The organism is Galbibacter sp., from assembly GCF_048266365.1.
In the GTDB taxonomy this organism is placed as follows: domain Bacteria; phylum Bacteroidota; class Bacteroidia; order Flavobacteriales; family Flavobacteriaceae; genus Galbibacter.
In genome coordinates, this window is the sequence record NZ_JBLWZP010000010.1 from 1 (window position 1) to 115,343 (window position 115,343).

Annotated in this window: 94 protein-coding genes, 8 tRNA genes, 1 other RNA gene and 1 pseudogene (1 of these 104 running past the window's edge); 57 read left to right on the plus strand and 47 right to left on the minus strand. The window is 38.7% G+C overall.

Going from position 1 to position 115,343, the window contains the following annotated elements; translation table 11 throughout:
* Positions 1-167 precede the first annotated feature (167 nt).
* The 8 genes from ACN0TV_RS13385 to ACN0TV_RS13420 form a co-directional block, all read right to left on the minus strand.
* Entirely contained in the window at positions 168-1,652 is a 1,485-nt protein-coding gene (locus ACN0TV_RS13385) for a hypothetical protein (RefSeq protein ID WP_417363432.1), read from the minus strand.
* Positions 1,653-2,038: 386 nt separating this feature from the next.
* Entirely contained in the window at positions 2,039-2,629 is a 591-nt protein-coding gene (locus ACN0TV_RS13390; RefSeq protein ID WP_417363536.1) for a transposase, read from the minus strand.
* A complete protein-coding gene (locus tag ACN0TV_RS13395; RefSeq protein ID WP_417363538.1) occupies positions 2,571-2,759 on the minus strand; it encodes a hypothetical protein in 189 nt (62 codons plus the stop codon). The genes ACN0TV_RS13390 and ACN0TV_RS13395 overlap by 59 nt, the downstream gene beginning before the upstream one ends.
* 114 nt (positions 2,760-2,873) lie before the next feature.
* A complete protein-coding gene (locus ACN0TV_RS13400) occupies positions 2,874-3,125 on the minus strand; it encodes a hypothetical protein (protein ID WP_417363433.1) in 252 nt (83 codons plus the stop codon).
* 945 nt (positions 3,126-4,070) lie between these two features.
* Complete coding sequence (locus ACN0TV_RS13405) at positions 4,071-5,978, minus strand: OmpA family protein (RefSeq protein ID WP_417363434.1); 1,908 nt, start codon at positions 5,976-5,978, stop codon at positions 4,071-4,073.
* 11 nt (positions 5,979-5,989) lie between these two features.
* Positions 5,990-6,907, minus strand: coding sequence for a type IX secretion system membrane protein PorP/SprF (locus tag ACN0TV_RS13410; RefSeq protein ID WP_417363435.1), 918 nt, complete (start codon positions 6,905-6,907; stop codon positions 5,990-5,992).
* A gap of 6 nt (positions 6,908-6,913) precedes the next feature.
* Positions 6,914-10,243 (minus strand): gliding motility-associated C-terminal domain-containing protein, encoded by a 3,330-nt coding sequence (locus tag ACN0TV_RS13415; protein ID WP_417363436.1) that lies wholly within the window; start codon positions 10,241-10,243, stop codon positions 6,914-6,916.
* 522 nt (positions 10,244-10,765) lie between these two features.
* The gene (locus ACN0TV_RS13420) at positions 10,766-11,218 is read right to left on the minus strand and encodes an MBOAT family O-acyltransferase (protein ID WP_417363437.1); all 453 of its coding nucleotides are present in this window, start codon (positions 11,216-11,218) and stop codon (positions 10,766-10,768) included.
* A 531-nt stretch (positions 11,219-11,749) separates the two neighbouring features.
* Here ACN0TV_RS13420 and ACN0TV_RS13425 point away from each other — a divergent pair.
* The 3 genes from ACN0TV_RS13425 to ACN0TV_RS13435 are packed head-to-tail and all read left to right on the plus strand — an operon-like array spanning position 11,750 to position 15,272.
* Positions 11,750-12,238 (plus strand): SixA phosphatase family protein, encoded by a 489-nt coding sequence (locus tag ACN0TV_RS13425; protein WP_417363438.1) that lies wholly within the window; start codon positions 11,750-11,752, stop codon positions 12,236-12,238.
* Entirely contained in the window at positions 12,239-14,347 is a 2,109-nt protein-coding gene (gene ppk1, locus ACN0TV_RS13430; protein ID WP_417363439.1) for a polyphosphate kinase 1, read from the plus strand.
* Between the two features lie 7 nt (positions 14,348-14,354).
* Positions 14,355-15,272: a Ppx/GppA phosphatase family protein gene (locus tag ACN0TV_RS13435; protein ID WP_417363440.1), complete on the plus strand. Its 918-nt coding sequence runs from the start codon at positions 14,355-14,357 to the stop codon at positions 15,270-15,272.
* A gap of 15 nt (positions 15,273-15,287) precedes the next feature.
* Here the strand turns inward: ACN0TV_RS13435 and ACN0TV_RS13440 are convergent, their stop codons facing one another.
* Together ACN0TV_RS13440 and dnaX are read right to left on the minus strand one after the other, a co-directional pair.
* Positions 15,288-15,869, minus strand: coding sequence for a tRNA-(ms[2]io[6]A)-hydroxylase (locus ACN0TV_RS13440; RefSeq protein WP_417363441.1), 582 nt, complete (start codon positions 15,867-15,869; stop codon positions 15,288-15,290).
* Positions 15,870-15,917: 48 nt separating this feature from the next.
* Positions 15,918-17,635, minus strand: a pseudogene (dnaX, locus tag ACN0TV_RS13445) (DNA polymerase III subunit gamma/tau).
* 96 nt (positions 17,636-17,731) lie between these two features.
* On the opposite strand from dnaX, the gene rnpB reads away from it, so the two are divergent.
* Positions 17,732-18,030, plus strand: an RNA gene (gene rnpB / locus ACN0TV_RS13450) — RNase P RNA component class A.
* On the opposite strand, the gene ACN0TV_RS13455 is transcribed toward rnpB, so the two are convergent.
* The 3 genes from ACN0TV_RS13455 to ACN0TV_RS13465 are packed head-to-tail and all read right to left on the minus strand — an operon-like array spanning position 18,030 to position 20,021.
* Positions 18,030-18,566 carry an RsmD family RNA methyltransferase gene (locus tag ACN0TV_RS13455; RefSeq protein ID WP_417363442.1) on the minus strand — a complete coding sequence of 179 codons (537 nt, stop codon included), beginning with the start codon at positions 18,564-18,566 and terminating at the stop codon, positions 18,030-18,032. The two genes, rnpB and ACN0TV_RS13455, sit on opposite strands and share 1 nt — an antisense overlap.
* On the minus strand, positions 18,566-19,396 hold the full coding sequence (locus ACN0TV_RS13460) for a DUF3822 family protein (RefSeq protein ID WP_417363443.1): 831 nt from the start codon (positions 19,394-19,396) through the stop codon (positions 18,566-18,568). Before ACN0TV_RS13460 ends, ACN0TV_RS13455 begins: the two co-directional genes overlap by 1 nt.
* On the minus strand, positions 19,377-20,021 hold the full coding sequence (locus ACN0TV_RS13465) for a hypothetical protein (protein WP_417363444.1): 645 nt from the start codon (positions 20,019-20,021) through the stop codon (positions 19,377-19,379). The genes ACN0TV_RS13460 and ACN0TV_RS13465 overlap by 20 nt, the downstream gene beginning before the upstream one ends.
* A 110-nt stretch (positions 20,022-20,131) precedes the next feature.
* Here ACN0TV_RS13465 and ACN0TV_RS13470 point away from each other — a divergent pair, with 110 nt between their 5' ends.
* Genes ACN0TV_RS13470 through ACN0TV_RS13490 form a run of 5 tightly spaced genes read left to right on the plus strand, consistent with a single transcriptional unit; the run spans position 20,132 to position 24,750 of the window.
* On the plus strand, positions 20,132-21,559 hold the full coding sequence (locus ACN0TV_RS13470) for an ATP-dependent DNA helicase (protein WP_417363445.1): 1,428 nt from the start codon (positions 20,132-20,134) through the stop codon (positions 21,557-21,559).
* Between the two features lie 33 nt (positions 21,560-21,592).
* Entirely contained in the window at positions 21,593-22,159 is a 567-nt protein-coding gene (locus ACN0TV_RS13475) for a DUF4126 domain-containing protein (RefSeq protein WP_417363446.1), read from the plus strand.
* A 51-nt stretch (positions 22,160-22,210) separates the two neighbouring features.
* A complete protein-coding gene (kdsB, locus tag ACN0TV_RS13480; protein ID WP_417363447.1) occupies positions 22,211-22,939 on the plus strand; it encodes a 3-deoxy-manno-octulosonate cytidylyltransferase in 729 nt (242 codons plus the stop codon).
* Entirely contained in the window at positions 22,930-23,634 is a 705-nt protein-coding gene (locus ACN0TV_RS13485) for an HAD family hydrolase (RefSeq protein ID WP_417363448.1), read from the plus strand. The genes kdsB and ACN0TV_RS13485 overlap by 10 nt, the downstream gene beginning before the upstream one ends.
* 33 nt (positions 23,635-23,667) lie before the next feature.
* Positions 23,668-24,750, plus strand: a complete 1,083-nt coding sequence (locus ACN0TV_RS13490) for an iron-containing alcohol dehydrogenase family protein (protein ID WP_417363449.1) — start codon at positions 23,668-23,670, stop codon at positions 24,748-24,750.
* A 240-nt stretch (positions 24,751-24,990) separates the two neighbouring features.
* On the opposite strand, the gene ACN0TV_RS13495 is transcribed toward ACN0TV_RS13490, so the two are convergent.
* Together ACN0TV_RS13495 and ACN0TV_RS13500 are read right to left on the minus strand one after the other, a co-directional pair.
* Positions 24,991-25,713, minus strand: coding sequence for a YebC/PmpR family DNA-binding transcriptional regulator (locus ACN0TV_RS13495; protein WP_417363450.1), 723 nt, complete (start codon positions 25,711-25,713; stop codon positions 24,991-24,993).
* 75 nt (positions 25,714-25,788) lie between these two features.
* A complete protein-coding gene (locus tag ACN0TV_RS13500; RefSeq protein ID WP_417363451.1) occupies positions 25,789-26,076 on the minus strand; it encodes a 4a-hydroxytetrahydrobiopterin dehydratase in 288 nt (95 codons plus the stop codon).
* Positions 26,077-26,318: 242 nt separating this feature from the next.
* Here ACN0TV_RS13500 and ACN0TV_RS13505 point away from each other — a divergent pair, with 242 nt between their 5' ends.
* The 4 genes from ACN0TV_RS13505 to ACN0TV_RS13520 all read left to right on the plus strand — a co-directional run bounded on the left by ACN0TV_RS13505 (position 26,319) and on the right by ACN0TV_RS13520 (position 33,372).
* Positions 26,319-27,269: a phosphoribosylaminoimidazolesuccinocarboxamide synthase gene (locus tag ACN0TV_RS13505; RefSeq protein WP_417363452.1), complete on the plus strand. Its 951-nt coding sequence runs from the start codon at positions 26,319-26,321 to the stop codon at positions 27,267-27,269.
* 177 nt (positions 27,270-27,446) lie between these two features.
* Positions 27,447-27,752 carry a DUF6660 family protein gene (locus ACN0TV_RS13510; RefSeq protein ID WP_417363453.1) on the plus strand — a complete coding sequence of 102 codons (306 nt, stop codon included), beginning with the start codon at positions 27,447-27,449 and terminating at the stop codon, positions 27,750-27,752.
* A gap of 72 nt (positions 27,753-27,824) precedes the next feature.
* Positions 27,825-32,186, plus strand: coding sequence for a CusA/CzcA family heavy metal efflux RND transporter (locus tag ACN0TV_RS13515; protein ID WP_417363454.1), 4,362 nt, complete (start codon positions 27,825-27,827; stop codon positions 32,184-32,186).
* A gap of 1 nt (position 32,187) precedes the next feature.
* A complete protein-coding gene (locus tag ACN0TV_RS13520; protein ID WP_417363455.1) occupies positions 32,188-33,372 on the plus strand; it encodes an efflux RND transporter periplasmic adaptor subunit in 1,185 nt (394 codons plus the stop codon).
* 205 nt (positions 33,373-33,577) lie between these two features.
* Here the strand turns inward: ACN0TV_RS13520 and trpA are convergent, their stop codons facing one another.
* From trpA to ACN0TV_RS13570, 10 genes are all read right to left on the minus strand, one after another.
* Positions 33,578-34,342, minus strand: coding sequence for a tryptophan synthase subunit alpha (gene trpA / locus ACN0TV_RS13525; protein WP_417363456.1), 765 nt, complete (start codon positions 34,340-34,342; stop codon positions 33,578-33,580).
* A 26-nt stretch (positions 34,343-34,368) separates the two neighbouring features.
* Positions 34,369-35,547 (minus strand): tryptophan synthase subunit beta, encoded by a 1,179-nt coding sequence (gene trpB / locus ACN0TV_RS13530; RefSeq protein WP_417363457.1) that lies wholly within the window; start codon positions 35,545-35,547, stop codon positions 34,369-34,371.
* Between the two features lie 31 nt (positions 35,548-35,578).
* Positions 35,579-36,217, minus strand: a complete 639-nt coding sequence (locus tag ACN0TV_RS13535) for a phosphoribosylanthranilate isomerase (protein ID WP_417363458.1) — start codon at positions 36,215-36,217, stop codon at positions 35,579-35,581.
* 17 nt (positions 36,218-36,234) lie between these two features.
* Positions 36,235-37,017: an indole-3-glycerol phosphate synthase TrpC gene (gene trpC, locus ACN0TV_RS13540; RefSeq protein ID WP_417363459.1), complete on the minus strand. Its 783-nt coding sequence runs from the start codon at positions 37,015-37,017 to the stop codon at positions 36,235-36,237.
* A gap of 27 nt (positions 37,018-37,044) precedes the next feature.
* Positions 37,045-38,040, minus strand: a complete 996-nt coding sequence (gene trpD, locus ACN0TV_RS13545) for an anthranilate phosphoribosyltransferase (RefSeq protein ID WP_417363460.1) — start codon at positions 38,038-38,040, stop codon at positions 37,045-37,047.
* A 59-nt stretch (positions 38,041-38,099) separates the two neighbouring features.
* On the minus strand, positions 38,100-38,666 hold the full coding sequence (locus ACN0TV_RS13550) for an anthranilate synthase component II (RefSeq protein ID WP_417363461.1): 567 nt from the start codon (positions 38,664-38,666) through the stop codon (positions 38,100-38,102).
* A gap of 3 nt (positions 38,667-38,669) precedes the next feature.
* On the minus strand, positions 38,670-40,070 hold the full coding sequence (locus ACN0TV_RS13555; RefSeq protein WP_417363462.1) for an anthranilate synthase component I family protein: 1,401 nt from the start codon (positions 40,068-40,070) through the stop codon (positions 38,670-38,672).
* A gap of 315 nt (positions 40,071-40,385) precedes the next feature.
* Positions 40,386-40,958, minus strand: a complete 573-nt coding sequence (locus ACN0TV_RS13560) for a YceI family protein (RefSeq protein WP_417363463.1) — start codon at positions 40,956-40,958, stop codon at positions 40,386-40,388.
* A 46-nt stretch (positions 40,959-41,004) separates the two neighbouring features.
* Positions 41,005-41,637 carry an NAD(P)H-dependent oxidoreductase gene (locus ACN0TV_RS13565; RefSeq protein WP_417363464.1) on the minus strand — a complete coding sequence of 211 codons (633 nt, stop codon included), beginning with the start codon at positions 41,635-41,637 and terminating at the stop codon, positions 41,005-41,007.
* Positions 41,638-41,684: 47 nt separating this feature from the next.
* On the minus strand, positions 41,685-42,134 hold the full coding sequence (locus ACN0TV_RS13570) for a MarR family winged helix-turn-helix transcriptional regulator (protein ID WP_417363465.1): 450 nt from the start codon (positions 42,132-42,134) through the stop codon (positions 41,685-41,687).
* Between the two features lie 129 nt (positions 42,135-42,263).
* Between ACN0TV_RS13570 and ACN0TV_RS13575 the strand changes: the two genes are divergently transcribed.
* From ACN0TV_RS13575 to ACN0TV_RS13690, 24 genes are all read left to right on the plus strand, one after another.
* Entirely contained in the window at positions 42,264-42,812 is a 549-nt protein-coding gene (locus tag ACN0TV_RS13575) for a redoxin domain-containing protein (protein WP_417363466.1), read from the plus strand.
* Positions 42,813-42,849: 37 nt separating this feature from the next.
* Positions 42,850-43,461, plus strand: a complete 612-nt coding sequence (locus ACN0TV_RS13580; protein WP_417363467.1) for a thioredoxin family protein — start codon at positions 42,850-42,852, stop codon at positions 43,459-43,461.
* Positions 43,462-43,543: 82 nt separating this feature from the next.
* Positions 43,544-43,858 carry a rhodanese-like domain-containing protein gene (locus ACN0TV_RS13585; RefSeq protein WP_417363468.1) on the plus strand — a complete coding sequence of 105 codons (315 nt, stop codon included), beginning with the start codon at positions 43,544-43,546 and terminating at the stop codon, positions 43,856-43,858.
* A 119-nt stretch (positions 43,859-43,977) separates the two neighbouring features.
* A complete protein-coding gene (locus tag ACN0TV_RS13590; RefSeq protein WP_417363469.1) occupies positions 43,978-44,205 on the plus strand; it encodes a PspC domain-containing protein in 228 nt (75 codons plus the stop codon).
* A gap of 217 nt (positions 44,206-44,422) precedes the next feature.
* Positions 44,423-46,507: an amino acid carrier protein gene (locus ACN0TV_RS13595; protein WP_417363470.1), complete on the plus strand. Its 2,085-nt coding sequence runs from the start codon at positions 44,423-44,425 to the stop codon at positions 46,505-46,507.
* A gap of 274 nt (positions 46,508-46,781) precedes the next feature.
* Positions 46,782-47,921, plus strand: a complete 1,140-nt coding sequence (locus ACN0TV_RS13600) for an acyl-CoA dehydrogenase family protein (RefSeq protein ID WP_417363537.1) — start codon at positions 46,782-46,784, stop codon at positions 47,919-47,921.
* A gap of 320 nt (positions 47,922-48,241) precedes the next feature.
* Positions 48,242-48,436 carry a 30S ribosomal protein S21 gene (gene rpsU, locus ACN0TV_RS13605; protein ID WP_417363471.1) on the plus strand — a complete coding sequence of 65 codons (195 nt, stop codon included), beginning with the start codon at positions 48,242-48,244 and terminating at the stop codon, positions 48,434-48,436.
* Positions 48,437-48,539: 103 nt separating this feature from the next.
* Positions 48,540-49,430, plus strand: a complete 891-nt coding sequence (locus ACN0TV_RS13610) for a tyrosine-type recombinase/integrase (RefSeq protein WP_417363472.1) — start codon at positions 48,540-48,542, stop codon at positions 49,428-49,430.
* A 107-nt stretch (positions 49,431-49,537) separates the two neighbouring features.
* Positions 49,538-49,840, plus strand: coding sequence for a ribosome hibernation-promoting factor, HPF/YfiA family (hpf, locus tag ACN0TV_RS13615; RefSeq protein ID WP_417363473.1), 303 nt, complete (start codon positions 49,538-49,540; stop codon positions 49,838-49,840).
* Positions 49,841-49,927: 87 nt separating this feature from the next.
* Positions 49,928-50,001, plus strand: a tRNA-Thr gene (locus ACN0TV_RS13620).
* A gap of 165 nt (positions 50,002-50,166) precedes the next feature.
* Positions 50,167-50,249: transfer RNA gene (locus ACN0TV_RS13625), tRNA-Tyr, on the plus strand.
* 50 nt (positions 50,250-50,299) lie between these two features.
* Positions 50,300-50,372: transfer RNA gene (locus ACN0TV_RS13630), tRNA-Gly, on the plus strand.
* A gap of 128 nt (positions 50,373-50,500) precedes the next feature.
* Positions 50,501-50,572, plus strand: a tRNA-Thr gene (locus ACN0TV_RS13635).
* A 56-nt stretch (positions 50,573-50,628) separates the two neighbouring features.
* Positions 50,629-51,816, plus strand: coding sequence for an elongation factor Tu (gene tuf / locus ACN0TV_RS13640; RefSeq protein ID WP_417363474.1), 1,188 nt, complete (start codon positions 50,629-50,631; stop codon positions 51,814-51,816).
* A 66-nt stretch (positions 51,817-51,882) separates the two neighbouring features.
* Positions 51,883-51,953, plus strand: a tRNA-Trp gene (locus ACN0TV_RS13645).
* A 19-nt stretch (positions 51,954-51,972) separates the two neighbouring features.
* Positions 51,973-52,158, plus strand: coding sequence for a preprotein translocase subunit SecE (gene secE / locus ACN0TV_RS13650; RefSeq protein ID WP_417363475.1), 186 nt, complete (start codon positions 51,973-51,975; stop codon positions 52,156-52,158).
* Between the two features lie 22 nt (positions 52,159-52,180).
* On the plus strand, positions 52,181-52,732 hold the full coding sequence (nusG, locus tag ACN0TV_RS13655; RefSeq protein ID WP_417363476.1) for a transcription termination/antitermination protein NusG: 552 nt from the start codon (positions 52,181-52,183) through the stop codon (positions 52,730-52,732).
* 72 nt (positions 52,733-52,804) lie between these two features.
* Positions 52,805-53,242, plus strand: coding sequence for a 50S ribosomal protein L11 (gene rplK, locus ACN0TV_RS13660; protein WP_417363477.1), 438 nt, complete (start codon positions 52,805-52,807; stop codon positions 53,240-53,242).
* Positions 53,243-53,260: 18 nt separating this feature from the next.
* Positions 53,261-53,950 (plus strand): 50S ribosomal protein L1, encoded by a 690-nt coding sequence (gene rplA / locus ACN0TV_RS13665; RefSeq protein WP_417363478.1) that lies wholly within the window; start codon positions 53,261-53,263, stop codon positions 53,948-53,950.
* Positions 53,951-53,974: 24 nt separating this feature from the next.
* Positions 53,975-54,496, plus strand: coding sequence for a 50S ribosomal protein L10 (gene rplJ / locus ACN0TV_RS13670; protein WP_417363479.1), 522 nt, complete (start codon positions 53,975-53,977; stop codon positions 54,494-54,496).
* A gap of 55 nt (positions 54,497-54,551) precedes the next feature.
* The gene (gene rplL, locus ACN0TV_RS13675; RefSeq protein WP_417363480.1) at positions 54,552-54,929 is read left to right on the plus strand and encodes a 50S ribosomal protein L7/L12; all 378 of its coding nucleotides are present in this window, start codon (positions 54,552-54,554) and stop codon (positions 54,927-54,929) included.
* 137 nt (positions 54,930-55,066) lie between these two features.
* Entirely contained in the window at positions 55,067-58,876 is a 3,810-nt protein-coding gene (gene rpoB, locus ACN0TV_RS13680) for a DNA-directed RNA polymerase subunit beta (protein ID WP_417363481.1), read from the plus strand.
* Between the two features lie 88 nt (positions 58,877-58,964).
* On the plus strand, positions 58,965-63,266 hold the full coding sequence (rpoC, locus tag ACN0TV_RS13685; protein WP_417363482.1) for a DNA-directed RNA polymerase subunit beta': 4,302 nt from the start codon (positions 58,965-58,967) through the stop codon (positions 63,264-63,266).
* Positions 63,267-63,388: 122 nt separating this feature from the next.
* Complete coding sequence (locus ACN0TV_RS13690; protein ID WP_417363483.1) at positions 63,389-63,703, plus strand: DUF3467 domain-containing protein; 315 nt, start codon at positions 63,389-63,391, stop codon at positions 63,701-63,703.
* 34 nt (positions 63,704-63,737) lie between these two features.
* Here ACN0TV_RS13690 and ACN0TV_RS13695 read toward each other — a convergent pair whose 3' ends face one another.
* Together ACN0TV_RS13695 and ACN0TV_RS13700 are read right to left on the minus strand one after the other, a co-directional pair.
* Positions 63,738-64,454: a DUF4197 family protein gene (locus ACN0TV_RS13695; protein WP_417363484.1), complete on the minus strand. Its 717-nt coding sequence runs from the start codon at positions 64,452-64,454 to the stop codon at positions 63,738-63,740.
* 45 nt (positions 64,455-64,499) lie between these two features.
* On the minus strand, positions 64,500-64,997 hold the full coding sequence (locus tag ACN0TV_RS13700) for a metallophosphoesterase family protein (RefSeq protein WP_417363485.1): 498 nt from the start codon (positions 64,995-64,997) through the stop codon (positions 64,500-64,502).
* 133 nt (positions 64,998-65,130) lie between these two features.
* On the opposite strand from ACN0TV_RS13700, the gene truA reads away from it, so the two are divergent.
* Together truA and ACN0TV_RS13710 are read left to right on the plus strand one after the other, a co-directional pair.
* Positions 65,131-65,874 (plus strand): tRNA pseudouridine(38-40) synthase TruA, encoded by a 744-nt coding sequence (gene truA / locus ACN0TV_RS13705; protein ID WP_417363486.1) that lies wholly within the window; start codon positions 65,131-65,133, stop codon positions 65,872-65,874.
* Positions 65,875-65,880: 6 nt separating this feature from the next.
* A complete protein-coding gene (locus ACN0TV_RS13710) occupies positions 65,881-67,650 on the plus strand; it encodes an ABC transporter ATP-binding protein (RefSeq protein WP_417363487.1) in 1,770 nt (589 codons plus the stop codon).
* 21 nt (positions 67,651-67,671) lie between these two features.
* Here ACN0TV_RS13710 and cdaA read toward each other — a convergent pair whose 3' ends face one another.
* Entirely contained in the window at positions 67,672-68,457 is a 786-nt protein-coding gene (gene cdaA, locus ACN0TV_RS13715) for a diadenylate cyclase CdaA (protein WP_417363488.1), read from the minus strand.
* A gap of 89 nt (positions 68,458-68,546) precedes the next feature.
* The gene (gene folP / locus ACN0TV_RS13720; RefSeq protein WP_417363489.1) at positions 68,547-69,386 is read right to left on the minus strand and encodes a dihydropteroate synthase; all 840 of its coding nucleotides are present in this window, start codon (positions 69,384-69,386) and stop codon (positions 68,547-68,549) included.
* Positions 69,387-69,511: 125 nt separating this feature from the next.
* On the opposite strand from folP, the gene ACN0TV_RS13725 reads away from it, so the two are divergent.
* The 5 genes from ACN0TV_RS13725 to ACN0TV_RS13745 all read left to right on the plus strand — a co-directional run bounded on the left by ACN0TV_RS13725 (position 69,512) and on the right by ACN0TV_RS13745 (position 73,166).
* Entirely contained in the window at positions 69,512-70,057 is a 546-nt protein-coding gene (locus ACN0TV_RS13725; protein ID WP_417363490.1) for a DUF1599 domain-containing protein, read from the plus strand.
* Positions 70,058-70,109: 52 nt separating this feature from the next.
* Positions 70,110-71,201: a BT_3928 family protein gene (locus ACN0TV_RS13730; protein ID WP_417363491.1), complete on the plus strand. Its 1,092-nt coding sequence runs from the start codon at positions 70,110-70,112 to the stop codon at positions 71,199-71,201.
* Between the two features lie 77 nt (positions 71,202-71,278).
* Positions 71,279-72,028, plus strand: a complete 750-nt coding sequence (tpiA, locus tag ACN0TV_RS13735) for a triose-phosphate isomerase (protein WP_417363492.1) — start codon at positions 71,279-71,281, stop codon at positions 72,026-72,028.
* Positions 72,029-72,041: 13 nt separating this feature from the next.
* Positions 72,042-72,875: a 50S ribosomal protein L11 methyltransferase gene (gene prmA, locus ACN0TV_RS13740; protein WP_417363493.1), complete on the plus strand. Its 834-nt coding sequence runs from the start codon at positions 72,042-72,044 to the stop codon at positions 72,873-72,875.
* Between the two features lie 15 nt (positions 72,876-72,890).
* Positions 72,891-73,166 carry an ATP-dependent Clp protease adaptor ClpS gene (locus ACN0TV_RS13745; RefSeq protein WP_417363494.1) on the plus strand — a complete coding sequence of 92 codons (276 nt, stop codon included), beginning with the start codon at positions 72,891-72,893 and terminating at the stop codon, positions 73,164-73,166.
* Here the strand turns inward: ACN0TV_RS13745 and ACN0TV_RS13750 are convergent, their stop codons facing one another.
* From ACN0TV_RS13750 to ACN0TV_RS13765, 4 genes are all read right to left on the minus strand, one after another.
* Positions 73,167-73,385 carry a DUF2892 domain-containing protein gene (locus ACN0TV_RS13750; RefSeq protein WP_417363495.1) on the minus strand — a complete coding sequence of 73 codons (219 nt, stop codon included), beginning with the start codon at positions 73,383-73,385 and terminating at the stop codon, positions 73,167-73,169.
* A 66-nt stretch (positions 73,386-73,451) separates the two neighbouring features.
* Positions 73,452-74,843: an MBL fold metallo-hydrolase gene (locus tag ACN0TV_RS13755; RefSeq protein WP_417363496.1), complete on the minus strand. Its 1,392-nt coding sequence runs from the start codon at positions 74,841-74,843 to the stop codon at positions 73,452-73,454.
* 131 nt (positions 74,844-74,974) lie between these two features.
* Positions 74,975-75,388 (minus strand): DUF6691 family protein, encoded by a 414-nt coding sequence (locus ACN0TV_RS13760; RefSeq protein WP_417363497.1) that lies wholly within the window; start codon positions 75,386-75,388, stop codon positions 74,975-74,977.
* 10 nt (positions 75,389-75,398) lie between these two features.
* Complete coding sequence (locus ACN0TV_RS13765; RefSeq protein ID WP_417363498.1) at positions 75,399-75,956, minus strand: YeeE/YedE family protein; 558 nt, start codon at positions 75,954-75,956, stop codon at positions 75,399-75,401.
* A gap of 168 nt (positions 75,957-76,124) precedes the next feature.
* On the opposite strand from ACN0TV_RS13765, the gene ACN0TV_RS13770 reads away from it, so the two are divergent.
* Positions 76,125-76,198: transfer RNA gene (locus ACN0TV_RS13770), tRNA-Arg, on the plus strand.
* A 635-nt stretch (positions 76,199-76,833) separates the two neighbouring features.
* The gene (locus tag ACN0TV_RS13775) at positions 76,834-77,238 is read left to right on the plus strand and encodes a GreA/GreB family elongation factor (protein WP_417363499.1); all 405 of its coding nucleotides are present in this window, start codon (positions 76,834-76,836) and stop codon (positions 77,236-77,238) included.
* 139 nt (positions 77,239-77,377) lie between these two features.
* On the opposite strand, the gene ACN0TV_RS13780 is transcribed toward ACN0TV_RS13775, so the two are convergent.
* Entirely contained in the window at positions 77,378-80,386 is a 3,009-nt protein-coding gene (locus tag ACN0TV_RS13780) for a ligand-binding sensor domain-containing protein (RefSeq protein WP_417363500.1), read from the minus strand.
* A 309-nt stretch (positions 80,387-80,695) separates the two neighbouring features.
* Here ACN0TV_RS13780 and ACN0TV_RS13785 point away from each other — a divergent pair, with 309 nt between their 5' ends.
* Both ACN0TV_RS13785 and ACN0TV_RS13790 read left to right on the plus strand, forming a co-directional pair.
* Positions 80,696-83,809 (plus strand): SusC/RagA family TonB-linked outer membrane protein, encoded by a 3,114-nt coding sequence (locus ACN0TV_RS13785; protein ID WP_417363501.1) that lies wholly within the window; start codon positions 80,696-80,698, stop codon positions 83,807-83,809.
* An 11-nt stretch (positions 83,810-83,820) separates the two neighbouring features.
* Complete coding sequence (locus ACN0TV_RS13790; RefSeq protein WP_417363502.1) at positions 83,821-85,551, plus strand: RagB/SusD family nutrient uptake outer membrane protein; 1,731 nt, start codon at positions 83,821-83,823, stop codon at positions 85,549-85,551.
* Positions 85,552-85,746: 195 nt separating this feature from the next.
* Here ACN0TV_RS13790 and ACN0TV_RS13795 read toward each other — a convergent pair whose 3' ends face one another.
* The 3 genes from ACN0TV_RS13795 to ACN0TV_RS13805 all read right to left on the minus strand — a co-directional run bounded on the left by ACN0TV_RS13795 (position 85,747) and on the right by ACN0TV_RS13805 (position 90,781).
* The gene (locus ACN0TV_RS13795; RefSeq protein ID WP_417363503.1) at positions 85,747-87,543 is read right to left on the minus strand and encodes an ABC transporter ATP-binding protein; all 1,797 of its coding nucleotides are present in this window, start codon (positions 87,541-87,543) and stop codon (positions 85,747-85,749) included.
* 169 nt (positions 87,544-87,712) lie between these two features.
* Positions 87,713-89,503 carry a ribonucleoside-diphosphate reductase subunit alpha gene (locus tag ACN0TV_RS13800; RefSeq protein ID WP_417363504.1) on the minus strand — a complete coding sequence of 597 codons (1,791 nt, stop codon included), beginning with the start codon at positions 89,501-89,503 and terminating at the stop codon, positions 87,713-87,715.
* Positions 89,504-89,506: 3 nt separating this feature from the next.
* The gene (locus ACN0TV_RS13805) at positions 89,507-90,781 is read right to left on the minus strand and encodes a ribonucleotide-diphosphate reductase subunit beta (RefSeq protein ID WP_417363505.1); all 1,275 of its coding nucleotides are present in this window, start codon (positions 90,779-90,781) and stop codon (positions 89,507-89,509) included.
* A gap of 676 nt (positions 90,782-91,457) precedes the next feature.
* On the opposite strand from ACN0TV_RS13805, the gene ACN0TV_RS13810 reads away from it, so the two are divergent.
* From ACN0TV_RS13810 to ACN0TV_RS13825, 4 genes are all read left to right on the plus strand, one after another.
* Positions 91,458-94,496 (plus strand): SusC/RagA family TonB-linked outer membrane protein, encoded by a 3,039-nt coding sequence (locus ACN0TV_RS13810; RefSeq protein WP_417363506.1) that lies wholly within the window; start codon positions 91,458-91,460, stop codon positions 94,494-94,496.
* Positions 94,497-94,515: 19 nt separating this feature from the next.
* Positions 94,516-96,177 (plus strand): RagB/SusD family nutrient uptake outer membrane protein, encoded by a 1,662-nt coding sequence (locus ACN0TV_RS13815; RefSeq protein WP_417363507.1) that lies wholly within the window; start codon positions 94,516-94,518, stop codon positions 96,175-96,177.
* Between the two features lie 80 nt (positions 96,178-96,257).
* Complete coding sequence (locus ACN0TV_RS13820) at positions 96,258-97,703, plus strand: arylsulfatase (RefSeq protein WP_417363508.1); 1,446 nt, start codon at positions 96,258-96,260, stop codon at positions 97,701-97,703.
* Between the two features lie 45 nt (positions 97,704-97,748).
* Positions 97,749-101,105, plus strand: a complete 3,357-nt coding sequence (locus ACN0TV_RS13825) for a glycoside hydrolase family 2 TIM barrel-domain containing protein (RefSeq protein WP_417363509.1) — start codon at positions 97,749-97,751, stop codon at positions 101,103-101,105.
* Between the two features lie 66 nt (positions 101,106-101,171).
* On the opposite strand, the gene ACN0TV_RS13830 is transcribed toward ACN0TV_RS13825, so the two are convergent.
* From ACN0TV_RS13830 to ACN0TV_RS13840, 3 genes are all read right to left on the minus strand, one after another.
* Positions 101,172-102,539, minus strand: coding sequence for a Gfo/Idh/MocA family protein (locus ACN0TV_RS13830; RefSeq protein WP_417363510.1), 1,368 nt, complete (start codon positions 102,537-102,539; stop codon positions 101,172-101,174).
* A gap of 95 nt (positions 102,540-102,634) precedes the next feature.
* Complete coding sequence (locus ACN0TV_RS13835) at positions 102,635-103,384, minus strand: NlpC/P60 family protein (protein WP_417363511.1); 750 nt, start codon at positions 103,382-103,384, stop codon at positions 102,635-102,637.
* Between the two features lie 23 nt (positions 103,385-103,407).
* The gene (locus tag ACN0TV_RS13840; RefSeq protein ID WP_417363512.1) at positions 103,408-104,583 is read right to left on the minus strand and encodes an acetyl-CoA C-acyltransferase; all 1,176 of its coding nucleotides are present in this window, start codon (positions 104,581-104,583) and stop codon (positions 103,408-103,410) included.
* 123 nt (positions 104,584-104,706) lie between these two features.
* On the opposite strand from ACN0TV_RS13840, the gene ACN0TV_RS13845 reads away from it, so the two are divergent.
* From ACN0TV_RS13845 to ACN0TV_RS13865, 5 genes are all read left to right on the plus strand, one after another.
* Positions 104,707-106,755: an HD family phosphohydrolase gene (locus ACN0TV_RS13845; protein WP_417363513.1), complete on the plus strand. Its 2,049-nt coding sequence runs from the start codon at positions 104,707-104,709 to the stop codon at positions 106,753-106,755.
* A gap of 136 nt (positions 106,756-106,891) precedes the next feature.
* A tRNA-Ser gene (locus ACN0TV_RS13850) sits at positions 106,892-106,975 on the plus strand.
* A gap of 27 nt (positions 106,976-107,002) precedes the next feature.
* Positions 107,003-107,077: transfer RNA gene (locus tag ACN0TV_RS13855), tRNA-Pro, on the plus strand.
* Between the two features lie 254 nt (positions 107,078-107,331).
* Positions 107,332-108,597 carry a site-specific integrase gene (locus ACN0TV_RS13860; protein WP_417363514.1) on the plus strand — a complete coding sequence of 422 codons (1,266 nt, stop codon included), beginning with the start codon at positions 107,332-107,334 and terminating at the stop codon, positions 108,595-108,597.
* 22 nt (positions 108,598-108,619) lie between these two features.
* Complete coding sequence (locus tag ACN0TV_RS13865; protein WP_417363515.1) at positions 108,620-109,144, plus strand: ORF6N domain-containing protein; 525 nt, start codon at positions 108,620-108,622, stop codon at positions 109,142-109,144.
* Positions 109,145-109,196: 52 nt separating this feature from the next.
* On the opposite strand, the gene ACN0TV_RS13870 is transcribed toward ACN0TV_RS13865, so the two are convergent.
* From ACN0TV_RS13870 to ACN0TV_RS13900, 7 genes are all read right to left on the minus strand, one after another.
* Positions 109,197-110,063 carry a cation diffusion facilitator family transporter gene (locus ACN0TV_RS13870; RefSeq protein ID WP_336070101.1) on the minus strand — a complete coding sequence of 289 codons (867 nt, stop codon included), beginning with the start codon at positions 110,061-110,063 and terminating at the stop codon, positions 109,197-109,199.
* 83 nt (positions 110,064-110,146) lie between these two features.
* The gene (locus ACN0TV_RS13875) at positions 110,147-110,947 is read right to left on the minus strand and encodes a DUF4138 domain-containing protein (RefSeq protein WP_417363516.1); all 801 of its coding nucleotides are present in this window, start codon (positions 110,945-110,947) and stop codon (positions 110,147-110,149) included.
* 10 nt (positions 110,948-110,957) lie between these two features.
* Complete coding sequence (traM, locus tag ACN0TV_RS13880) at positions 110,958-111,935, minus strand: conjugative transposon protein TraM (protein ID WP_417363517.1); 978 nt, start codon at positions 111,933-111,935, stop codon at positions 110,958-110,960.
* 22 nt (positions 111,936-111,957) lie between these two features.
* The gene (locus tag ACN0TV_RS13885) at positions 111,958-112,578 is read right to left on the minus strand and encodes a conjugal transfer protein TraK (protein WP_168817360.1); all 621 of its coding nucleotides are present in this window, start codon (positions 112,576-112,578) and stop codon (positions 111,958-111,960) included.
* Positions 112,579-112,600: 22 nt separating this feature from the next.
* Entirely contained in the window at positions 112,601-113,440 is an 840-nt protein-coding gene (locus tag ACN0TV_RS13890; protein WP_168817361.1) for a hypothetical protein, read from the minus strand.
* Entirely contained in the window at positions 113,440-114,021 is a 582-nt protein-coding gene (locus ACN0TV_RS13895) for a conjugal transfer protein (protein WP_168817362.1), read from the minus strand. The genes ACN0TV_RS13890 and ACN0TV_RS13895 overlap by 1 nt, the downstream gene beginning before the upstream one ends.
* A gap of 11 nt (positions 114,022-114,032) precedes the next feature.
* Positions 114,033-115,343, minus strand: partial view of a TraG family conjugative transposon ATPase gene (locus ACN0TV_RS13900; protein ID WP_417363518.1) — the 3' portion only. The gene runs 1,092 nt beyond the window's last position; the window shows 1,311 of its 2,403 coding nt (coding positions 1,093-2,403); its start codon lies beyond the right edge, outside the window; its stop codon occupies positions 114,033-114,035.

Consider the following 115,343-nt stretch of genomic DNA (forward strand, 5'->3'; position numbering starts at 1 on the left):
ATACCGCATCCAACGGTGATAACCTGCTCGAAATCAATTGCTCCCATGATACATCTGTTTTTTATACTAAAGTTAAGCAAAAAACTCATGGGTGTTTGCGTGCGCTAAATCATGGGTATTTCATAAAATATAACTTTTGATTTAACAAATATGTTCAACAACAAGTTTTAATCACATTTGACACTTGTATTGTTATTTACGATTTCTTGATAATTATTGTATTTTGTATCCAAGCCATTTGCTAATCTGTTCTCAAAATCATATTTTTCTAATCCTTCCCATCCATACCACATGTAATATTCTAAAAGGTATTTATTTCCATCTAAAGACCGAATCGCTTCAGCTATGGGTTTTACATAATTTTCTGCCATATAAGTATGTTGTGCATCAGTTACAGGATCTCCATTATAATTTGGATTATCAACAATCCCTTTGTAATATTGATATAATTGTAATAATCTAGGTCTATCATTGGGATCTACTCCACTTTTTCTACGGCTAACATATCTAAATAATTCCGCATGTATTCCTTCATGTAATATAGATGCTGCTAACTCTAACGTGGGTTCATACGCGTTTTTGAAAATAATTTTAATAGTTCCATCTTTATCAACTTCCCTTCCATTTGTACAAGCTGTATCTTCACCTCCACAAGCCCCAACAGTAGTAATAATCAAATTATATTTAGGGTCATCAATAAACTTGCCAATTGTTGTTTTAAATAAATCTCCATTTTGTTTTTTAAGTTTTTGATATGCACAATTTGCCTTACCTTTTAAATTGTTAATAATTTGATCCTCAAAATCCACATCACCTCCATCTTTAGTAACTAATAGCCCCTCTAAAGCAAAAGCTATAGATTGAGGACTATTTCCGTTTTTTGTCAAATAGGAAGATGCCCTCTCTAGAATATTATTACTATTTTTAAATGCCCAATTGAATACTTTGTAATCAAGTGATAAAGCCATTCCGACGTTTATTGCCAATTTGGAGTCTAAAACAGAAAATACTGAGAAATTTTTTGAAATTAAATACGTGTTTATATTGTTTTTAATATTCGCGTTGGAATTGTAGTAACTCCTTTGGTCACTACTCAATTCTCCACTAGTAAAATTTTTTAAATCCCAAAGGTAAGCATCCACATTTGGTGCAGTAACGACCCCATCATTGTAACCACCACCACCACCGCCACTGCTATCGCCACCACCTCCTGTATTGGGATCATCTCCTTGAGTCGAACAATCAAGACCTGACTCATAAATAACCACACATTGACAATTTGGACCAGGAGTATGCCACGCTCCTCCACATCCACTATTAAGTGTTCCATTACACCTAGTACTGTATAGTGAGATACAAGTACTTCGAGCCATTATTGAGTCGTCAGTGTTTTCCAGCGTGATTCTCGTAATTTCTGGTTCTGCATCAATACTAAAACTTTCATGTTCTGAATAAAACTCCAGAGGCGAATTAAGTGTATATTTCACGATATAAGCTTCTACGTTTTTAACGCTGTCAATCTTTAAAATAAGATTTTCGAAGTAGTTTTCATTGAACTCACTTCTTTTTATAAACATGGTATAGGTAATATTCTTACCATAATTTATTTTTTTAATCGAAGTTGTATCAATTGTGAAATTTGAATGCTTCAAAGCAGTCGTTTGTTTATTTCTAGCAGAGGAGACTTTACCGAAAGCATTCTTAAAATTCTGATCACTACTTAGATCCGAAAATGAAATCTGATTGAAAACAAAAGCATTATTTGTTTTATCCTTATGAGGTTGACTTATTTCAGGGACGATCGGATCTACTTCACAGCTAATCAACGCAAAAAGCGATATTATTATAAAGGGGTTAATAGTAAAGAAATTTCTTTATCTAGCAGTGGTTATTTTCATTAGTATTAGATTTGGTTAGGGATAATGCACTTCCAAAATCCGAAGATTTATCGTATTAAATGTAATATAAATATTCATAAATAAAAACTTTAATCATGATAATCGGGAATGATGATGAGATTAGTATTCATTTTTTAAAATTAATTTAACCCTTTAGACTTAGTATATAACAAAAGATGTAAAGAGATGATATTGAATCTATTATATTCTGGTAATAGTACTCTAGATAAATAATCCAGTCCATATTTACTTACACTCACGGCTCTGCGTCCATGTCTCTTAATTTGGATTGGCCTTATTTGTCTGTCGATATAATCTCCAATAAGATAACACCACACGAAGGCAATCATCACTAGGAGTACCAGCTTCTCTAGGCGATCCAGTGCGACCACATGGGTGTCTTCTATATTGAATCCACTAGATTTTATCCCCTGAAACAAACACTCCACCTGCCAACGTATCCTATAATATGCCAGAGCTTCATCTGGTTTGTTATAGGAGATTAGAATTAGGTATTCCAGCTTCCCTTCGCTAACACTTTTGGTTCCAGAGAGATAGTATAACCGTCCATTTACTTTCACGATATGCTCATAATTTCTCATTTGCCCAACCTTTAGGTTGTTAAACAAGTGCCATGCTGGTACCTGTTTTTGCCTTCTGGGTAAATACACTTTAAAATTGTTCTGTATCCTGATATGATATCGGATTCCTTTGCGATTCAAGAAATCCATCCACTGCGCACCCACAAACTCTTATATCAGCTAGAAGACTATCAATATGTTCGAGGCCAAACCAGGCTATAAAGTTATCCATGAGCGCAATGCGCTCAGCTGTGTTAGAGTTTCCCCGTTTATCTAACATATACGGAATAGTAATGGGAAGGCAACGTTCTTATAGGCGATGCCTAGCATCAGTATATTGATGTTACTTTCTCCAAGCTTCCAATTCGTTCTATCCATCACTAGAATATCCAATCTAATATGGTCCTTTAAAAGGTATTAAGGTGAAAATGCCAATGGAATGGGTTTCCATTGGCATTTTAGGACTGGCCATAAAGCGTTGAATGCGCTTGTAATTACTATCTCCAGTGGCATCAGTATCAAATCCAAAGGAAAGCTTGGAAAAGTTTACCGAGCGAACTTTGCATAGCGCCGTGATAATGTGGCAAATGAGTCGGATTCTCGCTAAGTTTATAAAACCGTCGAAATGGGTTTTAAAAACGATCAATATTTCCGTATTTTTGTCGATTAGACTGGCATTTTTTTTAAAGGAATTACTGAGTAGTTTTTAAATTTTGTCGCGTACTAGATTCTTTAGAATAAAAATAGTACCTCCAAATATTTGAAATTACTAGTCAAGCTAATCTGAGCAAGAAATCAAAATTATTGCTAAGAGAAAATGGAGATCTGATTTAATATTGGGTTTTGCCGTTTTTGTCATAATTTAAGTTTATTTAGCCATCCTCTCTTTTTACTAAAATTTTAATAACAGTTAACCTAGGGATGGATCAGGCGGGGAATTTTCTATATTCCATCTGCTTCTCACCGGCATTAATAGAATGGCAACAACCTTAATTCACCTAGTAATAAAGAAATGTAGTAGTGAGCGGCTTTTTCAATAGGCTTGTCCGAGTTTTTAAATCCTTTGATGCTTTCAATTTTAAATAATGTTTTATACCTGACCAATTGGTACAGGTTTCAGATGTAATATACTGAAGATGAGTAATTGTCTTACATCTCCTGATTTCTATGCGGCCGTGAGCTACCTCCTTTGTTAGATGTTCTACCAAACCTGAATTCTTCATCAATGTCTTGATATAGTTGTTCTAGAATTTCTTTTACTGCTAAAGTATAATCGGCTCCTTAAGCGGTAATAGCCATGAGACAAATCCAAAATAAGTATTCCAGAAATCAATTTTCCCATTAGCATCATCTTCAATTTTATTCCAAGATTCCGTCCCTCAAGTGACCGACCGTAGGATACTGATAAAGAAGATGGAATTTAAATTGTTAAGCTGTCTATGCGTGCGTTCAAAAGTCAGCCATTTAACGGAACATTATGCCAACAAAGAGCATCGTTTTTTAATGCGTTTGCCAAGACCAGTTCTGGACCAATACAGAATGTTATTTTAATACCATAGCCTTGTGTGATACCTTTGTCGGGTCAACTCCATTACTCTATTTTTATTACCGTAAAATCAGTTCTTCTATTCATTTGATGTTCTGGCTCTTCACATTGGACACCATCGGAGCAACCGTTTGTGAGTCGATGTTCTCCATAACCATCATGAGCAAGAACTCTTTCTTTGTTCAAACCATTGTTTATTAGATATTCATAGGTGGAATTTGCGCGATCTATAGATAAACGATCGTTGTAACTCTTGCTGCCCCTTGAATCTGTATGTGAGGCTACCTTAATTGTCATATTAGGGTATTGGTTGGTTAGGAGATCAATTATTTTATCTAGCTCCTTGGCCGCGTCTGGTCGGATGTTGTATTTGTCAAAATCGAAGTATATGGTATTCAGGTCAGCCAATACTTTTAAGTCCATTATTGGTTCGAGTTCAATATCGACAATGAGTTCGGTTTGATGACTCGGAACATTCAAAGAGTTGAACAGGGTGACTTTTTCCTGATACTTAGGATGTGTGGCTGCTATACTATAATGCTGCCCCCTTTCGATACTGTGTTGGTAATAGCCGTTTTGATCCGTGGTAAGCGTCGCGATGGGCGTTCCGTCTTGCTCGTTTAAAATCAACTTCACATCTGCTATTGGATTACCATTGATAGCGTCGGTGACTACGCCTTTGAGCAGTAGTGGCAGGATGGTTTCAAACTCATAGATATCATCATTACCAATATTGTCTTTTCGATTGGAAGCGATATAGCCACTTAAGCCATCTTCAGCCATAAAAAATGAGAAATCATCTCTACTACTGTTGATCGGACTTTTTAAATTAGCTACTTCAACTATAGTGCCTTCGTTGTTTTTTAAGGTTCCGAAGATATCCAATAACCCTTGTCCGGGGTGACCATCAGAGGAAAAGAATAGATTACCCTCTGCGTTGACAAAAGGAAAGAGTTCCTCTCCTTCGGTATTGATTATTGGGCCCAGGTTTAAGACTTCTCCATAGCTGCCATCTTGATGTACACTTACTTTGTACAGATCACTTTTGCCATAGCCTCCAGGCATATCACTTGCAAAATACAAGGTCTTACCATCAGGACTTAGGGCTGGATGTGACACAGAATAGTTGTCGTTGTTAAAAGGAAGGTCTTTGATGTTGATCCATTGTCCATCCACATATTCTACTCTGTAAATCTGAAGGTGGTTGACTCCTTCTTTGTCTTTGGTTTTGGTCTTTTGGTAATAGTTGTTACGAGAGAAGTACATGGTCTTACCATCACGACTTATAGTCATAGGACCTTCGTGATATCTTGAGTTGATCTCACCCGCAACTGGAGTGGGTATGCTATCACCGGTAGATAGGTTGATGGTAAACATGTCTAAAAAGGGTTGTTCATTCCAGGAATACATTTTTTGAGAAACACCTTCTTGTACTTTCGAGGAAACAAAATATACCAAATCCCCATGCCTTATAGCACCAAAATCACTGTAAGGCGTATTAAAGGGGCTCTCCTTTAAACGAAAAATTGGTTGGTTGGGTAGGTAGGTGGATTGGTCCTTTTTTAAGGCGCGAACCAATTTGGCATCACCACCTTGTTTTTTATAGTGTTTGGCCCATTTTTCTGAGCCTTCATAATCGCCTAAATAACGCAGTGCTACGGCATAGTTGTAGTAGACTTCAATGGGAACATCATCCTTTTCGATAATGATTTTGTAGTGCTCTACGGCCTTCTCCGGATCGCGAAGCATGAGGTAGCAATCTGCGAGTCTACGATGGGCATACTGTGGATTGTATTGGGCCGCTATGAGGTCCTTATAAATATCGGCTGCCTTTACAAAGGCGAACTTTGTAAATAAGATGTCAGCCCTTTCTTGTTTGCCATGTTGGGCGTGTAGACCGCTTAAGGCGCTTATATATACGAGTATGACAAGGAATAATCTATTAACTTTCATCTGGACAGGTATTAGAAATAACGAGGGGATTTGTATTTGGAATTTTTAAAGCGCAACTCAAACATTAGCAGTACTTCATGGGTACCGGAGTTATATGGACGAATGTCTGAATTGGGTTGTTCGTAGGTGTATCCAATCTTAAGTTGTGGACTGATCTGGAAATCTATCAAAAATGCATAGGAATCGTCAAAGCGATATGCTGCACCCAACCACATGCGTTCATAGAACAGGAAGTTTCCGGTGACATCATAGGAGATCGGACTACCTTTGGTAGTCTTGATCAAAAATGCAGGTTTGAATTTTATACTTGAACTTAGGGTGAATACATAACCTCCAGTAAAATAATAACTCACGCGTTCGGCGGCTTTATAGTCTTTTTCTCTGTTGAGGTCATTGGTGAAAAGTCTGGGTATGGATGCCCCTACATACCACCTATCAGAATGCCAATAAATTCCCGCCCCTAAATTTGGAGTCCAATGATTAGAAAAATCATTAAAATAGGGGTCGTTAATAACATCCGGGTCGTTCAGTAGAACTTCATCTAATGCGTATTGCGTAAAGCCTGCCTTTAATCCAAAAGCAAGTTGTGTATTGATTCCTGTATGAACTGTATATGAAAAATCTCCGTATAAATAGTTGAAACGTTCATAGCCTAGTTGATCCCGAATAAAGGAAAAGCCCAATCCAATTTTATCGTTTCTAAGTGGGGTATTCATCGAGAGGGTCAATGTTTTTGGACCTCCATCAAAGCCGTTCCACTGACTTCGGTGAAGGGCAACTAGACTCAATGCATCTCGACTTCCTGCATAGGCAGGATTAATGGAAATCGTATTGTACATGTATTGGGTGAATTGTGGGAGTTGTTGGGCGTTTGAGCCCAAGGTCCACAATACTAAAATTAGTAGTGATACTTTGTTTATTGTTCTCATGCTTAATTATTTGGAGGTGGTTCCTACATAGACGTATCCCTTTATAGGATCATATCCGCTATCCACCACAGTGAGTATATAGTAATAGGTTCCAGCAGGCATATATTGACTGTTGCCACGGTTGCTGAAGGCATTCCAATTGTTTTGATAATCCATGGATTCGTAAATCTTAGCACCCCAGCGATTGAATACCTGAAGCTCCAGCTTAAAACCACAATCTGCGAGTCCGCTTACGATGAAGTACTCATTGTAGGGATCTCCATTTGGTGTGATTGCTTTTGAAATTGATATACTTTGAGAGGAATCACAAGGAAGCACCACACAGTCATCGTGCACAGTAATAGTTACAATGGTTTGCGGAATACAGGCATCATCCAGGGTGTAATGGGCCGTATAGACGCCTAAATCTGCCGTAGTAGGGTCAAAGAAAGAGCCGTTTAGATAGTTGTCCTCTGTGGATAGTGTCCACTGTCCGCCAGAATTACTTGAAGTAGGTAACAAAGTACTTAAATCATAAACGGCGTCTCTTTGACATAGCATAATTTGAACAAGGTCTTGTTCTATATTGTGTTGACTGACCTTGACAATTTGCCTAAAGGTCGCTTGGTTTTTACAAGGGTCAGTAACCTGCCAAATGCGCTGGATCTCGTAGTCGGTTTGGTTATTGACATAGGTTGAAGTTTCTTCAAAATTTATCTTTAATTCTGTGCTGCACTGATCTTCGAATTCTAATTCTGGAGCATCAGGGATGTTGGCGCAGGTAATTGTTATCTCTTCCTGGAAGGTCTCAAGTGAGGCCGCAGCAAGTGTTGGAGCTTCATTGTCATGGACAAGTTTGATCGTCTGAGTGTGTATAACGAAGTTTCCGGCGCAATCTGAAGCAGTCCAAAGACGTGTAATAACTTGTGTACAGCCTTCAGTAGCTATAGATTCTTCAAACGCTACAACCGCATTCTCATCACATTCATCTACAGCAGTTAGTACAGTCGCTTTTGGAATCGAGGTACAATTTAGGGTTTGATCCTCCGGCAGTACTTCAACAAACGATGGTGCTTGAGTATCCTTAACGATGATGATTTGCTCGTGAAGAATATTATTTGCATTACCATCCATAGCTGTCCAATGTCTGGTGATAGTTAGAGTACATTCCGTATCTGATTGCGTTTCAGTAAAGGTGACCGGGATATCGGTTTCACATCCATTTGATGCAGTTAAAATAGCTGGATCAGGAATACTATCTCCACACTCCACAACAAGATCTATTGGCAGTTCATTGAATTTTAATTCATTGTTTGGTGTAATGTTGACTACTTGTGTAAATTCAGCAGTGTTATTACATGGATCTGAGACCTTCCATAGGCGTGTAATTTGAAAGCTTCCATTTTGGCTTATCGCACTACTATTTTCGCTGTAAACAATATGGATGTCGTCACTACAGTCATCTTCAAATTCTAAAGCAGGAGCAGCTGGAATCTCACCACAGCTTACATTAATGTTTTGCTGGTATCCTTCACTGGAAGCTATGAGTGATGGTGGTTGCTGATCTTGGATTTGCTTGATGTACTGGGTATGAGTTGTGAGGTTACCGGCACAGTCTGTAGCGGTCCAGGTGCGCTCTAGGGTAGAAGAACATCCATCGGTAGTTGTTTTTTCTTCGAATGTAACATGAGCATCATCATCGCAGTTATCTACTGCAGTGAGTACAACAGCTTGTGGTGCTTCTTGTCCACAAGCAACGGTGAGGTCTGTTGGAAGTGTTTCTACAAAACTAGGAGCCTGTTTATCTTCTAGGGTGATAGTTTGCGAATGAGTCGTGCTATTTCCTGCGCAATCTGTTGCTGTCCATATGCGTTCTATGGTGGAGGAACATCCATCGGTTGTTGATGTTTCTTCAAAGACTACATTGACAGTTTCATCGCAGTTATCCAGTGCCGTGAGAACTGCTGCTTCAGGGATTTGTCCACAAGCAGCGGTGAGGTCTGTTGGAAGTGTTTCTACAAAACTAGGAGCCTGTTTATCTTCTAGGGTAATAGTTTGCGAGTGAGTTGTGCTATTTCCTGCGCAGTCTGTAGCGGTCCATATGCGTTCTATGGTGGAGGAACATCCATCGGTTGTTGATGTTTCTTCAAAGCGAACATCCACTGTGTCGTCACAATTATCCAGAGCAGTAATCACGGCTGCCTCGGGGATGTTGTTACAGCTGACAGTAATGTTCTCAGGAGCACTACTAAGAACAGGAGCAGTAGTATCTTCTATTGAAAATGTAGCTGTAGTTTCTACACTTTCACATCCATTAGATACGGTGAAGGTTACGGTGATATTCCTGGAATTTTCACAACTGTTATCCCAAAGGTCTTCGGAATAGTTATTGGTCCATTGAACATCACAAGTACTCGTTGCACTAGCATTACCATGGCTGGTTAACCACTGTTGAAAAGCAGTTTCTGGATTAGCCTCACATGAGACAAGCATGGGTTGTGCTTGGGTGGCAATTTCAAGATTGTTTTTTTGTGGTACCGTAAAGGTAGACTCACATGATTTCTCTACACCACATTGGTCTACTGCAGTATAGGTCACCGTAATACTGCCGCCACATGGGCTAGGTATGAGATCATGTGTAATACTTTCTGTTATGGGAGCAGTTCCACCGCTATAGTTGAATCCGGTCAACCATGTTGTAAAGGCTGCATCGATATCTTCTTGAGTTAAACAGGTGTCTACCTCTAAGGCATCGGGGTGGTAAACGGAAAAATAAGGACTTTGGCTAATTAATATTGTCTGAGAAACTATACAATCATTGCTATCCTTTACACGTATAGAATAAGTAGCTTTTGGAAGTCCATTAAATGTTGGCGTCCCACTGTAGTTTGCTCCATTGTCTATAGAGTAGAGATATGGAGGAGTCCCGCCAGTTGCGGTTATTGAAATGCTTCCTTCACTTGCTCCATAACAGCTGTTGTTGGTTTTTTCTACACTAATTTCAAAATTGTCAGGAGCCTCTACAAGATGCGTTTTCTTATAGACCGAAACGCCGTCATGAAATACCTCAACGGTGTACGCTCCAGGCATTAGGGAGTTTTGTTCCCATGCTCCGGGGACAAGAATACTTGAGGTGGAGCTACTCCACTGAATTGCGGTAGTGCCTGATGTTGCTGAGGCTACAACTGAGATGCTTCCGTCATTTGACGAAATGCCTTCTGTGGTACAGCTTATTGGAGTAACACCTACTGTTACCGTACATTCAGGCGCTGGATTTGAAATTGTAATGCTATCTTCCAGGGGGCTTGAAAATCCCATGAAAACGCTAAAAAACAGGTATAAATTAATTAGTTTCATGCTACTGACAGTTTTTTCTGTAAGTAGTTAATCACGATAAATATTTAGGGCATTTATCTTGAATTTAGCATAAGAGGTAGTAAAAATAATCTGCAAAGCACCTGAGTGCTTTACAGATTATCGGTGATGTAGGGTTGGTTAATCGATACCAAAATTAAGTAGGAGTGCAAGCTTGAAATGCAAATTAATGATGAATGGTTTCTTATTTTCGTTGACTTGTAAAACTCTTGGATTTAACAGGACATACGGAATGATTTCTACGATGAACAGCATTGTCTATTCGGTCATTTACCCTGTTGTGGTTGTAGTTTTACCGGAAATTCTTGGGTTTATTGGGATAAAACAGGAAAGAAAGAGTGATAACAGATTGTCGTATAGCGATAAAAATATTTAATCGCCGGGTCCGATGATTCTCCTTTAAAAGAAGCTATTGTGTACTCATCCTTTTGCCAAATTAGATGTGATATGAATCCCTATCAGTGGATAGGATGCCTTTTAGAAACCATCAAAAAAACACCGTTTTTAAACCCCTGCGAGCAAAAAACTAGTGATGTAGATTGTTAGTATCAAACAAATGCTAATGATACTCAAGTTGATAAAAGCCCGAATAACCCAAACTTGTTCAGTGAAATTATGTTTAATGAATTTGGTTATCAATACAGCCAGTCCCATAAACAAAAACCAAATCGAAAAGAAGATTGATACTTTTCCACGAAAGATTGTTGTAACCAAATCGTGAACCAGGCCACAGAAAATAAAAGTAAACAACAGCGCAATGGTGTTAGAGAAAATTTTCTTTAGAGGTTTGAAGATATACTTTCCTAGGTAATATCCGAAAATTGGATTCCAATACTTCCAAAATGTGGAAAAGTTTTTAGCACCCAATGAACGGTATAGGTTGTTTCTTAACGAATTGGGACTTCCAATAGATACACCGTTTCTTTTTTTGATATAGTCCTTCAAAGACATATTCATTTTTTGAGCTCTAGTATATTACTCTTGTAACAAATATAACTTTATGTCTACAGAATATTGATAGCTGTTTCATAAAACATTTTAAATTATGATAATTGTCGGTTCAAAATGCCATTACGAGATAAAATAGTACCCGGCCTCCACAAGGACTATAAAAACTACTTTAATGACTTCATATAGGCTTCTATAGCGTTTAACCAAGGTAGTTAAAACCTCCATAATACTGGAATTTTAGCCTGTGGTTGGATGTTTTGGTGTTTAATTCAATAGAAGTAGCTGCTACTATAACGCATTTAAAAAAGCTAGTGTACTTGAAAAATATCAATTAAACAGTAGGCTAAATACTTAAATTTAACGATATTTATTGATCGTTTCGGGCATTACTCCCTTTAACTTTTTTGACTAAATTTTGAATTATGAGGCTGTAATAGGAAGCTGTTAGAGTAGCTTAACGTTATATTCAAAATGGTACAGGTCTATGATTTAGGTCGTTGTTCCCTTAGGTATTAATTACAAATTGTATGCAGTATAATGAAGGAAATTATTTTAGTGAGACATGCAAAATCATCATGGGATGTTATATGTCCAACGGAGAAAGAACGGCCTTTGACCCAAAAAGGGATTAAAGAGGCAGAGAAGATGTCCAAGTATTTAAGTCAAAAAATAAAGGTGCCGGAATTGATCTACAGCAGTTCAGCCAATCGTGCATTAGAAACTGCTATGATTTTCATGCGAGGTTTAAATGTTGATCCTAAGGTTGTTAGGGTGTCTGAGGAGCTTTACTGCTTCCCTGCTGAACCGATTATAGAATTTATCAGAAACTTAGATGAAGATTATGATCGTGTTATGATTTTTGGTCATAACAGCGGTTTTACAACAATTTCTAATACCTTTGGGGATCGGAACATCGGTGGTGTTCCTACCTCCGGAGTAGTTCAAATTATATTCGATGTGTCCAGTTGGAAACAAATAGATCAAGGTCAAACAGAAATCGTCGCATTTCCAAAGCTATTATATTAAATGAGTCAAGAGAATAATAAGTACATAAATAGAGAAATAAGTTGGTTGCATTTTAATGCGAGAGTCTTGCAAGAGGCCGCAGACTCTTCGGTTCCACTCATTGAACGACTCCGGTTCCTAGGTATATTCTCTAACAATCTTGATGAATTCTTTAAAGTGAGGTACGCTACAGTAAAAAGAATTGCCTTATCAGGTAAGACCGGGAAAAGTGTATTGGGAGGAGCAAAGGCTAAAGACCTCATGGAAGAAATCACTCAGATCGTGATTAACCAACAAACTGAGAGTTTAAAAATTTTGAGCGACATTGAAAAGGAGCTCGAAAATCAAAATATTTTTATCATCAATGAAGATGAAGTTACTGATCATCAAAGTGAGTTTATCAAAAGTTACTTTTACGAAAAGGTAAGCCCTTCACTGGTGACAATTCTGCTTAACGACCTGGATGAGATTCCAAACCTTAAGGACAGTGCAGGTTATCTTGCGGTGAAATTGATTATGAAGCATAAAGGTAAGGTGTCTAAGGATTCACCAAGGGTGGTGCGTTATGCGCTTGTGGAGATTCCTAAGACTATTGATCGTTTCGTGGTTATGCCAAATCAAGGTGATCGGCAATATGTGATCATATTGGATGATTTGATTCGCTACTGTATGGACAGTATATTCAACATATTCGAATATGAGTCCTTGTCGGCTCATATGATTAAAATCACCAGAGATGCTGAGTTGGATATCGACAGTGATTTGAGTATGAGTTTTATAGAAAAAATCTCTACCAGTGTTAAGAATAGAAAAATTAGTGAACCGGTTCGCTTTGTGTACGACAAGGAGATCGAACCTGATACATTAAAGTTTTTAAAAGAAAAAATGCGTGTTGATGACACCGATAGTGTTATTCCTGGAGGTCGTTACCACAACCGTAGGGATTATATGAGTTTCCCTAGTCTGGGAAGAAATGACTTGATGTATGCCAAGTTTCCACCATTGCCGGTTCATGGGTTGAGTCATCAAGGGAGTTTGCTAAAAGCAATTTCAAAAAAAGATTATTTGCAGTATGCGCCTTACCATACCTTTTCAAATGTGGTGCGTTTTTTAAGAGAAGCCGCTATTGATCCTCAGGTAAAGAGTATTAAAATTACCGTGTATCGTCTGGCTGAAAACTCTCAAGTAGCAAGTGCTTTGGCCAACGCAGCTAAAAATGGTAAGGATGTTACCGTACAAATTGAATTACAGGCCCGTTTTGACGAGCAGGCGAATATTGATTATGCGGAACAGCTTCAGTCCGAAGGGGTGAAGATGATTTTTGGTGTTCAAGGTCTAAAGGTTCACAGTAAAATTTGTGTGATCGAGCGTATTGACGAAGTGGGTAAACTCAGTCGTTATGGTTTTATTAGTACTGGAAACTTTAATGAGTCTACCGCTAAAATTTATACGGACTATACGCTGTTTACTGCGGACCAAGCAATCCTAAAAGAACTCAACAAAGTATTTGACTTTTTTGAGACCAATTATAAAATCAAAAAATACAAACACCTGATAGTGTCTCCCCATTATACCAGAAGAGCCTTCATCAAGTTAATAGATCAGGAGATTGCAAATGTCAAGGCCGGTAAACCTGCATACATCAAAATTAAGATGAATAGTTTTACGAGCTACGATATGGTAGATAAGCTGTATGAGGCGAGTAGGAATGGTGTGGAAGTCCAATTAATTATCAGAGGGATCTGTTGTTTGATTCCCGGGGTAGAAGGGATGAGTGAGAACATTGAAGCCATCAGTATTGTGGATCGCTTTTTGGAGCACCCAAGGCTGTTCATCTTTGCTAACGGTGGTGATCCAAAGATGTATATCTCTTCTGCAGATTGGATGACAAGGAACTTAGATTTTAGAGTGGAGGTGGGTTGTCCGATCTACGATGCCGATATCAAGAAAGAACTTATGGATACTTTCGATATTTGCTGGAAGGATAATGTGAAAGCTAGAGTTTTTAGTGATAAACAGGATAACGCTTATAGGGAATCAAATGAAGAAAAGGTCCGATCGCAATTTGCAACCTACGATTATTATGTAAAGAAGAAAGAGGTCTATGATAAGACCTTGACTATAAAATAAGGAGTTGATGTTGAAAATACGAAAGTTCGCCGCCATCGATATTGGTTCTAACGCGGTAAGATTACTGATTAATAATGTGATCGAGTATCCTGATATTCCTACACAGTTCAAGAAAAGTTCCTTGGTGCGCGTTCCGGTACGATTGGGTGAGGATTCATTTACAGTCGGGGAAATCTCAAACCTAAACGCGAGTAGAATCATAGATACCATGAAGTCTTTCAAACTATTGATGCGTGTTCACGGTGTTGAACAGTATATGGCCTGTGCGACTTCTGCAATGCGTGAGGCAAACAATGGCAATGAACTTGTTTCTATTATCAAACAAAAAGCTGGTATCGATGTTGAAATCATCGATGGTAAAAAAGAAGCTGCCATTATAGCATCCACAGACCTCTATAGTCTGATAGATAGAGAAAAAACATATCTCTATGTGGATGTGGGTGGTGGAAGCACGGAGTTTACCATATTTGATCACGGTAAAATCGTAGAGTCTAAATCTTTTAAGGTGGGGACTGTACGTCTGCTCAATGAAATGACTGGTAAACAAACCTGGTCGGAGATTCAAAAGTGGATCACCAAGGCCTCTAAGAAGTATAAGAAAATTGATATCATCGGTTCTGGGGGAAACATCAATAAACTTTTCAAGATGTCAGCAAGTAAGCCTGGAGAGCCGTTGTCTTATGTGTATCTGAATTCACAGTACCAATTTCTACAGGAGCTCACTTACGATCAACGCATTTCAGAACTGGGCTTAAATCCGGATAGGGCAGACGTTATCATTCCAGCGGCTCAGATTTACTTGAACGCCTTCAAATGGAGTGGTGCTAAAAAGTTACATGTTCCAAAAATAGGATTGTCCGATGGTATCATCAAATTGCTTTACTATCAGCAAAAGAATAAAACCCTCAGCCATCTGGAGCATTAAAAAAAAACTATGTTTTTAACCGTGAATGGTTTCTTGTTTTCCGAGATCCTTCATGATTTGTCCTTCAAATTCCAGAAGGTCTTGCCATTTTTTATTCACGATATCAACATCCTGATATTTGCGTGCAAATCCTAAGAACATGGTGTAGTGATTCGCTTCGCTAACCATCAAGTTTCTATAAAACTCTCTGAGCTCAGCTTCTTTTAATTCTTGAGAAAGCAGACGGAAACGTTCACAGCTTCTCGCTTCAATAAGCGCAGCATAAAGCAGTCGGTTGACTAAAAACTCTGTTCTGCTACCGCCTTTGGGGAAGAAGGTCATCAGTTTGTTGACGTATTCATCTTTGCGATCACGACCAAGAACCCATCCTCTGGCAACGATTTTATCATGAACCATTTTGAAGTGACTGATTTCTTCTTTGACTAGTGCCGTCATTTCTTGAACTAGTTCGGTGTGTTCCGGAAATTGAACAATGAATGAAATGGCTGTACTTGCAGCCTTTTGTTCGCAAAATGCGTGATCCGTTAAAATCTCTTCGAGATTCTTTTCGACAATATTTACCCAACGAGGATCAGTAGGAAGTTTTAAACCCAACATAAGCAATGATTTTAAACAAATATAGGGCTTCGCTAAGGATCCTGAAAATTAAAGGTCCAAATCGAATTCTTTTCGAAGCTGGTCTATTAGCGGATTGAGTTCCTGAAGCTTGGTATATTTTTCTTGGGCCGTGAAATGGTATTTTTTAGAAATGGCTTCGTTGACCTTAATATGAAGTTCCAATTGATAATTATTTAGGGCCTTTTTGAGATACTCCATCAGAGGATACTGATCGCTTTCCACTTCCTTTTTAAGGGTGTCATTGGAGAGTTCTATCTCAATGACGTGGTCCTCTTTTTTATAGGGCTCAGCCGATCCTAATGCCGAACCGAGAATCTTACGTCCTTCTTTGTCGATCACTGCTACATAGTCCAACCAGTGCTTCTTAAGTTCATCCTCAGTAAAGGATTCACTAGGAAGTTGATCTGGATCTGTATGCTGCTGTTGTTTTTTGGCTTGTTCTAGTTCTCTTTTCTTACGTATCCCGGATAGGGATAAGGCAGAAACACTATTCACAGCTGCAGGGTTTATCTTTGGTTTCGCAGCTGGCTTAGTACTAGGTACTGCCTGAGCTGTACTTTGTTCTTTGGCTTGGGCGGCTTCAACAGGCTTTTCCGCCGTCTTGACAGGAGCACTTTGCTGTCTGCTAACAATTGTAGATCCAGCGGAACGCGCCGGTTTTATAAATTGTTTAGCTTTTTTTTTTCTCCATCGTAATTGATGGAGGCTAATTGCATCAAGCAAAGTTCGACCAATAGGCGCTGGTTTTTACTACCGCGATATTGAATATCACAGGTGTTGGTCTTGTCTATACCTTCAATTAAAAATGCTCTGGAGGCTTTTTTGCTTTGCACTAAGTATTTTTGTTTAGCCTGCTCACCGACTTCAAGTAATTTAATGGTTACCTCATTCTGGCACACCAATAGATCTCGGAAGTGTGAGGCTAATCCGTTGATGAAATGCTGACCATCAAATCCTAGGGATAGGATATGGTTGAAGGAGATCAGTAGATCTGGTATGTTACCGTCTAAAATAAAATCAGTAGCCTCGAAATAAGTTTGGTAATCTAAGACGTTAAGGTTTTCAGTAACGGCTTGCCTGGTAAGGTGTTTTCCGGAAAAACTCACAACACGATCAAAGATGGATAGGGCGTCTCGCATGGCTCCATCGGCCTTTTGAGCAATGATGTGCAGTGCATCATCTTCCGCCTCTATGCCTTGTTGTTCTGCAATATATTTTAGGTATTCCTTGGCATCGGTTACCGTTATTCTCTTGAAGTCAAAAATCTGACAGCGGGAGAGAATGGTAGGAATTATTTTGTGCTTTTCGGTGGTAGCCAGTATGAAAATGGCGTGTTTTGGGGGCTCTTCTAAGGTTTTTAAAAATGCATTAAAGGCCGCTGAAGATAGCATGTGCACCTCATCAATGATGTACACTTTATAACTTCCTATTTGTGGAGGTATGCGTACCTGATCAATTAGATTTCTAATGTCATCTACTGAGTTGTTTGAAGCGGCATCAAGTTCAAAGATGTTAAATGCAAAATCTTCATCTTCACTTTGTGCGCTTTTCTCATTGATCTTTTTTGCTAGTATACGTGCACAAGTTGTCTTACCCACACCACGGGGTCCACAAAACAGCAATGCTTGTGCCAAGTGATTGTTTTCAATGGCATTTAGTAAAGTGTTTGTGATGGCCTGTTGACCTACGACATCTTTGAAGGTTTTCGGTCTGTATTTTCTAGCAGATACTACGAAGTGTTCCATTGAGACAAATGTAAAGAAATTGCTTGTTTAAACCTTTCTTTTGTCTCATATTTTACATTTTGTTATCAACAAAAGGAGTTAAAACACTACTTTTGCGCAGCAGGTCACCTTATCGCCATATTTATATGGAGGAAAGTCCGGACACCATAGCGTAGCATAGCGGCTAACAGCCGTCGGCCGAAAGGTTAGGACAAGTGCAACAGAAAGCAAGTACAGGTAATGCTGTAGTGAAACCAGGTAAACTCTATGCGGTGCAACGTCATGTAAACTAATGTTTGAGGGTTACGCGCCCGATATTAGAGGGTAGGCGGCTAGAGTCTTGTAGCAATACAAGATCGAGATAAATGATAAGGGCCCTTAGGGGAACAGAATCCGGCTTATGGCCTGCTTATTTTTAAAATTCAAAGAAACTGAATATGCTTCCACCGTATCTTCGTTTCTCAACAAAACCGTCAAGATCACTGAGCTCGGTGTGTTTTGAATGCTCGATAATTAAGTTGCCATCTTCCAATAGCAAATCTCTTTCTTTGACGATTTTCGGAATTTTCGCAAAGGCTTCTTTTGTAAAATCATATGGGGGGTCTGCAAAAATGATATCTGCCTTTATAAGAGTCTTTTCTAAATAGGTAAAAGCATCACTTTTAACCGGGGTAATTGGGAAAGATAACTCCTCTTTGATTTTGGTGATGTATTTGACGCATCCGTAATTTGCATCCACAGCTGTGACGTGCTGTACACCTCTACTGGCAAATTCAAAACTGATGTTGCCAGTTCCTGCAAAGAGATCCATGATCTGTAATTGATCAAAATAGAAATTATTGTTCAGGATATTAAACAAAGCTTCCTTGGCAAAATCAGTAGTTGGACGTACTGGTAGTTTTGCGGGTGCAATAAGTCGTTTTCCTTTGTATTTTCCAGAGATAATGCGCATTAAAAGCTATTTAGTATAATCATGGATTTTAAACGGTCCTCGGTGTTGAGATGTTTTTCAAAGTTTTTGATGGCGGGCAGGTCATTACCGATGTGTACGTTTTGTATGTATTGATAGGCGATCTTGTAAAGGTCGCTTTCTTGGTCAATTTGCCCTAATAGGTACACGGGAACTGTTTCAGGGTTTAAATTCAATTGCTCAATGGTGAACAAAAGATAATATATGAAATCTTCCTTTTGTTGGTAGTTAAAAGTATTGTAGAACTGAAGCTGCTTTTGACGCGTTACTACGATCTCAAAATGTGTTTTACTGATATAGGCATACAATGTAGGCTTATCTCCTTTTTTGGCTTGGTTAACCAGGGTTTCTATCAAAATGCTGGAGGCATGTTTGTATTCGAAATCCCCAAATTTATCAAAGAGATAGTTGTTGACATTGGTAAATGGGACGTAAACATTATAGATCTCATGTTGGGGGAGTGCATCAAAACTCAAGAAATCGTTCTCGAGTATTTTGACATTGTATTTTAAGTAGTCCGAAAGATTGCTTTCATTGAATAGTGGTTTTGGAACTACTGCTGACAACTCATTTTCATGAATTGCAACAACCTTATCGAAAGTGGTGTCCTGGTTGTCATCTTTGTCAAACCAATTGTCCAAATGGCGGATAAGGTCTTCGGGTATGGTTGTGTCCACCAATTCAATATTGTCCAGTGATTGGATTTCTTTGGTAGAACGATCTAGAATACAAAAAGAAAGTCCACTCAAACCAAGTTGAATGGACAGTTCTTTATGAGTGTTATGTAAAGTATTACTTTTTCTCTGTGTCATAATAAGGAGGCCAGTTAGCACTTGTGCTTACTTTAGAAAGACTACCTACTATAATTTCAGGCCCGTTTACCTCTTCTACTGAAATCTGTGCCTTTTCATTTGCAAGAAGGTCAGCTGGTTGATCGTATAAAATAACAGATTTATCAGCTTTCACTTCAAATACAGGAGCTGTAAATCCACTAGCGTCAATTGTTGAGGCATCCATTTCGAATTTCTCGTTGTTTTGACCAAATGGTATAGTTGCAAGATTTTTATAAGAATCATTTCCAAATAAAGAATCTTTAATAGAAACGAATCCTAAGGTGTCAATAATTCTAACCTCTCTCATCATGTCGATACGATATACTTTGTCGTATTCCATGAAAGAGGAGTCTCTTTGCTGCGTAATAGTAAATTGTGCAGTGTCGATGAATCGAATCAAGCTTGGAAAATCTTTAGCGAATTTTCCAGTTACTCTTCTGTAGGCAACTTGGGCATCTCGGATATCCTTTAATTTATTAATTACTTGAGTATATCTTTCTTTTTTAACTCTGTCAAACTTAATAGGCTCCATTACTGAATTATAAATCTGATAGGCAAAAAAGATGCTTATAAGCCAAAGAGCAATTGTAATTACTGTCTTCATTTTCGATATTTGTATTAAAGAGGTTTTAGGCAAATCTACAATTTTTTTTTATTCACCAAAGCCAAGAGCTAAAAAAACATCAGTAATTTTGTAGATCAATAAGAATATAAATGAATCCAGGAACATTTCTCAAAGTATTACTAGAACAATTTCCACACCGTCCAACAACGACTCAGGAGGCTGTCTTGGGGCAGTTGGCGGATTTTATTTTTTCCAAAGAAAATAATGAGGTTTTTATGTTAAAAGGTTTTGCTGGTACTGGTAAAACAACCATCATAGGAACCTTGGTGAATCATTTGTGGCAAACGACTCGAAAATCTGTGCTTTTGGCTCCAACAGGCCGTGCAGCAAAGGTTATTAGCAATTATTCGGGGCGAGGGGCACATACCATTCACCGTCATATCTATTTTCCCAAACGGGATAAATCTGGTGGAGTAAAATTTGTGCTGGCTCCCAATAAACATAAGAACACCATTTTTATAGTTGATGAGGCTTCGATGATTCCAGATACTGCTACGGATTCTAAAATTTTTGATAATGGTTCACTGCTAGATGATCTTTTGATGTATGTTTATTCTGGTCATAAGTGTAAACTCATACTCATAGGAGATGCGGCTCAGTTGCCTCCGGTGAATTTAACCCTGAGCCCTGCTCTTAATGAAAATACGCTTTCATTGAATTATAATAAGGAGGTGAAAACCATGGAACTCGATGAGGTGGTGCGACAACAGCTTGATTCCGGAATTTTGTTTAACGCAACGAATCTAAGAGAACAGTTGGCGGCCGAATTCGTTGATGAGTTTCGTTTTGAGGTTCGCAATTTTCAGGATATTGTGCGCCTTGTAGATGGTTATGAAATCCAAGACGCGATCAATCAGGCCTACTCAGAAGTTGGAAAGGAAGAAACCGCTATTATAGTGCGTTCTAACAAACGCGCAAACTTATACAATCAGCAAATCAGAGGTCGAATACTGTTTTTGGAGAATGAATTGGCTGCCGGGGATTATTTGATGGTCGTTAAAAACAACTATTTCTGGTTGGAAACTTCTTCAGATGCTGGTTTTATCGCCAATGGGGATATAATCGAGGTGCTGGAGATTTTTGCAATTAAGGAGCTGTATGGGTTTAGATTCGCAGAGGTTAAGGTTCAGATGGTCGATTATCCTAAAATGAAACCATTTGAGACCGTTTTAATGTTAGACACCCTGGAGATCAACAATCCTTCACTGCCATACGAAGACTCTAATAGGCTCTATCAGCAGGTGTTGTTAGATTACCAGGAAGAGACTTCCAAATACAAGAAATTTCTAAGCGTAAAGAATAATAAATATTTTAATGCCCTGCAGGTGAAGTTTTCTTATGCTGTAACCTGTCATAAAAGCCAGGGAGGGCAGTGGAATACGGTATTTGTGGAACAGCCCTATCTTCCCAACGGAGTCGATAGGGAGTATCTGCGGTGGTTGTATACAGCGGTTACTAGAGCTAAGGAAAAATTGTATCTTATCGGCTTTAAAGATGATTTTTTTGTCGGAAATTAAGGAAATACATATATTTAGTATCAAATAGTAAAAATGACATCAGAAGCCATTATAAGTATTTTTCTGGGAGTCGGCTTGGCTGCCTCCGTAGGATTTAGGGTTTTTTTACCCTTGTTTGCCATGAGCCTGGCGGCTTATTTGGATGTTATCCCTCTTAGTGAAAACTGGGATTGGATAGGAACCTTCCCGGCTTTAATTGCCTTAGGGGTAGCCATGGTTTTGGAAATATTTGCCTATTATATTCCGTTTGTCGACAATGCTTTGGATAGTATCGCAATACCTCTGGCGGCAATTGCGGGTACTGCCGTGATGGTTTCTACCATGGCAGATCTCTCTCCAATGATCACTTGGGCCTTGGCCATTATTGCAGGTGGTGGAACGGCTACCCTAGTAAAGAGTGCAAGTGCAGGTACACGATTGACTTCTTCGGTCAGTACTGCAGGGCTAGGGAATCCTGTGGTTTCCACTGTAGAAACCGGTGGGGCTGTGGTGATGTCAATGGCTTCCATTTTTCTGCCCATTGTCGCTATAATTTTGGTAATCATAATTTTAAGCTTCTTATTTTGGTTTTATAGAAAACTAAGGAGTAAGACTGAGTAAATTCTCAATATTATCTGTATTTTTGTTTATTCCTAAAAGCGTACATTTTTTATGAAAATAATTTCAATGATACCGGCTCGATATGCCGCATCTAGGTTCCCGGGAAAATTGATGCAAGATCTCTCTGGTGAAACGGTTATACTCCGTACCTATAAGGCTGCTGTGAGGACTGGATTGTTTGATGATGTTTTTGTAGTTACCGACAGTGAGATTATCTATGATGAGATTGTTAAAAACGGCGGAAAAGCTATACGTAGTGTTAAAGAGCATGACTGTGGGAGTGATCGTATCGCTGAGGCGGTGGAGCACATGGATGTTGATATTGTCGTCAATGTACAGGGAGATGAACCTTTTACGGATCGTGAGAGTCTTGAAAAGGTAATCCAAGTTTTTAAGGATGATGCGCTTAAAGAAGTTGATCTTGCTTCACTAATGACAAAGATTGACGACTGGGATGAAATAAACAATCCAAATACCGTGAAGGTAATTACTGACCAACGCAACTTTGCGATGTATTTTTCACGTTCCCCTATTCCATATCAAAGAGATCAACAAACCGCTGTGTCTTATTATAAGCACAAGGGCGTGTATGCATTTAGGAAAGATGCTATTGTAGATTTTTATCGCCTTCCAATGCGCATGTTGGAAGCTACTGAGAAAATCGAGGCCATACGCTATTTAGAGTATGGAAAGAAAATTAAAATGGTTGAGACCGACAGTGAAGGAATAGAGATAGATACCCCTGAGGATCTGGAACGTGCAAAAAAAGTATGGAAATAAAGCAGGAGAAGATTAAAGTTATCGGTTTTGACGCAGATGATACCCTTTGGGTGAATGAGACCTATTTTAGGGAAACCGAACACGAGTTTGCAAAATTACTTTCAGGCTACGAGACGGAGAATAAAATAGATCAGGAGCTTTTTATGATGGAGATCAGGAATTTGGATTTCTATGGCTATGGCGTTAAAGGATTTGTGTTGTCCATGATAGAAAGTGCCATTGATTTGTCAAATGGTAAGATTTCTAATGCAACCATTTCGAAGATCTTGAATCTTGGTAAAGAGATGCTTGTTAAACCGGTGGAGTTGTTGGATGATGTGGAGTTGGTTTTGAGTAATTTGGTAGATGATTATCGTTTGATCCTTTTGACAAAAGGAGATTTGTTGGATCAGGAGCGAAAAATGGAGAAATCTGGTTTATCCAAGTACTTTCACCACATTGAAGTGCTAAGTGATAAAAAGGAAGAGAATTATAAAAATTTGCTCGAACATCTTGAGATCAAGGTGGATGAGTTTTTAATGGTAGGCAACTCATTAAAATCTGATGTCTTACCGCTGATCAATATTGGCGCCCAGGCTATTCATATACCCTTTCATACGACATGGGTTCATGAAGAAGTAAGTAAGCATGAGGTCAATGGTTCCTATTATAGTGTAGGAGGTATTAAAGATATTTTGCCTCTATTAAAAAAGTAAACTGATTGTTTAAAGTTAATTCATAAAGCATAAATGAAGTTTAAGAATTTTCCGATGGTACCCAGAGTGATATTTGGAAGAGGTTGTTTTAACCAACTTGAGGAGATATTAATGCCCAGACGTATAAATTCTGAGGCTCCTTTTATCTTCTTAGTGGATGATGTGTTTGAGACAAATCCTGATTTTGTTGCTAAAATACCACTGTTATTCGGTGATAAGATTATTTTTATTCCAACTGATGAAGAGCCGAAAACTGATCAAGTTGATGTCTTAGTTTCTAAGATTAGAGAGTACACAACTGAGAGCCCTTCCGGAATTGTTGGTATTGGTGGCGGAACGGTGATGGATTTAGCCAAAGCGGTGGCCATAATGCTTACCAGTAATGGAAAGGCAGAGGAATATCAAGGATGGGATTTAGTGACATGTGAGGCAATTTATCACGTGGGAATTCCAACCATCAGCGGAACTGGAGCAGAGGTTTCAAGAACTACTGTGCTCACGGGACCAGAGAAGAAACTGGGTATCAATTCAGACTTTACGCCATTTGATCAGGTCATATTGGATCCTGAACTCACCAATGGCGTTCCTAGAGACCAGTGGTTTTATACCGGTATGGACTGTTATATTCATTGTGTGGAATCATTGAACGGAACCTATCTGAATGCCTTCAGCCAAAGTTATGGAGAGAAGGCAGAGGATCTTTGCGACGAGGTTTTCTACAACGGGAAATTATCTAAAGAAGAGACTCAAGATAAACTGATGATGGCCTCATGGCACGGTGGAATGAGTATCGCTTATTCTCAAGTGGGTGTTGCTCATGCTATGAGTTACGGACTTTCTTATTTACTCGGTACCAAACATGGTTTAGGGAATTGCATTGTTTTCAATCATTTGGAAGAGTTTTACCCGGAAGGGGTTGCCAAGTTCAAAAAGATGAAAGAACGTCACAATATTGAATTGCCAAAAGGATTGTGTTCAAACCTATCAGAGCAAGATTTTGAAACCATGATCAATGTTTCCATGGGAATGGATCCTTTGTGGGAAAATGCTGTTGGTAAAAATTGGAAGGATACCATTACTCGGGTAAAACTTAGAAATCTCTACGAAAAGATGTAATGGAATGTGTTTCGGCTTTAAAAGTCGAGAAGCATGATCTTTATTTGAAAATAAACAATATACTACCTAGTAGTGTTGCACATCGTAACATTGCTAGGTAGCTATCTTTCTAAGCTATGGTGTTGTTGGCCAATTGCCAAAAAATATACGGGCACCGTTTTTACAGTACCCGTTCCATTTAGTAGATATCTCTTTCCTTATTCTAAGTGTTTTGTTTGCAGTAGGAGAAAGCGGTAATTGTTATTCCCCTTGCTCTTCTTCCATAGTATGATATACGTTTTGTACATCATCGTCCTCTTCAATCTTCTCCAATAGTTTCTCAACATCAGCGATCTGCTCCGCTTCCAGTTTTTTGGTGACCTGGGGGATTCTTTCGAATCCGGAAGAGAGGATTTCTATTTCTCTTTCCTCTAGTTCCTTCTGAATAGCTCCAAAACTTTCAAATGGCGCATAGATGTGAATACCGTCTTCATCTTCAAAAACTTCTTCAGCTCCAAAGTCAATAAGCTCAAGTTCCAATTCTTCTGGATCTATTCCGTCTGCCGGTACTCTGAAGTTACAGGTGTGGTCAAACATAAATTCTACTGACCCGCTAGTTCCAAGGCTTCCGTTGCATTTGTTGAAATAGCTACGGATGTTAGCTACAGTTCGGTTGTTGTTGTCTGTGGCTGTTTCTATTAATATTGCTATACCATAAGGGGCGTAACCTTCGAAGAGTACTTCTTTGTAGTCTTCTGTGTTTTTATCGCTTGCACGTTTTATGGCCCTTTCGATATTATCCTTGGGCATATTTGCAGTCTTCGCATTCTGAATAATGGCGCGTAGTCTAGCATTGGAATCAGGATCAGGTCCACCGTCTTTAACGGCCATTACAATGTCTTTTCCTAATCGCGTAAAGGTCTTAGCCATAGCTGACCAACGCTTCATTTTTCTCGCCTTCCTAAATTCAAAAGCTCTTCCCATAAGGTGAATTAATTACTGTTTTAGACTACAAAAATAGCCAAAGACTTTAGAAATTGGAAATCTTGGGAATTAAAGTTATGATCCCTTGATGATTTTTTCTATTTGCTCTGCTAGCTTAAAGTCCTTATCCGTAATTCCATCTGCGTCATGAGTGTGAAGTTGAATGCTGAGATTGTTATACACATTGGTCCAATCGGGATGGTGGTTTAGCCGTTCTGCTTCAAAGGCAATTCTAGTCATCATGGCGAAGGCGTCTGCAAAGTCTTTAAAATCCAAAGATGTGACTAAGAAACCTTCTTCATAATCCCAGTATTCTAGGTTGGCGAGGCGCTCTTCTATTTCTTGTTCGGAATATGTTTTCATAATGTGTGTGTTTTGAGTTTCTGTACCGTTTGTTAAATGGCGCGCTAGCGTTGATAGTCGTTTTTCCAAGTGATCAGCTGCTACCGCTCCATGGTAAAGGTACATATAGTTTTAAATCCCTTAAAGCGATTGGCTGTTGAATTGTCGTTAAATTCTTTTTATCTGCAGTATGTTTATGGGCGGATTTGGACGTTTCAAAAAAAAATATGGCTTATATTTGTTGCTGATAAAAACTGCTTCTTATGAGTCAAACCATTACCGATACGAGTTTTAATTTTCCTGGTCAAAAAAGTGTTTATAAAGGAAAAGTACGCGAGGTTTATAATATAAATGATCAACAGTTGGTTATGATAGCAACTGATCGCTTGTCTGCATTTGATGTGGTAATGCCTAAGGGGATTCCATACAAAGGCCAGATTTTAAATCAGATCGCAACCAAAATGATGGAAGATACCAAGGATATAGTTCCGAATTGGTTGGTGGCTACTCCTGATCCTAATGTTGCAGTTGGACATCTATGTGAGCCATTTAAAGTTGAAATGGTAATTCGTGGTTATTTATCCGGTCATGCAGCTAGAGAATACAAGGCAGGGAAAAGAACCTTATGTGGTGTTGCCATGCCTGAGGGATTAAGGGAGAATGATAAATTTCCTGAGCCTATTATAACACCATCGACTAAGGCTGATCAAGGTGACCATGATGAAGATATTTCTCGAGAAGCAATTTTATCCAAAGGAATTGTTAATCAGGCAGATTATATTGTTTTGGAAAACTATACCAGAGCTTTGTTCAATAGAGGATCGGAAATTGCTGCAAAACGCGGGCTTATTTTGGTGGATACCAAATATGAGTTTGGAAAAACCAAAGAAGGAGAGATCGTTCTAATTGATGAAATACATACTCCTGATTCTTCACGATACTTTTATGCTGACGGTTACCAAGAGCGACAAGCTAAGGGCGAGGCCCAAAAGCAACTCTCTAAAGAGTTTGTTCGTCAGTGGTTAATCTCCAATGGTTTTCAAGGGAAACCCGGCCAAAATATTCCTGAAATGAATGATGCGTATATTGAATCGGTTTCTGAGCGCTATATAGAACTATACGAAAACATCACTGGAGAAGCTTTTAAAAAGGCTGATGTGTCTAACATACAATCTCGTATCGAAGAAAATGTCTTGGCTTATTTAAAGCAATAAAGGGGGTGAATGGCTTTTATGTTGCGAATTATTGTTTTGTGAAATTGCAATGCAATTTAGTAGTGATGTAAGGGTTCCTGATTGCTTTGTTTAAGTATATAATCACTAAGAATAATTGGACTTAATTTTAGGTCTTTTTGCAATCATATTGCACATCTAATTCTCTATATTTACAAGGTGAAATCTTTAGCATTCATATTAGCTCTTCTCGTTTTAACACTCAGCGTTATGCCCTGTGAGGACCCTGAGGTCTTTGCAGAAGCATCTGTGGAGCAAGTGGCGTGTTTCGATTGCGAGGGCGATGGAATGGGCGAACTTTGTACGCCGTTTTGCGAATGTCAGTGTTGTAGTATACATTATATTAGTTTTGAAGCTGGGAATTTCCATATGATACACCCTTTTGTTGCTCAAGGTAAATTTGTGTTCATGGACTCTCAGCAGCAGGAAGTCCTGCATCCTTTTGACCATCCTCCTAGGGTTTAATTCAGTCCTGGGACACCTATGTCCCAATGTGTCATTTTAAAATTTTTATCACTGAATTAAATTTAATTATACATGTTAAATAAGATCATCGATTTTTCGATCAATAATAAATTGATCGTAGGTCTTTGTACGCTAGTACTAATTGGTGTTGGAATCTGGTCCATAACTAAAGTGCCGGTTGATGCGCAACCTGATATCACCAATAATCAGGTGCAGGTTATTACCCAAGCATCCAATCTAAGCACTGTTGATATCGAACAGTTTGTCAGTTATCCAATCGAAATTGCGATGAGCAATCTTCCTGGAGTGACAGAGATTCGATCTGTGTCCAGGTTTGGTCTTTCTGTGGTGACCATCGTTTTTGAAGACGATATGGGCACCTATTTACCCCGACAACTGGTTTCAGAAAAATTACTGGAAGTAGAACAGGAGATTCCCGATGGTTTTGGGGCTCCCTTTATAGGGCCAATCTCCACGGGTTTAGGCGAAATTTATCAATATACATTAGAGGTGGATTCTGCCTTCAGGGATCAATATACACCTACTTCTCTTAGGAGCATTCAAGATTGGATTGTAAAACGTCAGATGGCCATGGTTCCCGGGGTCGTAGAGGTTAATGGTGTTGGAGGAAGTATCAAACAATTTGAGGTTGCCGTGGATCCCAATGAATTGCAAGCCATGGGCATCACTATTGCCGATATATTTACGGCACTTCAGGATAATAACCAGAATACCGGTGGGGCTTATATAGTGCGTAATCATCAAGCCAACTTTATCCGGGGTGAAGGACTTGCTCGAAGTATTGAGGATATTCAAAGCATTGTTGTAAAAAATACTGACGGAATGCCACTTACCATTGGTGACATCGCTTCGGTGAGTGTGGGTGAAGCGGTTCGCTACGGAGCTCTTACCAAAAATGGTATTGGAGAGTCGGTTGGAGGTATGATTATGATGCTTAAGGGTGCAAACTCCAAAGTGGTTATAGATGCTGTAAAGCAGCGTATGGAGCAAATCCAAGAATCCTTGCCGGAAGGAGTTTCTATTGTGCCTTTTTTGGATCGTAGTGAATTAATAGCAGATACCACGGGAACTATCGCCGAAAATCTGGCTATCGGTGGTTTAATTATCATTTTTGTATTGGTCATTTTTCTAGGGAACTGGCGTGGTGGTGTCATTGTAGCCTCTACAATTCCCCTCTCCTTATTATTTGCATTTATAATGATGCACATCTTTGATGTCTGGGCAAATTTAATGAGTTTAGGAGCTATTGATTTTGGGATTATTATTGACGGTGCTGTTATTATTGTAGAAAGTATCGTTTTTGTCATTCATAAGCGAGTGCTTAAAAGACAACAATTAACCCCGGTTGAAAAAGATAAAATTGCTGGGACATCTTCCAAAAAAATGATGAATGCTGCTTTTTTTGGTCAGATGATTATATTGATTGTCTTTCTTCCAATTCTTACCCTGGAAGGTGTGGAGGGTAAGATGTTCAAGCCTATGGCGCTTACCTTTATCTTTACAATGATCGGTGCTATGATCTTGTGTTTAACGTATGTTCCTGCTGTTTCTGCATTATTTTTAAAAACTAAAACAACTGAGAAACGGAGTTGGGGAGACCGCGCTGTGCACTGGTTAGAAAATAGGTATGAAAAGCTATTAGGTTCTGTATTAAAATCAGCCAAGATTGTAGTGGGGGCAAGCGTGGCGATGTTTGTTGTTTGCCTGTTTATATTCACTAAAATGGGAGGTGAGTTTATTCCTCAATTGGATGAGGGTGATATAGCCTTTCACATTATATTGAAACCTGGAAGTTCTCTAGAGGAAGGTATTACAACCTCTACTAAGATTGAAAAGCTCTTACTTGACACCTATCCGGAAATTACTCAGGTGGTTAGCCGTTTTGGGGTGTCAGATATTCCAACCGATCCCATGCCTATGGATATGGGTGATAGCTTTATTATCTTAAAAGAAAAGAGTGCGTGGACCTCTGCTGAGACTAAGGTAGAACTTATTGAAAAGATTAAAGAAACCCTTAGCGTTATTCCAGGGGTGAGTTATGAATTTTCACAACCCATTGAAATGCGTTTCAATGAATTAATTTCGGGAGTACGTGAGGATATCGCCGTAAAACTATACGGGGAAGATTTGGATGTCTTGGCAGCTAAGGCGGAGGAAATGGGACAGATCATCTCTACAATTGAGGGTGTTTCAGATTTGAAAGTTGAAGCTACTACCGGACTCCCTCAAATTACTGTGGATTATAAAAGAAATAAAGTAGCCCAATATGGTCTAAACATTAAAGATCTGAATATGCTGGTTCGCTCTGCATTTGCCGGAGGCCAGGCGGGTGTTGTTTTTGAAGGAGAAAGACGCATTGAATTAGTGGTGCGTTTAGCGGATAAGTATCGCTCCAATATTGACCATCTAAAAAATTTGTATGTCCCCTTGGCAACGGGTACCCAAATTCCATTGCGTGAAGTGGCGGATATCAGCTATAAATTGGGGCCAATGCAGATTAGTCGTGATAATACGAATCGAAGAACATATGTGGGTATCAATATTAGAAATCGCGATGTAAAATCTGTTGTTGATGATATAAAAGAAAAATTGAATGCTCAGTTTGAGTTGCCCTCTGGATATTATATTCGGTATGGAGGTGCCTTTGAAAACTTCGAGCGTGCTATTGCTAAACTGGAAATCGTGGTGCCTATAGCATTGTTGCTCATATTTGTCATGATTTATTTTGCACTGAATTCATTTAAACAAACCAGTATGATCTATGTTGCAATTCCGTTGGCCGCTATCGGGGGGGTGTTATCACTCTGGATCAGGGGAATGCCATTTAGTATCTCTGCCGGTGTTGGGTTTATAGTTCTCTTTGGGGTGGCAGTATTAAATGGCTTGGTACTTATTAGTGGCTTAAATGAGTTGAAGAACGAAGGTGTTACCGATATCAACAAGCGAATCCGCCTTGGTACGCGTAGACGAATTCGGCCAATACTGCTAACGGCTTTAACTGATGTTTTAGGTTTCTTACCTATGGCCGTTTCAGTTTCCTCAGGAGCAGAGGTACAGCGACCTTTGGCCACCGTGGTAATTGGAGGAATGATTACCTCTACCTTCCTAACGTTATTTGTTTTACCTATACTTTATAAATGGATGGAAGAACGATCTGTACGATTAAAAGTAAAGCCTAAGACCGCTTTGTTAATTATGGGCTTGTGTCTTAGTTTTTCAGTAACTGCCCAACAACAAGGGAACCTTGATTTTGATCGCATGGGGAAAGAAAGTATACCCATTGATCAGCAGCAAGCAGTCGAACTTGCCCTTGCTAATTTCCCGTTGCTCAAGAATAAAAAACTTGAGATTGAGCAACAAAAAGCTTTAAAGAAAACCGCCTGGGATCTAGGAACTACCAAGATCTTTACCGGTGGTGAAGAAATCAACGATGGAAATGGGGTGTACACCACTATTGGGTTGCAACAGCAGGATATTGATGTTTTTGGAATTGTTCCTAAGCTTCGACTGCGCAATGAACAGATTTTCTTGGCTGAAAAGGGGTATGAATTATCCCGCCTTGAGCTTGAGCAGGAAGTTAAAACAGCCTGGTCGAAGGCCTATGTTGCAAAAAGTCAGTTACTTGCCTACAAACAGCTTGACTCCGTATACAACGAATTTGAGAGGGCAGTTGCTTTACGATATGAGGTCGAAGCAATTTCGCGATTGCAATGGTTATCTGCCAAAAATCAAGCCTCTCAAATACATCTGAAACGACAACAGAGTCAGAGGAATTATAACATCGCTTTAGAGAAGTTAAACCTTTGGATGGGAGGCGATAGATTTTATGAGGTTAGTGCGTCTTTAGATACGAGCTTCTCACCGCTTGAGCTTTTTAGAGGTGACTCCGTAGATCATCCTGCTATAGAACTGTACAAGCAAGAGGTTGAGGTAGCACAAGCCAAATATAATAGTATTCGATCTGAATTTTTACCCAAGTTGAATCTTGAAGGTGGAAAGCAGGAGGTTAATGACAACGGTGGTTTTTATAGTTTTCAAGCTGGGATCTCAATACCAATACTCTCGGGTAAATCATATGGTCAAACCAAAGCTGCACGAATTGAAACCGAAATTGCGACACAATCCGCTGCCTATCATACCGCTGCATTGCAATCAAATTATCGAACGGCACTTCAAGATTATCTAAAGTGGGAGGAATCATGGAGCTTCTACGAAAATCAGGCATTGCCCTTAGCAGAGGAACAACAAAGAGCGGCCCTTATGGCCTTTAATGAAGGTGCTATTGCGTATGTACAATTCATACAAATGCTGGATAAAGTGGTCGAATTGGAACTGGACGCTTTGCAAGCCCTTGAAAATTATCTAGAGGCTCGAGCAACTCTTGAATATTTTGCAAATGATAAAACAAACTAAAATGAATAGGTTATATACGAAAAACCAACAATTGATGGTGCTCTTCGCCGTCCTACTACTGGTCAGCTGCGGTGATAAGGCCAAAACCAATCATGAAGATTCTCATCAAGAGATGACCTCTGAAACAGTTAAAGAGGCCATGTTGACGGCTCAGCAGTTCAATGCACTGGACATGAAAATTGATAGCATACAAAAAAGAAACCTTCAGGGGTATATTACAGCAAATGGCCGTTTAGAAGTTCCACCACAAAACGAAGCTGTGGTTACTTCCGTATTTGGCGCCAATGTATCTAAGATTCTTGTTATAGAAGGAGAACAGGTAAAGGTTGGACAGGTTTTGGCTTTTATTTCACATCCCAGTCTGATTCAAAAGCAAACGGATTATTTAAATGCATTTCACAGGTATGATTTGCATAAAAAAGAATTTGTTCGTCAGAAAAAGTTGTACCAGGCGGGGGTAGGTTCCGGAGAAACTTACCAAAGAGCTGAATCAGCACTTAATAATTCTCAAAGCAGTATGTTAGGCTTGCAATCACAGCTCCGTTTACTTCATTTAAACCCAGAACGCATTGAACAGGGTCATATCGCACAGCGGATACCGGTAATATCTCCCATTGATGGGGCAATTCATAAGGTTAATGTAAAGACAGCTCAATTTGTAGAAGCCCAATATCCTATGTTTGAAGTCGTAAATGTGGAGCATGTTCATGCTGATTTATTGGTTTACGAAAAGGATGCTGCTAAAGTTAAGCAAGGGCAACAGGTTATGTTTAGTATTGCTTCAGCGCCAACAGAGGAACTTGAAGCAAGAATCATCTCTGTGGGTAAAACTTTTGAAAGTGATCCAAAGGCCATTCATGTCCACGCAGAGATAGCTCCAAAACCAGAAGGGTTAATCCCTGGAATGTATGTTCAAGGAAGGATTATTGTGGATAGTACCATGACAATTGCACTACCGGAGAGTGCTGTGGCAAAACAAGGCGATGCATTCGTTGTTTTCACTGCAGAGAGGGAAGGAGAGGACTGGTCCTTTAAACCTGTTGAGGTTATCCCGGGAATTACAACCGGGTCTTGGACTAAGTTGGAGTTTCTAAGTCCCATTGAGCCCAAGACGAAATTCGCCTATAACAATGCGTATTACCTTGTGGCCCAAATGAGCAAAGGGGAAGGCGGACATCACCATTGAGGCTGTAGATTGTAAAAGAATCTTTTCCAGATACTTAGAAATGCTGTTTCGTTTTTTAGCAAGTGAAACAGCATTTCATGGTGTTGGTGGATTTGAAAAGTCTAATGTGCCACTGACGGGTTTACCTTGTTTTCAGCCTCTAAAATAAAAAATCCGATAGCCTGAACTACCGGATTCTATAGCTGCTATTTCGCCTCGAATATTCTTATTCAAGAATGCTCTTTACGAAATCATCGATGCCATCGATTCCTTTGTCGCTTAACATTTTTATAAACGCAGATCCTATGATTGCTCCCTTGGTGTACTGAGTAGCACTTTCAAAGGTGTCTTTATTACTGATTCCAAAACCTACTATTTGTGGTGCATTTAAATTCATGTCTGCTACTTTTTTAAAGTAGTCAGTTTGTACATCTCCAAAGGTGCTTTTAGCGCCTGTTACACTGGCTGAACTCACCATGTATATAAATCCTTCGGATACCGAATCGATAAGTGCTATTCGCTCCTTGGAGGTTTGTGGTGTAATCAGGAAGACGTTGATCAAATTGTATTTTTCAAATACCTCCTGATACTCTTGTTGGTATACATCCACTGGAAGATCCGGTATGATCAGGCCGTCAATACCGATTTCTTGGCATTTTCGACAAAACTCCTCTACGCCGTACTGTAGTATGGGATTAAAATACCCCATGATCACCAGTGGGATCTGAACGGTTTTTCTAATGTCTTTGAGCTGCTCAAATAATTTTTCAGAAGACATTCCATTTTTTAAAGCTTGGGTAGAGCTCGCCTGTATGGTTGGGCCATCGGCCAATGGATCCGAAAACGGAAGTCCTATTTCTAACATGTCAACACCACTTTTTTCAAGCTGCTCAATAATTGTAACTGTATCATCTAGTTCTGGATAACCAGCGGTGAAATATATGGAAAGTAGTTTATGAGATTCTTCTAGTTTTTTATTGATTCTATTCATTGTCATGCGTTTTAAAAATTTGTGGGTTAAAGATCAAAGTAACTGATATAAGTGTCTAGATCTTTATCTCCTCTTCCGGATAAACTGATCACAACGACGTCGTCTGCTTTAAATGTAGTGTGTTCAAATACCGCTAAGGCGTGTGAGCTTTCTATGGCTGGAATAATACCTTCGGTCTTACAAAGGTCTAATCCTGCTTTCATGGCCTGGTCATCCGTGGCGGAATAAAAAGTACCTCTTCCGGTGCGGTACAAATGCGCATGCATTGGGCCAACTCCCGGATAATCTAGTCCTGCAGAAATAGAATATGGTTCTGTAATCTGTCCGTCATTGGTTTGCATAAGCAGGGTTTTACAGCCGTGGATAATGCCCTCTTTTCCTAGCTGAGAAGTCGCTGCACTTTCTCCTGATTGGATTCCTTTTCCAGCGGCTTCAACGGCAATGATATTTACTTTTTCATTGTCTAGAAAATGGTAATAGGTTCCAGCGGCATTACTTCCACCTCCAATACAAGCAACCACATAATCAGGATAATCTCTTCCTTCTTTTTCTAAAAGCTGCCATTTGATTTCTTCAGAAATTACACTTTGGAATCGGGTCACCATATCTGGATAGGGGTGAGGGCCGATGGCAGATCCAATAATGTAATGGGTATCTATAGGATTGTTGATCCAATCGCGTATGGCTTCATTGGTTGCATCCTTTAGAGTTCTACTTCCGGATAATGCCGGACGTACTTCTGCTCCTAACATCTTCATACGCGCGACATTGGGTGCTTGACGTTGAATGTCAATTTCCCCCATATAAACTACACATTGGATTCCAGCCAAGGCACATACCGTGGCTGTTGCCACGCCGTGCTGACCAGCACCAGTTTCAGCGATAATTCGGTTTTTGCCCAATCGCTTGGCCAGTAAGATCTGACCGATGGTGTTGTTGATTTTATGTGCGCCTGTGTGATTGAGGTCCTCTCGTTTTAGATAGACTTTGGTGTTGTGTTTTTTGGAAAGCCCTTTGGCAAAATACAAAGGAGAGGGCCTGCCGACATAGTCTTTGAGTAATTGATTGAATTCTTCAATAAAGGATTCTTCTCCCATGATCTTGAGGTATTCCTGGCGTAGCTTTTCTACATTTGGGTATAGCATCTCTGGGATATAGGCTCCCCCAAATTCCCCGTAATATCCTTGATTGTTGACGTGATACATATATTTTTATTTTGTGATGGTTTGCGGGCCGTTATAGGGCTTTGATTTCATCTAATTTAATTATAAACTCTTTTATTAATGTGCTGTCTTTTAGTCCTGGTTGCTGTTCAAATTGACTATTGACGTCTATGGCGTGAACTGGTAAATTAGGGTCAATATTTTTGATAGCCTCAAGCTGCTCAATTCCAATACCTCCACTTAAGAAAAAAGGTTTCTCAGATGGGTAGTCCTTTAGTAGTTCCCAGTCAAAGGTATATCCGTTACCTCCGGCATAGACTCCTTTGGTGTCAAATAGGAAGTAGTCTACTATGGGCTCATAAGTTTTTAACACCGAGAAGTCAAAATGGTCCTTAACCGAGAAGACTTTTATTATCAATGGAAGTTGTGTGATACTACCCTTTTGGAATGCCTGGCGCAAACTGACTTTTAATTCTTCACAGTAGGCAGAGGATTCCCTTCCGTGCAGCTGAATTCCGTTTAATCCAAATTGCGTTACCTTCTCCAAGACCTCGGTTGTGGTAGCATCGACAAAGACACCAATCTTTTTTACGGATTTAGGTAGCAAAGGAAGCGGTCCTGTGAAGTTTCGAGGAGATTTTTCGTAAAAAATGAACCCGAGATAATCTGGAACGAGACTCCCTATTTGCTGAATGTTATCTTGGTATTTCATACCACACACCTTTAGTTTCATAGCAGCTCAGATATAAATGATTTAGCGCTTTCTCCCGGCTGATCGGTTTTCATGAAATTCTCTCCGATTAAAAAGCCTTTAAATCCGTAGGGTTGGAGTTCCTTGATGGCTGCTGTACTACTGATTCCACTTTCTGAAACCTTTACAAACTCATCAGGAATAAGCTTAGCCAAGGATTTACTAGTATCTAGACTTACCTCGAAATTTTTTAAATTTCTGTTGTTGACCCCCAAAAGGTCAATGCTTGGCATGATGGATTTTTGCAATTCTTCCTCGTTGTGTACCTCTAATAAAACTTCCAGTCCAATAGATTTAGCGGTTTCACTTAGAGTTTTAATTTGTTGTTGATCCAATATCGCAGCAATGAGTAAGATGACATCTGCGCCATAAGCCTTGGCCTCTATAATTTGGTAGGGATCAAATATAAATTCTTTTCGAAGCAGTGGAATGTGTACCGATGCTCTTGCAATTAGTAAATCATCCAGCGAACCGCCAAAGTATTTTCCATCGGTAAGGACAGACATTCCACAGGCTCCAGCGTCCTGATAACCTTGAGCTACTTCATCTACATTAAGGCCGTGATTGATAATGGACTTTGAAGGTGAACGTCTCTTGTGTTCTGCAATGATACCTGACTGACTTTCTTTAAGACCAGTACTAAGCGAAGGGCAATCTCTCTGAAATAGAACACTCTGTTCTAACTGAGATGCGGGTATAAGTGATTTTTTTAAGGCAACTTCCTTTTTCTTATCAGCAAATATTTTTTCTAATATATTCATAACCTTAAAAGATGTTTTTTTATTCCTTTAGTTTAAGCTTAATGCTCTAATACTTTCAAATGCCTTTAAGGCTTTACCGCTTGCAAGTGATTCTTTTGCCAGAGTAAAACCTTCCATTGGAGTGAGATCCTTTACCGTTGCAATGGCAACTGCTGCATTAGCACATACCACATTGTTTTGAGCTGCACTACCTTGACCTTGAAGGACCTCCATAAAGATGTTAGCTGCGGATTCTATACTATCTCCACCGTAAATCGCGGATTGTGGATGTTGAGCTACGCCAAAATCCTCCGCATCTATCATTTGTTCGGTATTATTTCTGATGACCTTTGCCTCTGAGGTCAATGAGATCTCATCATAACCATCTAAGGCGTGTACTATAGCGTAATTTTTATCTGTGTTCTGATACAAATAGGCGTACATACGTGCAAGTTCTAAATTGTATACCCCTACCATTTGATTTTTAGGGAAGGCCGGGTTTACCATCGGTCCTAAGGTGTTGAAAAATGTTTTTACGGCCAACTCCTTTCTAATGGGGGCCACATTTTTCATAGCAGGGTGAAATAGTGGAGCGTGTAAAAAGCAGATACCTGCCTTGTCAATGGATCGTTTTAAAAAATCATGATCACTTGAAAATTGAATTCCCAGATGCTGCATCACGTTACTGGATCCACATTTGGAAGAGACCCCGTAATTCCCGTGCTTGGTGACATGGACTCCGGCTCCTGCGGTCACAAAGGAGGCTAGGGTAGAGATATTAAATGTATCCTTCCCATCACCACCAGTTCCGCAAAGGTCGATGGTGTTGTAACCATCAAGTTTCACCGGGATACAAAGCTCTAATAGGGCATCGCGAAAGCCTTCTAACTCTTCAATGGTGACACTACGCATCATATATACCGTTAAGAAGGCTGCTATTTGGCTGTGATTATATGAACCATTCGAAATGTTTACCAACACATTTTTCGCCTCTTCCTTTGAGATGGTTTCGTGGTTAATTAATCTATTTAATAGTGCTTTCATGGCTTTTGCTATATTATTTTTTATGTATTCCTTGAACTAGTCTTTTTTTATTTTTTGAATTAAGAGGCCTTAAGCCAGTTGTCTAAAATTTGTTTTCCTTCAGGAGTAAGTACAGATTCCGGATGGTATTGTACCCCACATACATCATATTGTGCGTGTCTTAAGGACATCACCTGTCCATTGGCATCATAGGAGGTGGGAATGAGTACCTCCGGTAAATTTGGGTCTACAACCCAACTGTGGTAACGTCCTACCTTGATTTGCGCCGGGATATCCTTGTAAATAGGATCCTCAGCAACAATTGAAATGGTGGTGGCTACCCCGTGGTATACCTCTGGGATGTTGATTAGCTTTCCTCCAAATACCTCACCTATTGCCTGTTGTCCAAGGCAAACACCTAGAATACTTTTGGTAGGAGCGTAGGTTCTTATAATGTCTTTTAAAAGACCGGCTTCATCGGGAATACCAGGGCCTGGGGATAATACGATTTTATCGAAGGCTTCTACCTGGTCAAGGGAGAGTTGGTCATTTCTTTTGACGGTAACCTCTGCTCCGAGATCTTCTAAATAGTGCACCAAATTATAGGTAAAGCTATCGTAATTGTCTATGACTAAAATTCTTTTCATTCGTTAGATTTCTTCTGCCATTTGCATGGCTTTATTTAATGCTCCTAGTTTGTTAAAAGTTTCTTGTAATTCACTTTCAGGGTTGGACTCTGAGACAATCCCTGCACCTGCTTGATAGTACAAATTGTGGTTTTTACTTAAGAAGGTACGAATCATGATGGCGTGATTAAAATTGCCATGGAAATCCATAAACCCAATTGCCCCGCCATAGTAGCCGCGATTGCTATTTTCATAAGTATCGATAAGCTGCATGGCCTTGTGTTTTGGAGCGCCACTTAGGGTTCCGGCAGGGAAGGTATCTGCAACTACTCTCATCGTTGGGGTTTGTTTTTTCTTTATCGCCGTTACTTTAGATACCAAGTGAATGACATGAGAGAAGAACTGTACCTCTCTATAGGTTTCAACTTTGACATTATTTCCATTCCTGCTCAAATCATTTCTGGCCAAATCAACCAGCATCACATGTTCGCTGTTTTCCTTGTCGTCCTCTGAGAGTAGTTTGGCTAATTCGGCATCCTTTTCATCATTTCCAGTTCGTTTGAAGGTGCCTGCGATGGGGTGGATCTCTGCTTTTTCATCCTTGATGATCAGCTGAGCCTCCGGAGAACTTCCAAAGATCTTAAAATCTCCATAATCGAAGTAGAATAAATAAGGTGATGGATTTATCGACCGCAGGGCTCGGTAAACATTAAACTCATCTCCTTTAAACTTCTGTTGAAAACGACGACTCAATACCAGTTGGAATACATCGCCGCGGTGACAATGTTCTTTTGCTTTTTCAACCAATGCTCTGTAATCTTCATCTTGGAGTTTAGAACTTGGTTGACCTACTTTCTCAAAGTTATAAGAAGAGAAGTTTCTAGCTTGCAAGAGTTGATTTATTTCTTCGATATTAGATTCACTATCATAACAATGGCAGAAAATATAAGCCTGGTTATTAAAGTGATTGATCGCGATGATGTTTTTGTATATCGCATAGTAGATATCCGGGATTCCAAGGGTGTCTTCTTTTTCACTTATCTCAATGTCCTCAAAATATCGCACCGCATCATAAGCGATATAACCGAATAGACCATTGTTGATAAACTTAAAACTATTGGAGTCTGTCTCAAAACGTTTTGCAAAGGTTGTGATACGCTTTGGAACGTTGGTCTGTTGGTCAATGTTATCCTGTTGGCTTGTGCCGTCAGGATAGTGTTCGATGATACTTTTGTTTTCAACTTTGATAGAGGCTATAGGATTGAAACATATATAGGAAAAGCTATTGTTGTTCGCGTGGTAGTCACTGCTTTCCAATAGAATGCTATTAGGATAACGATCCCGAATCTTCAGATAGACGCTAACCGGGGTAATGGTATCCGATAGGATCTGTTTAAAGTGTGTTTTTAATGGATATGTCTTCATTTGAAATACTTTGTTTATTTGATTTTAAGCAATAAAAAAAGGCTTGTCGTGATTGACAAGCCTTTTCGTATTATTTTTCAAAATACACTAATAGGATGCTAGCTCACGACATTTGACGTAAGTTGTACCACCACCATGTATTTTTTCTTATTGTTCTCATTGATGCCTCAAATATATAAAACTAAATTCAGCTGTCAAACAAAAAAATGATTTTACAACGAAATATAATGCAAACGTGACATTCAGTGCTATAACAAAACAGGCAGCCCTAAGGTTGCCTGAATTAACACTGAACTTTATGTAGTAAACATGGGTTTAGAATACCAAATCAACATTTAAGTCAAACTCATCATAAATAGTTTTGTCCCCTAAGTTATCGAAGAAACTTCCAGAACCATATCGGATATCATATTTACTTCTATCAATTTTTAAGTTTGCAGTAGCTTTGCTTCCGTAAACTGAAATTTCAAAGTTGATAGGTAAGGTTTTTCCTTTGATAGTTAAATCACCTGTAGCATCATATGAATTTTTACCACTTTGAACGGTTTTAGTAATTTTTAATGAGGCAGTTGAGAAATTTTCAACACCAAAGAAATCTTCAGATTTTAAATGTCCGTCCAATTGATCTTTGTATTCTCCACTAAGGTCAGTAGATTCTAATGTGGTCATGTCAACTACGAACTCACCTCCGGTTAATACTTCACCTGTGAATTCTAAAGATCCACTTTGTAAAGCAACGGTACCATAATGTGAACCAGTTACTTTGTAACCTTTCCATTTTACTTGACTTTCTTTAACGTCTACTTCTTTAGATATGGTGTCAACAAATGCGCTTGACCCTACGACTACTGCTAATACAGCTACTGATTTTAAAATGCTTTTTTTCATTTTTAATTTAATTTTCGTTATTACTTGACTTTTGGTTTATTAGGTATTATATAGTGATAAAGAGTTCCTCCTCTGGTTTTCTGACTTTGTCATAATGTTGGGTTGTGTCCTCTGCAGAACGGTACCCTAGTGGAACAATGAGACTTGGTGTTAGATGAAGTTGTTTTAGGTTTAAAACCTCCGCAACTTTATCAGCATCAAATCCTTCCATTGGACAGCTGTCTATTTTTAAATCTGCTGCAGCGGATAGAAGATTTCCTAGGGCAATATAGGTTTGTTTTGCCGCCCATACCTCACGCGCATCTTCAGTTAGAGCTCCAACGACACTATTCATAAGGTTAGCATAAGCTTCTAGTTGTTGGATTTCCAATCCTCTTGTTTTGCTGACATTCTCAATATATGATGCTATGTGTTGCTCGCTTAAATCAGAAAGATTCGCGAAGATCACCACATGAGAGGAGTCTACTAATTGTTGTTGTCCGTTGGCAGCAAACTTTAGTTGTGCTTTAATATCAGGGTCGGAAATGATTAAGACCTTATAGGGTTGTAGACCATAGGAAGAGGCCGATAATTGAATGGCTTCTTTTAAGAGCTCAACATCTGTGTCTGATAATTTTTTTGCTGCATCAAATTTCTTTGTTGCGTATCGCCATTTTAGGTTTGTATTATATGTACTCATCTTTTATATGTATGATAGTTGTATATACAACTGTTGGTTAAAAAAATTTAGTCTCTTATTTTATCGAGTAGGGTATTGAGCATTTCTGTCTCTTGTACACTTAGGTTATCAATGATGGAATTGTTTAAATCCTTCATCGGGCCATCTAACTGCTCTAGAACCTCCATCCCTCTTGGTGTAATTACGATATCTACTTTTCTTCTGTTTTTTTCGCAAACACTGCGTTGCACCATGCCCTTAACAATCAATTTATCAACAAGCCTTGTGGTATTACTCATTTTACAAATCATACGTTCTTGAACACAGCTCAAACTCGCTGGAACTCCTTTTTGACCTCTAAGAATACGCAATACGTTAAACTGTTCCGTGGACAAGTCAAAAGATTTAAGCACTTCAGAGGTCCGGTCCTGAACTAAATTTGCGGTGTATAGCAAGTTTAACACGGTCTTTAACTCGAGTGAAATAACTTTTGATTTTATAATGTCCTCTATAATCATTGTATTGACAATTGTTGTAGGTACAAATGTAGTATAATTTTGAAAACCATTTTATAAAAAAATGTTAAAAGTGCAATTGAGCACTTCACTCTTCTTACTTTTAGCCCTGTAATACGCAATTTTTCTGCTATGAGGAGTTTTATTATTTTTGTAGGTTTGGTTGCTTTGGTGTCATGCAAGACAGGTGAACATAGCATGAGCTATTCCTTTATTGATTATGAGATGGCAAAACCGCATCAATTATTGTCCACCTCATATTCGGATATACCGGTGTATACTTTTGATGAGTTTGAAAAATTACTCAAAGTTGATACAGAGAAAACCTTTGTAGTTAATTTTTGGGCCACTTGGTGTAAGCCTTGTGTAAAGGAGATTCCTGAATTTGAAAAGCTTCAAAGAACCTACGCAGATCAGGACGTTGAGGTAGTGCTGGTGAGTTTGGACTTTCCCGGCAAAGTGGAGGAGCAACTGTTACCATTTCTTGAAGAACTTAAACTCAGGAGTCAAGTTATCCTCTTGGATGATCCTCATCAAAATCGATGGATACCTAAAATCGATAACAATTGGTCCGGTGCTATTCCTGCAACCTTAATTTTTAATGCAGACAGAAGGAAGTTTTACGAAAAATCATTTACCTTTATAAGTCTTGAGGCTGAGCTTCAGGAGTTTTTGAACTAATTTATAACATTGTTAACTAATTTAACCTAACTTGAAAATGAGAATTATTAGAATGCTTTTAGTGCTTATGACCGTCTCGGGTCTGTTTGCCTTTAGTCCCCCGGACAATATCACTCAAGGGTATTCGATTGGAGATTTGGCAGCTGATTTTACCTTAAAGAATGTGGATGGTAAAATGATTTCACTTTCGGATTATAGCCAGGCCAAAGGGTTTTTAGTGATTTTTACATGTAATAGTTGTCCTTACGCCAATGCGTACGAGGATAGAATTATTGCATTAGATAGGAAATACAAAGACTCTGGGGTGCCTGTGATCGCTATAAATCCAAATAACGCTAAGCACAGACCAGAAGATAGTTTTGAAAACATGCAAAAACGGGCTCTACATAAATCCTATTCGTTTCCTTATTTACATGATGCAAAACAGGAGGTATACCCGCTTTTCGGAGCCAAACGCACTCCGCATTGTTTTTTGTTGGAAAAAACCAACTCCGGTAATGTCGTTCGTTATATAGGAGCAATCGATGATAACTATCAGGATGCCTTAGAGGTGGAGGCTCGTTTTGTGGAGGATGCTATCGAGGCTATGCTGGAAGGACGCAAAATTCAAATCGAAATAACCAAGGCGATTGGTTGCTCCATTAAATAATATTTCCAGGAGATTTACGTAAGTTTGTGGACTGAGGGAAACTTCAGTTTTTTTAGTTTTAATTTAAAATTTAATACATATTATGGTCGAGTTGACACAAGAGGAGTGGTCAGAAGAATTTCAAAATGATGACAATGCTGTGATTTTAGATGTTCGTACAGACGAAGAGATCGCTGAAGGGTATATTCCAAATGCTATTCACATCGATATCTATAAAGGACAAGGCTTTTTGGATGAGGTTGAACAACTGGATAAATCCAAAAATTATTATGTGTACTGCCGTTCCGGAAAAAGAAGTGCACAGGCCTGTCTTTTAATGAATCAACACGGTTTTGAAAACACCTATAACCTGATCGGTGGTTTTATGGAGTGGGAGGGCGAGACCACAGAGGACTAGACTTCACAATATCAAAGGTGTTAAGGGTAGTTTAACTACCCTTTTTTGTCTTTAATACAGTTGTGTAAGACAGCCTATTTTCATTTTTTTGCTGTTCTTGTAATTACTACCTTTGTACCATGATTTCATTAGAGAGAATTCGGTACTATTTTGAGAAGAACGGTTATGCAGTGTCTTCTCGTGTGGCTGAACGTTTGGGTATGAAAACCAAAAATGTTCGGCTTTTCTTCATTTATGCTTCCTTTGCTACTCTAGGTGTATGGTTTATTGTGTATCTCAATTTGGCCTTTTGGCTTAAGATAAAAGATTTGGTCTACACTAAAAGATCTTCGGTTTTTGACTTGTAGGAGTGTGTTTTTGATTTGCAGTAGATGATTGGCTTTTAAAATTGGTATTTGGCCGATACGATATAGACTAAGCGTTAGAAATTTTACGTTTAGGGGGGTCTCTTGTTAAATTAAAATTAGATTTATCGGGTGAAATTTGAATAAGAGTCATTTTTTTATGATATTGTTCGGCGTTTAAAACTAATTTTAAAATAACATAACAAAAACTTAATCTTGTATGAGAAAAGAATTTCTCTCGTTTTTCTTTGTGCTAAGCACTCTATTTCTAACTGCACAGGAGCTTAGTATTAAAGAAACCCTAATCAACCCGTCTAGTCAAATTAATGATGGTCAAATTGAAGTAGAAGTTTCTGGAGGTAACCCGCCTTATATTTACAAATGGAGCAATCAATCGACTTCTCTTAAATCAAACAAAACTACGGGACTTACAGAGGGCGTTGAATATACGCTGAGTGTAACCGACTCACAAGGTAAAACGGTCACAGAACAATATGAGATTAAGACAAAATCTATAACAGAAGTTTTCAACGGATTCATGACACCCGCAGTATCGGCTCTTGGATCCGTTTTATTTTGGGATCCATTTGCCGCAACAGGGATGTACGATCCAATAATTTACGCTGATGTAAAAATGGTTCCCATCCCCGGCTGGACTGCTGGCATCGAAGATAAGTTTATTCTTGATAAGTGGCTTGTAGCCGAAGGTGAGCATGTTTCCAAAGGGCAAGAAATTGCGTTAGTGTCAAATGCCTCCGGAGGTACTATAAACGTTACTGCTCTGGCAGATGGTGAGTTGAAGTACAGGGTAGACGAAGGTGGCGTGATTTATAATTCCGAAAACGCTAAACACGTTGTAGAGGTTGGAGCGCATAATCTTGCAGAAATAGTATATGATGAGCCCATAGCGCTTTTACATCCCAATGGTGATTTTCAAACCACAAGCATCCCTTTTATTGTAATCTGGCTAATATGCGGGGCATTGTTCTTTACACTAAGAATGGGCTTTATCAATGTTAGAGGGTTTAAACATGCCCTGGATCTGGCAAAGGGCAAATACGATGACCCAACTGCTCCGGGTCAGGTAACGCATTTTCAAGCTTTGGCTACTGCGGTCTCTGGCACAGTTGGGTTGGGGAATATAGCAGGGGTGGCTGTTGCTGTCTCTATTGGTGGTGCCGGATCTACGCTTTGGATTATCATTGCAGGTTTACTGGGGATGTCTTCTAAGTTTGTGGAATGTACCCTTGGTGTAAAATATAGAAATATACTCCCTGATGGTCGTGTATTTGGTGGGCCGATGAATTACCTCAGATACGGGTTGGAGAAAAAGAATCTTACCGGTCTAGGGAAAGTATTGGCTGTAGTCTTTGCAGTACTAACAGTTGGAGCCTCTTTTGGAGGTGGAAACATGTTCCAAGCCAATCAAGCTTTTGAAACCCTACAAGGACAAATGACTTTTATACAAGGGCATGGGTTTTGGTTCGGAATCGTTACTGCTATATTAGTGGGAGCAGTAATCATTGGAGGTATTAGCAGTATTGCTAAGGTAACCGAAAGGATCGTACCATTTATGGCTGGTTTATATGTGTTGGGTGCTTTGATTGTAATCGGTGTAAATATCGAGAACTTAGGTGCTGCAATTTCAGCAATTATCGATGGCGCATTTAGTCCTAGTGCTTTAAAAGGAGGAGTTATTGGAGTGTTGATTGTAGGATTCCAAAGAGCTGCCTTCTCGAATGAAGCAGGTGTTGGATCTGCGGCCATTGCCCATAGTGCGGCTAAGACAAATCATCCGCCATCTGAAGGTTTTGTATCCTTATTAGAGCCTTTTATTGATACTGTAGTAGTTTGTACCCTTACTGCCTTGGTACTTATCTTTACAGGAATGCACGAAGTAGAAGGTATTGGAGGTGCTCAATTGACCTCTGATGCGTTTGGAACAGTAATAAGCTGGTTCCCATATGTACTTGCAATGGCAGTATTCTTATTTGCATTCTCTACTATGATATCTTGGTCTTATTATGGAATGAGAGCTTGGACCTTCCTTTTTGGAAAAAGCAAGAGAACAGAAATTGTCTATAAGCTTCTCTTTATGTTTATGGTCGTTGTTGGGGCTTCAGTGAGCCTTGGGGCAGTACTGACTTTTTCAGATATGATGATCTTGTCTATGTCCTTCCCGAACATTATTGGACTATATATCTTGAGTACGGAAGTTAAATTTGATCTTAAAGAATACCTGAGAAAATTAAAAGCAGGTGAATTATTTAAGAATCCGGAAACCGTCAAAGTGAAATCAAAATAATACGATATAACGCACAGTCGTTTATATACCATCCCTCTTTTGTACTGTTTCCAGGTATAGAAGAGGGATAGTTTTTTAATGTCGTTTTCTTAACTCACTGAATTTGGTTGAATTTGATTGTTGTGTAAACCAAAGCGGTAGTTCGGTTAAGTTTAGTAGAATTGCATATTTGTGAAAAATGGGCTGTTTTCTAAGGAAAAATTTAATAGAATTCAACTATATTTGACCTCCGATTAAAAATCGTTTATTTATGGAACTAGGAATGGAGGAACAAATGAATTTTGATTATACGGAAACGCAGAAATTGGTAGCAGAATCTGCAAGAGATTTTGCGAAACAATATATTCAGCCGTATGTAATGGAATGGGATGAAAAACAATTCTTTCCAGTGGATGTTATGAAGAAAGCCGGTGAGTTTGGATTCATGGGAATATTGGTGCCTGAAGAATATGGTGGATCAGGGTTTGGATACCACGAGTACATTGCAGTTTTAAATGAAATTTCAATGGTTGATCCTGCAATAGGATTGTCTATTGCTGCACATAATTCTTTATGTACAAATCATATTTTGAGCTTCGGTAATGAAGAACAAAAGGCGAAATGGGTTCCTAAACTAGCCACGGGAGAGTGGATTGGAGCTTGGGGACTTACTGAGCACAATACTGGATCTGATGCAGGAGGAATGAGTACTACTGCGGTAAAGGACGGAGATCATTGGGTCATCAATGGTGCTAAAAACTTTATCACTCACGGAAAAAGTGGAGATATTGCTGTGGTCATCGTTAGAACCGGGGAAAAAGGAGACTCTAGAGGTATTACGGCTTTTGCAGTAGAGAAAGGAACTCCAGGTTTTAGCAGTGGTAAGAAAGAAGATAAGCTAGGAATGCGTGCCAGTGAAACCGCGGAGATGGTATTCTCAGATTGTCGTGTTCCTGATGCAAATAGATTAGGGGCTGTAGGCGATGGATTCATTCAATCTATGAAAATACTGGATGGCGGACGAATTTCTATCGGTGCACTTTCTTTAGGTGTTGCTAATGGTGCTTATAAGGCTGCATTGAAATATTCGAAAGAAAGGGTTCAGTTTGGTAAACCTATTTCTGAGTTTCAGGGGATCTCGTTTAAGTTGGCTGATATGGCAACTGATATTGAGGCTTCTGAACTCTTGTTACACAAAGCAGCATTTGAGAAAAATGCAGGCAGGCCAATGACAAAAATTGGAGCCATGTGTAAAATGTTTGCATCTGAGGCTTGTGTACGTATTGCTAATGAAGCGGTGCAAATACATGGAGGCTATGGATACATCAAAGATTTCCCGGTAGAGAAGTTTTACAGAGATTCGAAACTGTGTACCATAGGGGAGGGAACTACTGAAATTCAGAAGGTGGTGATCTCGAGACAAATACTAAAATAAATTTTTTATAGTAGAGGTAGGGATAACATTATTTGTTTTAAATAATAGGTTACCCCTATCTCTTCTTCTACTGCAAACTTCCAATCAGCTATCAGTTTGGTTTTTGTAAAGTCGCTGCTAATCTAACTTCTATTGGAACAACAATCAAATTATAACACTTTTAGAAACTTTAGCTATCTTTGACATTTAGAATTACATTCAGAAGTAGATTCTGGATACTGCGTTGAGTTTTAGTTGGTTGTCATGATTTGATTTTTTTATTTTTTATTCAAAAAATATATTATATTTGCCGACCGAAAAAGAAAGGAGGTGGTACAACGATGTTAATTATACCGATTAAAGAAGGAGAAAATATCGATAGAGCGCTTAAGCGTTACAAGCGTAAGTTCGATAAAACTGGTACAATGCGACAGCTACGCAGCCGTCAGCAGTTTGATAAACCTTCTATAGAAAATAGAGCTAAACAACAGAAAGCTCAATACATACAGCGCTTGAGAGATCAGGAAGAAATTTAATTTCTTATATTATCACAATGTAAGTCCCGACTTTTACTAAAAGGTCGGGATTTTTTTAGTTATACCCGGCAGGTTTCTAGTAAACTTCTAGTAACTTTGAGTTATGGAGTTTCAAAAGTTTTTAGATTATCTGCAAATCGAAAAGAATTATTCTAAGCATACAACTGCTGCGTATTGCCGGGATTTGTCGGCCTTTGAAGACTTCTGTGACACTTCCTATGATGGCTTCGATTATAAAGAGGTTAATTACCCTATGATACGCTCCTGGATCGTCAGTCTGGTGGAGCAGGGGAATAGTAACAGAACTATCAACAGGAAAGTATCATCCCTTAAAGCTTATTTCAAGTACTTACGCAAAACTCAGCAACTTCAAATTAATCCACTGGATAAACATCAAGCGCTCAAAACAGAATCTAAGATAGAAGTTCCTTTCTCTAAGGAGGAGATTAGAGCTGTTTTGGATAGCTTTGAATTTGATACTTCATTTGAAGGGGTGCGTGATAAAACTATTATTGAATTATTTTACGCCACTGGAATGCGTAGGGCGGAGTTAATTCATTTAACGATAAATGCTGTTGATTTTGCTCATAAAACCATAAAGGTATTAGGGAAGCGTAATAAAGAGAGAATAATCCCAATTCTCCCTGTTGTAGAGCAATTGCTGAAGGATTATCTTCAAGCTAGAGAACAAGTGCCCGGGGCCGAGCTCACGGACAGTTTATTTATTCTTAAAAACGGTCACAAAATCAACGAATCGTTTGTTTATCGGGTAATTAATACCTACTTTAGTAAGGCGTCAACCAAGCAAAAAAAGAGTCCGCACATTCTAAGACATAGCTTTGCTACCCACCTTCTCAATGAAGGGGCTGATCTAAATGCTGTCAAGGAGTTGCTCGGACATTCTAGTTTAGCATCGACTCAGGTTTATACTCATAACAGTATAGCGATGCTGAAAAAACAATACGGCCAGGCGCACCCTAGAAATAAAAAATAGACAAAAGCTACGCCTATGTAAAGAAGCTACGCAGGATCATTGCGATCGTCGAATGTAATTTCATCCTATTTCGGGATGTACGTTTAACCTTTTTAAAATTAGATGATATGGAAGTGAACACACAATCTGTCAACTTCAATGTGGAACAAGAGTTGTTGAATTTTATTCAAAAGCGAATGGATAAATTAGATCATTTTTACGACCGGGTAATTTATTCAGATGTGTTTTTAAAAGTTCAAAACACCAGTGCTAAAGAGAATAAGATCGTAGAAATTCGGGTGCATGTACCTGGAGATGAGTTTTTAGTGAAGAAAAATTGTAAAACCTTTGAAGAAGCTATTGATTCTGCAGCTGATTCTTTAGAACGTATTTTGAAAAAGAGGAAGCAAAAACTTAGAGCGTATATCTAATTAAAATTTTTTACAATTTGTTTTGTATAAAGAATTATTTATATACATTTGCAGTCCGTTAGAAATAGCGGACTTTTTTAATGAAATGCCGATGTAGCTCAGCTGGCTAGAGCAGCTGATTTGTAATCAGCAGGTCGTGGGTTCGAGTCCCTCTATCGGCTCTAAAAAAGTTAAGTTTTTTGATATATTGTTTAAGTTTTTATGACAGTGAAATTTCGTAAAAAAAATGAGAAAAATTGTTGTGAATTGAAAAAGATTCCTTAATTTTGCGCTCGGTTTTTGAAGCAAGAAATTTTACAACTAAAATATCTTAAAAACTTACCATCGGGGAGATACTCAAGCGGCCAACGAGGACAGACTGTAAATCTGTTGGTTTTCACCTTCGCAGGTTCGAATCCTGCTCTCCCCACGATCTTTGGATCATCACTTGTTAAAGTGTGATATAAAGGCAATAATAATGCGGGAGTAGCTCAGTTGGTAGAGCGTCAGCCTTCCAAGCTGAATGTCGCGAGTTCGACCCTCGTCTCCCGCTCAAGAATAACCTGGGAATTCCTTGGGTTTTAGAAAAAAGAGTTGAGGATTATCTTTGAAAAATAGGTGAGTTCTTTACTCTTGTTCTGGTACTTTAAAGTGTGATTTTTATGCTTTAAGGTGTTTTAAGCCGATGTAGCTCAGGGGTAGAGCGCTTCCTTGGTAAGGAAGAGGTCACGAGTTCAATTCTCGTCATTGGCTCTTGTTTCGTTTAAATTTGAACACTAATATATAACTAAGATTAAAATTATTAAATCATGGCAAAGGAAACTTTCGATCGTTCCAAACCCCACTTAAATATAGGTACTATTGGACACGTAGATCACGGTAAAACTACTTTAACTGCTGCTATCACTAAAGTGTTGGCTGATGCTGGTTTTTCTGATGCGAGATCATTCGATTCTATCGATAACGCTCCTGAAGAGAAAGAAAGAGGTATCACTATTAATACTTCTCACGTAGAGTATCAAACTGCTAATCGTCACTACGCTCACGTTGACTGTCCTGGTCACGCGGATTACGTAAAAAACATGGTTACAGGTGCTGCTCAAATGGACGGTGCTATTCTAGTGGTTGCTGCTACTGATGGTCCAATGCCACAAACTCGTGAGCACATCCTTCTAGGTCGTCAGGTTGGTATTCCAAGAATCGTTGTATTCTTGAACAAAGTTGACATGGTAGACGATGAGGAGCTTTTAGAGCTTGTTGAGATGGAAGTTAGAGATCTATTGAGTTTCTATGAGTACGATGGTGATAATGGTCCAGTTGTAGCTGGTTCTGCACTTGGTGCTTTGAACGGAGAGCAAAAATGGGTTGACACTGTACTTTCTTTAATGGAGTCTGTTGATTCTTGGATTGAATTACCGGTAAGAGATATCGATAAAGATTTCTTAATGCCTGTTGAAGACGTATTTACTATTACTGGTCGTGGAACTGTTGCTACAGGTCGTATCGAATCAGGTGTAGCTAAAACTGGTGAAGGTGTTGACATTATCGGTATGGGAGCTGAAAAATTAACTTCTACTATTACAGGGGTTGAGATGTTCCGTAAAATACTTGATAGAGGTGAAGCTGGAGATAACGTAGGTATCCTATTGAGAGGTATCGAGAAAACTGATATCAAAAGAGGTATGGTTATCTGTAAGCCGGGTTCTGTTAAACCACACGCTAAATTTAAAGCTGAGGTTTACGTTCTTAAAAAAGAAGAAGGTGGACGTCACACTCCATTCCATAACAACTACCGTCCACAGTTCTACGTACGTACAACTGACGTAACAGGTACTATTTCTCTGCCTGATGGAGTTGAAATGGTTATGCCTGGTGATAACTTAACTATCAATGTTGAATTGCTTCAGCCAATCGCATTGAACCAAGGACTTCGTTTTGCTATCCGTGAAGGTGGTAGAACAGTTGGTGCTGGTCAGGTAACAGAAATTTTAGACTAAGGTCATTAAAATATAGGTTTGAGGTGTCCTGCTTTTTCGAAGCAGGATGCCTTTAAACTTAATTATACGGGTGTAGTTCAAGGGTAGAATACCGGTCTCCAAAACCGTTGATGGGAGTTCGAATCTCTCCACCCGTGCAAATATATAGAGATCAAAATGATAGATTATATAAAAGAATCATTTGGAGAATTAAAAGCTAACGTGACCTGGACTTCTTGGTCCGAAGGGCAAAGACTTATGGTCGTTGTTGCTGTTTTCTCTATAATTTTTTCATTAATAATTTGGGGTATTGATTCAGTTTTCGGAGAACTGATCAAACTTTATTTTGGAGTAATTAGTTAATCGTATAAAGACGGGTATTGCAATGGCAGATACGTTGGCAAAACAATGGTATGTAGTAAGAGCTGTAAGTGGCCAAGAGAATAAGGTTAAAGGTTACATAGAGCAGGATATCGCACGTCTTGGATTTGGTGATTATGTAGATGAAGTTTTGGTTCCTACTGAAAAGGTAGTCCAAATTCGTAACGGAAAGAAAATAAGCAAAGATCGCGTATACTTCCCGGGCTATGTAATGGTAAAAGCCAACTTAGGTGGAGAGGTAACTCACATTATTAAATCTATCACAGGTGTAATCGGATTTTTAGGAGAGGTTAAGGGAGGAGATCCTGTGCCGCTTCGTAAATCGGAGGTCAACCGTATGCTAGGTAAAGTAGATGAATTATCGGTGAAAACGGATAATGTCGCTATCCCTTATAATCTTGGAGAAACAGTAAAAGTTATCGATGGTCCTTTCAATGGTTTCAATGGAACTGTTGAGAAGGTCAACGAAGAAAAGCGTAAACTTGAGGTTATGGTGAAAATCTTTGGAAGAAAGACACCATTAGAACTCAGCTATATGCAAGTTGAAAAGGTATAATTGTTACACATTATGTAGATTCGTCTGAGCTTCCAATACTGGACGATTCAAATTTTAAATTGAACATAAACAATGGCAAAAGAAGTAAGTAAAGTAGTTAAACTACAAGTTAGGGGAGGTGCTGCGAATCCATCGCCACCGGTTGGACCCGCTCTAGGTGCTGCCGGCGTTAACATCATGGAGTTCTGTAAGCAATTTAACTCGCGTACACAGGACAAACCAGGTAAAGTATTACCAGTTGTTATCACCGTTTACAAAGACAAATCATTTGACTTTGTAATTAAGACACCGCCAGCGGCAGTTCAGCTAATGGAATCGGCTAAGATTAAAAAAGGATCTGGTGAGCCAAACCGTAAAAAGGTTGCAAGTGTTACCTGGGATCAGGTAAAAGCAATCGCAGAGGACAAAATGCAGGATCTTAACGCATTTACTATGGAATCGGCTATGAGCATGGTTGCAGGTACTGCAAGATCTATGGGAATAACGGTTTCAGGAGACAAGCCCTTTTAAATCTTAAAGAATCTAGAAATGGCAAAATTAACAAAAAAACAAAAGGAGGCTGTAGCTAAAATCGATAGAAGCAAATTGTATTCTATGGATGAGGCTTCTCAATTGGTTAAAGATATCACTAATGTAAAGTTTGATGCATCTATCGACTTAGCAGTTCGTCTGGGAGTTGATCCTCGTAAAGCTAATCAAATGGTTAGAGGGGTTGTAACTTTACCTCACGGAACTGGTAAAGATGTTAAAGTATTAGCTTTGGTTACTCCGGATAAGGAAGAAGAGGCTAAGGCAGCTGGTGCAGACTACGTAGGTTTAGATGAGTATCTACAAAAGATTAAAGACGGTTGGACAGATGTTGATGTTATCATCACTATGCCAAGCGTAATGGGGAAATTAGGCCCACTAGGACGTATATTAGGACCTAGAGGTTTAATGCCAAACCCAAAAACTGGTACAGTTACAATGGATGTTGCTAAGGCTGTAGAAGAGGTGAAAGCTGGTAAAATCGACTTTAGAGTTGATAAAACCGGTATCGTTCACGCTGCTGTCGGTAAGGCATCTTTCACTGCAGACAAAATTGCAGGTAACGTCAATGAATTATTACAAACAATAGTAAAACTGAAGCCAACTGCGGCAAAAGGTGTTTATATCAAGAGTATTTACTTGTCAAGTACGATGAGTCCAAGTATTCAGATTGACCCTAAGGCAGTTTAATTGGCAGTGTAAATTTTTATAATCATGACTAGAGAAGAAAAGTTAACGGTAATAGAAGATTTGACTGCGCAGTTAGGGGATAACGGCATAATTTATTTGGCTGATATTTCTGGTTTGAATGCTCAAGCTACTTCTAACTTAAGAAGAGCTTGCTTTAAAGCAAATATCAAACTCGCAGTTGTTAAAAATACATTGCTTGAGAAAGCAATGGAAGCTTCTGATAAAGAATTTGGAGAACTTCCAACAGTACTAAAAGGAAATACTTCCTTGATGTTTTCTGAGACTGGAAATGCTCCTGCAAAATTAATTAAGGATTTTCGTAAGAAATCTGATAAACCTATTCTGAAAGGTGCTTTTATTGAAGAGGCTATTTACCTTGGAGATGAGCAATTAGATAAACTTGTTAGTATCAAGTCTAAAGAAGAGGTTATCGGAGATATCATCGGATTGTTACAATCTCCTGCTAAGAACGTTATTAGCGGTCTTAAATCAGGTGGAGGTAAATTGGCTGGTATCCTTAAAACTTTATCAGAAAAGGAATCATAATAAGTACGCACTTACAAACAATTATATTTTTTAAAATTTATTAAAACGGTAGAAAATGGCAGATTTAAAAGATTTTGCAGAACAATTAGTTAATTTAACAGTAAAAGAAGTTAACGAATTAGCTGATATATTAAAAGAAGAGTATGGTATCGAGCCTGCTGCTGCAGCTGTAGCTGTTGCAGGTGGTGCTGCTGCTGGTGGAGCTGATGCTGCTGAGGAACAAACTGAGTTTGACGTTATCCTTAAAGCTGCTGGTGGTTCTAAACTAGCTGTAGTAAAACTAGTTAAAGAATTAACTGGTCTAGGTCTTAAAGATGCTAAAGAAATAGTTGATAGCGCACCAAAGGCTATCAAAGAAGGTATTTCTAAAGACGAGGCTGAAAGCCTTAAAGCGTCTCTAGAAGAAGCAGGTGCTGAGGTAGAATTGAAGTAATTCCATCTTGCAGCCCTGTGCTGTAAAATACGGTTTAGGTCCTTCCTGAGATAGTTCAGGTTGTGACCTAAGCCCTTTTGCGTATATTAGTGTATACGCTTTTTCAATTTTCATTTTAATCAAAATATTGTCCATTGATGTTCACAAATCAGACTGAAAGAATTAGTTTCGCCTCTGCTAAGAATACTCCGGCATACCCGGACTTCTTGGACATTCAGATAAAGTCATTCCAGGACTTCTTTCAACTGGAGACCAAATCTGAAGAACGAGGAAACGAAGGTCTTTATAATACCTTCATGGAGAACTTCCCCATTACTGATACGCGCAATCAATTTGTACTAGAGTTTTTAGACTACTTTATCGACCCTCCTCGTTATTCCATTCAGGAATGTATCGAACGAGGTTTGACCTATAGTGTTCCACTTAAGGCTAGGCTAAAATTATATTGTACAGATCCAGAGCACGAAGATTTTGAAACCATAGTACAGGACGTGTATTTGGGAACTATTCCCTACATGACACCAAGCGGTACTTTTGTTATTAACGGTGCCGAGCGTGTTGTAGTATCACAATTGCATAGATCTCCAGGTGTATTCTTTGGTCAATCGTTCCACGCTAACGGAACTAAATTGTATTCTGCTCGTGTTATTCCTTTCAAAGGATCATGGATAGAATTTGCTACTGATATCAACAGCGTGATGTACGCTTATATTGATAGAAAGAAAAAATTACCTGTTACCACGCTTTTCCGTGCCATTGGATTTGAGCGTGATAAAGATATTTTAGGGATATTTGATTTGGCTGAGGAAGTTAAGGTTTCTAAGAGCGGACTTAAAAAGGTACTCGGAAGAAAATTAGCTGCTCGTGTTCTTAAAACTTGGCATGAAGATTTCGTTGATGAAGATACTGGAGAAGTTGTTTCTATTGAACGTAACGAAATTATCTTGGACAGGGATACTATCCTGGAAAAAGAACATGTTGATGAGATTTTAGAAACCGATGTTAAGACCATTCTTCTTCACAAAGAAGATAGTCATACCGGTGACTATGCCATTATCTACAATACCCTACAAAAAGACCCTACCAACTCTGAAAAAGAAGCTGTTGAGCACATTTACCGTCAATTGCGTAATGCTGAGCCGCCAGATGAGGAAACCGCCAGAGGGATTATTGATAAGTTGTTCTTCTCAGATCAACGTTATAATCTTGGTGAAGTTGGTCGTTACAGAATGAATAAAAAGTTAGGCCTTAATATCGATATGGATAAGCAGGTACTAACTAAAGAAGATATTATTACTATTATCAAGTATCTGATCGAGCTTATCAATTCAAAAGCTGAGATCGATGATATTGATCACTTGTCTAACCGTCGTGTTCGTACTGTAGGAGAACAATTGTCTTCTCAGTTCGGAGTTGGTTTGGCTCGTATGGCACGTACTATTCGTGAGCGAATGAATGTTAGGGATAATGAGGTCTTTACTCCAATTGACCTTATTAATGCCAAAACATTGTCTTCGGTGATTAATTCCTTCTTTGGAACCAATCAGTTGTCTCAGTTTATGGATCAAACGAATCCGCTTGCTGAAATCACACACAAACGTCGTCTTTCCGCATTAGGACCAGGTGGTCTTTCACGTGAGAGAGCCGGATTCGAGGTGCGTGACGTTCACTATACGCACTACGGTCGTTTGTGTCCAATTGAAACTCCTGAGGGTCCAAACATTGGTTTGATATCATCCTTGAGTGTATTTGCTAAGATCAACGGTATGGGATTCATTGAAACTCCATATCGCAAGGTAACTGAGGGTAAAGTCGACCTTTCTCAAATCTTGTACTTAAGTGCAGAGGAAGAGGAAGAGAAGAAAATTGCACAAGCCAATATTCCTTTGACAGCCGATGGAACTATCGATACTGAAAAGGTGATTGCTCGTGAGGAAGGTGACTTCCCGGTAGTAGATCCTATCGAAATCGATTATACGGATGTTGCGCCTAATCAGATTGCTTCTATTTCAGCTTCACTTATTCCATTTTTGGAACATGATGATGCGAACCGTGCACTGATGGGATCTAACATGATGCGTCAGGCAGTTCCATTGCTACGTCCGGAATCTCCGATCGTAGGTACTGGTTTGGAGCGTCAGGTTGCAACTGATTCCAGAGTACTGGTTAATGCTGAAGGAAGTGGTGTTGTTGATTATGTAGATGCTAAGAAGATCATTATCAAATATGATCGTACAGATGAAGACCGCTTAGTAAGCTTTGACGATGACTTCAAAACCTATAACTTGGTTAAGTTTAGAAAAACCAACCAAGGGACTTCTATTAACTTGAAACCTAATGTTAAAAAAGGTGATAAGGTTACTAAAGGTCAGGTGCTTTGTGAAGGATACGCTACACAGCAAGGTGAATTAGCCTTGGGTAGAAACCTTCAAGTTGCGTTTATGCCTTGGAAAGGGTATAACTTTGAGGATGCTATTGTAATCTCTGAAAAGGTGGTTAGAGAAGATATCTTTACCTCTATTCACATTGATGAGTATTCTTTAGAAGTGAGAGATACCAAACTTGGAGCTGAGGAATTGACTAATGATATTCCTAACGTTTCTGAAGAGGCTACTAAAGACTTGGATGAATACGGTATGATCCGTATTGGTGCAGAAGTTAAGCCTGGTGATATCCTTATTGGTAAGATTACGCCTAAAGGTGAATCTGATCCTACTCCTGAAGAAAAATTACTTAGAGCGATCTTTGGTGATAAAGCCGGTGATGTTAAGGATGCTTCTTTGAAAGCTTCTCCTTCACTTAATGGAGTAGTAATCGATAAGAAACTTTTCTCTCGTGCGATCAAAGATAAACGCAAAAGAGCTAAGGATAAAGAAGACATCGCGAAATTGGAATTGGAATACGAAACCAAATTTGCGCAGTTGAAGGATGTGTTGATTGAAAAATTATTTTCAATTGTAAACGGTAAAACTTCACAGGGTGTATTTAATGACTTAGGAGAAGAAGTATTCCCTAAAGGGAAGAAATATACTCAGAAGATGTTGAATGCTGTGGATGATTTTGCTCACTTGGTAAGCGGAACCTGGACAACAGATGACCAGACTAATGCACTTATCAATGACTTGCTTCACAATTACAAGATTAAACTAAATGACCTTCAAGGGGCATTACGTCGTGATAAATTTACGATTTCAGTAGGGGATGAGCTACCGGCAGGTATTATGAAACTTGCTAAAGTGTACATCGCTAAGAAACGTAAACTTAAAGTTGGGGATAAAATGGCAGGACGTCACGGTAACAAAGGTATTGTTGCTCGTATCGTTCGTCAGGAGGATATGCCTTTCCTAGAAGATGGAACACCAGTGGATATCGTGTTGAACCCATTAGGGGTACCTTCACGTATGAACATCGGTCAGATCTATGAAACTGTTCTTGGTTGGGCAGGTAAAAATCTAGGTAGGAAGTATGCTACTCCAATTTTTGACGGGGCAACTTTGGATCAGATCAATGAATTAACAGACGAAGCATCAGTTCCTAGATTTGGACACTCTTATCTTTATGATGGTGGAACCGGAGAACGTTTTGATCAACCTGCAACTGTTGGTGTGATTTATATGTTGAAACTCGGGCATATGGTAGACGATAAGATGCACGCTCGTTCCATCGGACCATACTCACTTATTACGCAACAACCTCTTGGAGGTAAGGCACAATTTGGTGGTCAGCGTTTTGGAGAGATGGAAGTTTGGGCACTTGAGGCTTATGGAGCTTCTAGTACGCTAAGAGAAATCCTAACGGTAAAATCGGATGATGTTATCGGAAGAGCGAAAACTTATGAGTCCATTGTCAAAGGAGAAATGATGCCAGAACCTGGTCTCCCAGAATCTTTTAACGTGTTGATGCACGAATTGAAAGGTCTTGGATTGGATATCAGATTAGAAGATTAATAATTTTAACCAGGGCAGCCTTCTTTGGAGGTTGCCCGAAGTTAAAAAGGTAATACAAATTACACTTAATTCATTATCACCATATATTATGGCTAGAAATAAAGATAAGAATACAGTACAGAGATTTAATAAAATCTCAATCGGTTTAGCCTCTCCGGAATCTATTCTAGGAGAATCCAGAGGTGAGGTCCTCAAGCCGGAAACTATTAATTACCGAACCCATAAGCCAGAACGTGACGGTCTATTTTGTGAGCGTATTTTTGGACCTGTAAAGGATTATGAATGTGCTTGTGGTAAATATAAAAGAATTCGTTATAAAGGAATCGTTTGTGATCGATGTGGTGTTGAAGTAACTGAAAAGAAAGTAAGACGTGACCGCGTTGGACATATCAATTTGGTAGTTCCGGTAGCGCATATCTGGTATTTCCGTTCTTTACCTAACAAAATCGGTTACCTACTTGGATTGCCATCTAAGAAGCTAGACATGATTATTTATTACGAGCGTTATGTGGTTATTCAACCAGGTGATGCTAAAAATGCAGATGGTGATCCTGTTCAAAAAATGGACTTCCTTACTGAGGAAGAATATTTGAACATTTTAGAAACCATTCCTGCAGAAAACCAATACCTAGAAGATACCGACCCTAATAAGTTTATCGCTAAAATGGGTGCGGAATGTTTGATCGACTTACTAGCGAGAATTGATCTTGATGATCTTTCTTACGAATTAAGACATAAAGCAAACAACGAAACTTCTAAGCAACGTAAAACGGAAGCCTTAAAACGTCTTCAAGTTGTCGAGGCGCTACGTGAATCTCAAAAGAACAGAGAGAACAAGCCGGAGTGGATGATTATGAAAGTAGTTCCTGTGATTCCACCGGAATTACGTCCATTGGTTCCACTAGATGGTGGTCGTTTCGCAACTTCGGATTTGAATGACCTTTACAGACGTGTTATTATTAGAAATAACCGTTTGAAACGTTTGATGGAAATCAAAGCGCCAGAGGTGATTTTGAGAAACGAAAAACGTATGCTTCAGGAATCTGTTGATTCACTATTTGACAACACTAGAAAATCTTCTGCTGTTAAAACAGAATCAAACAGACCACTTAAATCGCTTTCTGATTCCCTTAAAGGTAAGCAAGGACGTTTCCGTCAGAACTTACTAGGGAAACGTGTGGATTATTCAGCGCGTTCTGTTATTGTCGTAGGTCCAGAGATGAAGCTTTACGAATGTGGACTTCCTAAGAATATGGCAGCGGAACTATACAAACCTTTTATCATTAGAAAACTTATTGAAAGAGGGATTGTAAAGACAGTGAAATCTGCTAAGAAGATTATAGATAAAAGAGAGCCGGTTGTATGGGACATCCTTGAAAATGTATTGAAAGGACATCCAGTACTTCTTAACCGTGCTCCTACATTACACAGATTGGGTATTCAGGCCTTCCAGCCTAAACTAATCGAGGGTAAGGCTATTCAATTACACCCATTAGTGTGTACCGCGTTTAACGCGGATTTTGACGGGGATCAGATGGCAGTTCACTTGCCGTTAGGACCTGAGGCTATCCTTGAGGCTCAGTTGTTAATGTTGGCTTCTCACAATATATTAAACCCTGCGAATGGTTCTCCAATTACGGTACCATCTCAGGATATGGTTCTTGGTCTATACTATATGACCAAAGCTAGAAAATCAACTCCTGAAAGAATTGTTAAGGGAGAAGGTTTAACGTTCTACTCAGCAGACGAGGTGAACATCGCTTTCAACGAAAAGAAAGTTGATCTTAATGCTGTGGTAAAAGTTCGTACGCGTGATTTCAATGAAGAAGGAGAATTGGTTCCTCAGATTATTGAAACCACTGTGGGTAGAGTTCTATTCAACGAAGTGGTTCCTGAGAAAGCAGGATATATCAATGAGGTATTGACTAAAAAATCACTGAGAGAGATTATCCATAGTATCTTAAAAGCTACTGATGTTCCAACTACTGCCGATTTCTTGGATAAAATCAAGAGTATGGGGTATAACTTTGCTTTTAAAGGTGGTTTGTCTTTTAGTTTAGGAGATATTATTATCCCTGCTGAAAAGGACAGTATGATTCAAGATGCCAATGGGCAGGTTGACGCAATTATGATGAACTATAACATGGGACTCATCACTAATAACGAACGTTACAACCAGGTTATTGATGTTTGGACATCTACCAATGCTATGCTTACAGAAATGGCTATGAAGCGTATTCGTGAGGATAATCAAGGGTTCAACTCTGTGTTTATGATGTTGGATTCTGGAGCAAGGGGGTCTAAAGAACAGATTCGTCAGCTTACCGGTATGCGTGGATTGATGGCTAAGCCTAAAAAATCTACTGCAGGTGGTGGTGAAATTATCGAAAACCCGATTCTTTCTAACTTTAAGGAAGGTCTTTCGATTTTGGAATATTTTATTTCTACTCACGGTGCTCGTAAAGGATTGGCGGATACCGCACTTAAAACTGCGGATGCTGGTTACTTAACACGTCGTTTGGTGGATGTATCTCAAGATGTCATCGTTAACACTGAAGATTGTGGTACCCTAAGAGGTGTTGAAGTAGAAGCCTTAAAGAAAAATGATGAGATCGTTGAATCTCTAGGAGAACGAATTGGTGGACGTGTATCACTGAATGACGTTTATGATCCATTAACTGAGGAGCTAATTGTAGCTTCCGGTGAAGAGATCACTGATGCAATAGTTAAGAAAGTAAATGCTTCGGCATTAGAGCGTATGGAAGTGCGTTCTCCACTTACTTGTGAAGCTAAACAAGGTATTTGTGCCAAATGTTACGGTAGAAACCTTGCCACTGGAAAAATGGTTCAAAAAGGTGAGGCTGTTGGTGTAGTTGCTGCACAGTCTATCGGTGAGCCAGGAACTCAGTTGACCCTACGTACCTTCCACGTTGGAGGTATTGCAGGAAACATCTCTGAGGAGAACAAGATTGTTTCTAAATACAATTGTAGAGTTGAGATCGATGACCTTAAAATTGTTAAGGGCGTTGATGGAGAACAGAAACCCGTCGATATTGTTATTTCCAGAACTGCTGAAATCAAGTTTATTGATGAGAAAACCGGAATTGTATTGGCTACAAACAATATTCCTTATGGTTCACAAATCTTCCAAAAGGACGGTTCGAAATTAACCAAAGGGGATATCGTATGTCAGTGGGATCCATATAACGCGGTAATTATTTCTGAGTTCTCCGGTAAGATAGTTTACGAGAATATTGAACAAGGCATAACTTACCAAGTTGAAATTGATGAGCAAACAGGTTTCCAGGAGAAAGTAATTTCTGAGTCTCGTAATAAGAAACTCATTCCTACCTTGCTTATCAAGGATAGTAAAGGTGAAACCCTTCGTTCATATAACTTACCGGTAGGTGCGCATATCATGGTTGATAACGGTGATAAGGTGGCTGAAGGTAAGGTATTGGTTAAGATTCCTAGAAGATCCTCTAAAGCAGGGGATATCACAGGAGGTCTTCCAAGAGTTACTGAGCTTTTCGAAGCACGTAACCCATCTAACCCTGCAGTGGTTAGTGAGATCGACGGTGTGGTTTCCTTCGGTAAAATCAAGCGTGGTAACCGTGAGATAGTAGTAGAATCTAAATTAGGAGAACTTAAAAAGTACTTGGTTAAATTATCGAACCAGATCCTAGTTCAAGAGAATGACTATGTTCGTGCAGGTATGCCACTATCTGATGGTTCAATTACACCAGAAGATATCTTGAGAATTAAAGGCCCATCTGCTGTTCAACAGTATTTGGTAAATGAGGTTCAAGAAGTTTACCGTTTACAAGGGGTGAAGATTAATGATAAGCACTTTGAGGTAGTAGTACGTCAAATGATGCGTAAGGTAAGTATCAACGATTCTGGAGATACTACCTTCTTAGAACAACAGTTGGTGCATAAAGATGATTTCATTGAAGAAAATGACAGAATCTTTGGTATGAAGGTTGTCGAGGATGCCGGAGAGTCACAAAACTTAAAAGCAGGTCAGATCATTACACCAAGAATGCTCAGAGATGAGAATTCTATACTTAAGAGAACTGATAAACAACTAGTGGAGGCCAGAGATGCGGTTCCAGCGGTTGCAACACCAATTCTTCAAGGTATTACCAGAGCTTCGCTTCAAACCAAATCCTTTATCTCAGCAGCTTCCTTCCAGGAAACTACTAAGGTGTTAAATGAGGCAGCGGTTAGCGGTAAAGTGGATGGTCTTGAAGGACTTAAAGAAAATGTTATTGTTGGTCATAGAATCCCAGCAGGTACCGGAATGAGAGATTACGATAATATTATCGTAGGATCTAAGGAAGAGTACGATGAGATAATGGCAAGCAAACAACAACACGTTAATTTCTAGTAGATTAATTAGTGTTTGATAAACAATGAGCCCTGGAGATTTTCTCCGGGGTTTATTTTTTAAAATTCTTTCTTGAAATCTCCTAGATCTTAGTACCTTTAGTTATATCAAAAACATGACATATGAGCGATCAGAAAGACCAAAATAAGAATCAAATTAATATTGAAATCGATGATGTGACCGCTGAAGGGACCTACGCTAATTTGGCGATCATAAACCATTCGGTTTCTGAATTTGTAGTTGATTTTGTAAGTATTATGCCAGGGAGACCCAAGGCTAAGGTGAAAAGCAGAATTATTCTTACTCCACAGCACGCCAAAAGATTTCTGAAAGCATTACACGACAATGTTCAACGCTTTGAGAGTAGCCATGGGGAGATTAAGGATTATGAGCAACCTCCGATTCCTTTAAATTTCGGACCTACGGGTGAGGCTTAAAATGATTCTTTGCCTAAGTCTACTATTGGTTATATTATTTTGTAGTAGTGCCCAACACAGAGTTTAATATGGTACTAGGATTTGCTCTGGTGTCGTTTTCTACATCTTCCACAACGTTAAAGAGTCCTTCAACTAATTGTTGAGTTATCGCATCGTTTAGAAGTTCAGAAGTGTTTTGAGTAGTTCCTGTGCCCATTAGGGCTCCCAATACCGAGCTAAAGGTTCCACTATTGCTTCCAAGGGCATTACTTAACAGGGCGTTAATTCCAAGCTTTTCGGTTTGTGCTCGTACAACAGGCATAATGGCAGCACTTAACTGTGTTTCGGTTTTAGTTTTTAGGTAATTGGTGGCGGCACCATTGCCTCCAGAGACAATATTGATGGCATCTGATAAAGTCATTTGGTTAATCGCTTTTTTTACGATCGGACTTGCTGTTGTAATAGAGGCATTGGCGATTTGGCTAATGTATTGTTTTTCCTTGTTTACAATATGCGACAATCCCAAGGATTCCAGCTTGGTGTTGATGTCTTTTAATTCTTTGGGTAGGGCGGCCTCAATGAGAGCGTTGGTCATAAATGCATTCGAATCTTCAAAAAGGTTAAAGGCTTCAGAGGTTCCATTGTTTAGTACGCCTTGAACCGTGCTTAATATGGCATTGGAATTTGAACTGGTTTGCTGCATGCTTGTGCAGGCAGAAAAACTACTTAAGATTAGGAGATTGATAATGAAGAATTGTAATGTCTTTTTCATGATTTTATATTTTATGTGAAAAATAGTTGTTCGTAAGGTGGAGGATTATGTTCTTTTTTCTAGTTCAATGATTTCAAGTTCTCTGATCGCATCCTTGTCAATGACAAATCGCAACATGGTTCTGACTTGATGAATTCCATACTTACCTGCTGCTCCCGGATTCATATGTAGTAAGTCAAGTTTTTTATCCCATTGTACCTTTAAAATATGTGAGTGTCCGCATACAAATAATTTGGGTGGATTTGCTTTAATTTCTTCTTGTACTTTAGGATTATAACGGTTTGGGTACCCTCCGATATGCGTCATCCAAACATCCACATCCTCACATTTAAAGCGATTGTTTTCCGGGAATTCTGATCGAATAGTCGCATCGTCTATATTGCCGTACACTGCTCTTAGTGGCTTGAGAGCTTTGATGGCATCGGTAACCTCAAGACTTCCGATGTCCCCGGCATGCCAGACTTGGTCAGCTTGTTTTACATACTTTAATATCTTATCATCTATGTAACTGTGCGTATCGGATAGGAGTAATATCTTTTTCATTTGCGTTGATCCGGGGTATTGGTTGAAGGCATCCTTTTAGGTCCATATTTTTGTTTTGTTAAAACAACCTTCGTCAAGTATGCTTTTTAAATTATTGGTATCTTTGTTCACTGTTACAAAAATAAGGTTTTAATTGAGATATTTTATTGCGCTTTCATATAATGGTAAGCATTACCATGGTTGGCAAACCCAGCCCAATGCGGTAACCGTCCAGCAGACCATCGAAGAGGCTCTGTCAACCTTGTTAAGGGATAAGATTAGTATCCTGGGTGCGGGACGTACTGATGCCGGTGTTCACGCTCGCTTGATGTACGCTCATTTTGATTATACACCTGAACTTGATGTAAAAGTGTTTATCCATCAACTTAATAGTTTTCTACCTAGTGCTATTGCAATTAAGGATATTTATCCCGTAATACCTGATGCGCACGCTAGGTTTGACGCTGTAAAACGAAGTTATACCTATTGGGTGGTACAACAGAAGGATCCATTTTTACAAGATTATGCGTATTATTTAAGAGCTGATTTGGATATTGCGACCATGAATAAGGCTGCTGCTATTTTACTTGAAACGAAAGATTTTCAGTGTTTTTCCAAATCAAACACCGATGTAAAAACCTATATTTGTGATGTACAAGAAGCGCATTGGCAACAGGATGATTCTTTGTTAGTTTTCCATATCACTGCCGACAGATTTCTTAGAAATATGGTAAGGGCTGTAGTGGGAACCTTGATAGAAGTGGGATTAGGTCGATGTAGTATTTCCCAATTTAAACAGATTTTAAAGAGTAAAGATAGGAGACAGGCGGGTGTTTCTGTTCCTGCACAGGGGCTTTATTTGACAGAAGTTCAATATCCTAAGAATATTTTTTTATAAAAATTAATGAGTTCAGATAGTAATAAACAAAAATTCGATTTTAGGTTATTCAAGCGATTGATGCAGTATGCCAAAGCGTACCGATTAATTTTCTTCGGTGTGGGCTTAGCAGCGATATTGCTTTCTGTATTTTCATCAGTACGACCAATACTTTTAAAATACACTGTGGACGATTATGTGCTCACTAAGGACAGTCACGGTTTGCTGCTTTTTGTGATATATATGGTCATCGCTCTTGTTTTAGAGGTTATCAGTCAACTTTCATTTATCTATTATGCCAACTGGCTTGGACAGTCTGTAATTAAGGACATCCGTGAGAAGTTATTCAAACATATGATGCGCTTTCGGATGGAGTATTTTAACAACTCCTCCGTAGGGGTACTGGTCACTAGAGCCGTTAGTGATATCGAACGTATTGCCGCCATTTTTAGTGACGGCTTGTTTATGATTGTCAGTGACATACTTAAGATGATTGTAGTGGCCAGCGTTATGATTTATTACGATTGGCAATTATCACTTATCGTATTCGGAATACTTCCACTGATGCTTTATGCCACAAGACTCTTCCAAAAAGCCATGAAAAAAGCTTTTGTGGAGGTGCGTAAGGAGGTCTCTAACTTAAATTCCTTTGTACAGGAACGATTAACTGGAATGAAGATTGTTCAATTGTTTGTTCGTGAAAAAGGGGAGTACGAGCGTTTTGAAGAAATTAATGGGCGACACAAGAAGGCCTGGATCAATACGGTCTGGTATAATTCCATTTTTATAGCTGTAGTAGAATTAATGTCTGCCATTACCACAGGTCTTATTGTTTGGTATGGTGGGCTGAGATCTGTTGTAGGAGGTGCGGAGGACTTAGGGAACATCTTTATGTTTATTATGCTCTCTAGTATGATATTTAGACCACTTAGACAAATAGCAGATAAGTTTAATACCCTTCAGATGGGAATGGTGGCTTCACATAGGGTTTTTGATGTGTTGGATACCCAGAGTAAAGTACAAAATGCCGGAACCATAGAAGCGGATGTCTTAAAAGGGGAAATTGAAATGAGTAATGTGCGTTTTGGTTATATCAAAGATGAAGAGGTATTGCATGGCATTTCCTTAAAGGTCAACCCAGGTGATACCATTGCTATTGTCGGTGCAACAGGAGCGGGAAAATCTACCATTATAAATCTTTTAAACAGGTTTTACGATATTAATTCGGGATCCATCACCATTGACGGGGTCAATATACAAGACTACACTGTAGAATCTCTGCGTTCTCAGATTGCTGTAGTTCTTCAGGATGTATTTTTGTTTGCCGATACCATCCTTAATAACATTACCCTAAAAGATCCAGCGATTAAGGAAGCGGATGTGATTCAAGCGGCCAAAGATATAGGAATTCACAAGTTTATCGAAAGCTTGCCCGGCAGCTATCATTACAATGTAAAGGAACGTGGTAGTATGCTATCCAGTGGACAACGGCAATTACTAGCGTTTTTAAGGGCTTATGTGAGTAATCCAAGTATATTGGTCTTGGACGAGGCAACGTCTTCTGTAGACGGCTACTCAGAGCGTTTGATACAAACCGCGACAGAAAAGATAACCAAGGGTAGAACCTCTATTGTTATCGCGCACCGGTTGACAACTGTTAAGAAAGCCGATAAAATCATCGTTATGGATAATGGGAAAATTGTGGAAATGGGCACGCATAAACAACTGCTTAAAAAACAAGACGGTTACTACAGGAATTTGTACGAGGTGCAGTTCTTGGCAGAAGAGACGGTTTAAAACCGCGATAAGGTATTTCTGTTAAGCCAAGTCTTCGAGTATTTGATTCTTTAAATCTTCAAGAGTCTCAAAAAGGACAAACTCTCCGTTTTTCATATAGGATATCTGACCATTCTCTTCACTGACAACCATGGAGACAGCATCAGTTTTTTCTGTGACTCCTATGGCAGCACGGTGGCGTAGGCCAAAGCGTAGAGGAATATTTCGTTCATTAGAAACCGGTAAAATGGCTCGGGTCGCTACAATTCTATTGCCTACAATAATAATGGCACCATCGTGAAGGGTACTGTTCTTATAAAATATACTTTCCAATATGGGTTGATTGACCTCAATGTCCATATGGTCACCTGTGTGCTTTACGAATTCCAGTGAGTTATTTCGCTCTATGACAATTAGTGCTCCCGTGCGGCTCATGCTCATTTTTTCGCAGGCCGATATAATGGCATCTACATTGGTCTCCACAGTGGTGGTGTCTTGCTTCATAAAACTGAAGTGTTTTAACAGCCCATTTTTTCCTCTGAAATTCGTGGAGCCCACCATGAGTAAAAATTTACGTATTTCCTGTTGGAAGACCACCAATAGTGCAAAGAAACCAGCACCGATAAAATTACCGAGAATATTACTTAAGATACGCATGTTTAGCGCCTCAGTTAACCAATAAATAATGTAGATCACTACAATCCCCATAAGAATGTTAATGGCGACGGTTCCCTTTACTAACTTATAGACGTAATAGAAAAGAAATGCGACTAAAAAGATGTCTATAATGTCTACCACCTTTATTTCTACAAAATCAAATAATTCCAAATTGCTCGGTTTTTAGGTAAATTTAAAAAAAATATAATTGGTAAGATGGAAATAACATTCCTGGTAAAATCTTTAGCCACGACTGTCTTTTAAATATCGCTGGTATTCTTGGTTATCATCTGATGTATATTGACACATTCTACGGCTTCTTTTACATCGTGTACCCTAAGGATATGAGCGCCTTTACCCAAGGCCAGGGTATTTAAACTTGTAGTTCCATTTAATGCGTGTTGTGGGTCAGTCTTTAACAGATTATAGATCATTGACTTTCTGCTAATACCCACAAAGAGTGGCAACTTCAAAATGTGAAGTAAGTCCAGCTTGGCCATCAGTTCATAGTTTTGATCTAAAGATTTTGAAAAGCCAAAGCCAGGGTCAACAATGATGTCGTTTATTTTATGGGCGCGTGCCTCTGCAATTCGTTCTGAAAAATAATACAGCAATTCTTTCATCATATTGCGGTATTGGGTTTTTTCTTGCATGTTTTCCGGATTCCCTCTCATATGCATTAGGATGTAAGGGACCCGAAGTTCACCAACGGTGGATAACATATCGGGATCCAATAAACCTCCTGAAATATCATTGATGATACTTGCGCCGTTTTCTATGTTTTGCCTTGCTACTTCAGCTCTAAAGGTGTCAACAGATATTAAGGCTTCGGGAAAATGTTTTAGGATGAGTTTTGTTATGGGGACACTCCTTTGGATTTCTTCTTCTGTGCTTACCTGCTTTGCTCCGGGACGACTACTATAAGCGCCCAAATCGATAAAGGTGGCGCCTTGTTCTAAAATAGCTTCTACGCGATTCAAAATCGGAGTGTCTTTTGTGTACTGTCCACCGTCATAAAATGAGTCTGGAGTTACGTTTAATATCCCCATTACTCTAGGAATAGATAGGTCAATTAGGCTGCCCTTACAATTGATAGTCATCTAATTATGGTATTAAATTTTATGCTACATAGCTCACTTACAATGGTCAACTTGTGAAAGTTTAGCGCTGTGGCTTTGACCATTGAAAATTTTGAGCGAAATTTACGCAAAATAGGATTAAACTTATGCAAAATACATCAAAACAATATGACGGTGTCATTGGGCTCTGTCGGGATTTGTTTGAAAAAAAGATGAAAGACTACGGTAGTGCATGGCGTATACTGCGTTTACCGTCTTTCACTGATCAAATTTTTATCAAAGCCCAACGAATTCGTTCGATTCAGGATAATGAAGTACGCAAGGTCGATGAGGGAGAGGTTTCTGAATTCATTGGAATCGTCAATTACGCGATCATGGCGTTGATTCAACTTGATAAGGGTGTAGGTAGTGATGCGGATGTCGATGTTAAGCAAGCTTTGGATCTCTATGATGAAAAGGTGGCTCAGACTAAGCAACTCATGGAGGACAAGAATCATGATTATGGGGAGGCATGGAGAGATATGAGAGTAAGCTCCTTGACAGATTTGATTCTTCAAAAGATATTACGAGTAAAACAGATGGAAGATAATAAAGGAAAGACCTTGGTGAGTGAAGGATTTGATGCGAACTATCAGGATATGATAAATTATGCGGTCTTTGCTTTGATCCATCTTAAGGCGGCCCAGGTCTAATAGACCCTTGACCTATTGTGATAAAATCGAGTAACACAGAAATTAAATTATAATGAAAATAGCCGTTTCAGTAGCCAGAATCCTTGTGGGATTACTATTTTTAATCAGTGGATTAATTAAACTTAACGATCCTGTTGGTTTTTCTTTCAAACTTGAGGAGTATTTTAGTCCTGAGGTTTTAGACATGGCATTTTTACTGCCGTTTGCCTTACAAATTGCCGTGTTGCTAGTAATCTTTGAAACTGTACTCGGGGTGATGTTGTTGTTGGGGTACAAACCAAAATTTACGGTTTGGTCATTACTTCTTATGATCATCTTCTTTACGTTCTTAACGTTTTATTCTGCTTATTTCAACAAGGTCACTGACTGTGGATGCTTTGGAGATGCCATCAAATTAACCCCGTGGGAATCCTTTTCCAAGGATGTGGTGTTGCTCTTATTGATACTAGTCTTGTTCTTTGGTAGAAAGCATATTAAACCTTTGAAATATGCAGGGATTATCACCATGGCAGCCTTGGCTCTGTGCTGTTGGTATGCCTATCATGTTTACAATCATTTACCAGTGGTTGATTTTCGACCTTATAAGATTGGGAAAAACATAGAACAGGGTATGGAAATCCCAGAGGGCGCACCTCAGGCTGTTTATGAGTATGCATGGAAGTTTATGGTGGATGGCCACGAAAAAGTATTGGTGACTACAGGAGATTATCCAACGGTTGACGGGGAGTTTGTGGATGTAGAAACAAGTTTGCTCCAAGAAGGTTACCTACCTCCAATTCACGATTTCACCATGGAGCGTGATGGAGTTGATTATACGGAGGAACTTTTAGCAGAGCCCTTGTTGATGGTCATTGTCGCCAGAGTGATTGATAATGCTGATGGTGAGGGTTTAAAAGGGGTTATAGCCTTGGCAACTAAGGCCAAAGAAAAAGGATATCGCGTTATAGGATTGAGCGCTTCTAACAAAGAGCAGTTAGCATCTTATAAAAAACAGTACGGTTTGGATTTTGATTTTTACTTTTGCGATCTCACTACAGTCAAGACCATTGTCAGGTCCAATCCTGGAGTTCTAGAGTTAAAGTCCGGAACCATTACTCAAAAGTTGCATTTTAATGATGTAGAAGACTTTGAGTTTGAAAATTAATATGGTTGGACCAATTGAGATTGACCGTTTTAAAAAAAGAATGAAATATTAATTATATACCTAAATTTAAAAATAGCATGAGAGAAAAAATAGTTGCGGGTAACTGGAAAATGAATAATGATTTGGCTGAGACTCAGACTTTGATAACGGACCTTAAAAAAGTTTTGACCGATACCGATGTAAAGGTAAAGGTGGCGCCGACCTATGTTAATTTATATCCTGCTTATGAAGCCTTGAAGGGTACAGCAGTTGAGGTTGTCGCTCAAAACATGCATCAGGCTAAAAATGGAGCATATACAGGTGAAGTATCAGCTGGTATGCTTAAGAGTATCGGGATTATTTCTGTGATTTTAGGGCACTCTGAAAGACGTGCTTATTTTGGTGAAGACGACGCTCTATTGGCTCAAAAAGTTTCTGCAGCGGTTGATGCGGGTTTAAATGTCATCTTTTGTTTCGGTGAGGAATTAGAGGATCGAAAAAGTGGTAAACACTTTGAATTGGTTGCAAGCCAGTTAAACAATGGGTTATTCCATTTACCGGCAAGTGCTTGGAAACAAATCGTCTTGGCCTATGAACCGGTCTGGGCTATCGGGACCGGAGAAACTGCATCTCCAGAGCAGGCTCAAGAAATGCACGAATTTATCAGAAAAACTGTAGCAGAACAATATGATGCTGCATTGGCTGAGGGTGTTTCCATATTGTACGGAGGAAGTGTAAAACCTTCCAATGCTGCTGAGATCTTTTCTAAGCCTGACGTTGACGGTGGATTGATTGGTGGAGCGTCTTTGAATGCTGATGATTTTGTAGCTATCGTTAACGCCTTTTAATTAAAGAAATTAAATGGATCAAATTTATTTGGAATATACTTTCAAAGTAACACCTGCAAATCCCGGAACCGAGATCTTAATCGCGGAGCTGGGATATGCCGGTTTTGAAAGTTTTGTAGAGCTAGAAGATGGTGTTATTGCTTATATACAAAAGAGGGATTGGAACCCGGAGATTTTGAGTGAGCTTGTCATTTTAAAAAATCCGGAATTTGAAATCTCACATACCTCACTTGAAATAGAGCAACAGAATTGGAATCAGGAGTGGGAACGTAACTTTCATCCAATTGTAGTGGATGGAATCTGTACAGTGCGCGCACCATTTCACCAGGTTCCTGATACCAAAATCGATATCATTATTGAACCAAAAATGAGTTTTGGAACTGGGCATCATGAGACGACTCATATGATGATTCAGTTTATTCTTCAAAATGATTTTGTAGACAAAACGGTCTTGGATATGGGAAGTGGAACCGGAGTCTTGGCTATTTTGGCAGAAAAGCAAGGTGCGGCTGCAGTGGATGCCATTGATGTAGACAATTGGTGTTATTTAAATGCCCAAGAAAATGTACTTCGCAACGATTGCAGCAAGGTTCAGGTTTATGAAGCAGACGCCTCAATACTTTCCGGAAAGCGATATGATGTAATTATAGCTAATATCAATCGAAATATTTTATTGGAGGATATTCCTGTTTATGCCAATTGTTTAAACGAAAATGGAATGTTGTTTTTGAGTGGTTTTTACAAAGATGATATTCCAAAGATCCAGGAACGCTGTGAAGAATTTTCGTTAAAGTTTGTTGAAAATCTTGAAAAGAATCTTTGGGTTGCCGTAAAATTCATAAATTAGTATAAAATATTGAAGATGAGTACCAAAGAAAAAATATTAGAGGATGTTCTAGTAGATGAGCTCGTAGTCAAAGAACATGAAATCGTATTGTATAACGATGAGGTCAACACATTTGATTACGTTATCGATACGCTTATGAATGTTTGCGACCACACCCCGGAGCAAGCGGAACAGTGTTCAATCATTGTGCATTACAAAGGGAAATGTACCGTTAAAACAGGTGATTACGAATACTTAAAGTCACGTTGTACTAGATTATTGGAAGCTGGACTTAGTGCAGAAATTGTGTAACTAATCCTTAGGTTTGTATGTAGAAATACCACAAGCCTTATACAAGGGGCAAACTCGAAAAAAACACGTCAATAGCATTACAATGGCTATGAGCATTAGCATTACGCCCAAAATGCCTTTTATGATTTGAAAATAAAATAGCATCGCGATTACAAAGGCAATAACTACTCGAATTAGCTTATCTGTATTACTCATATTCATCTTTATCTTCATTGGCATCTTTTTTTAATTCCTAATTCTAATTTTACTACAACTGTATACAGCTTAATTCATTGTGCAATTTTGCTAAGAAAGAGGCATTTCAGTCTCTTTTAAAGCACCAAATCCGCCTTTAATGTCTGTAAGCTTGGTAAAGCCTCTAGCGCTTAGTATGGACGCTGCAATGGCTGAGCGGTATCCTCCGGCACAGTGAATGTAATAGGGTTTTTCTTTGTCTAGTTCACCCATGTTCTCATTGATAAAATCCAAGGGAAAACTATCTGCGTCAAGCAAGTGCTGAGTGTCAAATTCACCAGGTTTACGAACATCCAGTATGCTACTAGTGCCGTTTTTTTGGTTTTGGTAGTCTTCCTCAAAGGTTTGTGCATCAATGGATGCAATAGTCTGTGTTTCTTTCCCGGCCGCAATCCAGGATTCAAGTCCTCCTTCTAAATACCCAAGGGTGTTATCGTATCCCACCCTTGATAATCGGGTAACCGTTTCTTCGGCTTTACCTTCAGGAACCACGAGTAACAAAGGTTGTGCAAGATCAGTAATTAAGGCACCAACCCAAGGGGCGAAGGATCCGTCCAAACCAATAAAGATAGAATTTGGAACATGTTGTTTTAAAAATTCTTCAGGGGATCTAACATCAAGTACCACGGCAGAGGTTTGGTTAGCAAGGTGCTCGAATGCGATAGGATCCAAAGGAACATTTCCTTTATCTAGAACGTGTTCGAATGTATCATAGCCCTGCTTGTTGAGCATGGCGTTTTTTGAGAAATATTGAGGCGGGGGTAGTATGCCTTCTAATAGCTCTTCAATAAAGGCAACCTTTGTCTTATCCTCTTGAAGTGCGTAGTTGGTCTTTTTCTGATTACCTAAAGTGTCAACGGTATCCTTACTCATGTTCTTCCCACAGGCCGAACCCGCACCGTGTGCCGGGTAGATCAATAAATCATCTTCCAAAGGCATGATTTTATCATGTAAGGAATCGTAGAGCATTCCAGCAAGATCTTCCTTGGTTATATCTTGTTTGATGGCTAAATCGGGTCTGCCGACATCGCCTATAAAAAGCGTGTCTCCTGTAAATAGAGCGTGGTTTTTACCTTGGGCATCTATTAGCAGGTAGCAACTTGATTCTAGGGTATGTCCCGGTGTGTGAAGCACTTTAATTTTCACGTCTCCAAGGCTGAATTCTTCCCCATCTTTAGCTTGGTAAATGTCATAACTTGTCTCAGCATTAGGACCATAGACAATAGTAGCTCCTGTCTTTTTCGCTAAATCTACATGACCGGAGACAAAGTCTGCATGAAAATGAGTTTCAAAAATGTATTTAATTTTTGAGCCCGTTTTTTTAGCCCTAGCGATATAGGGTTCTGTTTCTCTTAAAGGATCGATGATTGCCACTTCGCCCTTTGACTCTATATAATAGGCGCCCTGAGCTAAACATCCGGTATAAATTTGTTCAACTTTCATTTTTGTACACTTTTTTGCATTGTTCCTAAAAGTTAATTTTAAAGGAACACCTCAAAGGTACGAAACAACTAGCTTTTTGCCATTCTGAATTCTAACAAAGTGTTCTTGTTCGCTTTGTTAGATGTACATTTTTAATGTGGAAGTTTGGTTTTTAAAAGTCCATATACAAAAGTTCCTGCAACCGCAGCAGCCAATACAATAATCATGGAGAACAGTCCTGTGCCTATGAGGGTGAATATGGGGCCTGGACAGGCACCTGTGAGCGCCCAGCCTAAACCAAAAATAATACCTCCAATAAGATAGCGATACTTAGTTCTGTCTTTTGGTGGGAGTAGCATTGGATCTCCATGGTATGTCTTTAGTTTAAACTTTTTTGAAAGCTGAATTAGGATGACTCCGGTAAGTACAGCACTTCCTATGATTCCATACATATGGAAGGATTCAAAACGGAACATTTCAAAAATGCGATACCAGGATACAGCTTCTGACTTTACAAGTACTATCCCAAGTAACATTCCTGTTGCGATAAATTTTATGTATTTCATAATTGAAGTATTAAAATAATAGGGGTAGAATAAAGTGTGTCATAACCAGTCCTCCAATAAAGAATCCTGTCACTGCGATAAGTGAAGGAATTTGAAGGTTGCTCAGACCAGTGATGGCATGGCCGGAAGTACAGCCACCTGCGTAACGGGTTCCAAAACCTACTAAAAAGCCACCTATAACGAGTATAGTGATTCCTTTTAAACTAAAAACAGCCTCTGATCCAAACATTTCCATTGGGACTAAGGATTCGCCTATATTGTCAAAACCAAATTCTTGTAATTGGAGTACAGTTGCTGTATTCAACTGCATTAGGGAATGATCACTTAGTAAAAAGTAGGCTATGCAACCTCCTAGAATAGCACCAAAGACAACCGTGAGGTTCCACAGTTGTGACTTCCAATCGAATCGGAAGAATTCGGCGTGTTTTCCTGCTCCTCCTATGGAACATAAGGTTCGTAAATTGGATGAAACCCCAAAGGTTTTACCAAAATAGACCAACAGAAACATGACAAGTGCGAGTATTGGTCCGGATATATACCAGGGCCAAGGTTGAAGTATGAGTTCCATAAAACAAAAATATTTAATGTAAAACAAAGATAAGTTTTCTTTGTATGCGCAGGTAGTTTAGAACAAGATACCAATAACTCGTTTTTTTTAATTAAAATTTGGTGCATATATCATAAAATATATTATATTTGCACCCGCATTTGGGCAATGTCTTATTGCTAATTTAACGGCCTCGTGGCGCAACTGAATAGCGCATCTGATTACGGCTCAGAAGGTTGCAGGTTTGAATCCTGCCGAGGTCACTTTTAGGTAGTTAAATACCTGCACAAAACCACACAATTCCTATGAATCGTGTGGTTTTCAAGTTTTTATGGGTTCATTTAATTTGGATTGAAATGCTATAAAATACTATAAAATGGCCTTTTACACTTGCATATTTCCCTGTACCTTCTAATACATATTTTGCTTTTTCTCGTAATTCTAATAGGACATCATCAATCACTCAATTTATAATGTTATTGGGGTGTATTTTCCGTGGTGGGGAATTATCTCCCGCATCTTTATTTGAAATCATTCTAATATTTTATTAAATTACTGATCTTTAGTAGTTTATCAGTATTAGTGTTGTGGTGTGTAAATTGGGCACAACATTTGCTGATGTAGAGATGAGTGTATTTTGTCTTCTTTTAGAATTCAAAGTATTTAAGGGTATTTCTGTAGGCTAATTAATTTAAAAAAGTCAATTAGCCAGGGGGTACCTTATATCAATATATACGATTGTCAGAAAATAGGCTTTTAGGAGGTTCCAACGAATTCTTCTAGGGGAACTGTTGCTGTTTAGTTTATAAAAGAATCTCAGTTGGACGATCATTTTCAAAAACAAACATTAAAACAAAATATAAAATAGAAGAAACAGTCTTCATAATACTATAAGATCATGGAAAAAACAAAATTAATCATCGAGAAGAAGGAACTTGAAGTTCTAAAAGAGTTGGTAAAAAATTCTAATTATTTTAATGATAATGTTCTTAAACAATCCGTTAAAGAACTGCTAGAAGAACTTAAAGATTCGCAGGTCTTAACCCAGGAAGAAATGCCTGGTGATGCGGTGCGCCTCAACTCAAAAGTGACCGTTAATTTAGCTAATGGTTGGAGTAATACTTTTAAAATTGTCCATCCTAGAGATAGTGACATAAAGAAAAATCTATTCTCCATACTTTCTCCTATGGGATTTGCCTTATACGGTCATCGTAAAGCTGACGTGTTTTCTTGGAAATTCCCTGCAGGACCACAGACGATCACAGTCACTGATGTTGATAACTCGGAGGTGGTGCCTCATTAATGGCATAAGGGCTCTTGGAGTCTAATGTGTATTAAAGATATTACAAATGATAACACTGTAGATCGCTACTTGGTTATTGTTTGTAATATTTTTTTGTTTACAGCAGATTCAACTAGCCTCATCAGACGCAATATGTGCTTTAAATAGCGGTCACCTTGGATATCTCTTTTAGTTTATCCAATACCTTTTCGTGGGACTCTAGTTTTAGCTTTTTCTTCAAACGGTGTCGAGCAATCTTTACAGAACTCACCGAGATACCAAACAAAGTCGCGATATCTTTTGAGGTGAATTTCATCAGAATCAATGCGCATAGTTTTATATCGCGTTCACTCAGGTTTGGGTACCTGACTTTTAGGTTGTTGATGAAGGCTGGATGGATTTCGTTAAAAAGTGAATAGAAATGATCCCATTCCTTATCGAACATAAAGCTATCGTTAATATGATTAATTAAGGTCGAAATACTTTTCTTGCTAATTTCTTTTTGTTTTATCTCCTCTTTGAGTTTCTCTTTTATGGTATTTAATAAGTCATTTTTATGGACTGCCCTAAGAGTGTTATTGGTCAATTCTTCGTTTTTAAAATTGAGTTCTGCTCTGAGCTGTTTTTGTTGCAGATCGTGGTGCTCCTTCTCAATTTTAAGGATTTTCATTTTGTTTCCAAGGATTTTATTTTGTTGGTATTTTACTTCTTCTGTTTTGTTCTCCAGAAGCTGTTTTAATTTTTGTTCTCTATCTTTTAATACGGAGACTCTCCAGTGATAGGTAATGCTAATGAGAATGATCAGAACAAGGAAGATCACAATTCGAAACCAAAGCGTCTGCCATAGGGCAGGAAGCACCTTTAGCTGTAAACTGGCGATGTGCTTACTGGGATTGCCATTTTGATCCATGGCCTTTACTTTTAAGGTGTAATTGCCTGGGTCTAAATTTGTAAATGAGATGGTTCTAAGGTTTCCGACTTCGTTCCAAGAATCCTTTAATTCTTCGATGGAGTAGGCATACCATAAATCCTGTGATATGATAGGGTCAGAACTAGTGTAGGTAATGGTTAAAAAAGTAGTTTGTGGCTGAAGTTCAATTGTTCGCTCAGGATTATTCTTGTACCTAGCGAGCTTAATTGAATTAATATGAGATTCTGAATCTTCATTTTTTGCAATTACAGAGGTGAAATTAATTTTAGATTCTAGGGTAGTGGGTTGTAATTGGTGCGGTGAAAAAGACGAAAGTCCGAAGGCCCCTGCCATGAGTATATCTCCGTTTTTCGCTAAATATGCGCCACTTCCGTTAAAGGTATAGATGCCATCATTTTCGTTAAAGTTGGTTATGCTCCCCGAAGTATCTATTTTAGTTAGACCCATATTGGTACTCAACCAGATATTGTTAGAATGGTCTTTTAAAATTCCTTCAATAGTATTTCCTTTTATTTTATCGAATTGCTTATAACGCTCAAATGTGTTGTTTGAACGATTGTACTTATTGAGTCCATAACCGTAGGTTCCGACTAAGATGTTTAGGTCATTAGTTTGACCAATGGATCGAATATAGTTGCCACTTATTGAGCTACTGTCTTGGTCGTGATGATAATAACTATATTGTTTATAGGATGTTCCGTCTTTTTCATACCGAAATAGGCCGTTGGAGGTTCCGACCCACATGTCGCCTTTTACATCTTTTAAAATGACATTTACCAGGTTGGAAGAGGATCGCTCATGCTCATTGGGAAATAGATGTTGTTTTATATTGAATTGGCTGTCAAACACCGTTATTCCGATCCTGTGTCCAACCCATATATCTCCATGTTTATCCAGTTCCAAGGCGTAGGCTCCCTTTAATCTACTGAACTCATTAATGGGGATAAATTTATTGGTTTTGATATCAAGAATACTCAGTCCACCTCTAAGGGTGGCAATCCATAATCTATTATTTTTGTCCTCCAAAAGTGACATCACAATACTTCCGTTGAGGTCTGTATTAATTGCCGGGTTGTCTATGTAGAAGGAGGAGGTTTTATCTTTGGGGTTGTAACGAACTAATCCGTTTCTCCCGGCAGAAAGCCATATGTGTCCGAAACTATCTTCAAGTATGGTCGATCCCTGTTGATCCTTATGTGAAAAACCTATTTCTAGTGCGGGAATATTTTTTATGACGAATCTATTTTTGACAATCGATAGTCCGCCATGCACTGTAGCCAGTAGAATATTGTTGTTATGCCCTCTCTCAATGGCCAGTATAGAATTGTCTGGAATGTTCTCGGGATTGTAGTAGTTCTGAGTGTAGTAATGGAACTCCTCGCTTGTTTTGTCATAGAGGTTTAAACCGCCTCCATCAGTGCCTATCCAAACCTTTCGTTTTTCGCTCAGCAGGCATAATACAATATTGTTGTTAATAGATGTCCCCGGATTCGAATTTCTTTTATAATGTCTCACCTCACTTCGAGAAATATTTATTTTAAAAAGGCCGTTTCCATTTGTAGCTACCCAAAGGTATCCGTCTTGGTCCATGGTGAGATCATTGACTCTGGTGTTGTTTGTTTGTTGATCCAGTGGAATCGAGGTAACTTTGTCATTTTTAAGCGTTAGAACCATTCCTTTAGCGGTGCCCAAAAATAGGCTCTCGTCTGAACCTTTATGTATTGAGGTGATAGTTTGCCTTTCTAAAGTAGGGATAAGCTTAAGACTTCCATCAATAATATTTCCTTGTTCGTTGTATTTAAACTTAAGCAGTGCACCTGTATCGGTACCTAGGTACGCCAAATCTCCGTCAATTAGTGCCATGCTAATAATATTTTGACTCAAGTACTGACGAAGATCAATATTCGGATGTTGAATTTTTTTAAACTCCCGATCTCCTTTAATTAAAACATAAAGCCCAGTGTAGGTGGTCGCCCATATGTTTTGATACGCATCTTCTGCTAATTTATTGACATTAGAGTTCCTCGGTAAGGTATATGGGATAGTTTTATCACCGTCATATCTATCTATGGCAATTCTATTGCCCATCCATAGTATTCCATTAGAGTCCTGAAGTACTGCAGAGATTCGTTTGGAAGAAATGCCTTGCTTATGATCAATGGTTTTAAATCGCAAATCATATTGCTGGGCAAATGTTAGGTTTAATGATAGTAGAAAAAATAATACTAATTTACGCATCGCACATTTCTCTTTTGTTACCCATTGATTATCTGTGTTATATATCTATGTACGACATATATGTGTCGCTTAACACCTATAAATACTGGGTATTACCGATGGGGAAGATACAACATGTATCCCAAAAGTAAAACAATAGTATCCTAAATGTTGCCCTATTTTATTAACACTTATTTAACTTATTGCATACTTTGCTCGCCGAAATCGAACCTCAGAGCTCTGGTTATTTACGGTTTCTTATAAAATTTATGAATTCTAATTTATCGACTACTATTAGCTATTAATCAAAAACTATCTAACAAACTATTTATGAAAAACTTAATTCTTTTGTTTTGTGTTTTTTGTTCCTGCATACCGCTGGTTGCACAACAAAATGTCATCACAGTGAAAGGGCAGGTTATGGATACAGAGATGGATTCCCCCATTCCTGGCGTTAACGTCCTTGAAAAAAATACAACTAACGGAACGATGACCGATTTTGATGGGGAGTTTAGCATCACCGTTAAACGTGGTACAACGGTAACCTTTAGTTATATCGGGTACCAGACTCAAGAGGTCCTTATTAAAGATGATGCGCCACTTTCAATCGGCTTGACTATGTCAGCGGAAAACTTGGATGAAGTGGTACTTGTTGGTTATGGTGTTCAGAAGAAAGAAAACCTAACCGGTGCAGTAAGTACAATCTCCGCAGAAAAAATTGAGAACAGACCTGTTACTGATGTTATGCAGGCCATACAAGGAGCAGCTCCTGGTTTACAACTAACTGTTGGAAACTCTGGCGGGGAGCCCGGTGCTAGCATGAATATCAGTATTAGAGGTGCTGGAAATTTACAAGGAACTGGAGCTCCATTGGTTATTGTAGATGACATTCCATTAAATAATCCTAGTGATATGAATGATATCAATCCCAATGATATTGAGAGTATATCCGTGTTAAAAGATGCTGCCTCCTCTGCTATTTACGGATCCAGAGCTGCATTTGGGGTGATATTAATAAAAACCAAGAGTGGAACAGCGACGGATGGTCATAAATTTAACTACTCCAACAATTTTTCTTATTCTTCTCCTTTGAATTTACCGGAAATGATGAACTCCCTTGAGTTTGCTGAATATTTTAATTTGGCAGCTACAAATGGTGGGAGAAGCGTATTGTTCACTGAGGATGTAATAGGACGAATTAAAGCTTATATGAATGATCCTGTAAATACTCCTGTTACTGTGCCGACAGAAGATGGTACCAGATGGCAACAGTATTCTGGATCGAATGCCAATACGGATTGGTTTGATGTGATGTACAAGGACATTGTACTTCGTAAACAACACAACCTTAGTTTCTCCGGTAAACAAAAGGATGTGAGTTATCACGTTGCGGCAGGGCTCTTAGATGCCCCTGGTGTAATGAGCTATGGCGACGATTCTTATAAACGTTATAACTTAAATGCAAAATTCACTGCTAAAATGACCGATTGGTTCCGATTTAATGTGAATATGCGAATGGCTAGAATAGATCAAGAGCGTCCAAGCTATGATCCGGGACTGTATTTACACAACATTGCCAGACGTTGGCCAACCAATGGCGTGGTGATGCCTAATGGAAGTTTTAGTGATGGGTCCGAGATTCCGTTCATTGTAGACGGAGGAAGAAGAAACTCGGAATCTTATAATTCGAATCTATCTTTAAACTTAATTTTTGAACCTATAAAGGATTTAAAATTAACGACAAGTTTGTTGTATAGAAATTACCATACTGAAATACAAAGCCACAGTGCCAAAGTCTCTGTTACTGAGCCTGATGGAGCCGAACGTCTGATTCGTCAAAACAACAGTATCAATAATTATGCGTCAAAGAATACTTATATATCTCCAAACTTGGTGGTGTCCTATAAGAAATCTATTAACAACGCACATAACTTTGATGGACTTATTGGTTTCCAACAAGAAGAAACTAAGTACAATTCTTTATCTGGAAGTAAGGATGATTTGATCACCGAAAGTGTTCCATCTATTAGAACTGCAGTAGGAGAGGATTATGTTGATGCTACCTTGGGTTCTTATGTGACCAGAGGTTATTTCGGACGTATCGGGTATAACTATAAAGAAAAATATTTACTTGAAGTTAACGGTCGTTACGATGCTTCGTCTCGGTTTGCTGAGGACATGAGATGGGATTTCTTCCCTTCAATATCTGTGGGATATAACGTTGCCAAAGAAGGATTTTGGAATATCGATGCGATCAGTACATTTAAACTCCGTTATTCAACGGGTAGTATTGGTAACCAAAATGTTGCAAATTACCTGTATATAGGACGCATGCCTATTCGAACTAACCTTTGGTGGTTAACCGATAGCGGACGACCAAATTACACCTTGACACCTGGACTTATTAGTCCTGATATTACTTGGGAAACAGTATCTACTGATAACTACGGTTTAGATATCAGCGCATTAAACCAACGTTTAGACCTTACTTTCGAGCTCTTTAAAAGAACAACAGAGAACATGTTCGGGCCTGCTGAGCGTTACCCTGCATTATTGGGTACCGGAGCTCCACAATCTAACAATGCTTCTTTAGAAACTAAAGGTTTTGAACTCAGTGCAAATTGGAGAGATAACATTGGAGACTTTGGGTATAACATTGGTTTCATTGTTTCTGATGCTGTCACAAAGGTTACTGAATATTCTAATCCTAACAATTTGTTGAATACCTATAGGGTAGGAGAAGAATTGGGAGAAATTTGGGGATTTGAAACCGTTGGTTTGTATCAATCACAAGCTGAGATTGACAATGGTCCGGATCAGTCTGCTATATGGGGTGGTGATTGGCAACCAGGAGACGTTCAATACGTTGACCAAAATGGAGATAACATCATCGACTACGGAGATAGCACACTAGATAACCCAGGTGACCGTGTCATTATTGGTAATTCAACTCCACGTTATACCTACTCTATAAATGGCGGTATGAATTATAAAGGAATCGACTTCTCAATGTTTTGGCAGGGTGTTGGTAAGCGGGATCTTTGGACTGGAGGAGCTTATACCTATGGTGCAGTTGGAAACCAATGGCAGTCTGCTGGGTTGAAATCCCATTTAGATCACTGGACTGAAGATAATCCAAATGGATTTTATCCAAGGCCTACCTTTAACAATGCTGAGCGAAATCAACAGACACAAACACGCTATTTACAAGATGCATCTTACTTGCGTTTAAAAAATGTCACTTTAGGCTATAGCTTCTCTGATCAGATCCTAGAGCGTTTACGCATGGAGCGTATCAGAGTGTATGTATCGGCAGAGAACCTGTTAACCATTACTAATATTTCTGATGTTTTTGATCCTGAGGCCACAGGTGGAAGATGGGGGAATGGGAAAATTTACCCACTTCAAAAATCAATTGCAATTGGTCTAAATGTTGAATTTTAAAACTAGCTCTAATGAAAAAATATAATATACTATCATTTGTTCTTATAGCCGTGTTTATTACTTCTTGTAGTAATGACTTTTTGAACAGGCTTCCGGAAGATGAGATATCTCCAGAACAATATTGGAAAACAGAGAATGATTTGAAATTGTTCTTGAATCAATTTTATACGGCCTTCCCTGTGCATAACGGTTGGAATGGAGGGATATTCGAATTCGATAACAACAGCGATAACCTGTTACCTCAAAACATTAACGAACGATTTGTCGGGAATAATAATATCGCTCCCAGTTCTGATAATTCATGGAACTTCGGCAATATTCGTGATGTGAATTATTATTTGGAAAACGCTGTAAATGCGCAAGGACCTGAAGATTTAATTAACCATTATAATGGGGAGGCTTATTTCTTTAGAGCGTATTTCTATTTTAGACTTCTAAAAAGATTTGGAGGAGTTCCTTACATTGATAAAACTCTTAATGTGGATTCTCCAGAACTCTTGATGCCAAGGCTTCCTAGAAATGAATTGGCAGCTAAGATTATGGAAGACTTAGATCGCGCCTTAGCTTTGTTATTGCCAAAGAGTGGCGTTGAAAACTTTAGAGTGCACAGAGGAGTGGCTCTAGCCTTCAAATCTGAGGTTGGTTTGTATGAAGGTACATGGGAGAAATATCATGACGGGACACCTTTCGGTGCTCCTGTGAATGAAAGTAAAAAGTTTCTTACTCTAGCTGCACAGGCTGCTGAAACAATGATATCAGAAGGACATTACAATTTGTTTAATGACGGTACAGAGGATACCTATAGAGTATTGTTTAACCGTTATGATTACAGTAACGTTGATGAAGTTATTTTTTGGAAAAAGTATAGTGTAGCTGATGGTGTAGCGCACCGTGTAAGCCACTACATTCCGCAGAATGGTTCAGGAACAGGGTTGACAAAATCTTTAGTTGAATCTTATTTGTGTAAAGATGGTTTACCTATCTCATTAAGCCCTTTATATGGTACTGAAAGTGAAACTAGCTTAACCGCTATCGTTGAGAATAGAGATCCACGACTTGTACAAACTATTTGTACACCAGGGGCTTTGATTACTGAAAGAGCTTCACAAGATGACATCTACTTTGAGTATCCCGCCTTTAGAGAAAACGGAGAGACAGTTTCTACTACAGGGTTTCAAATTTACAAAGGAGGTTCTCTTGATGAGAGTGAAAAGGTTGAATCCTCAACTGGCGCTATTATTTATAGATATGCTGAAGTGCTACTAAATTTTGCAGAAGCAAAGGCAGAACTTGGAACTCTCACTCAGGCTGATTTGGATAAATCCATCAACTTGTTAAGAAATAGAGTTGGAATGCCTCCAATGTCTATAATTCCAACTGTGGATCCTAATAAATTATTTCCAGAGCTAAGTGATCTAATCAATGAAGTGAGAAGAGAGCGTAGAGTTGAGTTGGCCTTGGAAGGAAAGCGATTTGATGATTTAATGCGTTGGAGAGCACATGATCTTTACCAAAACAAAAGATTCTTAGGGTTCAAAATCCAAGGAAGTGATATGGAAACTGAATTCTCTGATTTGATTGGAAGTTCAATTCTGGTAAATGCAGATGGGTATATCGATCCTTATATGAATATCATTCCAAATGGTTTTGGTTTTGATGAAAACAGAGATTACCTAGCAGCAATTCCAACAGAACAGATTGTTCTAAGTGATAACACTTTAGAACAGAACCCTGGTTGGTAGTTATGTTGCAATGAATATTAAACCACGAAGGACAAAAAAACTAAAGTTTGTTGTTGAAATTTAGGTTAGTTAGCTAGATATTTTGGCTAGTGGTTAATTTCCCGTTCTTGGATACATTCCTAAGGGCGGGAAATTTTTTTTGTCTACTATCAAAGGATAGCCAAGGGTATTGATTATCTCTGTGATATAAGAGAGCTAGTAATGTTCTTCTCCGTCGTCAAATGTTTTGGCTATTTTTTCGATATTCAGACTCCTGGCCATGGCATCAAAAATGTTTTTATATACGTACTGGTTGGCGTAGATCTCTTCATGAGTTCCAGACTCTGCGACACAACCATTTTCCATTACATAGATATGATCTGCATCTATAATTTGAGAGATACTATGCGATATTATAATAACCGTACGATCTTTTTTGATGGCGTCTAAGCTGTTTTTAATTTGTTCGGTGGAAATGGCATCCAAACTTGCTGTCGGTTCGTCTAGAAAGATGATAGGAGGGTTTTTCAGGAACATCCGTGCGATGGCGATACGCTGTTGTTGTCCTCCGGAAAGTAATAGTGCATTGCTGTCAAATTGTCCAGGCAGTTCCATGATCTGCTTGTGGATATAGGCTTGTTTTGCTGCATGCACCACCTGTTCTAGGGTAGCCTCAGGATTACCATAACGTATGTTGTCTGCTATGGAGCCACTGAAGATGTGGTTTTTTTGAAGTACTAAACCAATGTTATTTCTGATGAATTGTGTGTCATAGTCCTTTAGTGGGACACCATCTAAGTAGATTTCGCCACTTGAGGGCTGGTAAAACTTATCTAGTAAATTAATGACGGTACTTTTTCCTGCACCACTAAGTCCGACTAAGGCTGTAATTTTATTTGGCTGAATTGTAATATTGATTTCCTTAAGTGCTTTTGTGCCGTTTGGGTAGGAGAAGTCTACATTTTTGGCCTCAAATTTTCCTGTGAGAAATTCTGGAATATAGCTTCCGGAGTTTTCAACTTCTTCCTCTGCGTTCATAATCTCAAAATAACTTTCAGAGTAGATCATTGCATCATTCATCTGATCAAATATGCGATGGAGTTGCCCGATTGGTGCGGTGACATTGTTAAACAGCATAATATGAAACATAATCATCCCGATACTCATATAACCTTGCAAAACAAGATAGGCAGTTAGTATAATAATGATTACAGTTCCGATTTGTTCTACAAAGGTTTTGATGCCGTTAAATAGAAATCCGGTTCTCTGGGTCTTAAGCTGGTTATCCGTCATCTCAATCTGAATCGTGTTCTGTTTGTCAGATTCAATGGCTTCGCGATTAAAGGACTTTATAACAGTAATTGATTGTATGATGTTGACAATACCCTGGCTTTTGCTTTCCCTGAATTCACGCATGTTTCTGCGCCATCCACTGAGTGTTTTTGCTTGTTTTATAGTGATATATATATAAATAGGGACAATACACAGTCCTACTAAACCCACCCAAAAATTCGCATTGAACATCAGTACTAGGGCAATAAAGGAATTGGCAAACAAGGGAAGTATATTGATAAAGAAATTTTGGACCAGTTGTGTAAGACTCCCAATTCCTCGATCGATTCTGGTTTGGAGCTTACCCGATTCATTCGAAGATGAGGTGTAGAATGACATGCGGTAGGATAAAATCTTATCAACGATGGTCAGGGCTAGATCTCTAGATACATAGATCCTCAATTTCTCGCCGTAATATTTTTGTCCAAAGGTGATAAAGACATTTACAATCTCCTTGCTCAAGAGTATGATGGAGATGAAAATTAATATATTAAGCCCTTCTTTTAAACCAGCTCCTTCTTGAATTAGCGCATTAACTTCATCTACAGTATACTTGAGGGTTAGTGCATTCACCTGGGCGGTAAAGGAGCCGATCAGTGTTAGAAATAATGCGGCAAAGACCAACCAACCATAGGGTTTGACAAAAGGCCATATATTTTTAAATAATTGTGGTAGTGTCATTTCAATACTGCTGATGCATCCAAAGATATTTAATTCTTATGTAGGAGGAGGGAAAAAATAGAGCCTTTAGTAAATTGAGTACTAAAGGCTCCTGAAAAATTTAAATCAAATTTAAAACAGCGTTAATCAGCAAAATTGCTGCATTGTAATTAACCGTATTAAGTTTCGGCTATGCTTCACAGCTCGCACATTCTTTTTTCTGTTTAAATTTCTGAGCCGCATTCATACTGTGTTGATAGTACAGGGATTTTAGTCCTAGTTTCCACGCAGTGACGTGAATGTTGTTGATCTGTTTCACAGGCATCTCCGGATGTACAATGATATTTACAGACTGGCCTTGGTCAATAAATGGTTGACGTCCGGCAGCTTGATATATAACATCCAACTGATCAATTTCAGAATAGGTTTTAAACACTTCTTTTTCTAGTTCGCTTAAGAAATCTAAATGTTGAACAGAACCATCCATATCTCTGATACTTCTCCATACTTCGATGTCGTTTTGTCCTTTAGACTCTAACAATTCTTCCAAGAATGGATTTTTAATGGTAGTTTTGATTTTAGCGATATCTTTTACATAGATATTGGACCAAATTGGCTCAATTCCTTGTGATACTTGTCCTAAGATAAAAGCAGATGAAGTTGTAGGAGCGATAGCGTTTAAAGTGGCGTTACGTCTTCCGTAACCTTTTAATACTGCCGGCTCACCAAATTTCTCTGCCAGTTCTTTTGATGCTTTATAAGAGCGATCTTGTATGGTTTTAAAGATTTCGTGGTTGAGGTCAAATGCTTTTTGTGAGTTAAAAGGTAACATTCTGGATTGTAAAAGTGAATGCCATCCTAATACACCTAATCCTAACGCACGGTTTTCTTTAGCAAAATTATAAGCTCTTTCCATAAACAGGAAAGTTTGACGATCTTCTCTGTCTTCAGAATCTTTGTATACTTCCAGTTTTTCAATAAACTCGGAGATCACAGCATCCAAGAAGTAAATCATGGTTTCTACCGCGTCTGTATCTTTCCATTTGTCGTAATGCAACACATTAACACTGGATAGGACACATACGAAAGACCAGTTATCATTAGATGGCAACATGATTTCTGTACAAAGGTTGCTGGCATAGATGCGGTGGTTTTTATCCTTATAAGCATCTACACTACCATTATTGGCGTTGTCTGAGAAGAAGATATACGGATATCCCATTTCCGCACGGCTTTGTAATACTTTAGCCCAGAGCGTTCTCTTTTCAACATCACCTCCAATCATATCTTCCATCCACTGATTGCTCACGGTAACTCCATGAGTCAATTGTTGAATTGGATTTCCTTCAGTTCCTATTTCAAGAAACTCCTTAATATCCTTGTGGTCGATAGGTAAGTAAGGTGAGAAACGGCCTCTACGTACCGATCCTTGGCTTACCACGTCTACCATTGATTCAAATAATTGCATGATATGAACAGCACCGGAAGCCTCTCCGTTATTCTTAACAGGAGCACCGCGATGTCTTATTTTACCAAAGTAGCCGGAGGTTCCACCTCCAAGTTTGGACATCATCCCCACCTCAGATTGAGTGTATAGAATGTTCCCCATATCATCATCGATATGAGATCCAAAACAGCTAATTGGAAGCCCTCTTTCTTTTCCGAAATTTGACCAAACTGGAGAGGCCAAGGAAAAGAAACCTTCGGACATATAGTTATAGAACTTATCTGCGTAGCCGTCTATTTTTAGAATTTGTTCGGCGCGATTTGCTATTTCTCGTATCCTAGCTTTTGGAGTAACACCCTCGGTCAAATAACCGGAAGCCAAGAATTGTTGGCTGTGTTCATTCAGCCACTTAAAACCTTCATCACTTGTCTTTGACGTACCGGCTAAAAAGCCTTTACGTGCATCGATCAATTGTTGTGCGTTATTGTCTAAAGTTTCGGTTTGGGGCTGATGATTGAGTGTTTTCTTTTCCATATACTAAAATAAATCGTCACTGGTTATACTTTGTGTTCTTTTGCTATAATTGATAGATCGTTTTACGAAGAAGTCACCGTGCTTAGTGCCGATGATTTCGTCGTCAAACCATTCTGTTTCTGCCAATAATTTTTCGTCAACTTCAAAAACTTCTTTGATACCTATACTTGCTAGGGATTTGTTGAAACGATTTTTGATGAATTCATTAACAACATCTTTTGCTAAGAAATCCAGTTCTCCGTCTTCGAATATCCAATCCACAATTTTACTTTCAGCGGTGAAGGCGTCTTCACATAATTGCTGAATAAGTAGTTCGTATGATTTGTCGAACCATTCAGGATGTTCTTCTTTGATAATATTAATGATGTCAATACCAAAGTCTCCGTGGATTTGTTCTTCCTTAGAAGTAGCTTCCACTACGTTTGAAATCCCTTTAAGCATATTCTTATGCTTATTGAAGGCCATGATAATCAAAAATTGTGAGAATAGAGAAACATGCTCTATAAAAAGAGAGAACAATAAAATTGACTCTGTGTATTGTTTGCTGTCTTCACTTTTTGAATTTTTAAGAGCTGATTCTAAATACTGAACTCTTCTCATGATGACAGGCTTTTTCTTAAGCTCTTCAAATTCCTTATTCAACCCTAGAATTTCTAATAGGTGAGAATAAGCATCGTGGTGTCTTACTTCGCTTTCTGCAAAGGTTGCTCCTACGGATCCAATCTCTGGTTTAGGCATTCTGTGATAGATGTCACCCCAGAATGACTTAACGGCAACCTCGATTTGTGAGATGGCCAACATAGTGTTTTTGATGACACTTTGTTCTACAGGTGTTAAATTTGATTTGAAATCCTGTATATCACTTGTAAAATTAAATTCAGTGTGTATCCAATATGAATGACGTATCGCTGGAACATATTCGTAAAGTTGCGGGTACTCATAGGGTTTCAAATTTACACGCTTCTCGAAGATATTACTTTTTCTACCCTGCGCCTGTTTATTCCTATATATTATATATGCCTTGGCAACATCGTGAAATTCACTTGCCATTAATTTTTCTTCCACCACATCCTGAACTTCTTCTACTGTGGGGATATAATCATGATGTTGCTGACTTCTGTCTAGCAACGCCTGATTTACACTCTCGGCTATGCGATTTGCATCCTCTTCCTGTCCATGACCAATGGCTTCCATGGCCTTGAGGATCGCCTTGCTTATTTTGTTGAGTTCGAAGGGTTTTTGAGTAAAATCCCTCTTAATAATGCGGGTAATTGTCATAACTGAATGGATAAAAAAATTGATTTCAAAACGAATAATGTAAAGGTCAGAATAATTTACGCACAAAACCATAGCCCTTGATTTATGTTCTCAACATTTTATCAACAGTTTTTAAAATATTATATTAATACATTGATTTACAGTTTATTAATCTGTAAAAATAGAAAACACAAACCTTAGAACTTGTGGTGATTTACACCTGGAATTCAGTAGTAAAAATAGCCTCAAATGCAATGGGATCAGGGTGGAGCGCATTATAAATATTTCTAAAAACAATTTTTTTGGAAATAGATGGATTTTGGACTTTTTCTTCACAATTGAAGTGCAATTCCGTCTAAGTGAAGGCGAAATAATTACGCCGCATTTTAGTTAATTTTTAGCATTGTAATTGCGAACTTTTCTTTCTTGTTGTTTCTTTTTAATGATCTTAATAATTTTTTATGTTAATATTGGAAATTTTGTTAGTCTTTTATGTAAAATAGTTAAACGAAATTAACTTAACTTACTTTATGTTTCATTTGAATTTCAAAATCTTACTTTACTCTTGTATATTTATTATTAAATGAAAATTTTAAGACTATATTATTTTGTTTAATAGAAGTATTTTATACTTTTATCCGCTAAATGAAACAAATTTTGTTTTCTAAATCTATTTAATTTAATAAGCTTAAACTTTATGAAAAATAGTTTGACATTAGTAATCTGCTTGTTTTTTGCTTGGATGTCTTTTGGACAGGATCAAACAATAAGTGGTGTAGTTACTGATCAAGAAACCGGGATCCCAATTCCTGGTGCGAATGTTACGGTGCAAAATACAACCCGAGGGGTTGTGACAGATTTTGATGGAAATTATGCCGTTGAAGCTAAAACTGGTGAGGTATTAATCTTTTCCTATATTGGGTATAAGGAACAACAAGTTGTTGTAGGATCTGAAACTGTAGTGAATGTACAATTAAGTATTGCAGCTTCTGAATTGGACGAGGTTGTTGTTGTGGGTTATGGAACTCAGAAAAAGGAAAACTTGACCGGGTCTGTAAATCAAATTAAAACTGAGGAAATTGAGGGGAAAGCTACAACCTCTTTGACCAATGCCTTGCAGGGTGTTAGTCCTGGGCTGACCGTGATTTCTCGTCCTGGTAACGTGGGTAGTGATATGGGATCTATCAATGTTAGGGGGCGTGGGAACTTAGGGAGTTCTAATCCTTTATTTGTAGTGGACGGAATTCCGGTAAGTGCTTCGGATTTTCAACGTATCAACCCTTCGGATGTTGCTAGTATCAGTGTTTTGAAGGATGCTGCGGCATCTGCGATATACGGTTCAAGAGCAGCATATGGTGTGCTTTTAGTTACCACCAAAAAAGGAAAAGATGGCAAAGCAGCCATTAGTTATAACACGTATTACGGTGTGCAAGCCCCTACAAACTTGCCTAATAAACTAGGTTCATATGATTACGCTACTTTGCTCAATGAAGCTAATATGAACGCTGGTAAATCAGCTGTTTATTCTCCTGAAGAAATGGCAATCATAAAAAATGGTTCACAACCTGATTTGTACCCTGATAATGATTGGTACGATTTGGTATATCGTAATTCTGCACCGATGACAGAACACAATATTAGTGTTTCCGGTGGCGGTGATACCCGTTATTTTGTGAGTGGTACCTTTTTCGATCAAAGTTCTTTGATTCCCGGGTCGGAGCTTGATAGATATAGCTTCCGTGCCAATACAGAAAGAGATTTTGGCGATCGCCTTACTGTTGGAACTAATATTTCATTTGTTCGTGAAGATATCGACCGCGCCGGTGCGTTTTCTACCACTGACCTTAACCGTATGACACCACTTACTGTTGCGAGACATTCTGATGGAAGTTGGGGTAGTATAACCGGCGGAAAAGTCAGTAGCGTACTTGCTGAAAATAATCCACTGAGAAGAATCGCAGAGTACGGTTGGCAGTCTAAACAACGTGAGACCTTTATAGGGGCACTTAATGCTAGTTATAAGATTACTGATGATTTGAGTATTCGCGGAATAGGTTCCTATAAATCTTATAACCACCAACAAAATACTTTTGATAACGAGGTGGATCCTATAACTAACTTTCTAACCAAAGAGGCTATTAATTCTACGCGTAAGACACCTAATCAACTAACCTCTCGTTGGGATCGTAGTAATACCTTGATGTTGCAAGCATTTGCAACCTATGAAAAAGACTTTGGAAAGCATTATCTAAAAGCTATGGCCGGGGTTCAGTATGAGGATTCTGATTATGAATACCTGGAGGCTTCTAGAAAATCTTTTCCTTCCAATCAATTAGGAAGTATTAATGGTGGTTCCAATTCAGCTGAAAACTTAGGGAATGCTGGTTTATTGGAAGAGGAAGCTTTTATGTCTGAGTTTGGTCGTATTAACTACAGCTATGACGGAAAGTATTTATTAGAGGCTAACGTTCGACATGATATGTCTTCTCGTTTTAACAGTAAGAATCGTTCTGGAGTATTTCCATCTTTCTCTGCAGCTTGGAGGATTTCTCAAGAGTCTTTCATGGATTCTGTAAATTGGCTTAGCAATTTAAAACTTAGAGCCTCTTGGGGTGAACTAGGTAACGTAAATAACGTGGGGTATTATGACTATTATGATGCCTTAGGTACCGGTACAGCTACAGTTATGGGTGATTCCAGAGTAGATGGTGTATGGCCCAACAAACAAGCAAATCCTGGGTTGACGTGGGAAACCGTTCAAATGACAAACTTTGGATTGGATGCGGGATTGTTTAAAAATGCCTTAAATATTCAGTTGGATGTTTTTGACAAACAAACCAAAGATATTTTACTAAATATCCCACAACCACTAGAGTTAGGAGCAGGGGATGGAATCCCTTCTAACGCTGGTAGTGTGTCTAATAAAGGGATAGAATTCATGTTGTCTTATCGCGGTGAAATTCAAGATTTTAAATATTCCTTCTCTGGAAACTTCTCCAAAATATGGAATAAGATCGAAGATTTACACGGTATGGATGACCAGATTAACAGCTATTGGATCAATAGGGTAGGAGAATCTATCGGAGCTTTCTACATGTACGAAGCTGATGGTCTTTTTGCAAATCAAGCTGAGGTAGAAGCTCATGCTGTGCAAGATGTAGCTACTTCTGCCGGAGATATCAGATACAAAGATTTAAACAATGATGGCGTGATTAACGGAGATGACAGGGCTATCGTTGGTAATGACGTTCCTTATTTTACCTATGGTTTAAATTTCAACGCTTCTTATAAAGGCTTTGATTTTAATATTCAAGGCCAGGGAGTAACGGATGTATTGGTGTATTTAGATAGTGAGGCTTCACAAGCATTCTTTAACGGCTCAGGAGCTAAAGATTACCATCTTGGTCGCTGGACTATAGATAATCCTAATCCTGCTGCGGTATATCCTCGACTTTTACCTAGTGGTGAAAATGCACACAACCAACGTTTGTCTTCATTCTGGTTGTATAACGCCTCTTACTTTAGAATTAAGAACCTAGTTCTAGGGTATACACTTCCTTCTGATGTAACTCAGAAGTTCGGAATTAACAAACTTAGATTCTATGTTTCTGGAAGTAACCTTTTCACAACCAGAAGTGATTCTAGAATGGATGATTTTGATCCTGAGATGCCTTCTTCAAGAGGAAGCTACCCAGTAATGAAGGTGTATTCATTTGGACTTAATGTTAATTTTTAATTAGAAACAACGCAGACTGATGAAACAGATTAAAAAATATATAATAATATCACTTGCTCTAGTGGGAGCAAGTTGTAGCGATGATTTCTTAGACCGTGCACCACAGGATCAAATTTCCAGTGAAACGTTCTGGAAATCTGAAAGTGACGTGGAATTGGCCCTTAATGGATGCTATGCTTATGTAGGCGCTAGTGTTTATGATGCTTATAACGATGCTTATGCTGATAACTCCTATGGGCAATACCCATGGGAAAGTAATGCAACTATTATCAGTGCAGGAACCATCGATGCCAATATGAATGATGGTTATGACTATGCCGGGATTCGTAGATTCAATTATTTCCTGGATAATATTGACAAGGCACCAGTAAGTGAAGATGTCAAAAAACAGTATACAAGCGAAGTTCGTGTGTTGCGTGCTTGGACGTATTTTAACATGGCTAAGAAATTTGGTGCAGTTCCTTTAATTAAGAATTTCTTTATCAACGGAGAAGATGTGGCAATTGCGCCTACAGCAGAATCTGAAGTGATGGATTTTGTGATCAGTGAACTTGATGCTGTTATAGGAAATTTACCTGTTGAAAATGTATTTAAGAGTAGAGTGTCTAAAGCTGCTGCTTTGGCTTTAAAATCAAGAATTCATTTATTTAATAACCAGTTTGCAGAAGCTGCTTCAGCAGCACAGCAGGTTATGGGGCTTGGTTACGAGCTTTTCAAAGTAAGTAGCTTAAGTGCTGCAGATTTAGCTGATGATTATGCTGCTTTTGTAGATTTTGAAACCGCCGAAGAAGAGCAGAAATTCTATCTTGGTTTGGCTAGTTACCAAAAACTATTCTGGGAAGCCAATGAGGGGAATGTAGAAGTGATTATGGAAGTAGAATACATGCCGGAGAGTGCTTATGAATATTCTAGTGGAATTAATACAATTTACCTTGCGGATAATGCCGGAGGTGGATGGAGTTCAGTAACCCCTGTACAGTCTTTAGTTGACTCGTATTGGACTATTGAAGGTGAAGATTTTGTCGAGCCTTCTAAAGAAAGTAGAGCTGCCGCTTATAATAATGGTGATTATTCTGCAGCGTATTTGGAGGAATTTAAAAATAGAGATACCAGATTGTATGCCTCCATTTTATTCCCGGGAGCAATGTGGAATGATTTACAAGACGGCTTCGAATTTTCATGGAATAAAGGAGGTAGTAACATCTCAAAAACCGGTTATAACTATCGCAAAATGGTTGATCCAAGTGAGAGCGCACAAAGCGGACAATATAAGGGACCACAAAACTTCCCGGTTATCCGTTATGCTGAGGTATTACTTACCTATGCAGAGGCTAAAAATGAAGCCTCTGGACCTTCAGGCGAAATATATGATGCCTTAGATGCTATTCGCCTTAGAGCCGGGATGCCGGCGATAGATCGTGCTGCCGTAGCTTCAAAAGATGCGTTAAGATCACTGATTCGCAATGAGCGAAGAATTGAACTTGCAGGAGAAGGATTAAGATGGGATGACATTCGTCGTTGGGGAATCAGCCAAGAGGTGATGACTTCAATTTATAGTATCGATGGTGATTTGGCTCAGGAGAGAAGATATGATCCTAAATACATCAGACTTCCTTACCCACAAACAGCTGTGGATAGAAATCCTAATCTAAAGGATGCCCAAGAGGCCAAAGGATATTAAAACAAAGCATTTTTATTTAAGAAGTTAGCTCGAAAGGGCTAACTTTCTTAAATTTAACACTATACTTAAATCTAATTCCTATGCAGCGTATTGCCATATTTACCAGTATTTTAATGCTCTTCGTTCAGTCTTCGTGTAAAGAAGTGAAGACCACATCTGATGGGATATCAGAGCCTGTTCAAAAGCCAAACATCGTATTTGTTCTGGCAGATGATATGGGTATTGGTGATTTGGGTAGTTACGGGCAGGAGTATATACAGACTCCTAATCTTGACCGTATGGCCGAGCAAGGGATGTTGTTTACTAACTTTTACTCCGGTAGTACTGTTTGCGCTCCATCTAGGGCAAGTCTAATGACAGGAATGCATACTGGTCATTTGACCATTAGGGGTAATGGAGAATTTCCATTGAAACCTTCTGATACCACTATAGCTCAAATTCTTAAATCACAAGGATATCATACTGCTATGTTTGGGAAGTGGGGATTGGGACTTGAAGGGACATCAGGTTCCCCTGAGAAAAAAGGCTGGGATGAATTCACCGGACATCTTCATCACGTAGATGCCCATTTCCAAAATCCAGATTCACTTTGGTCCATAAAGGGGGGTGAGGTTCAAAAGAGTGCCATAGAAAGTGAGGTGTATGCCAATGAAATATTCAACCAAAAAGGGATTGAATTTATAGATCGTCAAAGTAGTGATCACCCTTTTTTCCTTTTTATGTCGTATACCGTTCCCCATGCAGAATTAAGAGTGCCGGATGAGTTTTTAGAACTTTATTTGGATCAGCACGGGAATAGTATTTTTACACCGGAGAAAGCCTGGCCCCAGGGAAGACATTATGGTGGACAGGAGTATCCAAAAGCAGCCTATGCAGCCATGGTGAGCAGTGTTGATGCATATCTGGGAAGATTGTTAGAAAAATTAAAAGACAAGGGACTTGAACAAAATACCTTAGTTATTTTCACTAGCGATAATGGCACTCATATCGAAGGTGGAAGAACTATGGAGGATGTGGCTTTTTTTAATAGTACTGCAGGTCTTAGGGGAGTGAAACGCGATCTGTATGAAGGAGGAATTCGAACCCCGCTTATTGCCTATTGGCCGGGTACCATTGCCAAAGGTAGTACAAGTCCCATAAAAGCGGCCTATTGGGATCTCCTACCAACCTTTGCTGATTTTGCAGGCTATCAAAAGCCTTTAGCTAGTGACGGAATTTCCATCGCAAATACTTTGCTCTCTAAACCACAAGATCTCGATCGTGAATTCTTGTATTGGGAATTCCACGAAGCAGGTGGTAAAATTGCAATTCGAATGGGAGATTGGAAGGTGGTTTGGACACATCTACTCGATGAGAAAACACCGGTCAAATGTGCTGTATTCAATCTAAAGACAGACCCTTCTGAGTCCAATGATGTGGCTAGTCAACACCCGGATATTATTGAAAAGGCATATGCGATTTACAACCAACAGCATCAGAGGGCTGAAATTAAAAAGTTTGAAATTTCAATTCCTGAAGATAAATAGATTGCGTAGCATAAATCATAAATAATCCTAATACAATAACAACAAATGATTCAAAATAAATTCATGCTTCTAGGCTTTTTAATCATGGCCTACAGTGGGATTGGACAGGGATTGCCAAATCCACTTGAACATTATATCGAAAATCCCCAAGTGATATCAGAGAACAAAGAAGACGCGCACGCTACCTTCTACAGTTATAATTCCAAATCGGAAGCCTTGGAAGGAAATTGGAGAGCCTCGGATAATTACCTTATACTTGACGGAACCTGGAAATTTAATTGGACTCGTAAACCTACTGATCGTCCTCTAGATTTTATGACCCAAACCGCTCAGATTGAGCAGTGGGAGTCTATAGCGGTACCAGGGAACTGGGAAGTAGAGGGATTTGGTGTTCCTATCTATGTGAATCATCAATATGAATTTGCAGATTATAAAGCTCCGGTCTCCAAGGATATCAAATTTGTGGACAGAATATACCCGGCGAACCCAGGGCAAGTACCACATGACTATAATCCGGTAGGTTCTTACTTTAAAGAATTCACCCTTGATCCTACTTGGGATGGACAGTCTGTGTTTTTACATATAGGTGCAATGAAATCTGGTGGCTTTGTTTGGATCAACGGGCAGTATGTCGGTTATTCTCAAGGAAGTAAATTACCTGCCGAGTTCAATATCCAACAATATCTCAAACCGGGAAAAAATAATATCGCCCTTCAAATCTTTAGATGGACAGATGGTTCCTATTTAGAATGTCAAGACTTTTGGAGAATTAGTGGAATAGAGCGAAGTGTTTATCTCTACAAGCAACCCAATACCAGAGTCAAAGATTTAGAAATCGTTGCTACCCTGGATGGGGCAAATGAAGACGGTGTATTTGCCTTGACAACTACCTTGCAAAACCACGAATCTAAAAAACGCAAACTAAACCTTAGTTACGAAATTATCGATACTGATGGAACTGTTGTTCAAAGTGGGAGTAAAAAGTTAAGCCTTGGGGCAAATGAAGCTCAGAAGGTGAACTTTGAGGCTGTTTTAGCTGATGTAAAACCTTGGACTGCTGAGACTCCAAATTTATATACCGTTGTTGTTCAAACCAGCGATAAGAAAGCTGTTTTAGAAAGCCTTCCCAATCGCGTTGGTTTTAGAACCGTGGAGATCGAAAATGGATTGTTAAAAGTCAATGGACAAATTATTACATTAAAAGGCGTTAATACTCAGGAGCACAACCCTGAAACAGGCCATGTCATAAGTCGGGAACAAATCTTAAGAGATATCCAACTTTGGAAGGCTAATAATATCAACGCCGTGCGATTGAGCCATTACCCGCAACCGGACATGTTCTATGAGCTTTGTGATATCTACGGATTGTACGTGGTAGATGAGGCAAATATTGAATCACACGGGATGTATTACGGAGAGCACTCTCTTGCTAAAAAACCATTGTGGGAGAAAGCACATATGGATCGTATGCTCAGAATGGTAGCCAGGGATAAAAACCACCCTTCTGTCATTATCTGGTCCATGGGTAATGAGGCCGGAAATGGTGTAAACTTCTTTGCTTCTTACGATGCTATCAAAGCTTTAGATCCACAAAAACGACCTGTGCAGTACGAACGTGCTTATAAGGATGTCGATGGAAATCTTTACGATATGGATACTAATACGGACATCATTGTGCCTCAATATCCTTCACCGAGAACCTTTGAAGCAATTGGTGCTCGTAAAACAGATCGTCCTTTTATTCCTTCTGAATATGCACACTCCATGGGAAATAGTACCGGAAACTTCCAGGACTATTGGGATATTATTGAAAAGCACGACCATCTTCAAGGTGGGTTCATATGGGATTGGGTGGACCAGGCTATCTGGAAGACCAACGAGAAAGGTGAACATTTCTATGCTTATGGTGGAGATTTTGGCGAAAATATGCCCACGGATAATAGCTTCTTAAATAATGGTATAGTGTTTCCGGATAGAACGCCACAACCCGCATTGCACGAGGTGAAAAAAGCTCACGAATTTGTCAATATGAGTTTTATGGGAATCAATAGAGACAATCAGGTTCGCGTTCATATTGAAAACAATTATGATTTTATAAATCTCGAAAGGTTTAGAATCATTGGAATGCTTAAGGCAAACGGAAAAATAATTAAGGAGACTGCTTTTGATGATTTAGATATTGTTCCTCATACTGGAAAACTTATACGCTATTCCTTGGATGGTGTAACATTCGAAGAGAACACTGAATATTACTTAGAATTATCCTTGAGGCTTAAAAACCCTTGGGGCATTTTAGAAAAAGATACGGAGCTGGCTCATGAGCAATTGCTATTAAGTCAAAAAGTACAATGGACTAAGACGCCTTTGCGGAATTCTGAAAAGATTCAAAAAACACAAACCAAACAACAGCTTCAGTTTTCTAATGAAGTCTTTGAGCTTGTTTTTGATAAATCCAAAGGACAAATTATCTCTTATAAATACCAAGATAAGGAGCTTATAAAAAACGGAAATGGGTTGAGCCCTAACTTCTGGAGAGCTCCGACGGATAATGATTTTGGAAATGGAATGCATCGTAATAATATAGAGTGGAAAAGGGCTTCTCTTCAACAAGAACTGAAATCTTTGGAAGTTTCGAAAAACAATATAGGTGGCTATGTGGTAAACGTTGTTTATTTCCTTCCTGGGGTTGAGACTACTTTTGAATCGGTTTACACCATTTTTGGAAATGGAATGGTTCAGGTTCAAAACACTCTTCATGCTTCTGTTTATAAAGCTGATATACCGAGAGTAGGTATGAAAATGCAACTTGAAAAACAGTACAGCCAAATGCAGTACTACGGTCGTGGGCCATGGGAAAATTACATTGACAGAAACCACTCTGCCTTTGTAGGGCTTTACAGCGCTAATGTGAGTGATCAGTATGTTCCTTATGTAAGACCTCAGGAGAATGGTTATAAAACGCAAATGCGTTGGGCTGCCTTTGAAAATGATCAAAAGGACGGTTTGCTTATTGTTTCTTCTGTGAATAATGATAGGAATTTAAGTATGAGTGCACTGCACATGCTTAATGAGGACTTTGATGCCACTCCCGGACTGGATTACAACACCTCTGAGGAGGAGGAAAAGGTTCAGCATAAGGATGATAATTACAGTGACGGAATGCCAGAGGTGAATATCAGTAAACACATCAACGATATTGTAGAACGAGATTTGATTCAACTCAATATTGATTACGATCAAAGAGGGGTTGCCGGGGATAATAGCTGGGGTGCCAAGCCACAGAAAGAATATCAACTTCAACCTGATCGAGAATACAAATACGAGTTTTTCATGGTTCCATTTGAGAATGGAAACCAACAAGTATATGAGGATCTGTTTAAGACCTTATATTCCGTAGACTAAAAATAGTTTACATAAGTCTAATTGGTTGAGTAGCCCCTGGAGTTCTGTGCTTCAGGGGTTATATTTTTATAAATAATCTAATGGATTGGGATGCTCCCAAGGGGCTCTATAGGGTCTGGATAACAAAGTATTAGCTTGGTTGTCATCTGTAAATAAACGCTTGTTGGGATCGTAAATAAGTGGCCGATCAAGTTCCATTGCGAGATTCGCGATAATACAACTTGCAGTAGATATATGCCCTTGTTCGACATCTGCGATTGGTTTACTTCCTTGGTCGATGGCTTTTAGAAAGTCCATCATATGATATCGGGTTGCAGGTGCAGTGTGCAGTTCAATATCCTTTTCTTGAAGATCCTCAGGATATTGTTCTCTTTCATAGGTCACATCTTTTGTGATATGGGTCTTTCCGTCCGTTGAGATAAATTCATATTTCATGACACTGGCCTTTAAGACGCCGTTTTCACCATAAATAAAAAGTGCCCAAGGGTATTCAGGGTCGGTTGGTGTACCCCAAGTGCGATGGTTCCAGACGCAATTGAAATCTTCGTATTCAAAAATAGCAGTTTGGCTGTCAGCAATATTGGAAAAGCCTCCCTTTTGAACATAAATGCCTCCCTGAGATTGTATACGTTTAGGCCATTTAAGATCCAACATCCAGCGCACAGCATCTAGCATGTGGACACACATATCCCCCATGATACCATTGCTGTATTCCATACGGGTTCTCCACCAACGTTTGTGAGGTAGGCCTTTAAAAGGGAGCTTTGGAGCCGGTCCCGACCACATATCATAATCGAAGTAATTTGGAATCTCTTGAATTGTTCGCTCCCCATTGGCACGCATATGATAGTAACAGCACATGTCCACATGGCCGATTTTTCCTAACAGTCCTGTGTCTATGATGTTTTTCTTGGCTTCCACTAGATGGGGTGTGCTTCTTCGCTGGGTTCCCACTTGGACCACTTTGTTGTATTTCCTGGCTGCGTGAACCATGGCTTCCCCCTCCAATACATCCACACTTGTCGGTTTTTGGACATAGACATGGCATCCAGCTCGAAGGGAATCTATGGTATTAAGTGCGTGCCAATGATCTGGAGTACCAATAAGAACAATATCCATCTCTATGGAGGCAAGTAGCTTTCTGTAGTCCGTAAATAGGACAGGGGACTTAGATTGCTTATTTTTTTGCATAACCAGGCTGGCGGCCTGTGACAGCTGGTTCTTATCGACATCACACAAGGCGACTACTTCAACATCGGTAACCTGGATGAGTCTAAAGAGGTCGCTTTTTCCGTACCAACCCGTGCCTATGAGTCCGACTCTTAATTTTTTTGAAGGGTGCATCAAATGTTGTCCGTAAGCACCATAAGTTGCATAAAGTGTGGTTGCTAGGGTAGATTTTATAAAGTGTCTGCGGTTAATGTAAAATGACATGGTGCTTAATTTAGGTAGTAATTTACAAAATACTGTTGTAATGCTAACATGTCAAATTAATTTAAAAATCAAGGCTTATTAGTATACCACTTCACTTATATGATTTTTTTAATCACTCGCAATTTGTGAGAATGACTTCTTGTATCGGTATTAAAAATTCCGGTATGGTCAATCCTGTCTATTCTCACCTTTCCATAGGCGTGAATGATATAGTTGTCCGGCATCATAATGCCAACATGAACAATATTTCCCTGGTCATCATCAAAGAAGGCGAGATCTCCTGCTTCACTTTCTTCTATAAAGCTAAGGGCTTCACCTTGGGTGGATTGTTGCGTGGCTGTTCTTAAAAGGGAATAGCCATTGAGTTTATAGACCATCTGGGTAAGGCCTGAGCTATCGATTCCAAAAGGTGTTTTCCCACCCCATAAAAAAGGTGCATTAATGTAATTCAATGCCGTGTTAACAATATTGGCTTTTGGTTGTTTTCCTTCTATAGTTTCGCCGTCAAAATTTCCAAAGAGATAGGTAACGGCATTGATGTTGCTGCCTAATGTGATAGGTAATAGGTTGTGGTTATCATCGTAGATGAACTCTACCAGGTCACCCGATAGTTTTGGTTTTTGTTTTTGGATACTTTGGTAGATGGGTTGATCAATGAATTTATATTGATTGTTCTCAAGCCATCCTTCAAAATTATCGTATGCCAATCGTATTTTGCTCCAATGCTTTCTTTTTTCTAATACTTTGAAATGATCTCCATATAGTACCTGAGAGCAGAGTTCTGAGGTATGTAATGGTTCATTGCGTAAAGGAATGATACTCAAATGACAAATTCCATATTGCATTTACTAGTTATTTGTAGGGGTAATTAATTTCTTTCTAAGACCATTGCTGAAGCTCCGCCACCACCATTACATATAGCAGCTGCTCCGTATTTAGCATTATTTTGGTCCAATACGCTCATTAATGTAATAAGGATCCTCACTCCGGAACAACCAAGTGGATGTCCGAGTGCAACAGCACCTCCATTGACATTCACCTTGGTGTTGGCAATGTTTAATATTTTCATATTTGCAAGCGCTACAACAGAGAAGGCCTCGTTGAACTCAAAGAAATCGATATCCTCTACTTTTAGATTTGTTTTGGCTAGGGCTTTTGGTAAGGCTTTCGCCGGGGCGGTAGTAAACCAATTTGGTTCCCCGGCAGCATCCGCGTAGCTTAGTATAGTGGCTAAAGGTGTTATTCCCATTTCTTTTGCTTTATCCTCGCTCATTAATACTACTGCTGCGGCACCGTCGTTGATGGTGGATGCATTGGCTGCGGTTACTGTTCCGTCTTTGGTAAATGCGGCTCTTAAGCTTGGGATTCTATCTAATTTTACATTTTTAAATTCTTCATCTTCGGAGATGATAAGTGGGTCTCCTTTGCGTTGTGGAACTTCCACAGGAATGACTTCTTGCTCGAACTTGCCTTGTTCCCAAGCCTTTGCTGAACGCTTATAGGATTCAATGGCATAGGCATCTTGATCCTCTCTTGAGAAGTTGTATTCTGCGGCACAGTCATCTGCACAAACGCCCATGGCATTTTGATCATACGCATCTACAAGACCGTCTTTTTGAAGTCCGTCAATCATTTGGGCAGGTCCGAATTTCGTTCCAGTTCTCATGTGTACATAATGTGGAATCATACTCATATTTTCCATTCCTCCAGCTACAATGATGGAAGCGTCTCCTAAGGCAATAGCTTGAGCAGCTTGCATCACAGCTTTCATTCCACTGGCACAAACTTTGTTGACTGTAGTGCAAGGAACTGTATTTGGAATACCGGCGTAAAGTGCGGCTTGTCGAGCGGGAGCTTGTCCTTCTCCTGCTTGGACAACATTACCCATAAGAACCTCTTCAACCACATTCGGATCTAACGCTATTTTCTCTAAAGCACCCTTTATGGCAAAGGCGCCCAATTTAGGAGCGGGAATGGAAGAGAGTTTTCCTAGAAAACTTCCGATTGGGGTTCTGGCAGCGGAAACTATGACTACTTTATTCATGATACACTATTTTGTTGTTGCGAATTTAAATAATTTAAAAAGATAATCATAGGAAGTTGATTTTAATTAAATGCTAATGAGGAGGCTAATTTTTGTTACATTTGAATAATAATAGCAATTCGAATGAAGAAATTCTTGGATAATCTTTATAAAAATCAATCCCTTATTTACAAAGGTTTTCTCTTTATTTTGACCACAGCCTTGGTGGTGTATATGTTTCCCAAAGGTGGGAAGTTTAAATACGACTTCCACAAGGGGAAGCTATGGCAATATGAAACCTTGTATGCTCCTTTTGATTTTGCAATTCACAAAACGGATGAGGAAATAAAGCAAAACAAAGACGAAATAAAAGCCAATCATCCGGATTATTTTAAATATGATACTGCTATTCGGGATTTGGTATATAATGGTTATGAGGAGAAATTCAACACCTATTTTACCACTGAGGAATTTAGTAATGCAACCCGAAAAAAGATATACTCTAATGGATTGGAGTTGTTAAACCGCATCTATGAAAAAGGTGTGGTTCAAAACACGGATCAATACAAGGGTGATGTTCTGGTCAATGTGGTTCGGGGTAATCAAGAACAAGCCATTCTCTACGGAAGCTTGGTTAAGCTCAATCAACTGGATAGAATGATTTCTGGTTTTTTAACCGAAAGGAATCTTCAGGGTGAAGATGAATTGCTGAAGAGCCTATATTTTGATATCATTCAACCAAATGTCATTTACGATGAGGGTTTGACAAAAATGACCTTAGAACGAGAGTTGGCTAAGGTAACCACTACTAGAGGTAGTGTTGGTAAGGGCAAGCGTATTGTAGCTAAAGGAGAAGTAGTAGAAGGGGAGAAGTATACCATATTGTACTCCCTACAGAAGGAGTACCAATCCAAATTGTGGAATGAGAACAATTACAATTGGATCCTGTTGGGCTACATCATCCTAGTGGGGCTTACCCTGCTTATGCTACTATTGTTTTTGAAAAAATACAGACCCGAGGTCTTTGTCAATAATAACAAGGTCACTTTTATTTTCTTTAATGTTCTGGTGATGATTTTCTTGACCACTACGGTTGTCAAGTTTAATTCGCACTATGTGTATGTGGTGCCTATGTGTATAATGCCTTTGATTCTAAAGGCGTTTTTCGACCCAAGGTTGGGGTTGTTTACTCATGTTTTAACGGTGCTGATATTAGGTTTTATTGTACCCAATAGTTTTGAGTATGTGTTTTTGCAAACAATAGCGGGTATCGTAACCATTCAGACGATCTCCGAACTACATAAGCGGGCGAATCTCTTTATTTCGGTAGGGCAGATCACTTTGGTCTACATCATTGCTTATTTCGCGTTTTACGTAATTCATGAAGGGAACTTCAACAATATGGATTGGGTGAACTTTGGACTATTTATATTAAATGGTTTGGCAACCCTGGCAGCATTCCCATTGATCTATATTTACGAAAAGCTATTCTCTTTAGTTTCTGATGTGTCTCTTTTAGAGCTCTCCGATACCAATGCTAAATTATTAAAGGAATTGTCGGATAAAGCCCCAGGGACCTTTCATCATTCGTTACAGGTGGCTAATTTGGCTGAAGCGGCAGCAAATGAAATTGGAGCAAATTCCATGTTAGTTCGTGTGGGCGCTTTGTATCATGATATTGGGAAGATGAACAATCCTGCCTATTTTACTGAAAATCAAACTACGAGTGTAAATCCGCATAATGAGCTTTCTGCAGAAGAAAGTTCCAGAATTATTATCGCCCATGTTATAGAAGGAATTGAGATGGCTAAAAAGAATAATATTCCTGATAGAGTAATCGATTTTATAAGAACGCATCACGGGACTTCACTGGTGTATTATTTTTATAAACAGGCGATGAATTTAGATGAAAATGTCGACAATGCAGATTTTCAATATCCAGGGCCGATCCCATTTTCAAAAGAAACGGCAATCTTGATGATGGCGGATTCTGTAGAGGCAGCTTCAAAGAGTTTAAAAAACCCTACTTTTACTATGATCAGTTCCTTTGTTGAGAAGATCATAAGTAAACAAATTGAAGAGGGACAGTTCCTGAATGCTAACATTACTTTTAAGGAAATAGAGCAGATAAAAAAGGTGTTGAAGCGTAAATTGACCAATATATATCACCTGAGAATAGAATATCCAGAATAGTATTTCATTGGTTGTTAGGACGCTATTTAAAAGCGGTAAAAATATTCATGAAAATAGTTGTTTTAATCTAATTGAACTACTACATTTGCAACCGCAATTTCAAAGTTGTATGTTCATAATGATATAAGAGAATAAAGGAGAGGTGCCAGAGTGGTAATGGAGCAGATTGCTAATCTGTCAACGCGTAAGTGTTGCCAGGGTTCGAATCCCTGTCTCTCCGCTTTTCTTTCTTCATGAATATAATTTTCGGGGTGTAGCGTAGCCCGGTTATCGCGCCGCGTTTGGGACGCGGAGGTCGCAGGTTCGAATCCTGCCACCCCGACAAATTATAGTATCAATCTATAACAAAAACCTGTTAATCGTATGATTTACAGGTTTTTCTGTTTTTAAGAATATCATAAGAATTGATATGTTTTGATTAAAAACGTCAACAAATCGGATAACAATTTGAAAAATCAAAAAGTGTTGACCAGATTTGTAGCTAACTGTCTGCTAATCGATAAATAAATGTATCTTTATAAGTGATTTGACTTTCGTCTGATAACAACGAATTATTGTTAACTAAAAGACGAAATAATGAAAACATCTTCCACCTTCAGTATTTTGTTCTGGGCGGACTTCTCCAGGGCAAAAAATGACCAAGCATCAATTTACGCAAGAATTACGGTAAATGGTAAACGGGCTACCATCAGTTTAAAACGAAAAGTTTTAGTTTCTGATTGGGATGTCCATAAAAACAGGGCTCGTGGAACTAACCAAAAATCAAGAATCTTGAACAGTTATTTGGATGAAACTTACAATCATCTTTTTAAATGTTATCGCGATTTAATGAACGAGCATAAATTGATTACTGCACAAGTTGTTAAGGCTCGATACTTTGGTAATGACGAAAATAATCGTTCCATTACTGATATTATCAATTACCATAATGAAGATATGGTAAACAAATTAAAGTGGGGAACACAAAAAAATTACTACACTACACAAAGTTATATCTCAAAATTTTTATCGAAATTCTATAAGACCACAGACCTTTACTTACGGGAACTCGATTATCACTTTATCATAAAATTCGAGAAATATCTTCGAGGTTATGTACCCGAAGACCATCAAAAACCAATGGGCAATAATACCGTGATGAAGCACATAGAACGGTTTAGGAAACTGATAAATCTATCACATAAGTTGGGCTGGATAGAACGCGACCCTTTTATCAATTTCAAAGCTAAATTCATTAAAAATGAAAGAGGCTTTTTAAGCCTCGAAGAACTTCAAGAGATAGAAAACAAACAATTTAGCATTCACAGATTGGAATTGGTTAAGGATTTGTTTGTTTTTAGTTGCTATACCAGTTTAAGCTATATTGATGTCATTCATTTAACTGCGGATAATATCTGTATTGGCATCGATGGCGAACTTTGGATTTATTACAAACGAGAAAAGACGACAAAGCCTATAAGAATACCTTTGTTACCAAAAGCGATGCAAATTGTTGAAAAATACAAGAGCAACCGTAAATCAATATCACAAGGAAGTATATTTCCTAAAATCTCAAATCAAAAACTAAACTCTTATTTAAAGGAAATTGCGGATGTCTGCGGTATTAAGAAGAACCTTACTTTCCACATTGCCAGACATACGTTTGCTACAACGGTAACATTGAGTAACGGGATGCCCATAGAGACGGTTTCAAAATTGTTAGGTCACTCCCGAATATCCACTACCCAAATTTATGCAAAGGTCATTGAACGCAAAGTGAGTGATGATATGCAAAAATTAAGGTACCAATTCAATGAGATAGAAAATGAATCTATCTCTAAAGTGGTTTCTCAAAATTCATAATCCCCACTTAATTAAAAATACAATGGAATTATCTATAATAAAAAATAAAATCCATAATATTCAAGGAAACAAAGTAATTCTTGATTTTGACCTCGCAGAACTTTATGAAGTAGAAACCAGAGTGCTTAAACAAGCCGTTAGACGTAACCTTAAACGTTTTCCAGATGATTTTATGTTTCAGCTTTCAAAGGACGAGTGGAAAGAGGTTATCACAAATTGTGATAACCTTCCAGAGAATATCAAATTTAGCCCGACTGCTCCTTTTGCCTTTACTGAACAAGGTGTAGCAATGCTTTCCAGCGTACTTAACAGCGACAAGGCCATTGACGTAAATATATCTATTATGCGTGCATTTGTAGCGTTACGGCAGCATCTTACAGATTATAGCAACCTTAAAGAACATATAGCCCAACTTGAAAAAGAAATGAATATCAAATTTAAGGACATTCATCAGGCATTGAATTATTTATTGCAAAAAGACAAAGTGCAGATTGACCAGCAAAACAGGGAACGAATTGGTTTTAAAACGGATAGGAAAGATTATTAAATTTTTCTTCGGTCATCAGAATAGACAATTTTTATTGATATATTTATTTTTATTAATTCGGTTCAATATGAATTAGTACGTGTCCTAAATTCGGTATTTCTTTTCGTAAATGGTCTTTTAACTTATGAGCAATGTCGTGACCAGATTTTACCGAAATTTCACTATTCACAATTGCGTGTAAATCCACGTGGAATTTCATTCCGGATTTTCTAATAAAACATTTCTCTGTTCCTAAAACACCTTGAACTTCTGTTGATTTTTCTCTAATTTCAATTATCAGTTCGTCATAAAGTTGTTCGTCCATAACTTCTCCTAAAGCTGGACGTAATATTAAATAACTATTATATAAAATAAACGCTGAAGCGAATAATGCAGCCCAATCATCTGCTGTTTCATAACCTTTTCCATATATGATTGCTATCGAAATACCGATAAAGGCCATTACCGAAGTTACGGCATCACTTCTATGATGCCAAGCATCTGCTTTTAATGATGAACTATTTGTTTGTTTACTTTTTTTAATTACAATTTGAAATGAGATTTCTTTCCAAGCTATTATTAGACCTAGCACAATCAAAGTCCAAGATTTCGGGATTTTATGAGGTGTTTGAATGTTTTGAATACTTTCATAGGCGATTATTGTGGCAGAAACAACAAGGAATGTAACAACTCCAAAGGTAATTAATGGCTCAATTTTACCGTGTCCATAGGGATGATTTTCGTCCGCTGGTCGTTTTGCATATTTAAAACCTAATAAAACTAAAAATGAAGCAAAAATATCCGTTGTCGATTCAATCGCATCTGCAATTAAAGCATAAGAATTTCCAAAAAATCCCGCAAGTCCTTTAATTAAGGCTAAAGCAGTATTCCCAATTATGCTGAAATAAGTTGTTCGTATTGCGGTTTGTTCGTTATTCATTCTAATTTTAGTTGTCAATAGATTTGTTATATTTATAACAAAGGTACTTTTTTAATCATAAAAAAAGAGGTGATAAACACCTCTTAAATTTTGGTTTCCAAAATCATTTTCCTGCTCCCTTTTAGCTCCTTCAGCTCCAGCATTAACTTTTCGTTGTCTCCTAAAACAAACTTTGGAACTACATACACAAAGCATTGACTTTCTCCATCAGTAATGGAATATGGCATTTTGTGTTTGTATATCACTTCTTGCTGCAATCTTTGATAAGAGGCTTTACGTTTTTTGTTTCCGTTGGTTCTATATACGTTGAGATAGTCGATTTCAAAATCGATTCCGGACTTGTTTTTAACTTCAATGACCAAATACACTTCAGAAGCATCGTATGCCATTTTTTGCAATTGTACTTTGATGCCTTTTTTGCGTTTGGTTTCAATACTCTCAAAGTTGGATTTTAATAAATACTCGCTGAATTTTTGAAAATGGGTTATTCTATTTGTGTATTCGTTCAACGCTTTAACTTCGGGCTTCTGCTTAATCTTTATTGGAAGCTCGCTACCAATGCTTTCATTTTCGTTGATAAAATAATTCAGTTCTGGAAGTTTTTCAGAATACTTCAGAATATAAGAATAAACGCTACCATCACTTGTAACGGTCAAAAGGTTGCTTTCAGTTCCAGGCTTCGCCTGTAACAATCCAAAATACTGCTCTTTTTCACGATTATAGGTGAATACAAAATGGGAAGCTCCGGTAATTCCCTGTCGTATTGGATTGGGAAAAAATAGGGCGACATTTTTCTTGTCGTTGGCATAAATGGTATCGAGGGGTTGTTGTGCAACTATTGACATTGTACAAATAAATAGTAGTAATGTGACATATGTCTTCATAATAATAAGTTTAGTAATTGCCCATTATTGGCTTACCTTGATATTTGGTTTTAGGAAGCCTTAAAATGAGTTTGTAATTGTCGGTTATTGTAACCTTTACGTTTTTATGGTTGCGTTGGAAAATTTTCTTGAAACCGCTTACTTGTGGAACACCGGTAATGTTGATGTCGTCCACCATATCTCCAACGATTTCATTGGTAACTTCGGCTCTAAAACTGTTTTCGATATAAATGCCTTCGCTATCATCTTGAAAGTCATAGGCTTTCAATTTTACTGGCTGATGATTGATGTTCTCAATGTCTATGATTGTGCGATTGGGTTTAAAATCGACAAATCCGTAAATGGGCGTGTTTTTGGAATAGCGTTGTCCGTAAACGGTAGCGTCCTTTAGCAACCGCATTTGTAAACGATAATTAGTTTTAACCGTCTGTGTGCCATCAACCCGAACATATATAAATTCATCGGTGTTCTTTGAGTTCAAATCATCATTTTCAATGGGATGCGAGGCAAAAAAGAGTTGATGCTCCAAAGCACGTTCTTTGGCTTCGACATTCGTTTCTTTTTCTACAATGGCATCCGTTGTGTCTTTTTCCTTCTTAATAGATGGTTTTGATGGTTTGTATCTGGGATTGATATTTTCAAACGTTCTATCTGAATATCGAATCTGTCCTTGCTGGTAGATGCTATCTACCATCTGCATTTTTTTCTTGTCCAATAAATCAGGGTCATACACGCCTGTGGAATCCAACAGCCGTTCATCATAAATACTTGGTGCATTGGTCTCCCTCACTTCCTTTAAATCGTTTAAGGCATCCAATTTGGAATCGTATTCCTTTTGGTCGTCTTCCAGTTTCGGTACGGGAATTTGATTGTTCTCTATGGTCGGTTCTTCGTCTTCTCCTAATACTAACATTGCATAACCACCTATAAAAAGCAGTATGCATACCAGCACGATGGAAAAGACTATTTTATTTTTTTCTACTTTCATTGTATCTGTTTTTTAATATCCTTTATGGGCTTTCATAATTTTCTAATTTTCGTAATGTGTTTTCAAAAAAGTTGGTAATCAACAATCCGTGGGTATTATTAGGAAAGTTCCTGTCAACGTGAATCAAATTTCCTGTTGTGGTCAATTCATAAGTGTCGGTTACCGACCCTCGGTTGATTTCAAAAATGGTTTTCGTTTCAAATTTGTAGGGCTCGTTTTGAATATCAACTTTGGATTCGATATTCAATACTTTTTGAACCAGCGAATATTGCAACAAACGGTTATAAACACCATCGGCTTTTTTCTGTCGGTACAAAGCATCTACTGAACTATTGCCCAACCAGAGGGCTTTTTCCAAATTCTTTTCATAATTGCTGGCATCTATGTTATAGAAATAGGTATGGAATAATTCCAATTGTGCCAAGACTTCAACTTTTAAATTCTCCTGTTGAGATACCAGTTTGAGCGGAATAACGCTTCCATCCGTATTTACCACAAAGGCATTGTTAACCGTTTCTTTATGTAGTTTTATGACCATCAAAACGGAAATGATGCACGTGAGTACTGCTCCGATAACAACCGTTAATACGATAAAGCGATTGAGTTTTAAGATGTTATAAATGTTTTTATATGGTGTTTTCATTTAATTATTGATTTATGCTTTATCAGCCTGTAAAGAGCCTGAAAGTGAACGAAGTCGCCCGTTTGTACAGTTTGAATTTCAGCAGCACAATAAATCCAATAGACCCTAATTGTAAAAGCGGTGCGAAAAAATTACTGCCCCAATCTGTACCAAATAAATCGCTCCAGAAATTGGTGTTGATTTCGGTATAAAGATTATTCACGAAAATATTGACCAGAAAGAAGGCAGGCACTAACATATATACACCAGCGTAAAGTTTGAAAAAGTTGTAGGCCAACGACCTGAATTTTTCAAAAACCGCCAAGCTGATGACCAAAGGGAAAAAGGCTTGCATTATGCCCAGCAAAAAGAATCGCTCTGCAAGGAATAATGGGTAGATAAACAAATCCAAAAGCCACAGAAATATTCCGACAATAAAGGATAGTATCTTTAAACCATATAAAGGTGTAACCAGTGCTTCGTAGAGCATTGCCATTGCTTTAGTGGCGGCATCCCAAGCACTTACATCCTGTTCGATGTCAATATCTTGCATCTGCAACGGAAGAAGTGCGGGTGCCGTGTCCCGATATTGGTTTTCAATGGCCACCAAAATAGTGTCGAAAACACCCAATACCTGTGTGGAAAAAATCACTAAAATTACTATTGCAAAGTTTTTGGCCAACTCCGCAGGTGTTAATCCCCAAGTGTAGCCCTCATTGTTGGCAACGCCTTCATTGTATTTTTTTAGGATGTTGATGAGAAAGAACAATATGGCAAGGGTCTTCATCCCCGCAATAGTGTATTGCGAGAAATCACTATTTTTTATCGTTTGAAAAATAGTGTCCACATATTCTAACCCTATGCCTAAAAAAATACCTGACATTAGTAATTGGTTTCTCGATTATTGATTTTGTGCTGCATTTCCCGAAATTGAATAATCTCCCGATAGCGTCTGGTTTTCGCCTCAATTTCCGCTACCATTTCCTTGGATTCCAATTCCTTTTCTTTGAGTACTTCGGCTCGTTCGGCATCGGTCATCTTCATATTGTCGCTGGACAGGATTTGGTCGATATATTCCATACCTGCCATAGAATTTTCAAGGATGGCATCAAAAGAACCTGAAATACGAGTTACTTCATCTGGTTTGATAAAAGGGGAATTGAGTATTTCCCGTAAATCATCTTGAACCACATCATACAAGCGTTGGTTATTTCTTGCCAATTCCCTGACCGCTTTAAGTTGTTTGATGACATCGTTGACCTTATCGATATTTTCCTTTTGCGTTTTAAGGAATTTTACCGTCTTCATTAAATTGGCGGTCTGTTTACCGGATTCCAACAATGATTTTACAAAAGAGATAAAGTTTGTGTTGTCATACACAGGCATCCCCTGGGCCGAAGCGTTACTTCCAATTAGCACTATAAATAGTGCGGATAACATTAGCTTTTTAATTGTCTGTCTCATAATTTTTGTTTTTAAGAATTAATAAATATTTTAATGGCTTGCTCCATATTATTATGCTTTTCATAGAGCTTCATTATTTCTTCGCTCTCTCGTCCATCAGTTAAGTAGGCAGCAAAGACTTCTGGTGGTACTTCCAATCGGAAAATGTTGCTTTCCTTTCCAATTTTGATAAACATTTCGGTATATTTTCTTGTTCCTGTAAGGTTGTTCCGAATGGATTTTAACTGGTTTAAATCGTGACTGGAAAGGTTGAGCCTGCTTTTTAATTCGGCATAGCCTTTTTCATTGCGAAGGCTGTATATGACCTGTGTGTTTTCCAGAATACTTGCCGATGTTGAATTAGTAGGCAACTGGTTTATGGATTGCAGTATAATCCCAATTGCTCCATTCTGTTTTCTAATGGCTTGGTAGTAGAATTCTACACTTTCGAGTACATTTCCGAATTTGAGCTGTTTGGCAAACTCGTCGAATAGGATGATTCCCCTTTCGACTTTATTTCTCCAAATGGTTCTTTGAATGGCAGATTTAATCAACTTCAACATTACGGAAAGGATTTCCTTATTGTCCTTAACTTCATCCAGTTCAAACACAATCAACCTTTTATCCTCAATTTTGTAGATCTGGTCTTCGCTTACATTGAACAGGAAGCTGTACAAGCCATCATCCACATATTCAGAGAGAATGTGTAAAAAATCGTAGATGTTGAAATGCTGTTCCTGAATGTGTAGGGCTTCTAAAATGCTGTCCTTTTTGGTATCAACGAACTGGTATAAATTTTCCAAAGAATGTGTACAACCAACATTCTGTAGATAGTAGTAACGAAGCACTTTTTTGACTGCCACTTCTTCAGCCTTGGTAGTTTCCTTTCCTGAAGCTAAAAGTTCCAAAAGGAAGATTGCTAAATCTTCTAACCGCTCTGGTGTCAAATCATTGACATCAGAGATATAAAATGGATTGATACCCAAGTTTTTTCCTTGCTCGTAGCGAAGGATTATATGGTCGTTTGGATAGAGCTTGGCGAATTTTGAATATGAACCACCTAAATCAATAATAACCAGTCGGACGCCGACCTCGAAGTACTGCCGTAGAATATTGTTCGCCAAAAAAGATTTTCCCTCTCCCGTAGGTGCGAAAATGGCAAAGTTTCGAGCTTTGATGCGTTTCTTTTTTTCATCCCAAACATCCTTTAATACAGGAATGTTATGTTGCCTATCATTAAAGATGACACCTGTGGCATCTGACTGATAATTGGTGTTGTTGATATACAGGCAAAGGGCGTGTTTTAAATCGGTTACAAATAAATCTTCATTTGAAAAGTTGGA

Coding starts and splice junctions, on each gene's coding strand:
- ACN0TV_RS13390 (WP_417363536.1), bottom strand. CDS start 2,629: ATGGATTTCTTGAATCGCAAAGGAATCCGATATCATATCAGGATACAG.
- ACN0TV_RS13395 (WP_417363538.1), bottom strand. CDS start 2,759: ATGTTAGATAAACGGGGAAACTCTAACACAGCTGAGCGCATTGCGCTC.
- ACN0TV_RS13405 (WP_417363434.1), bottom strand. CDS start 5,978: ATGAAAGTTAATAGATTATTCCTTGTCATACTCGTATATATAAGCGCC.
- ACN0TV_RS13410 (WP_417363435.1), bottom strand. CDS start 6,907: ATGAGAACAATAAACAAAGTATCACTACTAATTTTAGTATTGTGGACC.
- ACN0TV_RS13415 (WP_417363436.1), bottom strand. CDS start 10,243: ATGAAACTAATTAATTTATACCTGTTTTTTAGCGTTTTCATGGGATTT.
- ACN0TV_RS13420 (WP_417363437.1), bottom strand. CDS start 11,218: ATGAATATGTCTTTGAAGGACTATATCAAAAAAAGAAACGGTGTATCT.
- ACN0TV_RS13425 (WP_417363438.1), top strand. CDS start 11,750: ATGAAGGAAATTATTTTAGTGAGACATGCAAAATCATCATGGGATGTT.
- ppk1 (WP_417363439.1), top strand. CDS start 12,239: ATGAGTCAAGAGAATAATAAGTACATAAATAGAGAAATAAGTTGGTTG.
- ACN0TV_RS13435 (WP_417363440.1), top strand. CDS start 14,355: ATGTTGAAAATACGAAAGTTCGCCGCCATCGATATTGGTTCTAACGCG.
- ACN0TV_RS13440 (WP_417363441.1), bottom strand. CDS start 15,869: ATGTTGGGTTTAAAACTTCCTACTGATCCTCGTTGGGTAAATATTGTC.
- ACN0TV_RS13455 (WP_417363442.1), bottom strand. CDS start 18,566: ATGCGCATTATCTCTGGAAAATACAAAGGAAAACGACTTATTGCACCC.
- ACN0TV_RS13460 (WP_417363443.1), bottom strand. CDS start 19,396: ATGACACAGAGAAAAAGTAATACTTTACATAACACTCATAAAGAACTG.
- ACN0TV_RS13465 (WP_417363444.1), bottom strand. CDS start 20,021: ATGAAGACAGTAATTACAATTGCTCTTTGGCTTATAAGCATCTTTTTT.
- ACN0TV_RS13470 (WP_417363445.1), top strand. CDS start 20,132: ATGAATCCAGGAACATTTCTCAAAGTATTACTAGAACAATTTCCACAC.
- ACN0TV_RS13475 (WP_417363446.1), top strand. CDS start 21,593: ATGACATCAGAAGCCATTATAAGTATTTTTCTGGGAGTCGGCTTGGCT.
- kdsB (WP_417363447.1), top strand. CDS start 22,211: ATGAAAATAATTTCAATGATACCGGCTCGATATGCCGCATCTAGGTTC.
- ACN0TV_RS13485 (WP_417363448.1), top strand. CDS start 22,930: ATGGAAATAAAGCAGGAGAAGATTAAAGTTATCGGTTTTGACGCAGAT.
- ACN0TV_RS13490 (WP_417363449.1), top strand. CDS start 23,668: ATGAAGTTTAAGAATTTTCCGATGGTACCCAGAGTGATATTTGGAAGA.
- ACN0TV_RS13495 (WP_417363450.1), bottom strand. CDS start 25,713: ATGGGAAGAGCTTTTGAATTTAGGAAGGCGAGAAAAATGAAGCGTTGG.
- ACN0TV_RS13500 (WP_417363451.1), bottom strand. CDS start 26,076: ATGAAAACATATTCCGAACAAGAAATAGAAGAGCGCCTCGCCAACCTA.
- ACN0TV_RS13505 (WP_417363452.1), top strand. CDS start 26,319: ATGAGTCAAACCATTACCGATACGAGTTTTAATTTTCCTGGTCAAAAA.
- ACN0TV_RS13515 (WP_417363454.1), top strand. CDS start 27,825: ATGTTAAATAAGATCATCGATTTTTCGATCAATAATAAATTGATCGTA.
- ACN0TV_RS13520 (WP_417363455.1), top strand. CDS start 32,188: ATGAATAGGTTATATACGAAAAACCAACAATTGATGGTGCTCTTCGCC.
- trpA (WP_417363456.1), bottom strand. CDS start 34,342: ATGAATAGAATCAATAAAAAACTAGAAGAATCTCATAAACTACTTTCC.
- trpB (WP_417363457.1), bottom strand. CDS start 35,547: ATGTATCACGTCAACAATCAAGGATATTACGGGGAATTTGGGGGAGCC.
- ACN0TV_RS13535 (WP_417363458.1), bottom strand. CDS start 36,217: ATGAAATACCAAGATAACATTCAGCAAATAGGGAGTCTCGTTCCAGAT.
- trpC (WP_417363459.1), bottom strand. CDS start 37,017: ATGAATATATTAGAAAAAATATTTGCTGATAAGAAAAAGGAAGTTGCC.
- trpD (WP_417363460.1), bottom strand. CDS start 38,040: ATGAAAGCACTATTAAATAGATTAATTAACCACGAAACCATCTCAAAG.
- ACN0TV_RS13550 (WP_417363461.1), bottom strand. CDS start 38,666: ATGAAAAGAATTTTAGTCATAGACAATTACGATAGCTTTACCTATAAT.
- ACN0TV_RS13555 (WP_417363462.1), bottom strand. CDS start 40,070: ATGAAGACATATCCATTAAAAACACACTTTAAACAGATCCTATCGGAT.
- ACN0TV_RS13560 (WP_417363463.1), bottom strand. CDS start 40,958: ATGAAAAAAAGCATTTTAAAATCAGTAGCTGTATTAGCAGTAGTCGTA.
- ACN0TV_RS13565 (WP_417363464.1), bottom strand. CDS start 41,637: ATGAGTACATATAATACAAACCTAAAATGGCGATACGCAACAAAGAAA.
- ACN0TV_RS13570 (WP_417363465.1), bottom strand. CDS start 42,134: ATGATTATAGAGGACATTATAAAATCAAAAGTTATTTCACTCGAGTTA.
- ACN0TV_RS13575 (WP_417363466.1), top strand. CDS start 42,264: ATGAGGAGTTTTATTATTTTTGTAGGTTTGGTTGCTTTGGTGTCATGC.
- ACN0TV_RS13580 (WP_417363467.1), top strand. CDS start 42,850: ATGAGAATTATTAGAATGCTTTTAGTGCTTATGACCGTCTCGGGTCTG.
- ACN0TV_RS13585 (WP_417363468.1), top strand. CDS start 43,544: ATGGTCGAGTTGACACAAGAGGAGTGGTCAGAAGAATTTCAAAATGAT.
- ACN0TV_RS13590 (WP_417363469.1), top strand. CDS start 43,978: ATGATTTCATTAGAGAGAATTCGGTACTATTTTGAGAAGAACGGTTAT.
- ACN0TV_RS13595 (WP_417363470.1), top strand. CDS start 44,423: ATGAGAAAAGAATTTCTCTCGTTTTTCTTTGTGCTAAGCACTCTATTT.
- ACN0TV_RS13600 (WP_417363537.1), top strand. CDS start 46,782: ATGAATTTTGATTATACGGAAACGCAGAAATTGGTAGCAGAATCTGCA.
- rpsU (WP_417363471.1), top strand. CDS start 48,242: ATGTTAATTATACCGATTAAAGAAGGAGAAAATATCGATAGAGCGCTT.
- ACN0TV_RS13610 (WP_417363472.1), top strand. CDS start 48,540: ATGGAGTTTCAAAAGTTTTTAGATTATCTGCAAATCGAAAAGAATTAT.
- hpf (WP_417363473.1), top strand. CDS start 49,538: ATGGAAGTGAACACACAATCTGTCAACTTCAATGTGGAACAAGAGTTG.
- tuf (WP_417363474.1), top strand. CDS start 50,629: ATGGCAAAGGAAACTTTCGATCGTTCCAAACCCCACTTAAATATAGGT.
- secE (WP_417363475.1), top strand. CDS start 51,973: ATGATAGATTATATAAAAGAATCATTTGGAGAATTAAAAGCTAACGTG.
- nusG (WP_417363476.1), top strand. CDS start 52,181: ATGGCAGATACGTTGGCAAAACAATGGTATGTAGTAAGAGCTGTAAGT.
- rplK (WP_417363477.1), top strand. CDS start 52,805: ATGGCAAAAGAAGTAAGTAAAGTAGTTAAACTACAAGTTAGGGGAGGT.
- rplA (WP_417363478.1), top strand. CDS start 53,261: ATGGCAAAATTAACAAAAAAACAAAAGGAGGCTGTAGCTAAAATCGAT.
- rplJ (WP_417363479.1), top strand. CDS start 53,975: ATGACTAGAGAAGAAAAGTTAACGGTAATAGAAGATTTGACTGCGCAG.
- rplL (WP_417363480.1), top strand. CDS start 54,552: ATGGCAGATTTAAAAGATTTTGCAGAACAATTAGTTAATTTAACAGTA.
- rpoB (WP_417363481.1), top strand. CDS start 55,067: ATGTTCACAAATCAGACTGAAAGAATTAGTTTCGCCTCTGCTAAGAAT.
- rpoC (WP_417363482.1), top strand. CDS start 58,965: ATGGCTAGAAATAAAGATAAGAATACAGTACAGAGATTTAATAAAATC.
- ACN0TV_RS13690 (WP_417363483.1), top strand. CDS start 63,389: ATGAGCGATCAGAAAGACCAAAATAAGAATCAAATTAATATTGAAATC.
- ACN0TV_RS13695 (WP_417363484.1), bottom strand. CDS start 64,454: ATGAAAAAGACATTACAATTCTTCATTATCAATCTCCTAATCTTAAGT.
- ACN0TV_RS13700 (WP_417363485.1), bottom strand. CDS start 64,997: ATGAAAAAGATATTACTCCTATCCGATACGCACAGTTACATAGATGAT.
- ACN0TV_RS13710 (WP_417363487.1), top strand. CDS start 65,881: ATGAGTTCAGATAGTAATAAACAAAAATTCGATTTTAGGTTATTCAAG.
- folP (WP_417363489.1), bottom strand. CDS start 69,386: ATGACTATCAATTGTAAGGGCAGCCTAATTGACCTATCTATTCCTAGA.
- ACN0TV_RS13725 (WP_417363490.1), top strand. CDS start 69,512: ATGCAAAATACATCAAAACAATATGACGGTGTCATTGGGCTCTGTCGG.
- ACN0TV_RS13730 (WP_417363491.1), top strand. CDS start 70,110: ATGAAAATAGCCGTTTCAGTAGCCAGAATCCTTGTGGGATTACTATTT.
- tpiA (WP_417363492.1), top strand. CDS start 71,279: ATGAGAGAAAAAATAGTTGCGGGTAACTGGAAAATGAATAATGATTTG.
- prmA (WP_417363493.1), top strand. CDS start 72,042: ATGGATCAAATTTATTTGGAATATACTTTCAAAGTAACACCTGCAAAT.
- ACN0TV_RS13745 (WP_417363494.1), top strand. CDS start 72,891: ATGAGTACCAAAGAAAAAATATTAGAGGATGTTCTAGTAGATGAGCTC.
- ACN0TV_RS13750 (WP_417363495.1), bottom strand. CDS start 73,385: ATGCCAATGAAGATAAAGATGAATATGAGTAATACAGATAAGCTAATT.
- ACN0TV_RS13755 (WP_417363496.1), bottom strand. CDS start 74,843: ATGAAAGTTGAACAAATTTATACCGGATGTTTAGCTCAGGGCGCCTAT.
- ACN0TV_RS13760 (WP_417363497.1), bottom strand. CDS start 75,388: ATGAAATACATAAAATTTATCGCAACAGGAATGTTACTTGGGATAGTA.
- ACN0TV_RS13765 (WP_417363498.1), bottom strand. CDS start 75,956: ATGGAACTCATACTTCAACCTTGGCCCTGGTATATATCCGGACCAATA.
- ACN0TV_RS13775 (WP_417363499.1), top strand. CDS start 76,834: ATGGAAAAAACAAAATTAATCATCGAGAAGAAGGAACTTGAAGTTCTA.
- ACN0TV_RS13780 (WP_417363500.1), bottom strand. CDS start 80,386: ATGCGTAAATTAGTATTATTTTTTCTACTATCATTAAACCTAACATTT.
- ACN0TV_RS13785 (WP_417363501.1), top strand. CDS start 80,696: ATGAAAAACTTAATTCTTTTGTTTTGTGTTTTTTGTTCCTGCATACCG.
- ACN0TV_RS13790 (WP_417363502.1), top strand. CDS start 83,821: ATGAAAAAATATAATATACTATCATTTGTTCTTATAGCCGTGTTTATT.
- ACN0TV_RS13795 (WP_417363503.1), bottom strand. CDS start 87,543: ATGACACTACCACAATTATTTAAAAATATATGGCCTTTTGTCAAACCC.
- ACN0TV_RS13800 (WP_417363504.1), bottom strand. CDS start 89,503: ATGGAAAAGAAAACACTCAATCATCAGCCCCAAACCGAAACTTTAGAC.
- ACN0TV_RS13805 (WP_417363505.1), bottom strand. CDS start 90,781: ATGACAATTACCCGCATTATTAAGAGGGATTTTACTCAAAAACCCTTC.
- ACN0TV_RS13810 (WP_417363506.1), top strand. CDS start 91,458: ATGAAAAATAGTTTGACATTAGTAATCTGCTTGTTTTTTGCTTGGATG.
- ACN0TV_RS13815 (WP_417363507.1), top strand. CDS start 94,516: ATGAAACAGATTAAAAAATATATAATAATATCACTTGCTCTAGTGGGA.
- ACN0TV_RS13820 (WP_417363508.1), top strand. CDS start 96,258: ATGCAGCGTATTGCCATATTTACCAGTATTTTAATGCTCTTCGTTCAG.
- ACN0TV_RS13825 (WP_417363509.1), top strand. CDS start 97,749: ATGATTCAAAATAAATTCATGCTTCTAGGCTTTTTAATCATGGCCTAC.
- ACN0TV_RS13830 (WP_417363510.1), bottom strand. CDS start 102,539: ATGTCATTTTACATTAACCGCAGACACTTTATAAAATCTACCCTAGCA.
- ACN0TV_RS13835 (WP_417363511.1), bottom strand. CDS start 103,384: ATGCAATATGGAATTTGTCATTTGAGTATCATTCCTTTACGCAATGAA.
- ACN0TV_RS13840 (WP_417363512.1), bottom strand. CDS start 104,583: ATGAATAAAGTAGTCATAGTTTCCGCTGCCAGAACCCCAATCGGAAGT.
- ACN0TV_RS13845 (WP_417363513.1), top strand. CDS start 104,707: ATGAAGAAATTCTTGGATAATCTTTATAAAAATCAATCCCTTATTTAC.
- ACN0TV_RS13860 (WP_417363514.1), top strand. CDS start 107,332: ATGAAAACATCTTCCACCTTCAGTATTTTGTTCTGGGCGGACTTCTCC.
- ACN0TV_RS13865 (WP_417363515.1), top strand. CDS start 108,620: ATGGAATTATCTATAATAAAAAATAAAATCCATAATATTCAAGGAAAC.
- ACN0TV_RS13870 (WP_336070101.1), bottom strand. CDS start 110,063: ATGAATAACGAACAAACCGCAATACGAACAACTTATTTCAGCATAATT.
- ACN0TV_RS13875 (WP_417363516.1), bottom strand. CDS start 110,947: ATGAAGACATATGTCACATTACTACTATTTATTTGTACAATGTCAATA.
- traM (WP_417363517.1), bottom strand. CDS start 111,935: ATGAAAGTAGAAAAAAATAAAATAGTCTTTTCCATCGTGCTGGTATGC.
- ACN0TV_RS13885 (WP_168817360.1), bottom strand. CDS start 112,578: ATGAAAACACCATATAAAAACATTTATAACATCTTAAAACTCAATCGC.
- ACN0TV_RS13890 (WP_168817361.1), bottom strand. CDS start 113,440: ATGTCAGGTATTTTTTTAGGCATAGGGTTAGAATATGTGGACACTATT.
- ACN0TV_RS13895 (WP_168817362.1), bottom strand. CDS start 114,021: ATGAGACAGACAATTAAAAAGCTAATGTTATCCGCACTATTTATAGTG.